The following is an 83,012-nucleotide window of genomic DNA, read 5'->3' as shown; positions in this document are numbered from 1 at the left end:
ATCTCCTAGAGGGCTTTTTAGCTAGATTCAAGACGGTTCTATCTTATAAGGTAGAACTGTTTTTTGACCTTTGATATTGTTTGAAGTAAAAACTGTACTACCCATGAAACACTATCAACAAGCACTCAGACCTAGGAGGTCCTATGATACAGATTCAACATCTAACTATTACCCATACCAAAGATTTGCGTGAACTCGTTCATGACTTAAATCTAACGATAGCTACTGGTGAAAAAGTCGCCATCATTGGGGAAGAAGGCAATGGAAAGTCAAGTCTCCTTACCCTTCTTGTCAATCCTAAAGCACATTTTGACCATCTTTCTTACGAGGGAACTATTAATAAACCAGATAGCCCACAGGTCTATATTCCTCAACAGATTTCGGATGACTTACAATCCCTAACCCTTAACGACTACTTCTTTGCGGATACTTATGACCTAGACTATGCTACCCTCTATCGTCTGGCTGATGAACTTCATTTTGATAGTGATCGTTTTGCTAGCGGTCAGCTTATCTCCTCTCTTTCAGGTGGCGAGAAACTCAAAATTCAACTCATCCTAGAATTAGCCCATCCCCACGACATCATTTTTCTTGATGAGCCCTCAAACGATATGGACTTGACTACTATGACTTGGCTAAAAAATTTTATCAAACATTCTGATCAAACCATAATCTATATCTCACATGACGAGGACCTACTAAGCAAGACAGCAGATACTATTATCCATCTGGAACTGCTTAAACGTCGCCGTCAGGCAAGGACCAGTGTGGAGCACTTCGACTATGATAACTATAGCCAGCAACGCACTGATGCCTTCCAGCAACAAATGCAGCAAGCGAAAACCGAGAAAAAAGCCTATGACAAAGCCATGGCCAAGCATCGCCGTATCAAACAAAATGTCCAAACTACCCTACGTAATACGCATGATAGCACGCAAGGACGATTGGTTGCCAAAAAGATGAAAGCAGTCCTCTCGCAAGAAAAACGCTACGACCGTCTTGCCCAAGATATGACACAAATGCCTGATAAAGAAGACAGTATTGAACTATTCTTCTCTCATATCACTCCTCTACCTCAGGGAAAATATCTCTTAAATCTGGATGAAAAGCAGATAAACATCGCTCCTCACCTAACCATTGACCATCTCAAACTTTCTTTGAAAGGGCAAGAAAAAATTGGTATTGTTGGAGATAACGGCTGTGGTAAATCCACTCTCTTACACTTTCTCTACCAAGAACTTAGCAAGAAGACAGACCTGACTATTGGCTACATGCCTCAACGTTATGACGCTATCTTGCCAGTGGAACTGTCTCCAATAGCATTTTTGAGTAAGACTGGCGACAAGTCTGAACGAGAGGTTATAAGCTCCCATCTCGCCAACCTCAACTTTAGTCATGATGAAATGAACCATGCCATTTCTGATTTATCTGGAGGACAGAAAGGAAAACTACTCCTGCTACACCTGGTCTTAGAAAGCCCTCAGCTCCTTATCCTAGATGAACCAACCAGAAATTTTTCACCTACCTCACAACCCCAAGTCCGACAGCTCTTCGAGAACTATCCAGGTGCCATTCTGACAGTCTCACATGATGTCAACTACCTCAGACAAGTTTACCAAAAGATATATCGCCTGGACTCACACGGTTTAAAAGAAGTTGAGATTTAAGATATCAAATCTATCGTTTTTACAAGAAATATCTCAAAAGAAACATTTTCTTCATATGCAAAATAACTCAGGCAAAACCTGAGTTATTTTAATCTTAATCAATTTCAAGACCACCAGTATAAAGTCGGTAGTAAGTACCACCTTGTTCCATAAGGCTGTCATGGTCACCACGTTCAATGATACGTCCGTGGTCCATAACCATGATAACGTCAGAGTTAACGATGGTTGAAAGACGGTGGGCGATAACAAAGACCGTACGTCCTTCCATAAGTCGGTCCATCCCCTCTTGGACCATTTTTTCGGTACGAGAGTCAATAGAGGATGTCGCCTCGTCAAGGATAAGAACCGGTGCATTGGCAAGGGCAGCACGCGCAATGGCGATAAGCTGACGTTGCCCATTAGACAAGCCTGCACCGTCGTCTGTCAGAACAGTGTCGTAACCATTGTCCAGATGTTGAACAAAGGAATCCACGTTAGCAATACGAGCAGCTTCAAGAATTTCTTCACGAGTCGCATCCGCACGGCCGTAGGCAATATTTTCAGCGATAGTCCCTGTGAAAAGATGGGTATCTTGAAGCACGATACCAAGTGATCGGCGAAGAGAATCTTTTTCAATCAGCTTCACATCGATACCATCATAAGTAATCACACCAGATTGGATGTCGTAGAAACGATTAATCAAGTTAGTAATCGTCGTCTTACCTGCACCCGTCGCACCAACAAAGGCAATCTTTTGCCCCTTGTCTGCATAGAGATTGACGTCATGAAGGATTTGTTTCTTACCATCATAAGAGAAATCAACATCTTGAAAGACCACATTTCCGACCAATTCGACCAATTCATAGTCGCCATTTGGACGTGGGTGTTTCCAAGCCCAGAGGTTGGTTTTCTTGTCTGTCACAACCATTTGACCATCTACCAATTCGTAGTTAACCAGAGTCACCTTACCTTGGTCAACTTCTTCTGCTTCATCCAAAAGGTCAAAGATACGGTCAGCACCAGCAAGGGCCATAAGGACAAAGTTAAGTTGTTGAGAAACCTGAGTAATTGGGCCGTTGAAGGAACGGTTCAATTGTAGGAAGGCCATGAGACCACCGATAGTCAAGCTACCGACACCATTTAGAGCAAATACCCCACCGACCAAGGCAGTCAAAACAAAGGAAACATTTCCTAAGTTCCCAAGAATTGGCATGAGAACATTGGCATAGCGATTGGCTAAATATGACGATTCAAAGAGTTGTTCATTAATCTTGTCAAAGTCAGCCATACTTTTTTCTTCGTGGACGAAGGCCTTGACTACCTTTTGACCTGACATCATTTCTTCGATAAAACCATTCTCAATCCCTAGGTTCTTTTGTTGTTCACCGAAGTAACGACCTGATTTAGCTGATACATTTTTGATGACCATAAACATGATGCCTACCATGATTAGAACCACGATAAAGAGAAGGGGACTAACCGTAAGCATGGTTACAGTCACCCCGATAAGGGTAATGGCCGTTTGTAACAACTGCGGAATAGATTGCTCGACAGCTTGACGGAGGGCATCGATATCGTTGGTGTAAATAGACATGATGTCACCGTGTTGGTGAGCATCAAAGTAGCGAATCGGAAGCTTTTGCATACGAGCAAAAAGCTGATTACGAAGGGAACGCAGGGAATCTTGTGAAATCGTCGCCATGAGGAGGGAGGCCACATAGTTGGCAACCACACCGATAAGACAAAAGACCCCAACTGACGTCAAGAAACGTAACAGTGGCCCAAAATCATGACTACCAGATTTGAGCATGGGTTGAACGTAAACGTCCACCAAGGACTGAATCGAAGCCGTCAAATTAACCGTTGCCAAAGAAGCAACAACAATGAGGACAAAGGCAATACTAAGTGAAAGTTTGTAGTCTTGCCACAAAAAGCGTAGAAGACGTGCTAGAGAGCCCCAATTAGCTTTTTTCTTATTCTGCATCTGCTACTCCTTTCCCTTGTGTTTGCATCTTGTAAACCTCACGATAGATAGCATTATTAGCCACCAAGTCGTCATGCGTACCAACAGCATCGATACGACCATCATTCATGACGATGATACGGTCGGCATCTTGGATAGATGAAATACGTTGACCGATGATGATTTTGGTCGTGTCCTTAAGACTTGAAGCGAAGCCTTGACGAATCAAACTATCTGTCTTGGTATCGACTGCCGATGTCGAATCATCCAAAATCAAGATTTTCGGATTCATGAGAAGGGCACGTGCGATACAAAGACGTTGACGTTGTCCCCCTGAGACATTGGCTCCACCACGTTCAATCTTAGTATCATAGCCATCCTTAAACTCTTGGATAAATTCATCAGCTTGGGCAATCTTACAAGCTTCAATGATTTCCTCATCTGTTGCCTGTTTATTTCCCCAACGCATATTTTCTTTAATGGTTCCTGAGAAAAGGACATTGGTTTGAAGGACCATGGCAACTTGCTTACGTAAGCTATCCAAATCATAGTCCTTAACATCATGCCCAGCAACCCTAACCTGACCTTCTTCCACATCATAAAGGCGAGGAATCAGCTGAACCAAGCTTGATTTACCCGAACCCGTTCCACCAAGGATACCAATAACTTCACCAGACTTAATATCCAAAGTGATATCTTTGAGGACATGGGTCTTGTCACCATTTTCATCCGTGTATGAGAAATCCACATGATCAAAGCTGATAGAACCATCTGCAACTTCTGTTAAACCATTTTCAGGTGAAACAATGGTGGCTTCAGTGCTAAGAACTTCATCAATACGTTCAACAGATGCTGTAGAGATAGACAACATGACAAAGATCATCATGAACATCATGAGTGACATGAGGATGGTCATGGTGTAACTGAACATCGAAGTCAATTCCCCTGTAGTTAAGCTACCACCAACGATGAGATGGGCACCAAACCAGGAAATCATAAGGAAGGACGCATACATAGACAACATCATAGCTGGGTTAGACATGATAACTACACGAATGGCACGCATGAACATCTTGTAAATACGACGTGAGGCCTTCTTAAATTTGTCAGTCTCTTCCTGCTCTTTAACATAGGATTTCACCACACGCATGTTGGTGATATTTTCCTTGATACTGTTGTTAAGGTTGTCATAAGCCTCAAATACTTGAGTAAAAAGAGGATATACGATTTTGGTAATAATGGCCAAAACCACACCAAGGAAGATCGTTACACCAACAAAAATCCAAGCCATTTCAGCATTAATCAAGAAACTTGCTGCAATAGCAAAAATCAGGTTAAGTGGTGCACGCACACAGACACGGATAATCATCTGATAAGAGTTCTGCACGTTGGTAACATCAGTCATCATACGTGTCACCAAACCACCAGCTGAGAACTTATCGATATTTTCAAAAGAGAAAGTTTGAACCTTTTTGAAAATGGCCTGACGTAGATTCTTGGCAAATCCAGCAGAGGCAAAAGCTGCATAGCAAGCCGACTGCATGCCGCAGAATAGTGATAGAAAGGCGCAGACCAGCATGAGGCCACCGTAGAGCCAAATGTTAGACATGTTGGATTGCTGGACACCTTTGTCCAAAAGATTAGCCATGACAAAGGGAATGGAAATCTCAAACATGACTTCTAGTGTCATAAAGACGGACGCTAGGATTGAGGGTTTCTTGTATTCCTTTATCTGGGGGATAAGGGTTTGAAACATAATTACCTCCGTTTTTTATTCTTTTTCTTTTTTTGATATTTTTCTTAAGTGGCTTCGGACGCTAGTAGCTTCCTTCGGAATCTCATAGCTAAGTTTTGAGCCAAAGTCTCAAAACTTCCGAGTTATAGAAGTCTCTGGACTTCTATAACTATTGCCACGGTGAAAAATATCGCCTACCCTGAGCAGAGCGTGTTTCAGGCATTGATAGATATAATCTAGTCCTGTAATCCATCACGACGAAAGCATCACTTTTGGGCAGAGCGAGCTGTCGAATCGTGAGCAACTTCGAACAAGTGCAAATAGGTCCAGGATAACCCCTACCTCGGCGAAAAATATCGCCTACCCTGAGCAGAGCGTGTTTCAGGCATTGATAGATATAAGCTAGTCCTGTAATCCATCACGGCGAAAGCATCGCTTTTAGGCAGAGCATACTGTCTGAAAGCTACTCTTAACGCTCATCCTTTATCTATAAAAGAACGGTTATACCCTTTTGAGAGCATACAAAAGCCCCTGAGGGCAGACCCTAGGGATTCTTTCATTCTTATATATACGTCATTAGTATAGGCTAATTTGATTTAAATTGCAAGAGAAATAACATTTTACATAAAAATCGGTGGGTATTTTACAATTTTTGCATATAATAGAGCTAAAAAGCAACTGGTTTTAAGAATTCTTATCTAAAACATTCGGAAATTCCCCTTAACCGTAGCGGAAAGTTGTTTTCTTCTCCTATTTATAATAGACTATCACTAACATTAGATGAAAAGGTGACTCTATGACTATAAATCAACTGCTTCAAAAGCTGGAGCCTACTAGCCCTATCCTTCAAGCTAACTTTGGAATTGAACGCGAAAGTCTTCGTGTCGATAGACAGGGAAAATTAGCACATACGCCTCACCCTTCCTGCCTAGGAGCTCGAAGTTTCCACCCTTATATTCAAACAGATTTTTGTGAGTTTCAGATGGAACTCATCACACCAGTTGCTAAATCTACCACTGAGGCTCGTCGATTTCTTGGAGCCATTACCGATGTAGCTGGACGTTCCATCAGTAAAGATGAACTTCTCTGGCCCTTGTCCATGCCTCCTCGTATCAACGCCCAAGAAATCCAAGTTGCCCAACTGGAAAATGAATTTGAACGCCATTATCGTAACTACCTGGCCGAAAAATACGGAACTAAACTACAAGCTATCTCAGGTATCCACTATAATATGGAGTTGGGTAAAGATTTGGTTGAGGCCTTGTTCCAAGAAAGTAATCAGACCGATATGATTGCTTTCAAGAACGCCCTATATCTTAAGCTGGCTCAGAACTATTTGCGCTATCGTTGGGTGATTACCTATCTCTTTGGTGCTGCACCTGTTGCTGAGCAAGGCTTCTTCGACCAAGAAGTGCCAGAACCCGTGCGTTCCTTCCGAAACAGCGACCATGGTTATGTCAATAAGGAAGAAATCCAAGTATCTTTTGCAAGCCTAGAAGACTATGTCTCTGCCATCGAAAACTATGTCGAACAAGGTGATTTGATTGCGGAAAAGGAATTTTACTCGGCTGTTCGTTTCCGTGGACAAAAGGTTAATCGCTCCTTCCTTGACAAGGGAATTACCTACCTGGAATTCCGTAACTTCGACCTCAACCCCTTTGAGCGTATCGGTATTAGCCAAAATACCATGGATACCGTACACCTACTCCTTCTAGCCTTCCTCTGGCTGGATGCCCCTGAAAATGTTGATCAGGCTCTGGCTCAAGGTCACGCGCTGAATGAAAAAATTGCCCTCTCTCATCCTTTAGAACCTCTACCTTCTGAAGCTGAAACTCAGAATATTACGACAGCTCTGGACCAACTGGTGCAACACTTTGGGCTTGGTGACTATCATCAAAGTTTGGTCAAACAAGTTAAAGATGCCTTTGCAGATCCTAACCAGACACTAGCAGCCCAACTCTTGCCTCATATCAAAGACAAGTCCCTTGCTGACTTTGCCCTTGACAAGGCTCTTGCCTATCATGATTACGACTGGACTGCCCACTATGCCCTTAAGGGTTATGAGGAGATGGAACTTTCTACCCAGATGCTGCTCTTTGATGCCATTCAAAAAGGGCTTCATTTTGAAATCCTAGATGAGCAGGATCAATTCCTTAAACTCTGGCATAAAGATCATGTTGAGTACGTCAAAAATGGTAACATGACCTCAAAAGACAACTATGTAGTTCCTCTTGCCATGGCTAATAAGACCGTGACCAAAAAAATCCTGGCTGATGCTGGCTTCCCTGTCCCTGCCGGCGACGAATTTACCAGTCTAGAACAAGGTCTAGCCTACTATCCTCTTATCAAGGGCAAGCAAATTGTGGTTAAACCAAAATCAACCAACTTCGGTCTGGGCATTTCCATTTTCCAAGAGCCTGCCAGCCTTGATAACTATAAGAAAGCCCTCGAGATTGCCTTTGCAGAAGATACAGCTGTTCTTGTTGAAGAATTTATCCCAGGAACCGAATACCGTTTCTTCATTCTGGACGGGCGTTGTGAGGCTGTTCTCCTTCGTGTCGCTGCCAATGTTGTCGGTGATGGCAAACACACCATTCGTGAATTAGTCGCTCAGAAAAATGCCAATCCATTGAGAGGCCGTGATCACCGCTCACCGCTGGAAATCATTGAGCTAGGAGACATTGAACAATTGATGTTGACTCAGCAAGGTTATGCACCTGATGATATTCTCCCAGAAGGGAAAAAGGTCAATCTCCGCCGTAACTCCAACATCTCTACGGGTGGTGACTCTATTGATGTCACTGAGACCATGGATTCATCCTATCAAGAATTAGCTGCAGCTATGGCGACTAGCATGGGGGCCTGGGCTTGCGGGGTTGACCTCATCATTCCAGATAAAACTCAGCCTGCTAGCAAGGAAAAACCTCATTGCACTTGTATCGAGCTCAACTTCAATCCCTCTATGTATATGCACACCTATTGTGCTGAAGGTCCTGGACAAGCTATCACTCCAAAAATCCTAGACAAGCTTTTTCCAGAAGTTACCACAAGGCAAATCTAAAACCTAATTCTTAGGAACAAACAAATCACCTTTATCTCGAGATAAAGGTGATTTTGCTTTATTAACCAAACTCTCCTGCTTCTTCCTCAGGATGCGTTTCCATGTACTGGATGTGTTGTATATAGGCATCTTGAGCCTGATTGAAGGCTTCTTGATCACTATATGGATAATCTATATAAAATAGGTCCCGCCAGCCATTAAAGGTTTGGCTATTGTAAAAACCTTGAATCTTAGTCGGAAGGAAATCCTTGTTATAGCTGATCCGCAGCTTAAGCAAGGTCTTATCCTGAAACTGAGTGATGATACTGTTGGAGGTTTCTTGACCTTCCAGACTAGACCAAACGTTATTCAAAACGATGTCCTGACTATAGTGATTAGCCTTGATACGATTTTTGTCCACTGGGAGCTTCTGGGTGGCCTCTAAAAGGTAGGACACCTCCCCCTGAAAATAAGCCTCAATGGTCAAATCTCCAAGACTGGAGCCATATAACAGACCATCTTTAATAGCAATATTTGACCCAAAGAGTCTCTGACCAGCCACATCAAAGGACATCCCCTCATCCTGCCCGTAGAGCTTGATGGCATAGGCATCCCTTACACGATAGAAATTTTTAGCGACAAGAACACTATCAAGGGTTTCAGTCTTTTTTGTCTCCACCTTGGGGGTTGTAGGTTTCTTGGTAAAAGCTGTCAAACCCATTAAGCACAAGATGAGAGCGAATATAATCAAGGTAAGCATTGTAGACCTGGAGGCGGTCTTCAGCTTTAACTTGTTTCCATGTTTCAAGGTCTTTCAAGCCTCCTTTTTTAACAATATCAGCATAGCGCCCACCATTTAAGACATTCTTGGCATTTTTCCACTTTCTAACCATCTTACGTCTAATCGCATTATCCGCAGGGTGACGAACATCGAGATAGGTATGGCTATTATTGAGATAGGCTGGTAAGTCAGCATTTAATCCCTTAGATAGGCCGTAGTTAGCAGAGTCCGTATCAGCAATGTCAGCACCATCTTCAATCTTGTAATGCTTAGGATTAGAGTCGATACTACCGTCTTTCCTTTTCTTGTAGACATTCCACTCAGAAACAAATTTCCCTGTATCCATATTGACAATAAATTCAATAAAGCGGGAATTGCTGACACCATAAGGTCCCATGACACTGGTCTGAGGTAGCTGAATTTTCATGTTCTCTGGATAGGTAAAGTCTCCCAAGCTTCGATTATGATAGGAAGCACCTGTAGTATAATCCAACTTGATCTTCTTGTCCTTGCTGTAAGCCAGAAGCTTGTCAAAATCCGTCTTGCCCTTGTAGTTGGTCCTAATATAGTCCATGGACTGCTTATCAATCCAAGACCTAAAAAGGTGGAGCTTGATACCTAACTCATCTACTCCAAGCCCTAGATCCGTCTGATAGGTCTCCATAATAGCCTCGCGGAAGTAACTGTAAAAAGGACTGGTTGGCTCTAGATTCTTGGAAAATTTATAACCTGACTTCCCTAACTGGAGGAACTGGTACTTATCCACATAAACCTGCATGTGCTCCATAACCAAATTGAGCTTGTCGTGATTAGGCAGTTGAGAAGCTTGGAAAAAGGACGTATAGGTATCGGAGCCCACTTCCTTGCTTTCTTGGTCAATTTCTTGCAGAACCTTTTCCAACTGGTTCAAAGAAGTCTTCTTCATCTTACTTCTCACCTGAGCCACATAGGCCGGTTTAATGCCTTGATCCCAGTGATCACGAGATATAATAGCATCTGCCTTTTGCGAAATTAAGGTCAACCGTTTCTGATAAGACTCGTCCTCCAAGGCTAGCTTCAAAGCCTTTGATGGCGTCGCTTGAACCACAGATAAATCACCGTAGATATCAGACTTTAGGACAAGATTTACCTGCATATCATAGGAATGATTGATATGGAGAACGAGGTGAATCTTTCCATCTTCCTTCCTAACAGACAAAGAATCGAGTTGATAGGATTGTATAATCCCAGCCTGACTAAGGGCCAGTCTATCTAGATTTTCCAAAGAATCCTTATAGATATAGGAAATCTCAGGGTCTTTGACCTTCTTTACCAGAGAGTGATTTTGCTGTCTGTTGAAAACCACAAGACCAAGTATAAGGATTACAGTCAGAGCACTTGCCAGATACTGTAAAATTACTTTCTTCATAGTACTTCCATTATAGCATAGGACGACAAAATATTCTGAAAACGATTGGCAAACGCTGAAAACAAATGAAAAACAGGTCGACTAAGACCTGTTTGGTTTGATTATTTATAAATCACTCAAGCGACGATGTTTAATACTGAAGTCAAAATAAGCATTTTCCTGAAGTTTGCGGAATATCTCTCTGTAGGCTTCTTCGTCAAAGTGATCGCCACGATAGAGAATCTCAAAGCTTAACCCCTCATATTCCAAGAAAGCATTGGAAGTCTTGAACCCATTACGCTTATAGAAATCCCAACGTGCCTCACGTTGCTCTGTATTGTCATTGGGTTCATCCAAGCGCTCTACTTCCAAGACCATAGACCGAGATGGTCCATAAAAGTCCACCAGTTTATCAATAATCTCACTTCCGTAGCCATGACTCCTCATTTGAGGAACGATGGCAAAGAAACTCACATAAAAAACTTTGGCATTGTAGAGAACTGAGGCAAATCCAACAAAATCATCCTCGTCATAAAAGGCAAAGAAATGATAATCATCACGACCATCCAATTGTAAAAACTCACTTAATGGAATACGTTCTTCTTCTGGGAAGGCCTCGTTATTTAAGCGCTCTACCCTATCTAATTCTGGAAACTCCTTAGTAATTAATTGGCTGCGTAAAGCCATGTATTTTCCCCCTTTTTGATGCTTATACCTATAAGTTATTATAACACCTTGATAAGCTAGTGCAAGTTTCAAGGGCTAAGATAGATCTGCAGATAAACTTCTCCTGCCAATTATAAATCCTTTTGGGCTGTCTATGACACCCCTCTTCTAAAAAAATAAAAAGACAACGACCATTTCTAGCCTTTGTCTTTTTGTGATTCATAAGCTATCGCTTATTTTTTCAATTCCCAAATTTCTTTAGCATACTCTGTGATCGTATCATCTGAAGTGAATTTGTGAGATTTAGCAATATTAGCTAAGCTCATACGTGCCCACTTGTCATGATCACGATAAAGTGCATCGATTTTCTCTTGAGCTTCTACATAAGCAGCGAAGTCTTCCAAGAGGAAGTACTCATCGTTGTGGGTGATGAGGGCTTCGTAAATTTCAGTACCTTCAGCTTGAGCATTTGGAATCGTACCGTTAACAAAGCTATCAACGACACGGCGAATGACTGGGTTATTTTCATAAACTGCACGAGAGTAGTAATCGTGACGTGCATAGTGTTCATAAACTTCGTCCTTGTCCATACCGAAGATGACAACATTCTCATCACCAACTTCATCCTTGATTTCAATGTTGGCACCGTCAAGTGTCGCCAAAGTGATAGCACCAGTCATCATGAATTTCATGTTTGATGTACCAGATGCTTCTTTAGAAGCCAATGAGATTTGCTCAGATACATCTGCTGCTGGAATGATAAGTTCCGCAAGACTGACACGGTAGTTTTCAAGGAAGACCACTTTAAGTTTCCCTTGGAGACTTTCGTCGTTGTTAACAAGGTTGGCAACTTCGTTGATAAGTTTGATTACTGATTTAGCGAAGTGATAACCAGGGGCAGCTTTGGCACCAAAGATGAATACACGAGGTACCATGTCTTTATCTGGATTATCTTTAAGATCCCAATAAAGTTTGATGATGTGAAGAAGATTAAGCAATTGACGTTTGTACGCGTGAAGACGTTTCACTTGAACATCAAAGATAGCATCTGTAGACACTTCTACGCCTGTTGTTTTCTTGATATAGTCTGCCAAACGTTGTTTAGCAGTCTTCTTAACTTGATAGAACTGGTTCAAGACTTCCTTGTCATCCAAGTAAGTTGTAAGATTTTCAAGCTCATGGATGTCGTTACGCCAACCGTCACCAATCACGTCATCAATTGCTGCTGAAAGTTCCGGAGCTGCAATTTGTGTCCAACGACGTTGAACGATACCATTTGTCTTGTTATTGAATTTTTCAGGATAAATAGTATAGAAATCGTGAAGGGTATCTTCTTTAAGGAGTTCTGTATGGAGTTTGGCAACCCCGTTGACTGAGTGACCACCAATGATAGCCAAGTTAGCCATGTGGACTTGGTTATCCTTAACGATACGTGTGCGTTCGATAACATCCGCAGCAATACCACGTCCAGCCATTTCAGCAATGTAACGGTTGTCGACTTCCAAGATGATTTGGTAAACACGTGGAAGAACACGTTTGAAGAGCTGTTGATCCCATTTTTCAAGGGCTTCTTGAAGAATAGTGTGGTTAGTGTAGCTCATAGTCTTAACAGTCGCATTCCAAGCATCTTCCCATGAAAGACCGTATTCATCAAGGAGAAGACGCATGAATTCAGCTGGTGCAACCGCAGGGTGAGTATCATTGATGTGAACAGATACCTTTTCGTGGATATCTTTCAATGGCAAGCCCATCTTGAGGTAAGATTTGATAATGGTTTGGAGACCTGCACTTGTCATGAAGTATTCCTGAACCAAACGCAATTCTTTACCTTCAATCGTTGTATCATCTGGATAAAGAATGGCTGTAATATCTTTCACACGACGGCGAGCTTCAAGAGTAGGGTAATCCAATTCGTATTCTTCAGGAATTTCTACATCCCAAAGACGAAGGTTGTTAATCACACCATTTTGATAACCGATTTGTGGCACATCGTAAGGTACAGCACGAAGAACTTGAGCATTCTTATAAGTTGGAACAAAACGACCATCTTCGTCACTTTCAAGGACAACATCACCAAAGAGTTTTACATAGACAATATCATGGTCTTTACGCGTTTCCCAAACATTTCCTGTTGAACCAAACCAACCATCTGGTAGTTCTACTTGGTAACCATCAACAATACGTTGTTTGAAAAGTCCGTAACGGTAACGAAGACCATTACCAAAACCTGGATAACCAGTAGTTGCAAGCGAATCCATGAAGGCAGCAGCCAAACGACCAAGACCACCGTTACCAAGTGCCATATCATGCTCAGCTTCTACCACTTCGCGGAAGTCGATGTCAAGTTCTGCGAAACCTTCTTTAACAAGGTCAAGAATACCAAGGTTGAGGAGGTTAGTTTCCAACATACGACCTGGGAGGAATTCGATTGAGAAGTAGAAAGCAATCTTTTCTTTATTGTCTGAAAGCGCATGGTTACGTCCAATCCATGTGTCAGTGTAATACTTACGAATCAAACCAGCCAAGGCTGTGAAAATTTCAGTTGGTGTAGCCTTAGCCACTTTAATCAACTGTTCTTGGTGGAGCGTGTCTTTAAAGTCACGGATGAATTGTTCTTTTGTTAAATTTTCGACTTGCATAGAAATCCTTTCTTATACTTCTATACCTTTGATACACATCTTATAGAGTGAATATTAGGATAAGGGGGAATTGGAAATTTCTTTAAAACGTCCAAACCTTGCCAATCAAGATTCGAAACAGATATTTCAAAATCTTTATTTACAAAACTGTCAAAATAGTCAGGTTTATTAAACACGATTAGAGTTAGTCTTCTATTCAGATTTTTAGATATCTTCTCTTTCATTGCTTTATCAACAAGATTGAGAGATGCTATCCTGACTTTTGTCAAGATTATATAGAAGCGTTTTCAAACGCTTTACACGAAGATAACTTTTCCCTTGCGAGAAAAGTTATCTTTGCAATTATACTAATTGTTTGTACAAATCAACATATGCCAAACTTGCTGTATCCCATGAGAAGTCACGAGTCATAGCATTGTGCTGGAGTTGTTTCCAAGCATCAGCATTATTTTCGTAAACATCGAGAGCTTTTTCAAGGGTTTGAACCATCCAGTAACCTGAGAAGTTACCAAATGAGAATCCTGTACCTGAGCCTGTCACAGGGTTGTATGGTTCAACAGTATCACGAAGACCACCAACCTCGCTAACCACTGGCAAGGTACCATAGCGCATAGACATCATTTGAGAGAGGCCACATGGTTCAAAGGCTGAAGGCATAAGGAAAATGTCACAACCAGCATAAATTTGTTGAGCCAACTCTAGGTTGAAAGTAATGTTGGCAGACATTTTTTCTGGATAAGCATGAGCGAACCAAGAGAAAGAATTCTCATAGTCACTATAACCAGTACCCAAAAGAACAATCTGAACATCATGTTGCAAGATGTTGTGAAGCTCGTTAACCACCAAATCGAAACCTTTTTGGTCTGTCAAACGTGACACAATACCAATCAATGGAACGTCTTCTCGAACTGGAAGACCAACACGCTCTTGAAGCGCTGCCTTGTCTTTGGCTTTACCTGACAAATCATCCACTGAGAAATGATAAGGAATGTGAGTATCTGTTTCTGGATCAAGGAGGTCCGTATCGATACCATTAACAATACCAGATAACTTACCAGATTCCATGCGCATGATTTGATCAAGGCCTTTACCAAATTCAGGTGTTTGGATTTCACCAGCATATGATGGTGAAACTGTTGTGACACGGTCTGCGTAAAGAACAGCTGCTTTCATCCAGTTGAGGCAATCATTCCAACGAAGGGTACCATCAGCATAACGCTCGTAACCAACACCGAAAATTTCCCAAAGCATTCCACTGTCAAATTGACCTTGGAATTCAATATTATGGATAGTGAAGACTGTCTTAATACCTTGGTAAGCTTGAATCCAATGGTATTTTTCCTTAAGAAGGAAAGGAATCATGGCTGTGTGGTAGTCATGAACATGGAGAACATCTGGAATAAAGTCCACTTTTTCCATCAACTCAAGGGCAGCCATTTGGAAGAAACCAAAACGCTCACCATCATCCCACTCACCGTATACCGTACCACGGTTGAAATACTGCTCATTATCAATGAAGAAGAAAGTCACACCATCACGGACAATTTTCTTGATGCCGACATATTGACGACGCCAACCAACATTTGTATAGAAGAAGCCAAGGTCTTCAACCTGATCGCCAAACTTAGCCGAAACCACATCATAATAAGGGAGAATTACGGCAACTTCGTGACCATTTTTGACTAGAGATTTAGGAAGAGCACCGATAACGTCACCCAAACCGCCAGTCTTAGCGAAAGGTGCACCTTCAGCAGCTACAAATAAAATTTTCATCGTACAATATCCTCTGTTACAACGCTACCTTTTTTGATGACAACTGGGTTGTTTTCTGTACCGCGAATAGTAACACCATCAGCGATTTCAACCCCTTTATCCACAATCGCATATTCAACTGTAGCGCCTTTACCAACTGTAACACGTGGGAAGAGAACTGAGTAGCTCACGTTTGAGCCTTCGGCCAAATCTACATTACGTGAAACCACTGAGTGTTCCACTTTACCACGTACAATAGAACCTGATGCAAACTGAGACACTTTAACTTCAGAAGAAGCTGCATAGTATGTTGGCTCTTCATTTTTAACTTTTGTATAAACTTTTTGGTTTGGTGCAAAAAGTTTATAGAATTTTTGTGATTCCAGCATATCCAAGTTAGCATCAAAGTACGCTTTTACTGAGTGGATATTTGAAAGGTAACCAGTGTACTCGTAAGCAAAAGCATTTTCAGCAACTGCCAAATCACGAAGTACATAACGAAGCTTACGAGGTTCTTCTTTAGCTGCTTCTTCTTCCAATTTTTCAATCAAGAATGGTGTATCCACAACAAAGATGTCTGTAGACATATTGTAAACTTCTTTATCGCCACCCTGGAAGAGCTCATGGCCAAGCACTTTGTCAGAGTCATCAATTTCTAAAACGCTGTTTACATCTGAAATGAGTTCTTTAGGAAGTTTTTTGTAGACCACAGTAACTTTTGGTTTTGTTGTATTGTGAAGGTGGAAAACTTGGTTAAGATCAATGTTGACCAAAACATCACTGTTAAGAGCTACAGTCTGATCTGAGCCTGAACGTTTAAGGTAAGTCAAAATTTGACGATAGTATTCCTCATCAACAGTTGAGCTTTCAACAGGAGTATTGTAAATACCAAGGTAGTAGTGACTGAGAAGAGTAGACAAGCCCCACTCACGACCTGAACGAATATGGTCGAAGACAGAACTGATGTTTTCGTTTTGGAAGATTCCGAAGACGCTACGGATACCAGCATTAGCCAAGTTAGACAACGGGAAGTCGATGAGGCGATATTTTCCGCCAAATGGTAGGCTGGCAATAGGACGGTGCTCAGTCAAACCACCCATGTCATGGAATCCTACGGTATTTCCTAGAATTGCAGAATATTTATCAATCTTCATCTTTTGGTACCCCCACTACTTCATTGTATCCTACGACTTGCACTTCTTCTGTACCGTCAATTTCCACGCCATCAGAAATATGTGCCCCTTCACCGATAATAGCACGTTTAATTTTTGCGCCTTTACCGATAACTGCACCACTCATAATAACTGAATCTTCAACGACCGCACCTTCACGGATTTGGGCACTTGTTGAGAGCACTGAATGTTTAACAGTTCCATCAACCGAACAGCCATCAACAACGAGTGAGTCTTCAATTTCAGCATGTTCACCAAAGAAGTTCGGTGGAGCAATCATGTTACGTGAATAAATCTTCCATTGACGGTTACGGCTATCCAAAGCATTTTCAGGAGAAATATACTCCATATTTGCTTCCCAAAGGGATTCGATAGTACCTACGTCCTTCCAGTAGCCTTCAAATTCATAAGCATAGACGCTTTCACCTGTTTCAAGATAAGCAGGAATAACGTTCTTACCAAAGTCAGACATATCAACCGTACTCTTCTCAGCTGAAACCAACATATTGCGAAGACGTTTCCAGTCAAAGATGTAAATACCCATTGATGCCTTCGTAGATTTAGGATTTTCAGGTTTTTCTTCAAATTCGACGATACGGTTATTAGCATCAGTGTTCATGATACCGAAACGGCTAGCTTCCTTAAGTGGCACATCAAGAACTGCTACAGTAAGACTTGCGTTGTTGTCCTTGTGAGCTTGGAGCATATCATCATAGTCCATCTTGTAAATATGGTCACCAGACAAGATTAAAACGTATTCAGGATTGATGCTGTCGATATAGTCAATGTTTTGGTAAATAGCGTGGCTGGTACCTTCAAACCAACGATTACCTTCACTAGCTGAGTAAGGTTGAAGAATCGATACACCAGAGTTAACACCATCCAAGCCCCAACTTGAACCATTACCGATATGATTGTTCAAAGCAAGTGGCTGATACTGTGTAATGACACCGACATTGTTAATTCCTGAATTGGCACAATTTGACAAACCGAAGTCAATAATACGATAGCGTCCACCAAATTGAACAGCTGGTTTGGCAATACTTTGGGTCAATTTTCCAAGACGAGTTCCTTGCCCACCAGCAAGGATCAAAGCCAACATTTCATTTTTCATGAATAGTCCCCCTCATGATTTTTAGTTCCATCCTCAAAAGGATGTGAAACAATCAGTCGAAACTGATTATGACAATTAAAGTAAGTTCCTCAGTGTGGCAATAGTTTGGGCATCAAACAGCTTCTTTCAACCGTGATTTCCTTGCTATCACCACTGAAAAACAAATCGTGTACACGTTTAAGTCTACCCTTTATTTCAAGCGACGTTTAACACGCCAGATACTTGCTCCAAGAGCTGGCAATGTGAAGCTAAGGGTATTTTCATAATCCTTCCATTTCGCCTTTTGGGTACGAGTTTCAGGATTTCCTTTTTTCCAGACACCACCGAATTCTTCCATCTCAGTGTTAAGCACTTCTTGGTAGATACCAGCTACTGGCAATCCTATAGTGAAGTCTTGACGTTCCACTGGAGCTAGGTTGAAGACACAGACGAGGAAGTCACCCTTATCGCCTTTGTCATCCTTACGAATGAAGGAAAGAACACTTTCAGCGCGGTTATCCGCATCGATAATTTCAATACCATCGTAAGAATCATCAATTTGCCAGAGAGATTTATGGTCCTTGTAGAAAGCATTCATATGGCTAGTAAAGGCCTGCATCTTCTGGTTCATCTCATCTTCAAGATTACCCCATTCGAGTTGATAATCAAACTTCCACTCCAAGAATTGACCAAACTCAGAACCCATGAAGAGCAATTTCTTACCTGGGTGACAGAGTTGGTAAGCATAGAGGTTACGAAGACCAGCAAACTGATTATAGCGGTCACCCCACATCTTATGCATCATGCTCTTCTTACCATGAACCACTTCATCATGTGAGAATGGCAAAACATAGTTTTCATTGAAGCAATACATGAAACTGAAGGTCATCAGATTAAAATCATACTGACGGTAAACAGGATCTTCTTCATAGAATTTGAGGATATCGTTCATCCAACCCATATTCCATTTGAAGTCGAAACCTAGACCACCTTCTTCAATCGGTTGTGTGATTGGAGTTGCCGCAGTTGATTCTTCCGCAACCATCATAACATCTGGATAGCGTTTTTTAATTTCACGATTGAGTTTTTGAAGGAAGCCATAACCTTCCAAGTTACGATTACCACCATCCTTGTTAGGCATCCATGGACCCTCATCATAATCCAAATAGAGCATGTTAGATACCGCATCCACTCGGATACCATCGATATGATAATTTTCAATCCAGTAAAGAGCACTTGAAATAAGGAAAGACTGTACTTGATTTTTCCCTAAGTCAAAGTTAAGTGCACCCCAACGATAGTTATGAGCTCGATCGTGATCCTGATATTCGAAAGTTGGTGTACCATCAAAGTAGGCTAAAGCATCGTCATTCTGTGTATAGTGACCTGGGACCCAGTCTACCAAGACACCGATATTATTCTGGTGACATGCTTCAACAAAATCTTGAAAATCTTCTGGTGTACCATAGGTATGCTCAAAAGCAAAGTAACCCATGAGCTGGTAACCCCAACTCATCCCAAGAGGGTGAGCCATGAGTGGCATGAATTCCACGTGGGTATAGTTCATCTCAACCAAATATGGAATCAACTCTTCTTTCAATTCTTTGAAAGTATAAGGTTGACCATCCTCTTTTAGTTTCCAAGATGATGCATGAGCTTCATAGATATTAACCGGACGTTTTTGGAAACCAAAGCGTTTACGACGACCCATCCAAAGGCCATCCTTCCACTTCTTAGTTTTCTTCTTACGAATCACAGCTCCTGTTCCTGGACGTGGCTCCAAATAAGTAGCGAAAGGATCCATCTTTTCGACTACTTGACCTCCCTTACGTTTCACCAAGAACTTATAGAGTTGTCCTTCTTGAGGGAGGGCTGAACTTACCTCCCAAACACCGATATGGTTTTTGGTCATATCCAGAGGTTCATCAAACCAACCTGTGAAATCTCCAATTACCTGAATCTGCTCAGCATGAGGGGCCCACACACGGAAGACAAATCCTTCTTCTCCCTCCAATTCATGCACACCCAGATAATTCTGAAGGTGGAAGTTCTCACCTGTCCCAAACGTGTACATGGCTTCATCGAGATTCATACCATCACTCCTTTCTAAAACTAGCCTTGATAGATCTAACTATCAAGAAATTAAAACATTGAAATATATGTAAATACACTAGAAAACCCTTCAGATTGATAGGGCTCACAAGCGAATAAAACTGCTTGTGTAAGCGTTTCCTGTATTATAACATTTTTTGACTGCCTTGTCAGTAAATCTCCAAATCTTTTTTCATATTATTGAACACAAAAGTCTTACGTAATTTTCCAGAAATGTGCAATTCAACAATACCTGAATCGTACTCCGCTTTTGCGACATAGAGATTATCGTAAATATCTGCATATGAACGATATGACAATTCTGGTACGGTTTGCTTACGCTCAATTAATTTGGCAACTTTAGCAATCAATTTTTTCTTAAGGGTCACCTGATTCCAATCCACCCGATTGACCTCATCAGGGGCATTGTAGCTATTCATAGCACGCTTAACATCTGCTTCTGTGTAATTTCCATCTTCACCTGTTGCAACCATCTTACTACGCTGGAATTCTTGTCCCAACTGCATGAAACACATCCCTTGCATACTTAGATTAAGAGCATTTGCCAAGTAGATACGTTTTTCAATATCTTCTGGCGAATCATGTGGATGCAAATGATGCATAAGATCATTCAAATTGTAATTGTCATGAGCTTCGATATAGTTGAGGACCTGACCTGGCATGAGGTAGTTTACAAAACCACGGCTACCAAGCAGACTCTTGGCAATCTGGTCTTCCAATGGGGCTCCGGACACATAACCGTTACTGATGTGTCCATAGACTTCTGCCCCTTTAACGGCGTCACGCGCATTGTCATTGAAAAATCCGATTCTAGGCATCAAGGCTGCATTATCCTTCTTGCCCTTTTGATCCACAGGAAGACCAATTCCCATATCCCATCCTTCACCATATAGAAGAATCCTAGGATCAATATCATCCATGGCCGAACGAATGGCATTCATAGTAGCAACATCATGCAAGCCCATAAGGTCAAAACGGAAACCATCCACTCCAAATTCTTCTGCCCAATAGGTTAAGGAATCAATCATATACTTACGGTACATTTCCTTTTCACTGGCTGTCTCATTTCCACAGCCTGATCCATCTTGGAAAGACCCGTTGTCATGCATACGGTAGTAATAAGCCGGCACAGATAGTTGGAAAGGAGAGCTGTAAGATGAGTAAGTATGGTTATAAACCACATCCATGATGACCCCAATTCCTGCCTCATGGTAGGTCTGAATCATTTTCTTAAGCTCTAAAATTGGTGCCACGGGATTCTTTTGATCAGCAGCAAACTGACGGTCTGGAACATTGTAATTCTCAGGATCATAGCCCCAGTTGTAGAGCAACTTACCATCTTTATCATAGGTTTTATGGTGATCAAAGACCGGTTGCAGTTGGACATAGTTGTAGCCCATACGTTTGAGGTAATCAAAGCCAGTCACATCTCCATGGGCATTTTTAGTCCCTTTCTGACAGGCACCTAGATAGGTTCCTCTATAGGACTGCTTAACACCAGATGTCTCTGAAATTGAGAAGTCACGGAGGTGCATTTCACAGATAACGGATGAGCAAGCATTTGCCTTACGCCAGCTCGCTTTTTGTTTGGTAACCTTTTCATACCCTCTTGGGACAAGTCTCTGTGGATTGACCACCAAACTTTTTTTATTATCTAAGCTAAGAGCGATACTGTAAGGGTCTCTCGTATCCTGATAGAAGCTTTCCTCATGATACACACGAAATTGGTAGGCTACCCCATCTAAGTCCTTTTTGACAGTGGCACTCCAAACACCGTGAGTATTCATCTCATGACGGTCCTTATTGATACTGGTTCCTCGACTCATCTTAACAATCTTAGGCTTCTTACTCCCTCTTTTAAAGAGAAGTAGCTGCACACGACGAGCTAGAGGTGACCAAAGGCGAAACTCTGTAGCCCCTTTTTGATACTTATAGCCTAACCAGCCTTGAAAGCCCCACTTTTGGTCAAATTCCTGTCTACGAAGAGCCATATCAAAGGCATGCTGGTCGCGACCTTCGAAACTATGGCTAGTCAAGGCTGCCTGTTTAGAATAATAAACCGTTGGATCACCTTCAACTATCCAAATAGCATTGGGAGCATCCCCTAGGAAGCGTCGAACGCGATAATCATGTGTTTGCCTCGACCAGTCTTCCGTTTTTACCAAAAGATTGACAGAATCAATAAAACGATTAGAGGGAGAAGTAACCTGACCAACAAGGCCAAAATCATCTTCACGTGAAAAATGGGCTTCTTCGCCCCAATAACCATCTAGCCACTTCCACATACTGTATCGGGAATAGTCGCCATGCATACTATGAAAATGAACGGTTAGTAAATTGTCCATTTTTAACTCCTTAGTTTTATTCACTCACTTTACTCCTTATTATAGCAAAAAATGTTCGTTTTGTAAGCGTTTCTGTGGAATGTTTTGCAATTTTTTGGTCTATTTTGAACATAAAAAAAGAATGAGAAAACAAATGGCAAAACACTCATTTTTCTCATTTCTTTTGTCTATTTTAATTCTTTTAAAAACCAAGCTTGAGACTCTTTCCAGTTCATTATTCTTGAGTCATCAAAACCTTACGTGGTTTGGTACCTTCAGCTGGTCCGATAACGCCTGCTTCTTCCAACTCTTCCATCAAACGAGTGGCACGGTTGAAACCAACTGACAGACGACGTTGAATCATGGAAGCACTTGCTTTTTGTGTTTCAAGGACCAAAGCCTTGGCCTCTTCAAAGAGTGGGTCACCTTCTGAGCTACCACCATTGGCAAAGGAACCTCCACCAAAATCATTTTCAGAAACTTCTCCAGGATCAAAGCTCTCATCATAGTCAGCTGAAGCCTGATCCTTGATAAAGGTCACAATACGTTCTACGTCATCATCAGAGATGAAGGAACCTTGTAGACGAACAGGGTGGTTCTCATCAATCGGTTTGAAAAGCATATCCCCACGTCCGAGTAGCTTTTCTGCCCCATTTTCATCTAAAATGGTACGACTATCTGTTCCCGAAGACACCGCAAAGGCCACACGAGATGGCACATTGGCCTTAATCAAACCAGAGATAACATCAACCGACGGACGTTGAGTGGCGAGAATCATGTGAATTCCCGCAGCACGCGCTTTTTGCCCCAAACGAATAATAGCATCTTCCACTTCCTTACTAGCTACCATCATCAAGTCAGCCAACTCATCAACGATAACCACAATTAAAGGCAAGGGAATCTGTTTTTCTTGCGACTGGGCATTCCAGTCTTCAACCTTGGCATTGTAGCCAGCAATGTTACGCACGCCAAACTTACTAAAGAGTTCGTAACGATTTTCCATCTCATCTACCACTTTTTGAAGAGCCTTGGCAGCCTTACGTGGGTTAGTCACAACAGGGATAAGGAGATGAGGAATATCATTGTAAACCGAAAGTTCAACCATCTTCGGATCGACCATGAGGAACTTCACCTGGTCAGGACGAGCCTTCATAAGAATACTAGAGATAATACCGTTTACCGCAACCGATTTACCAGAACCTGTTGATCCGGCCACCAGCAAGTGAGGCATCCGACCCAAATCAAAGCTACGAGCCGAACCATCAACTGCCTTACCGAGAGGAACTTCCAAGAGCTTATTAGGGTCCGTCTTGGACTGTTCCCATAGTTCTCGGAAAGAAACCGTCGCAATCTCTGAGTTAGGCACTTCGATACCAACCAAAGATTTTCCAGGAATAGGTGCCTCAATACGGACATCTTTCGCAGCTAGAGCCAGAGCTAAGTCATCAGCTAAATTTGAAATGCGATTGACACGGACCCCAACAGCAGGCTTGACCTCGTACTTGGTCACTGACGGCCCAATTTCAGCCCGCTCAACCTTAACGTCAATATTGAAACTCTTGAAGGTATCTTCTAAGATTCGAATATTCTTACGAACGATGTTCTTCTCTTTAGATTGACTCTTAGGCTTATCAGGTGCAAAGAGATCTATTTGAGGTAATTTATACTGCAGGAGTTCCTTAGGCGTGAAATCGACCTCAACTGGTGCGTCATCTCCCTCAACCACCATAGATGGGGGAAACTCCTCGCTTGGCACATCCTCTGGATAAGGTCCATAATCTTCTTGGAAATCCTTATAATCCTCTGGAGGCAGATTATCATAGTAGTCCTCAGAGGCATAATCACTGATTTCAGGTTCAGGTGCAAAAATCTCAGTTTCTTGTGGCAAGGCCTCTGCGGCATCATCTAAGATTTCTCCCGTCTCCTCGTCGACAGTCAAATCAGCCAGACGCTCGGCTTCGGCACGTTCTTTTGCTTCACGTTCTTTCTGAGCCTGACGTTCTGCCTTCTTCTCCTGACGCTGAGCCGTCCGTTCCAAACGCTTCTCAGCCCCTTTTTGCCAAGCTTCCTTAGCATACTCCATGATATCCAAGACATCCCAAGGGCTAAGAATGAAAGCCCCTAAGAGAATAATCAATACCCCAATCATGAAGCTACCAATATTTGAAAAGAGGAAGGAAATCGGTTGGTACAGAAAAGCCCCCAACATACCACCACCCGCAAAACGAGCGACTTGCACACTCACAAGTTCCCCAAAAAGCAAGTCCTTGGTACCAGGGAAAATATCCAGACCGTTCATACGATCTAGACTAAAGAGATAGGCGTGAAACTCCAACAAGAGCCCCGCGAAGACCATCCAAAATCCTGTGACATAGTTACTGTGTTTACGTAACCATTTAAAGCCAAAGAGATAAACATAGATAGCAAATATTAAAGGGTAAGCCATACTCCCCACAAATACTCGAAAGATATTATAGAGGGTAACCCCAAAGAAACCCAATCGAAAGACTGGGAAAATTAAGACAAAGGCAAAAAAGAAGGTCCATAGCATTCGCTTAATCGCCTTCTGTCTGTCTAATTCTGCTTTTGTAAGACGCTTCTTACCGTTCTTAGAAGCCGCCCCTTTTTTCGTTTTTTTCGTTGTAGCCATAGGTGTATTATACCACGTTTTTAGACATGAAAAAAGAGAGACAAGTCTCTCCTTGGTTTGAAGACAAAGTCTTCTTTTGACATTATTCTTCAATTAACGATGTTGAGTGAACCGGACGATTCTTACCATCTGGATCAATATATTGAATAGCTTGGTTGATAGCGATAGGGGCTTCACCCATTCCCACAGCAATCAAGTCAATCTTACCTTCATATTCTGCTGCATCACCAATAGCATAAACACCCTCTTGTGAAGTTTCAAACTGAGCATTAACAGTAACGCTAGAGCGTTTGAAGTCAACATTCCAGTTACGAAGGTTTTTATTGTTGGTTGAGAAGCCAAAGCTAACAATAAGGGTATCAAGCGGCAATTCCACAACTTCATCTGACTTCACTTTTTGAACAGTCAAACTTTTGGCAAGACCACTTTCACCCTTAATTTCAAGGGGTACATAAGGTGTCATCACATTAACTGATGATTGATGAAGAAGCTCTACACTATGCTCATGGGCACGAAAAGCATCACGTCGGTGAATCAAAGTCACGCTCTCAGCAATCCCATCTAGGTGATTGGCCCAGTCAACAGCTGAATCCCCACCACCAGCAATCACAACCTTCTTGCCAGCAAATTGGTCCAAGCTATGCACATTATAGAACAAGTTATTATCCGCATAATCTTCTTCATTGTCCACACCTAAAGGACGTGGAGCGAAGGCACCATTTCCACAGGCAATGACGATAGCCTTAGACAAGTGTTGACCCTTGCTAGTGGCAATTGTAAAGATGCCATCAGTCTTTTCAAAGGTTTGAACTTCCTCTTTCAAATGAATGCTGACACGATCTTCAAAACGCTTAAGCTGAGTCAAGAGGTTTTCTGTCAATTCCGCACCTGTTGTTTGAGGAAAGGCTGGAATATCATAGATTTTCTTCTCAGGGTAGAGGATGGCAGGCTGTCCACCAAGTTCTGACAGACTCTCAATAATATTAACAGTCATGCCACGTAGACCGGCATAAAAGGCAGCCCAAAGTCCTACTGGTCCACCACCAATAATGGTAATATCATAAATCTTTTCTTCTGACATTTTATTTTCCTTCTGCTTTTATCTCTTCTAAAATCTGACGTTCTTCATCCGTAAAATCATAGTTTTCCAAAAGATCTGGTCGACGCTCCCAGGTCTTACGCAAACTCTGCTCCATACGCCAACGTCGAATATTGACATGGTGACCTGACAAGAGCACATCTGGCACCTTCATGCCACGAAACTCAGCTGGGCGAGTGTACTGTGGAAATTCCAAAAGCCCTGATGAGAAACTATCATCCTTATGACTAGCTTCCTTACCTAAAACCTCAGGAATCAAGCGAACAGTAGCATCTACAATAGTCATGGCAGCCAGCTCTCCCCCAGTCAAGACAAAGTCTCCCAAGGAAATCTCGTCTGTCACCAAAGTTTTGATGCGCTCATCATAGCCCTCATAATGGCCACAGATAAAGACCAATTCCTCTTCTTGCGCCAATTCTTCTGCATAGGCCTGATCAAAGGTACGCCCCGCAGGATCTAGGAGAATAACGCGAGGCTTAGTGACGTTTAGCTTGTCAAAGGTATCAAAAATTGGCTGGGCACGAAGCAACATGCCTTGTCCACCACCGTAAGGTTCGTCATCTACATGACGAGCCTTCTCCGCATTTTCACGGAAATTGTGATAGTTGATTTCTAGAAGCCCCTTATCCTTTGCCTTACCAACAATGGAATGCTCTAAGGGAGCAAACATATCTGGAAATAGGGTCAAGATATCAATCTTCATCGTCCAATCCTTCCATGAGCTCAACCTCAATACGACCAGCTGCAACATCAACATCAAGAACTACAGGTGGGATATATGGCAAGAGCAAATCTTTCTTGCCTTTACGTTTTACTACCCAAACATCATTAGCACCCGGTTGGAGAATCTCTTTGACCTGACCAATCAAAGTATCACCTTCATAAACATCAAGGCCTATGATCTCATGGTAGTAAAATTCCCCGTCATCAAGGTCTGTTAGATTTTCCTCAGCAATCTTAAGGCTACAACCTTTATACTTCTCTACATCATTGATATGGTAAAGTCCTTTAAACTTAACGATATCAAAGTTTTTATGCTTACGGTGACTAGCAATTTCGACATCCATGATGTAATTATCTTTGTCATCAAAAAGGGCTAGGACACTCTTCTTCTTAAAACGCTCATCCGCAAAATCTGTTACAGACAAAACACGAAGTTCACCCTGCAAGCCCTGTGTATTTACAATCTTTCCAACGTTATAGTATGTCATTGCATTTCCTTATTATCTGTTTACTTCTTCAAATAAAACCACGACTCGACCAAGGGCTTATCATCATCTGACAGCCATCACAAAACAAAGTTTTTTCTTCGGGTCGAGGTCTCGTTATTTATGATTTTAAAGTGGTATAAAATGTCTGACCTAGGCCAGTCAACCCCTCTATTTTATCAAAAAGGACACAAAAAAACCAGCTTTCTCTAGCTGGTACTTATAGTCCGTACGGGATTCGAACCCGTGTTACCGCCGTGAAAAGGCGGTGTCTTAACCCCTTGACCAACGGACCATAATCTGTGTCTCTACCCTCAGGTAGAACTGGGGTAGCTGGATTCGAACCAACGCATGAGGGAGTCAAAGTCCCTTGCCTTACCGCTTGGCTATACCCCAAAAGACTCTTAATATTCTACAGAAAAACTAGTAGGCTGTCAACACTTTTTTAAACTTTTTTCAAAAAAAGCAACCGGAAATACCGATTGCTAGGAGTTAGGAGATTTCATCATCTAAGCGAACTTAGATAGATGATATGAGGTCGCTTCAACCTCATATGAAAAAAGAAAAGTTTTAGGATGGTTTAATTATATGTTTTGCTAGAAATAAAGTCAAAGAATTTGACTCACAAAATCCGACTTAGGGGTAAGAGTTATGATAACCCTCTCTAGCCCCTAGATAACAAGCTTAGTTGATAGCTTTATTCATCATCCTGCGAAACCAAATGATGTCTAAAGGCATAAACAACAGCCTGAGTACGGTCATCAACATTGAGTTTTCCAAGGATATTAGACACGTGAGTTTTAACGGTTTTCAACGAAATAAATAGCTCATTAGCAATGGTTTGATTGTCATACCCCTTAGCCAAAAGGGCCAAGATATCACGTTCACGTGCCGTCAAGTCATCGTGTAAGTCCGGATGACTATCATGGTATTTAATCTTATTGTCCACCTCAGTTTCGATAGCTTCTTCACCACGGTAAACCTTACGGATACTATTGAGAATCTCTGCCGCACTACTAGTTTTAAGCATATAGCCTTTAGCACCAGCTTCAATGACTGGGTAAATTTTTTCATTGTCCAAATAGCTAGTCAAAACCAAAATCTTGGCTTCCGGCCATTCTTTGAGCAATTCCAAAGTCGCTTGAACACCATCTAATTCAGGCATGACAAGATCCATAACGACGACATCCGGACGCAGTTCCAAGGCAAGATCGACACCCTCTCGACCATTCCCTGCCTCTCCAACTACTTCTATATCTCCTTGGAGATTCAAGAAACTCTTAAGGCCCAAACGGACCATCTCATGGTCATCGACCAAAATCACATTAATCTTATTCGACATTGTCTTCTCCTCTTAATATCGGCACACGGACATCAATAGACGTCCCCTTACCTTTAGCAGATAGGAACTGCACAGTTCCTGCCATTTCATCGACACGCTCTTGGATATTTTTCAGGCCATAACTCATCTCGTCAGTCGAAGCATTTAAGTCATAACCAACACCATTATCCAACATTTTCAATTGAATTTCCTGACTATTTTGATAGAGGTAAACCTCTATCTGGCTAGCCTTGGCGTGTTTAAGGGTATTAGAGATAAACTCTTGGGCAATCCTAAAGAGATTATTTTCAATACGCTTGGGCACTTTCTTAACCATATCCTTGTAGACGACATGGATATTGGATTTATCGGTTAATTCCTTAAGAATCATCTGCAAACCTTCTTGCAAGGTCTTGTTCTCAAGCTCTGTCGGACGAAGATGCAAAAGCAAAACACGCATATCATTTTGAGCGTCCGTCAGCATGGCCTCAACCGCCTGGATCTGATTATGCAAATCTTCCTTACTTAGCTGGTCCGCCATCTGAGATACACCAGATAGGATCATACTAGCCGCAAAAAGCTCCTGACTAACGGTATCGTGAAGGTCACGAGCAATACGACCTCTCTCCTTCTTGATAATATCACGACTTTGTAGAGCTTGGGCATTCTCAGTTTTCTGCAAGTCCTTAGTCAATTTACGCATCTTATGAGACAGGCGCATCATATTCTTGTCTAACTCAATATCTCCCTGACGTTTGACTGGTTGATTATTGATAATGCGGCGCAAATCCTGATTGACTGAACGCATACTGTTATCATTGGCAATTGCCCAGAGAATATAAAGCAAAATGAGCAAACTCAGAACCACAAAAACCATGTTAAAAAGGAAGTGGAAGGCCTGAGACAGATTGCCGAAAACCAGTGAAAAGTTGAGGTTAAAGCTATCCATCACTACAAGGGTAACACCAACCAAAACTACAACCGAATAAATCAGGATTAAAAATAGGTACTGTTTCTTCATTTGCGACGTACCTCCACTGGTCCAGCTCCCACATTGAGAATCAATTTAACCGTCCGATGGGCATGCTCATACTCTGCCCCCTGCAAGGTCAAGCTTTCATAACGGAGATCGTATTCATCTTCATTAAAGAAGGTGACAGAGCTATAGATTGCCGATATGTTGAGTTTAACGGAAACATCAATTGGTACCAAGATAGTCGTCGGTCCATAGAGTTTCTGCAAAATCACGACATTATCTCGCCCCGAGATGATAACCTGGGTCAAATCAATCACATCTGTCCCAAAGAAACGGATGATATTGATATCATCAAAGTCATAACGATCACTGACAGGTTCCATTCGAGTCCCAATCCACTGGTTTCGCACAGCCTGAGGATCCAAGTCGTCTTCCTTGAATTGAATGAGAGCGTAACGATTCTTTTTCTTGACCTGTGAAAAATGGTTAATCATGACATAGGCTACCCCCACTAAGATGGCAAGCACCACATAGATATTCCACATGGAAACCAGAAAGAGTGAAATCAAACAGATGGTCAAGACAAAGTCACTCTTGGACTCCTTGTTAAAGAAGCGAACCGCCAACAAGGTTAAAACCAGAATGAAAATAAAACTGGTAATATCATTATTAAAAATGGTAATCAGGCCCAGAGTCAAAAGCAGGGCTTCCACCACTAAGAAAAAATTAAATTTGGTCATAAGGACCTCTCAAATAAAAGTATACAGGCTTCATTCTATCAAATTTTAAGGCAATTGACAAAAAGACCCAGTTTGAGCACTGACTAACCAAGATAGAAAAGGGGCAGAAGAAAGCAAAAAAGTGCCTCCATTACAGGAAACACAGTCTTTCATTCAAAAATCTTAATCGTCAGTATCGTCCATTTTGCTTTTTATCATTAGTACTGTACTTCTGATTTCCTCCAGTATGACACGCTGCTCTGCTAATTCTTTCTTAAGCTCAGCTAATTTTCGTTCAGTCTGACGACCTGACCGCACAAAAATATTATTAAGAGAGCTAGTTAACAACCCTAGAGTGGCAATCCCACTAAACATGAGAATTACAGCGACTGCCTTACCTACAAGCGTTTTAGGGACGATATCTCCATAACCAACCGTAGTCACCGTTGCTACAGACCACCAAATAGCATCTATAAAATTATGGTGTTCTACTCGGGCAATAACAGCACTACTGATAAGAATGATAATACTATTAACCGAAAGTAGAAAATAAAAGCCATTTCTGCGATTGATACGATTGGAAATATGCTTGAGCTTGCTACTCAAACCAATTAAACGTGAGAGTTTGGCCAACCTAGCAAAGCGTCCCACTCTTGAAAAACGGAGGAAGGTAAAGACTTCATTATAGGGAATAATAGCCAACAAGTCCAACACATGTGTTTTAACAAAGACTCGCTTACGAGGTGCTAAGGAGAAACGAATCGCATAATCAATGGCAAATATGAGCGTTATAGACTGATCTATCACTCTAAAAGGTCGCCTTCCAATTGAAATTAAGCCAACTAAATCAAAGATAACCAACCCAATGGAAATCAGGGCCAGGACCGTTATGACAATATCGTAGGTAATGATATACCTTCTCAGTTTTCTACGGTTTCTCATAGCATCTCTCCTATATGTAATGTCTTCATTATAAAAGAATCTCTGACCTCTGGCAAGCAGGTTTTTTAGGCTATCGACAAGATCTCTAGGTAGCAAAAAAGAGAGATTAAATAACCTCTCTTCATTATGTCTAAGTTTTTTAATCTATTGTAGTTCTGTGTGAGTAGCCTCTGTCGAGGTTTCAGTGCTTGAAGTTGTACTATCAGTACTTGAGCTCGTCGATGACGAATGTGTCGTACTGCTTGAGCTTGACTGAAGGTTTGAACTTGCTGTTACAACCGAAACATAGAGAATCACTGTACCATCAACACTTGTACCAGCTTGTGGATCTTGATAAAGGACCTCCGTACTGCTAGGAACCTTATCCTTATCTAATTTGGCACCAGTATTATAGTCGCGGTACTCGATGCTACTACTTGAGATATTCTTACGATTCAAGGTTTGAACCGCTGTTGAAACTGTTAAACCAGTCACATCAGGCATGGTAACTGTCTTAGGAGTTGCCACACGGAACTTAATCTTAGCCTTACTATCCTTAGGATTGAAAGACTTGTTTTTCCCTGGACTTTGAGATAGGATTTCTCCCTCTTCAGCACTGTCATCTTCGACATGCTGAATATCAATTTGGTCCTCAGAAACACCATAATTCGAAGTCAAGTCCTCAATGGCATCCTTATAGTTTTTACCCTTGTAGTCTTTCAAAGCGAAACCTTTACTACCAGAAGAAACATAGACATCAATGCTTGATCCTTCTTTTCGTGTGGTTCCAGCTGTAGGATCGGTCTTGATGACCTTACCCGTATCGACAGAGTCATCTTCCACTTCTTTGACTTCTCCTACCTTAAATCCAGCACCCTCAATTTTAGTCTGAGCTGTGGACAACTCCTGACCGACCACATTAGGTACTTGGACATTATCAGGATTGGTAAATACTAAATAGGCAAAGATGATAATACCAATAAAGACAAGTCCTAGGAAAACCTTGAGTAAGGTTGAGAAGAAGTTCTTCTTCTTTTTCTTCTTAGCTGGTGTCGTTTTTTTCCTTGGTTGTTTACTTGGAGCAGGTGTAGGCTCTGATGGTTCAGCAGCAACGGCTTTTTTCTCAGGACTTGCTGATGGAACTGGATCAACCTTCGGCAAGGTCTTGGTATCCGTCATATCATCAAAGACTACCTTGGCATCACATCGATGACTAGGATGCAAACTCGTTACCAAGTCACGGCTCATTTCCAAAGTACTATTGTAACGATTTTCTAGTTTTTTGGCTGTTGCTCGAATAACCACGTTTTCCAAAGCTTGGGGAACGTTACGGTTCTCTGCCAAAATCGATGGTAGTGGCTTTTGGAAATGTTGGAGTGCAATGGTTACTGCACTATCGCCATCATAAGGAATATGACCTGTCAACATTTCAAAAAGCATAATACCCATAGCATAGATGTCACTTTGGATAGTCGCTTTAGATCCACGAGCCTGCTCTGGTGAGAGGTAGTGGACAGAACCCAACATAGAGTTTGTTTGAGTTAGACTAGTCTCTGCAAAGGCAACCGCAATTCCGAAGTCTGTGACCTTGGCTGTACCGTCCTTAGTTAAAAGAACGTTTTGCGGCTTAAGGTCACGGTGGATAATGCCCTTTTGATGGGCAAGAGTCATGGCGGAAAGGACCTCCCCCATGATACGCACAACATCTTGGTTAGAAAGTGGCGCATGGTCTTGAATGTATTTCTTCAAGTCCGAACCGTCCACATACTCCATCACCAAGAACTGCTGGCCGTCTTCTTCGCCAATATCTCGGATAGCAACGATATTAGGATGACTGAGTTCTGCCATGGCACGCGCTTCACGTTGGAAACGGGCCACAGCCACCTGATCAGTTTGGTAATTGGTACGAAGTACCTTAATAGCCACTTTTTCATTATCCAGAATCAGGTCATTAGCCAGATAAACATCCGCCATACCACCACGTCCGATAGATTTAAGGATTCGATAACGTCCAGCAAACAATTTGCCAACTTGGATCATTATCCTTCCTCACTTTCTACCTTAATGAGAGCAACGGTAATATTATCAAGACCACCTGCCTCATTGGCTGCAGCTACCAAACGACTCGTTTTTTCTTCGACGAAACCAGGGCTGTTGACAATATGAACAATCTGTTCGACTGAAATCATGTTAGTCAAACCATCTGAATTGGCCAAAATATAGTCCCCTGGTTCTAATTGTTGGACACCAAGGTCAGCTTCAATCGGAGCAGCTTGCCCAATAGATTGCGTAATGATATTACGTTGTGGGTGAACTGCTGCTTCTTCTTCGGTCAACTGACCAGCCTTGATAAGAGCATTGACCAAAGAATGGTCATTCGTCAATTGCTTATACTCACCATTACGGATAAGGGCAATACGTGAATCCCCAACATGGGCGAAAATCACAGCATTATCAACAAAGGCAAGAACCTCGATAGTTGTTCCCATTCCCTTATATTCTTCGTTTTGGCCAAGTTCATAAATTTTACGATTTTCTGCATCAATGGCAGCAATCATCCAATCACGAATCTGACTCAGCTCACGAAAATCAGTGTTAATCCAGTCTCGACCAAGATCAGTCACTGACATCTCACTGGCAATATTTCCAGCACGGTGTCCGCCCATCCCATCTGCAACAACGACAAGGGTAACACCAGCTTGGTTGACAAATTTATTAACAAAATCTTGGTTATTTGACCGTTTTTGGCCAATGTCCGTTAATAATGATATTTCCATAGTTTTCTTTCTGACTTGCGTCAGCATTTCCTCCTCTGTAACCCTAAGCTTTTTTACGCAACTGTGCGATGAAAAAACCATCAGTTAGATACTGTTCGGGGGTAATTGCCAAACAGCCATTGACCACGATGTCTTTACATGGATGGTCTAAGGCAACTTGCTCAAAATCAGGATGGCTCTCAAGAAAGGCTTGAATCACCTCTTGATTTTCTTCTGCTATGATGGTGCAAGTACTATATGTTATTATACCACCTTTTCGTAGGGTTTGACAAACGCTGGATAGGATATCCAACTGCACAGCCTTAAGGGACTCAAAGTCTTGGAGATCCTTGTTATATTTGATATCGGGTTTCCGACGAATGAGCCCAATTCCTGAACAAGGTGCATCCACTAAAATCTTGTCAAAACTATCAGCTGGAAAGACTTGATGTACCTGACTAGCATCCAGTTTCTGAGTCTTAACCTTATCAGCTAGGCCAAGACGTTGGGCATTTTCTTCGATAAGGGCAAGCTTATGATCATAGAGGTCAAGCGCCGTCACATGTCCACTCGTCAAATAAGAGGCCATATGGACAGTCTTACCTCCAGGCGCCGCACAGGCATCCAGGATTTCTTCTTCACCTTGAATCCCTAAAGTTGGTGCAACCAGTTGACTGGTCTCATCCTGAATGGTCAACAAGCCCTCTTTAAAATAATCTGTCCCAGCAAAGTAACCTGAAGACTTAACAAGCCCGACTGGGGATAATACTGAACACTCAGCCCCAGTGGCCTCCGCAATCTCTTCCAAATGTGACGCATCCGTCACACGCACACTAGCCTTGTTTCTCACAAAAAGGCTTTGGAAAATAGCAAGGGCACGATCCTCTCCATACTGGTCGATAAGTTTTTTAACCAACCACACAGGTAGAGAATACTGAACGGAATAGCGTTTATTGACACGTTTGATTGTGCTTGGATCTGGCAAAGGCTGGCTAGATAGTTTACGAAGAACCGCATTGACCAGCTTCTCAGCCCCCTTTTTATTGCCACGATTTTTGGCAATAGAAACGGCATCATTAACCACCGCATGGGCTGGAATCTTATCTAAATAGGCCAACTGATAGAGGCTCAAAAGTAATAAGTCATAGACCCAAGGTTCAAGCTTGTCACGGTCCTCGATGACATGGGCTAGGACCCACTCCAACGTAATCTTACGAGCCACGGTCCCATAGACAATTTCCGTCACCAAGGCCTTGTCCTTATCTGTCAGATGCGACTTGCTCAGATGGGTATTGAGAGCAATATTTGAGTAGGCCCCTTCCTGGAAGGCTTCTTCTAAGACTTCAAGTGCCTGTCCACGGGCTGTTTTTTTCCAATCATTGGCCAAATGCATCACCTACTTCAAGATTGCGTCCGACCCCATTAAGGAAATCAGTAATAGCCATACGAGGCTTTCCTGCAGGTTGAACTGTCTTAAGTGAAATGGCTCCTTGACCAGTCGCAACTACCAAACTCTTTTTGGTCTTTTCAATGATATGACCAGCCTGTCCTTGGCCTTCTACCAAGTTCGCTTCATAAATCTTGAAACGTTTGCCGTCAAGCAAGGTATGTGCCACAGGCCATGGATACATGCCACGGATTTGATTGAAGATGTCACGAGCCGGCTTGTTCCAATCAAGTCGCTCCTCTTCTGGACTAATATTTGGTGAAAAAGTTACCTGACTGGCATCTTGAGGAACAGGTTTGATTTCTCCGGCAATGTAGGCAGGCAAGGTCTCAAGCAAGAGGTCACGACCCAAGACTGCCAATTTTTCAAACATGGTACCGACATTATCCTCGTCAAGAATTGGCAAGGCCTTTTGGCTAACCATGTCACCAGCATCCATTTCCTTAACCATTTCCATAATCGTCACACCCGCTTCTGCATCACCATTGATAATGGCATAATGGATAGGTGCCCCACCACGGTATTTTGGCAGGAGTGAAGCGTGGACATTCACTGCAAAATCCATGCTATTAAGCAACTTACTTGGTAAAAATTGTCCATAAGCTGCAGTAACAATCCCATCAGCACCAAGCGCCATTACTTGCGCCATTTCTTCTGACCCTGACAATTTTTCCGGTTGATAAATTGGCAAGTCATGCGCCAAGGCTACTTCCTTGACCGGTGTCATGCGAATTTCTTTTTTACGGCCGACAGCACGGTCTGGTTGCGTCACCACAGCAACAATATCGTAACGCTCATCTGTCAAAAGTCCTTCCAGCACAGTCGCTGAAAAGGCAGGCGTTCCCATAAATACTAATTTTGTCATATTCTTCCTTTTCTAGATTAGGTAAAATTCTGAGGTTCGTGATCGATAATCAAACGCAGGTCCTTGTTTTCAGGTTCCTGAGTCATGTCAAGGACCCTATTAAGCGTTTCTTCCAAGTTATCCTCAAAACGGTATTTGATAATAATCTGATAATGATAAAGGTTATGTGTTCGGGCAATAGGCTTAGGCGTTGGCCCTAGGAAGGTCACCTTGTCTGACAAGTGCTCTCTTAAATAAGCCATAACCTCATAGCTCTTGCGGACGACAAACTCTTCATCCTTGTGAGAAAGCGTGATTCCTACCGTATAAAAATATGGCGGATAGGCCAACTGACGTCGAATCCCCATCTCATAGGCATAGAAAGCTTCATAATCCTGTTGTTGCGCAAACCGAATGGCATAATGACTAGGATTATAGGTTTGAATAATAACTTCCCCTTCCTTGTCAGCACGACCAGCACGACCAGCCACCTGAGTCAAAAGCTGGAAGGTACGCTCAGCCGAACGAAAATCTGGTAAATTAAGCGATGTATCTGCATTCAAGACCCCTACCAAGGTGACATTGGGAAAATCCAAGCCCTTGGCAATCATCTGAGTCCCAAGCAAAATGTCAGCCTTGCCACTTCCAAAAGTCTCTAAGAGCTTCTCGTGAGCACCTTTCTTACGTGTCGTATCAACATCCATACGAATCACTCTGGCTTCTGGCAAAAGTTCCGTTAACTGGTCATAAGCCTTCTGTGTCCCAGTCCCATAATAGCGAATCTGACGACTCTGACAGTTAGGACAGACATGTGGTATTGCTTTTTGAAAATCACAATAGTGGCAATTCATGGTCTTGGTATCCATGTGCAAGGTCAGTGAAATATCACAATTTGGACAATCATCCACATAGCCACAGTCACGACACATGACAAAAGAGGAATAGCCACGACGGTTCAACATTAGCACGACTTGTTCCTTACGTGCCAAGCGTTCTCGGATTTTCTCTAAGAGAGGTGGCGTAAAATCACTCGCCTCTTGACGGCCCACAAAGTCCTTAAAGTCTACCACTTCCACTTGAGGAATTTTGGCATTAGGATTAGCCCTCTGAGTCAACTCAAGAAAATGGTAAACCCCTTTCTGAGCTCTCGCCCGAGTCTCAATAGACGGTGTTGCTGAACCAAGAACAAGCACGGCTCCATGACTCTTAGCCCTAAGCAAGGCCACATCTCTAGCATGATAGCGAGGATTGGATTCTTGTTTATAAGTAGCCTCATGTTCCTCATCGATAATGATAGCTCCGATATTGTCCAAGGGAGCAAAGATAGCCGAACGTGCTCCTACGACAACCTTGGCCTGGCCAGATCTAACCTTACGCCACTCGTCAAATTTCTCACCGTCTGACAAGCCTGAATGCATAATGGCCACCAAGTCCCCAAAACGTGAAATGAAACGATTGGTCATTTGGGGCGTCAGGGAAATCTCTGGCACCAAGACAATAGCTGTTTTCCCCATAGCCAAGGTCCTCTCGATAAGATGTAGATAGACCTCTGTCTTACCTGATCCCGTTACCCCTTCCAATAAGAATGGTTTGCCGCCTTGTACAATTTGGCGCGTCATTTCTTCAACCGCATGCGCCTGTTGAACATTAAGCTCAAGAAAATCCGTCTTTTCTACCTTCTCAAAGTAGCTGTCGGCACGATTGACCTCAACTTCAGTGATGACCAAGGCACCAGCTTCAATGAAAAACTTAACCACATCTCGTGAAAAAAGCTTGTGGAGGTCTGCCACCTTCCCTGACTCACTCTTCTCGAGCAAGAAGTCTCGCATCTCCAAACGCCTCTTAGCCCGTTGCGAAATAGCCAAAGTCTCAAGAATGCCCTTTTGAACACTATAGTGCTTCTCAGTCTTGATGTTCTGCTTATCCTTAGCAAGGTAATCAACCGTTACACGTCCAGACTGGACCAGACGAGGAATGGCTTGACGCTGCTCCTCTAACAACTGCGAGAAAAGAACATGATCCTGCCCCTGAAGAAAAGTCTGTTTATCCTCTTCACCTAGTTTATCAGTCGCCATGATAACCTTATCGTACTGGGAATTAAGGAGACCGGGTAGCATTGACTTCAAGATGGAAATCTTATAGGAAAAGACCGTATGTCGCATCTGATCAGCCAAGTCCAGCTGATCCTGATTAAGGACTGGCTCATAATCTAAAAGCTCAGCGATAGGTTTTAATTCAGGAAAGTCTCTTAAGTTCTCCTGCTCTTCTAAACCAATAACAAAACCTTGCAATAGACGATTTCCTTTACCAAAAGGCACATGCACTCGCATACCAATGGCAATTTTATCTTGCATAGCTTCAGGGATAAGGTAACTATAAGGTCTGTCCGTCTGCATCAGAGGAACGTCTACAATAATTTGTGCTACTAAAACCATAAATTTCCTCCTGTCACTTCCTTAAGACCAGTATCTTTCAAGCTCAAGAAAAGCTGAGCACTTGATTATCATCATAAAGAAGGAAGCTGAGACACTATGCCTCAGCTCCCCTCTCCTCATAAACCAAAGCATGACTTTGATTTTAGATTTTATCGCCTTCTTCTTTTTCTTTAGCGATTTGTTCTTTGATTTTACGTTCTTCTTCCTCAGCAGCAAGACGTGCTTGAATCACTTTCAAACGTGCCAATTCACGTTTAGATTCTGGATCTGGGTGAATAGTCACATTTCCAGTTTCAATTTCTTCAAGGGCTTGAAGAGTTGGTTTTACTGACGTAAACTCTTGAGTTGGTTCAGCACCAGCGGCCAATTCATGGGCACGTTTGGCTTGCAAAATAACCAATGAATATTTTGAAGGCACTTTATCCAAAAGTTTGTCAATAGAGGGTTTCAACATCATAATTCTATACCTATTTCTAATTTATTTATCTGATAATTTCTTTTCTGAAATCATATTACGATAGCGGCCAATCACACGGTCAACACGGAAGTGTTCTGCTTCAATAACACGTTTGACACGCTCAGCAGCTAATGGCACTTCGTCATTAACAATGGCATAATCGTATTCGCTCATGAGAGCAATTTCTTCACGCGCACGCTCGATACGTTGAGCAATAACTTCCTCAGAATCTGTCCCACGACCAACCAAACGCTCTTGAAGCTCGTTCAAATCCGGTGGTGTCAAAAAGATGAAGACAGCATCTGGGACCTTTTTCTTAACCTGAAGGGCACCTTGAACCTCGATTTCAAGGAAAACATCAATACCTTTATCCAAGGTTTCATTAACATAAGTCAAAGGTGTTCCGTAGTAGTTACCCACATATTCAGCATATTCCAACATTTGACCATTACGAATAAGCTCTTCAAATTCCTCACGCGAACGGAAGAAATAATCCTTCCCATCAACTTCACCAGGACGTTGAGCACGCGTGGTCATTGATACTGAGTATTCAAATTTGTGGTCAGGTGTTGAAAAAATCTCCTGACGAACAGTTCCTTTTCCGACACCAGAAGGCCCTGAAAAAACAATCAAAAGTCCACGTTCAGACATGTCTTCTCCTTAAACTAAGATTAAAAATCTTCTTATGACTCACCTTAAAAAAGAGAAAGTAATCATCTCTTTTTATGGCTTAGGGGTTGTTCAGTGATTAAGTTACAGCTCACTTTTCAGAGCATGTGTTTTTCCTTACTATTTTACCAATAAAAGCGACTTTTTTCAAGGTGAGGACACCATTAAAAAGAGTGAATTCCTTTTCTCAGTACTCACTCTTTTTTAAATACTCTTTTAAACCAAACCAGTCAAGAGACCTTGCATGAATTCTTCTGAATGGAACTCACCAATATCATCAATTTTCTCACCAAAACCAATTAACTTAACTGGAATATCCAACTCTTGGCGAATGGCTAAAACCACCCCACCCTTGGCACTACCGTCCAACTTAGTCAAGACAAGGCCTGTAAGAGGTGTGATTTTTGAAAATTCCTTAGCCTGACTAAGGGCATTTTGACCTGTTGAGGCATCCAAGGCCAAGAGGGTTTCATGAGGTGCTTCTGGAACCACACGCTTAATAATACGACCAATCTTTTCAAGCTCTGCCATAAGATTGTCTTTATTTTGCAAACGACCCGCAGTATCAATCATAAGGACATCAACTCCTTCAGCAAGGGCCTTTTCCATACCGTCAAAGACCACTGAAGCTGGGTCAGCCTTCTCAGCACCAGTCACCACTGGCACATCAACACGACGCCCCCACTCAACCAACTGAGCGACAGCTCCCGCACGGAAGGTATCGGCAGCTACCAGCATAACTTTTTTGCCTTCTTGTTTGTATTTATGCGCCAACTTACCGATAGACGTTGTCTTACCAACCCCGTTGACACCAACGAAAAGCATGACTGTCAAACCATCTTGGAAATTAATCTGCTCCTTGTAGACATCATCCTTCTCGTAGATATCCACAAGTTTTTCGATAATCAAGCGTTGCAAATCTTCAGTCTTTTTGACATTTTCGAGGCGGGCTTCATAGCGCAAGTCTTCCGTTAATTGCGTGGCAACATTAACCCCAACATCGGAAAGAATCAGCATTTCTTCCAATTCTTCGAAGAACTCCTCATCAACTCGACGGAAATTCGCAAAGAATTCATTCAAGCGGGCAGCAAAACCTGTTCGCGTCTTCTTAAGGGTACGATTGTATTTTTCTTGTTCTGTTTCAGTTTTTAAAGCCTGAACTTCTTCAGGTTTTTCCTCAACTTTACGGGTTTGAACAGCCTCAAAAGTAACCGTTTCACCTTTTTCTGCAGCAGCAGCTACCTGAGCCTTTTTAGCATAGTAATCAGCCATGACATCCGCAAAGTGGTTATCCACAGCGACTTGGCTTTCTTCTGACTTTGATACGCCTTCTGCTTCGCTTGAGGCCTGATCATCAACAGATAGGTCCTCATCAGACGCTACTTCACTTTCTTCTGTCACTGTAGATTCGCTTTCTTCAACAGATTCTGTAGACGAAATCTCTTCTACTTGAGTCTCTGACTCACTGAGCTGTTCTGTTTGACTTTGGCTTGTCCCTTCACTTGTTGACAAGTCTTGATTATCAAGGGCCTCAGTTTCTGAAATTTCCTGATTTGCTACAGTCTCCTGTGACTGGTTTTCCTCTTGTCCAAATAATCGATCAAATAGACCCATTTGGTTCTCCTTATTTCTCTAGAATATACTTGTGGATGGCCTCAGCCACTCCAGATTCCTCATTAGTTTTTGCCGTTACTGCCTTGGCAACAGCCTTAACCTTAGGAACAGCATTTGCCATAGCCACACCAAGACCAGCCCACTCCAACATGGTCAAGTCATTTTCCTCATCTCCCATAGCCATAACCTGACTTTTATCAAGGGCAAGATAATCAGACAAAAGTTTCAAGCCTACAGCCTTATGAACCCCTTTCGGCATGACTTCAAGGATAATTTCACGAGACTTAAAAACTTCAAAATTCTGGTATAGCTGTTTAGGTAGTTTTTGAATTTGAGCATCCAAAAACGCTTCCTCACAGACCGTAACTACCTTATTATAGACGATATTTTCAGGAATGTCATCAATACTCTCCACATCAACGAAGGTCAAGGTAGGATTAGCCTGACGATAGAGAGAATGATTGCCTTTACTTGGCACACCATAGACAATGCCATCACTGATAACATCCATAGGGAGCCCTAGAGGTTCAAAGACAGCATAAATCTGCTTTAAATCTTCTCGACTCATCTCTTTCTTTATGAGGATATCCCCATTATTACGCTGAACCAAGCCACCATTGAAGGTCACACTATAGTGCTTATCATCTAACAAGCCCAAATCTTCCAAGATATGAGTAATAGCTGGCAGAGGACGACCAGTCGTAATGACCACATGAACTCCCTTAGCTTCTGCCGCCTTCAGAGCAGCTCTATTTTCAGCTGTTACTTGCTTATCCTTAGTAAAGAGGGTCCCATCTAGGTCCAAGGCCAATAATTTAATCTCAGACATCTGAGCCCACCAATCCTTCCATGTAGTCAAAGACTGCACCATCTTTATGGTGGCCAATCACCTCATCTGCCACTGCCTTAATCTCATCACGCGCATTTTCCGTAGCAACCGCACGACCCGCGAAGGTCAGCATCTCCATATCATTGAGATTATCACCAAAGGCTACAACATCTGAAGCCTGTCTCCCCAACTCTTGACAAAGATGGTAGAGACCAAAGCCCTTGTCCACACCTTTAAGGATGATATCCATGGAATCAAAGCCAGTTGTCACAGCAGTCATATCCTCAAAAATCGTGTTGAGGTAGTCACCACGTTCCATGATGGTATCTCCTTGAAACTTAGCAGTTACCTTGAAAATATCATCTGTGACCGCTTCAAGATCCGTTGCCATGACATTTTCATAGTAACGTTCCATGGCCTTAAGATAGGCTGGGTCTGCATCGTTTGGTGCATAGGCACCTCGACGGCCTGACAAGAGAATCCCCTCGCAAGTTGGCAGGGATAAAGTTGTATCTGCAATTTGCAAATAATCCTTAGGTTCTAGCTTGGACTCGAACAAGACCTCACCCTTGTACTGAACCAAGGCCCCATTTTCCGCAATAATCGCAATACGGTCCACAAACCCATCAAAAAGCTCCTCCAAGGCCAAGAGGGCTCGCCCAGAAGCTACGGTAAAAACATAATCTTTAGCTTCACAAGCATCCAAAAGGTTATCCAAACGTGCTTTGTCATAGGCACCAAGATGGTCTAGAAAGGTACCATCCATATCTGTTGCTAAAATTTTCAAAATAATCTCCCTTCAGGTCGAATATACTTGCCCCTATTGTACCAAAAATAGGAATATAAGTTTGGGAAAAGCCAAAGAAATTAGAGAAAATATGGTATTTTACTTGCAAATTCATCATTTTAGTTGTATCATTACGGTAGTACAAGAATAATACTATTATACTTTTAGAAAGGAGTCTCTTATGGCTTGGACATTTGATGAAAAATCGCCAATCTATCTCCAAATCGCCTATCGCGTCAAGCTGAAGATAGCTTCCAAGGAATTGAGTATGGGACAACAACTCCTACCTGTAAGGGAATTTGCTCAGGAAGCCGGGGTCAATCCCAACACCGTACAAAGAGCCTTCCAAGAACTTGAAAAAGAGGGGCTGGTCTATTCTGCCCGTACCTCTGGTCGCTTTGTTACTGAAGATGAAAAACTTATTGATCAAAAACGACATGAGATTGCCCAAAGTCTCATGAAAAACTTTGTCACTGAGATGGCAGCCATTGGTTTTAGCTCACCTGAAATCAAAGCCATCATTACTGACTACATCGAACAAACAGGAAAGGACTTATAGACCGATGACTGATATTGTAACTCTAACAAATCTCACCAAGACCTATAATGGTATTCCAGCCCTTAGAGATGTAACCATGGCCATCCCGTCTGGTAAAATCATTGGTCTCTTAGGACCAAACGGTAGTGGTAAAACAACTCTCATCAAGATTTTGAATGGCCTCCTTCAACCAACTTCTGGTTTAGTAACTATTAATGGATTTCAGCCATCACCTATCACCAAAGCTCAAGTGGCATATCTACCTGATACAACTTATTTAGATGAAAGTAAAACTATCCAATACTACTTGGACTTCTTCCAAGATTTCTATGCTGACTTCCGCTATCCTCTTGCCTTGCAACTCTTGCAGGATTTAAAGCTCCAGCCTGATTTGCGCCTTAAAGACCTTTCAAAAGGAAACAAAGAAAAAGTTCAGTTGATTTTGGTTATGAGTCGTGAAGCTAAACTCTATCTCCTTGATGAACCTATCGGTGGGGTCGATCCCGCGTCACGTGACTACATCCTTAAAACCATCATCAACCAATACTCTGAAGATGCTTCTGTGATCATTTCAACTCATTTGATTGCAGACATTGAATCTGTTCTAGATGAAGTTGTCTTCCTAAAATACGGTCAGATTGAACTTCAGGGTGATGCTGATAATATCCGTCAAGCCCATGGCAAATCTATCGACAAACTCTTTAGAGAGATGTTCCACAACTAGGAGGTATGAGCATGTTTTGGAAATTAGTTAAGTATGAATTACAATCGATCCGTAAATGGTATCTCGGCATCTATGGTATTGCCATCCTACTCTCAATCCCCTTGGGTTTAATGCTTCAAAAATTTATTTTTGTAACTGAACAGAGCCACCAAGAACCTAGTCTACTCTTTTTTGCTTTCTTCACACTGATGGTTTTTGCTACCATTATTGTATGGGGAGCCATTTACATAGCAACAATAGTCCTCATTGTCAGACGCTTTGCAAAAACTGTCTTTGGGAGAGAAGGCTATCTAACCAATACACTCCCAGTTTCTGCTCACCAATTAATCTTATCGAAACTCTTGGTAGCCTTTATTTTAGATATCATTTCATCACTCGTTATACTCCTTTCGATTGGAATTATAGCTGCTTTCTGCCTTGATATGAAAGATATCCTCCTAGCTACCAGCTACTTTGGCCAGATCCTAAAAGAGATAGGCGCTTTCTACCTCTTCATCCCTTCTACAATCTTGTCAATGATTGCTGGTATTCTTTTCTATTACCTCTGTATTAGTATCGGAAACCTCTTCAACACTAACAAAGTTCTTATGGGATTTGTCGCCTTTTTCGCCATTCAGGCTATCCTATTCTTTATTGGTTTCTTCTTTGGACTCGGTGCAGCCTTGACCGGAGATGCAACATATACTGCAATCAATAACTCGTCATATATCATTAGTCTAGTTCAGTCTCTCATTCTCATCGCAGCAAGTTACTTTGGTACCTACTATATCATGACCAAACGCTTAAATCTGGACTAAAGAAAAACCGTGTTCCTTTTGGAACACGATTTTTTTGCATTTAAAAGACTTATTTACTTTGTTCTTTACGATAAGTCTCAATTTCGGCTTTGTTACCCCAAACGAAGTGTCCTGGACGTACTTCAACCATTTCTGGTTTATCAACAGAATAGTCGTGTTGGTTTGGATCATAAACCTTCAAGACTTTCTTACGTTCCAAGATCGGATCTGGAATAGGAACAGCAGACAAGAGTGACTTGGTGTAAGGGTGGATAGGATTGTTGTAGAGTTCTTCTGTCTCAGCAACTTCCACGATTGTCCCCTTGTAGATAACAGCGATACGGTCAGAAATGAAACGGACCACTGACAAGTCGTGAGCGATAAAGAGGTAGGTCAATCCCAACTCTTTTTGGAATTTCTTAAGCAGGTTCAAAATTTGGGCACGAACTGACACGTCAAGGGCTGAGATTGGTTCGTCAGCGATGACCAAGTCAGGTTGCATAACCAAGGAACGCGCAATACCGATACGTTGACGTTGTCCCCCAGAAAATTCGTGAGGGTAACGTGTCAAGTGCTCCTCAAGAAGTCCCACTTCTTTGATGATTTCCTTGATTTTAGCTTTACGATCTTCCTCATCCTTATAGAGATGGAAGTTATGCAAGCCCTCAGACAAGATATAATCAACTGTTGCACGTTCATTCAAACTAGCCGCAGGGTCTTGGAAAATCATCTGAATACGACGGATAAGGTCGTTTTTCTCAGAGTGAGATAAGTGCCCATTGATTTTCTTACCGTCAAAAATAATCTCACCATTACTTGTATCATTCAGACCAATAATGGCACGACCGATAGTAGTTTTACCACTACCAGACTCACCAACGAGGGAAAAGGTTTCACCCTTGTTGATGAAAAAATTAGCATTGTGGACAGCAACGAATTTCTTGCTTCCTTCACCGAAGGAAATCTCCACATCTTTTACTTCAACTAACTTCTCAGGCATTGCCTTCCTCCTCATCTCCTAAATGTGCAAATCCCATATTAGCACGGATTTTTTCATGTAGATTTTGGATAACCGCAGGTTTTTCAACTTTTGGTGCATCCTCATGTAAGAGCCAGGTCTTAGCCCAGTGAGTATCTGAAACTTGGAATTGTGGTGCTTTTTCCTCAAAGTCAATCTGCATAGCATAGTCTGAACGCAAGGCAAAGGCATCTCCAACAACCGGTGTATAAAGTGATGGTGGTGTCCCTGGAATTGAGAAAAGCTCACCCTTATCGTCAGCCAACTGTGGCAAGCTTGAAAGCAAGCTCCACGTGTATGGGTGACAAGGCTCATAGAAAATTTCCTCAACAGTTGCGTACTCGATGATTTCACCAGCATACATAACAGCAACCTTGTCAGCGATACTTGCTACCACACCAAGGTCATGGGTAATGAAAATCACTGAGAAACCATACTCCTCTTTGAGTGATTTTAAGAGGTCAATGATTTGAGCTTGAATGGTCACATCAAGGGCAGTTGTTGGCTCGTCACAGATAAGGACATCAGGACGACAAGCCAAGGCAATGGCAATAACGATACGTTGACGCATCCCACCAGAGTATTGGAAAGGATATTCGTTGAAACGTTTTTCAGCATCAGGAATACCAACCTTGTCCATGTAGTCAATGGCCATTTTTTTAGCTTCTTTAGCAGATTTTCCTTGGTGTTTGACAATGACTTCAACAATTTGGCTACCGATAGTCTTAATTGGGTCAAGACTGGTCATAGGATCTTGGAAGATAGTCGCAATCTTAGCCCCACGAATAGGTGCCCAATCTTGGTGACTCTTAAGCTTAGTCAAATCCTGACCACGATAATCAATAGAACCGCTGGCTACACGACCATTTTCTTCAAGCATCCCTGTGAAAGTCTTAGTCAATACTGATTTACCTGAACCAGACTCACCAACCAAGGCTAAAACTTCACCTTCAACCAAATCAAGGGAAACTCCTCGAATAGCTGTCAAAACACGGTCACGAACGTCAAATTCCACGACGATATCGCGAGCCGATAATATTACATTTTTATTTTCTGTCATATTGGACTCCTATCTATGCGTACGTGGGTCGCTGGCATCCGCCAAGTTTTGACCGACAATAAAGAGAGAGAGGGAAACGAGGATCAAGGTAGTCAATGGAATCCAGAAGAGATAAGCATTGACTGTAACGTTCTGTGCATAGTCTGAAATCAAACGACCAAGACTAGGCGTCGTAACGGGAAGCCCCAAACCAAAGTAAGAAAGGAAAGCTTCGTAAGAGATAAATCCTGGCAAGAGCTGACTAGCCATAGTCACGATAACCGATACAAGTTGTGGCATGATATTTTTAACCACAATCTTAGGAGTTGGTGTTCCCAAAGTACGAGAAGCCAAGTTGTACTCCAAATCACGGTAACGCATGATTTGAATACGGATAGTATAGGCAATACCAATCCAACCTGTGACAGTCATGGCAAAGATCATGTTCCAGAAACCAGCACCCAATGAGTAAGTCAAGACGATAACGACAAGGAGGGCAGGAATGTTTGAGATGATGTTGTAGATTTCCATCATAATCATATCGAAGGTCTTAGAAATCCCCCAAACAGCACCAACGACTAAACCAATAGCAACGTTAAGGAAGGTAGCGATAACAGCAATAAGGATAGAATTACGAGCTCCAAACCAAACACTGTCAAAGAGAGACTTACCATTACTGTCTGTACCGAACCAGTATTGAGCATTTGGATGCACATAACGCACACTAAAGTCATTAACCTTAGACACGTCATTGAAGTCAAATTTTGAAAACATTGGGTAGATAAAGCTCATCAAAATGATAGCAATCAAGATACCCAACATAACAGTTGTTGACTTTTTCTTGAAGAACTGACGCATCACCGATTTCCAGTATGAATAGGCCGGCGCATCAATTGTTTCAGAGGCAAAATCATCGCGCTTTACAAATTGGAACTTACTTTTATCAATTGAAGCCATTATTTACCTCCTTTAGATGTCAATTTGATACGTGGGTCAATCATAGTCATAAGGATATCACCCACAAGCAATGAGAAGATGGTGAGGGCTGTGAAAATAAATACAAGACCCACAACCATAGCGTTATTTGAAGCACGGACAGAGTCAATCAACATTTTACCCATACCAGGGTAGGCAAAGATTGTTTCTGTCAAGGTTGCCCCTGTGATAACACTAACGATAGATGCTGGGATCCCTGAAACCAAGGAAACCATAGCATTTTTGAAAATGTGTTTATTCGAAATTTCTTGTTCTGACAACCCTTTGGCACGTGCAAAACGAACGAAGTCTTGTGACTGCAAGTCAATCATGTAACGACGAATCCAAATGGCAAGACCTGGTGTAGACAAAAGACCGAGAATAACAGATGGCAAGACGTATGAACGCCAGTCACCCGCACCCAAGATAGGGAAGGAATCTGGAAGACCAATCTCAGAACCAATCAAACGAATGATATAAACCAAGGCGATGGTTGGTAGTGAGAGCAAGAAAGTCAAGACACCAGTTGAAATACTATCAAAGAGTGTATTTTTAAAGCGTGCCATGTATGATCCCAATGGAATTGCCAAAGCATAAGACAAGACCAAACCAATCAAACCAGCAATGGCAGAACTTGTCACCATTGATGGGTACTGGTAGCGACTCTTAGTAGCTGTGTAAGGGTCGTCACCATAGTAAGAACGATCCCTAGCATCAGCCTGACTTGGTGATTTATAAGTACGAGAGTAGATATCTACTGAAGATACTTTCTTACCAGTAGGGAAGTTGACCTCAGAGCTTTGTGTTTGCCCTTGTCCTTGTGTAATAACATCAAGAACACCCTGCTCAGCATAGGTTGGGTAAGATGTACCAAGGTTCATCTTCACAAAGTTTTGGTGAACAAATGGGAACTGACTGTTAAAGTAAAGCAAGTATTTATGCTTAGTCCCTGATCCGACAACTGACCAACCGATAGCTGGGTCATTTTCAATACGGATGTAACGCTTCAAGTTTGGATTTGTTTTATCTTTAACCCATCCAGTATTGTCAAATTCAAAGAGGTGCGTATAGAAGCCAAATACACGTTCAAGCACTGGAACATCACGTGTTGCATAGAATTGTTTACTTTGCTTGAATTGATGCAAACGCCAGCCACGTCCTAAACTATCCACATATTTTTGGTAAATAGCTTTATTTTCTTTTGTTGGCTTAGTGGTTACTGACTTATCGAGGGAGCTAGCTTTCTCCTGCAACTCCTTGGTGTCATAGTAATCAATGTAACCCATACGTTCATAGATTGTATTTTCATAGTTAGCCTTAGAATCGGCTGTTTTAGCAATCTTGTTGTAGTTAGGGTCCTGTCTGAAAATCAGACGCCTCGGCACCATGGTATAGATAATCGTGTAGGTCAAGGCCGTCACGACAAATATTGACAATAGAGAACGGAGGGTTCTCAATAAAATGTATTTTTTCATGTCTCTTCCTTTAATTCCAAAAGAACTTTCCCAATCTAATGAGAAAGTTCCATCGTCCTTTTATTTAACGTGTTTCTCAAGGTCTTTTTGAGCTTTTTCGTTGGACTTAGACTTTTCTTTAAGCCAGCTTTCACGGGCTTTATCATAGTTTTTCTTAGTGACAACATCTTTTTGAGGCTCAAGGTACTTAAAGTATCTGTCAGAACCCTTAGGTCCTACTTGAGAGTAAGCACCTGAGAATGGTGTCAAACGAGCTACCATTGGAGCAGCACCCTTGTTAACCATAAGTGGCATGAAGAGTGAGCTATCTTCCAACCAAGCTTGTGCCTCTGCATAACGTTCATAACGTACGTTGAGGTCGCTTGTTTCTTTAGCTGCATTATCAACCAAAGCATCAAAGTCTTTAAGACCTACTTGAGCTGCTGCTGCATTGTTAGGATCGTCGAATCCCATGTAAGTTTTTGTGTTCTCACTAGCTGTTGTCTTGAAGATATCAAGGAATGTTGATGGGTCTTCGTAGTCAGGTGCCCAAGCAACTGAAATATTGATATCCCAGTCTTCTGCTGCTGCGTTAGCTGCATACAAAGTACTGTTAAGAAGATCATCTTGAGACATTTGATGAACGTCTACAACCACATTTTCTTTTCCGAGTGTCTTTTCAACAGATTGTTTCAAAGATTGTGCACGTGCTACAGTTGGTTTTGCAGCTTGGTCAACTGGAAGGTCCAAGTGAATTGGGAATTGAACACCTTGTGCTTGGAGAGCTTCCTTAGCCTTATTAAATTCAGTCTTAGCCTTATCAGCGTTGAAGAGACCATCTTGACTGTCTTTAAGGTTAACACCTGACCACTCGTCACCATATGAAGGCATCTTTTCAGTTACCAAATCACCGAATGACTTGTCACCAGCATAAACAAAATCAGGTTTCACAAGAATGTTACGAACAGCAAGTGCTGCACCTTTTTCACCATTAAGTTGTGCTGAATAAGCTGTACGGTCAATAGCAAAGTTAACTGATTGACGGAAGTCCTTGTTAAGAAGAGCTTTCTTAGTTGAATCTTTCTCAGCATCAGTCTTCTTAGATGTATGGTTGTAAGACTGACGGTCAATATTAACACCAACCCCACCAATATCTGCAGATGGTTGTGTATAGAAGATATTATCTTTATATTGTTTTTCTACTGAATTAAAGTTTGAGCTTGTTGGATATAGACGTGCTTGACTATAAGCGCCATCAGTGAAATTACGAACAAGCGATTCTTGGTCAGAAGCATCGTAGAAAGAAAGTTTAATGCCATCGAAATGGACATTTTTCTTATCCCAGTAGTTTTCATTTTTAGCCAACTCAATAGATGATTTAGCTGTCAATGACTTAAGGATGTAAGGACCATTATAAAGGATAGATGATGGATCTGTTGATTTACCAAAGCTATCCCCTTTTGACTTAAGGAACTCTTCATTTACAGGCCAGAAGAGAGAATAAGTCATCTTAGAATTCCAGTAAGGTTCTGGTTGTTTAAGTGTGTACTGAAGAGTGTAATCATCAAGAGCTTTAACACCAACTTTAGAGAAGTCTTTATCAGTACCATTGAAATAATCAGCAAGACCTACTACAGAATCTTTTGCCAAGTAAATTGACTCAGTCTTTTTATCAGCAGCATGCTTAAGACCTGTTACAAAGTCTTTAGCTGTTACTTCTGCATACTCTTCACCGTCTGAAGTATACCATTTAACTCCCTTACGAAGTTTGTATGTATAAGTTAAACCATCAGCTGAAACAGTCCAGTCCTTGGCAATAGAAGGTACCAAGTTACCATATTTATCGTTTTCCAAAAGGCCATCGACACCATTTGTCACAGCATCAGTCGTTGAACCTTTATTGGAAATAAGATAGTCCAATGTTTCAGGATCAGCAGTATAAACATAGTTATAAGTATTGCTTGAAGTGTTTGATTTTGATGAACAAGCCACTAAAACCCCAACACTTAGGAGGGAAACACCCGCAAGGGCCAACCATTTACTTTTTTTCATAAGCATTCTCCAAAAAATCTTTTTTTATGTACCAACATTATACCATAAAAAATAAGATGAGTACAATTTTCAGAATATTTTGTCTTATACTGACTTTCTCACAATTATACCCCTTATGAACACTAGGAATTAGCCCTTTTTTGACAAAAGAAAAAGGCAAACTGCCTTTTCCTCAAGATTATTATTTAACGTGTTTCTCAAGATCTTTTTGAGCTTTTTCGTTAGATGCTTTCTTTTCTTTAAGCCATTTTTCACGGCTTTGTTCATATTCTTTCTTAGTAACTACTTTTTCTTGTGGTTTCACGTATTTGAAGTAGTCTGATGAGTTCTTATCACCCACTTGCATGCTAGCACCCGTAAATGGTGTCAAGCGTGAGATAACTGGTGCTGCACCGTTACCAACAGTCAATGGAATGACAAGCGAGCTATCTTCCAACCATGCTTGAGCTTGGGCATAGCGGTCGTAACGAGCGTTGAGGTCTGTTGTTTCTGAAGCTGCTGAATCAAGCAAGGCATCATAATCTTTAAGACCTACTTGAGCTGCGGCCGCATTGTTTGGATCATCATAACCCATGAAAGTCTTGGTATTTTCACTTGAAGTTGTCTTAAAGATATCAAGGTAAGTTGATGGGTCTTGATAGTCTGGACCCCAAACAACACCGTTTGAAATATCCCAGTCTTCTGCTGCCGCATTAGCCGCATTAAGAGTAGCATTTTGCATGTCATCAGATGACAATTGGTTAACATCGATAACCACATTATCGCTACCCAATGATTGTTCAATGGTTTGTTTCAAAGATTGGGCCTGAGCAACATGGATTTTAGAACTTTGGTCAACTGGAAGGTCCAAGTGAATTGGGAATTGAACACCTTCTCCTTGGAGAGCTTCCTTAGCTTTGGCAAACTCAGTCTTAGCTTTTTCAGCATTGTAGAGGCCATCTTGACCATCAGTAAAGTTGACACCTGACCATTCATCACCATAAGAGGACATTTTCTCTGTTACAAGATCTCCAAAGGTCTTATCACCTGCACTGACAAAATCAGAAGGAACAAAAAGGTTACGAAGAGCTAGAGCTGCACCATCTTTACCATTCATTTGTGATTGATAAGCCGTACGATCAATTGCGAAGTTGATTGATTGACGGAAGTCTTTGTTTAGAAGAGCCTTCTTAGTTGATGTCTTTTCAGCATCCGTCTTCTTGGCTGAGAATTTATAGCTTTGGCGGTCGATATTAACACCAATGGCTGATGTAGACGCACCTGGTGCAGTGTAATAAATGTTATCTTTATATTTCTTCTCTACAGAAGAATAGTTAGAACTCGTTGGGTAGACACGAGCCAAACTATAGGCACCATCCGTGAAACCACGTTCTAGAGCCTCTTGATCCGAACCGTCATAATATGACAATTTGATGGCATCAAAGTGTACATTCTTCTTGTCCCAATAATTTTCATTCTTAGTCAACTCAATAGATGATTTAGCTGTCAAAGATTTGAGAAGGAAAGGACCATTATAGAGGATAGATGTTGGGTCTGTTGACTTACCAAAATCTTTTCCTTTGTTCTTAAGAAAGTCTTCGTTAACTGGGAAGAGCAAGCCATAAGTTGTTTTAGAGTTCCAGTATGGCTCAGGTTTTTTAAGGGTGTATTGCAATGTATAATCGTCGATTGCTTTAACACCTACATTTGAGAAATCTTTATTGGCACCAGAGAGGTAGTCAGACAAGCCAGCAATAGAATCTTGCACCAAGTAAAGAGCTCCAGACTTGCCATCAGCCGCATGCTTAAGACCAGTCACAAAGTCCTTAGCAGTCACATCAGCATACTCTTCACCATCAGAAGTATACCATTTAATTCCCTTACGGATTTTATAAGTATAAGTCAGACCATCTTGAGAGACAGACCAATCTTCAGCTACTGAAGGGACAAGATTTCCATATTTATCTGCTTCCATAAGACCATCTACACCGTTTGTCACAGCTGTCTTAGTAGGTCCTGTATTTGAAGTGATGTAATCCAATGATTCTGGATCTGAATTATAAACATAACCATAAGTCGTTCCACTAGTACTTGACTTAGAAGAACAAGCCGCTAAGGCACCTACACTGAGGAGTGCCACACCCGCAAGGGCTAACCATTTGCTTTTTTTCATAAGATTTCTCCAAAAAATAAAATTTTACTCTTTCATTATAGCATAAATAATCAAGAAAAGGAGTCATTATCAGACTATTTTGCACAATTATTGCACCTGATGAAATACGAAAAATTCAGCAGTCCCTTGTGTTTTCTGGATTTCTAGCTACTTTAATCGATTTATTTTTAATCACCAGTCATGCATAAAACAAAAAGGCCTAACACCTTGGTTAAACCTCTGTTTCTAAGTTAAAATTAGCTATTAAGAGCTTGAGCAGCTGTAATAATCGCCAAATTGTAAATATCTTCAGCACTAGCCCCACGAGAAAGGTCGTTAACAGGTTTATTAAGACCTTGTAAGATTGGTCCGATAGCTTCGAACATTCCCAAACGTTGGGCAATCTTATATCCAATGTTACCTGCTTGCAAGCCAGGGAAGACAAAGACATTAGCATGTCCTGCTACGTCACTATCTGGAGCCTTAATAGCTGCTGTTGCTGGAACAAATGCTGCATCGAACTGCAACTCCCCATCAATAGCCAAGTCAGGACGCATTTCTTTAGCAATATTTGTTGCTTGAACAACCCTGTCAACTTTTGGCGATTTAGCAGAACCTTTTGTTGAGAAGCTAAGCATGGCCACTTTAGGATCAATACCAAAAACTTTAGCTGTTTCAGCAGTATTAATTGCAATTTCTGCCAACTCTTGAGCATTTGGTTCAATATTGATAGCACAGTCAGCAAACATCAAGCGATGATCGGTATTTTCACGGTTCATAAGGAAGACACCTGATGTACGAGAAATACCAGGTTTTGTTTTGATAATTTGAAGGGCCGGACGTACCGTATCCGCTGTTGAGTGAATAGCACCTGAAACCATCCCATCAGCAAGACCAAGTTTAACTAGCATAACACCGAAATAGTTGACATCATGAAGCAACTTTTCCGCATCTTCCATTGTCGCTTTCCCTTTACGGATTTCAACAAATTTTTCCTTCATTTCCTCGAAATCTTCATAGGTTTCAGGATTAACAATTGTATAGTTAAAGTCTGCAAAACCAAGATCGTTCAAGATTTTGTGAACCTCTGCTGGGTCTCCCAAAATAATAGGATCAACCAATCCTTCAAATTTCAAACGGGCTGCTGCACGAACCACACGGTCGTCGTTACCCTCAGGGAAAACAATCTTAACACCTTTCCCTAAAATATGTTCACGAAGTTCACCAAATAGACTACGCATAAAAAAATTCCTCAATCAATCTTTTTTAGTTTGTAAATTCATGATAACGATTTCAAAATCATCTGTCAAGGAAGATGCATGGACCATCTCTTTTTTGGTGAAAGGATCAACAAATGCAAGACGGTGACAATGCAAGGCTTGACGCTTAATACCATAGTCTAGGGACCCGCCATAAAGGTCGTCTCCCAAAAGAGGCAAACCTAGGTGGGCAAAGTGCACACGAATCTGGTGCGTACGTCCGGTATGAAGATTGATATCAACCAGTTTAATCCTACCATAATCAGCTACCAAGCGATAGCTAGTGTGGGCATATTTCCCCGATTTATGAACCCGACGTGTAATAATAGAATCTACATCACGCGCAATCGGTGCAATGATTTCACCCTGCTCCTCAAGTTTTGTATCACCTTCAACCAAGGCATAGTAATGCTTCTTAATAGACTTCTGCTGCAACTGTTTATCCATACGCGCGTGGGCATAACCATGCTTAGCAAACAGCATGAGACCAGACGTGTCCTTATCCAGACGTGTCACAATATGCACACGCTGGTTAGGATAATTGTTGCTAACGAAGTGATGTTTAACGAAATTAGCCATGGTATTATCATGGTTAACACTTGGAATACTGGCATAGCCATAAGGTTTATTGATCACCAAGAAGTTATCATCCTCATAGACAATATCCAAGTCAAAAGGGATAGGTTTCAAGGTCTCGTGCGGTGCCTCATCAGGGATTTCAATGGCAACCACATCTCCTTCATGGACAGGATAAGTCGCAAACTGCTCCTCACCATTGACCCAAATATGACCGCCCTCAAACTTAATCTTGGCCAGTAGCCCTTTAGAAATATCGTGCTCCTTCAAAAAGGTCTTAACCCGACAAGAACGCCCTACTGTAAACTCATATCTCATTCTTCCATGTCTCCAATAAAGGAATCACGTACACGTTCCCAGAAACTTGTATGGCTGGCACTAGCCACAAAGGAAATCTTACGTTGGTCAATTGAGAATTCTACCTTTTTCACATTACGGTTGGTATAGGTTTTATTATCAACGGATAGAGTGTAGCTTCCCATTCGGGTAGGATAAACCGTAATCTTCTCATGCTTAGGCACAATAAGGGGACTTCCTAGGGTACGATAAACACGATTATTAAGACTGGCAATCTCAGTCAGTTGCAAGGCTTCAATGGTGGGATGAAGGACCGCACCACCCAAAGATTTATTGTAGGCCGTTGATCCTGTAGGCGTTGACACCGACAGCCCGTCACCACGGAAGCTCTCAAACAAGACATCATTAAGGCAAACATCTGCTGCCATGGTTTTCTCATTACGCTTTATGGCTGCTTCATTAAGGGCAATCGACGTAAAAGAACGCCCATCAGCAAGAGTCAATTTGACATTCAAAAGAGGGTAAGAGATCTTAGCACCACTATCTTTTCGAAGCGTCTCGATTAATTGATCCACTTCACTGTCCAAATAATCCGTATAAAAGCCTAAGTGACCCGTGTGAATCCCTACAAAACGCACACGAGCAAGCTCTTTTTCATACATATGAAAGGCCGATAGCAACATACCATCACCACCAATTGAGATGACCACATCTGGATTTTTCTTGGTCAAATAAAAATCTGGATCATCTCGAAAGGCATTAAAAAGTTTTGAGGCCACACGCCTACTTTGGGGTTTGCCATTGGCAATAATAGCTACCTTCATCTCATCCGAAGAGGTCTTCATCTGTGTCATCACTATTTCCTACACTATCCTTCAAAGTTCTGTTAATTGGATCAAAGAGCAACTGGGCATCTCTAATATCATCACGTATCTTACGCATTTCTTCATCAAGTTCATAAGCCATGCGGGCCGTAGTTTCCAAGCGAAGCTTAATTTCCTCTGGAAAGTTTCCCTGATACTTGTAATTAAGGGAATGTTCAATGGTGGCCCAAAAGTTCATGGCCAAAGTCCTAATCTGAATCTCCGCAAGAATCTCCTTACGACCATCAATGGTATCAACGGGATAAGAGACGATAACATGATAAGAGCGATAACCCGAATGTTTACGGTTTCTGATGTAGTCACGCTCTGAAACAATGGTCATATCACTACGGCGACGAAGCAAAGCCAAAACTTCATCCACATCATCGACAAACTGGACCATGACTCGGAGACCAGCAATATCCTGCATGTCTTGAGCCAAATTTTCAACCGAGAGGCCACGAAGGGCGATTTTCTCCTCAATGGAAGCCACTGACTTCACACGTCCCGTCACAAACTCAATGGGCGAGTGACGATTTTGCTTACGAAATTGTTTACGAATGCCTCGGAGCTTGATTTTGAGCTCACCTACGGCCTGAATATAGGGGTCTAAAAATTGTTCCCAATCCATGGTCAAGATAGGACTCCTCCTTGTCAAAAGCTTTAGTTTTTTATAAAATAAATACAATCTGTTATATTATACCACATTTGAAAGCACAAGGGAGGACACACATGAACCATTTAGAGATAGAGTACAAGACTCTACTCACCAAAGACGAGTACAATCGTTTAGCGATGCTTTTCTCCCATGTGACACCTGTTACGCAAACCAACTACTACATCGACACTCCTCAGAGTGACATGAGAAACAAAAAACTCTCCTTGCGTATCAGGACGCTTCCCACTCATGGTGAGCTGACCTTGAAGATTCCTGAAAAAGTCGGGAACATGGAGTACAACCTTACCATGGATTGTGCGGACGCTAAGGCTTTGACTAAGTCGCTGGACTTTCCTGATTGTCAGATCAAATCCATTCTTCTGGAACGTGGGGTTAAACTAGAGGACCTAACCATCCTCGGACATTTGACCACTACCCGTCGCGAGTACCAGACCAACATCGGCCTCATGGCCCTCGATGTCAATGTCTATGCTGATAAGAAAGACTACGAGCTTGAACTAGAAGTTTCGGATGCTGAGAAAGGTAAAGACGACTTTGATGCCTTCCTTAAAGAAAATAACATTGACTTTAAGTATGCCAAGAGTAAGGTTGCACGCTTTGTAGCTACCCTCAAACGAGACAAAGACTAAAAGTTAGACAAGGAGTTAGCTCCTTGTCTTTTTATGTTTAAACACATGCAGCGTTAAATAATACAAGCATTTTATCTCATAAATGACTTCCAGAGGTCTAAAAACGCATACAAAGGAATTTTATCTAACAAAGGTTCGGTATTTTTCACTAATATCATACTTTGATGGCTGAAATTTCTGCTTCTTTTTGCTAAAATAGAACTATCTGTAGTTTTATTACAATAGCCCTAACTGGGCTTAGCATCTTATTTTTTTAAAGGAGTCACCATCGTCATGGTACATCAAAAAGCAAACCCACAATTGAAATTGTTCTCGCTCAGCTCAAACCCAGAAATTGCTGAAAAAATTGCTGAGGCTACCGGATTGCCACTTGGTAAAGTATCTTCACGTCAATTTTCTGACGGTGAAATCATGATCAATATCGAAGAGTCTGTTCGTGGGGACGATATTTATATCATCCAATCTACAAGCAACCCTGTTAACGACCACCTTTGGGAATTGCTCATCATGATTGATGCCTGCAAACGTGCCAGTGCTAACTCTGTCAACGTGGTTATGCCTTACTTTGGTTATGCACGTCAAGACCGTATCGCTGCTTCACGTGAACCAATCACTGCTAAATTGATTGCCAATATGCTGGTTAAAGCTGGTGTCAATCGTCTCTTGACACTTGACCTTCACGCTGTCCAAGTTCAAGGTTTCTTCGACATCCCAGTAGATAACCTCTTCACAATGCCATTGTTTGCTGAATACTACAACGAAAAAGGATTCACAGGAAGTGATGTTGTCGTTGTTAGCCCTAAAAACTCAGGTGTTAAACGTGCTCGTAGCTTGGCGGAATACCTTGATGCACCAATCGCTATCATTGACTACGCTCAAGATGATTCAGAACGTGAAGAAGGCTACATCATCGGTGAGGTTGAAGGAAAAACAGCAATCTTGGTTGATGATATCCTTAATACTGGTAAAACATTTGCAGAAGCTGCTAAAATCCTTGAACGTGGTGGCGTTAAAGACATCTATGCAGTTGCTAGTCACGGTCTCTTTGCAGGAGGTGCTGCTGAAGTCCTCAACGCTGCTCCAATTAAAGAAATCTTGGTGACAGATTCAGTTGCGACTAAAGAAAAAGTTCCAACAAACGTTAAATACATTTCAGCAAGTGAGCTAATCGCTAACGCTACTACTCGTATTTTCGAACGTCAACCACTTAGCCCACTCTTTGCTTACACTGCAAACGAGGACTAAGCTATGGTTTATTTGGACAATGCAGCAACAACTCCTTTAAATACTGCTGCTATCTCAGCTATGACACATGTCATGACTGAAACCTTTGGAAATCCATCCAGCCTCCATGCTTATGGTCGTCAAGCTTCCAAGGAACTTCGTGAAGCCCGTGAAGAAATGGCCAACCAATTTGAAGTCCCTGCTCGTAAACTCATTTTCACTTCTGGTGGGACTGAAGGAAACAATACAGCTATCAAAGGTTATGCCCTAGCCAATCAAGCTAAAGGCAAACACCTGATTACAACTGCTATTGAACACCACTCTGTCCTTCACACCATGGCCTACTTGGAAGAGCGTTTTGGTTTTGAAATAACCTATATTCAACCAGAAAATCAAGTCATTACTGCCCAACAAATCGCTGATGCCTTACGTGACGATACCATTCTGGTTTCTGTTATGTATGCCAATAACGAGACCGGCCAATTGCTTCCTATCAAGGAAATTGGTGACTTGCTTGCCAATCACCAAGCTGCCTTCCACGTCGATGCCGTTCAGGTAGCAGGAAAACTTCCTATTCATCCAGAGCAACTTGGAGCTGATTTTCTCTCTATTAGTGCCCATAAATTCCACGGACCTAAAGGTGTTGGCTTGCTCTATCATAACGATTTGCATTTTGACAACCTACTCCATGGTGGTGAACAAGAGGAAAAACGTCGTGCCAGCACTGAAAATCTGGTCGGCATTGCAGGTATGACCGCTGCTTACAAACATGCTAGCGACCACTACCAAGACAATTACCAGCATGTTGAAAAGATTCGTCAGGCCTTTCTAGATACCCTTACCGTTCCTTATGAAATTAATGGTGGAGAATCTAGCCTACCTCACGTCATCAACATAAGTTTTCCTGGTAAGGAAAATGGCCCTCTCTTAACCTTGTTAGACCTAGCTGGCTTTGCCGTCTCAACAGGTTCTGCTTGTACTGCTGGAACTGTTGACCCTAGCCACGTCATCCAAGCCCTCTATGGCAAGGATTCTGACAAGTTAAAAACAGCTATTCGCATTAGTTTATCAGAGGAAAATACCGCTGAAGAACTCCAAGCTCTAGCAGAAAAACTTAATCAAATCATAGGAGACTAACATGGCATTTGAAAAAAGCATTCATTTGACTGACTGTAAATACCGTTACACCATCAGTCCTAATGTCAAAAAATTCACCCTACGTGATACGACTTTTGTGCAAAATAAAATCGGAAACTACGAGTTGCACCGCCTTCTCGAAAAAGTGCCTAACTCAGGCGAAGGTTTCCCACTCAAAATCACTATTAACAAAGACTTGACTGGTTTCAAATTGTCGATTACAGACAAATCTGGCCTTCGTAACGTTAATATCTTTAAAAATGAAGATCATCACATCTTGCAAGAGAAATTCTACTTCTTGATGCAGAGTTTGGTTGATCGTAACGTTTTTGAGCAAGAAGAAATCTAAATTTTTTCTTACTACATAGAAATAGCCTATCCATGTGATAGGTTTTTTATATCGCCTCATCTACACTATTTTGTTGCAATCTTCACAAACTTTTCTTAAAATATAAGAGAATCATACTAATTAAAGAAAGGAAAGCGATCAATGACATTTGAGAAAAACATCCCAAACGCCACTGCCAAACGTCTCTCTCTCTACTATCGTATTTTCAAACGATTCCATCGTGAAAATATCGACAAAGCAAGCTCTAAACAAATTGCTGAAGCGATTGGGATTGACCCTGCTACTGTTCGTCGGGACTTCTCCTACTTTGGCGAACTAGGTCGTCGTGGTTTTGGTTATGACGTGAACAAGCTAATGACATTTTTCGCTGAACTCCTTAATGACAATGCGACAACAAAGGTACTTCTCGTAGGTGTTGGTAATGTCGGGCGTGCCCTCCTCCACTACCGTTTTCAAGAGCGTAACCGCATGCAGCTAGTCATGGCTTTTGATACAGACGATAACGAACTGGTTGGAACTCAAACCGAAGACAAGATTCCTATCTATGGGATTTCCCAGATTAAGGACAAGATTGCCCAAGAAGATATCAAAACAGCCATCCTTACAGTGCCATCAGTTAAGGCCCAGGAGGTGGCTGATCTTTTGGTTGAGGCTGGAATTGAAGGCATTCTCTGCTTCTCTCCGGTCAACCTCAATCTTCCACGCCATGTGGTGGTCCAATACGTAGACTTGACTAGCGAACTACAAACCCTACTCTATTTCATGAAAGAAGAAGAAAAATCAAGGAGAAACAATGACTAAACCAATTATCGGAATCACTGCCAATGTAAGGCCTAATCCAGCCCATGAAGACATCAACTGGTCCTATGCCCCATCTGGCTTTGTAGAAGGAGTTCAAAGAGCCGGTGGCCTAGCAATCCTACTACCAGTATCCGATCCTTCGGAAGCCAAGACCTACATCTCCATGATTGACAAACTCATCCTGATCGGTGGACAAAACGTTGACCCTAAATTCTACAACGAAGAGAACCATGCCAGTGAAGATGACTTCTTCCTCGAACGGGATATCTTTGAAATGGCACTCATCGAGGAAGCTACTAAGCAAAAGAAACCCATCTTTTCAATCTGTCGTGGAACCCAACTCATGAACGTCGCACTAGGTGGTAGCCTCCATCAAGATATTGAGAATCACTGGCAGGACAAGCCTTCTGATTACCTCTACCATGAGATGATTGTTGATGAGAACAGCAAGTTGGCAGAAATCTACGGACGCGAAACGTCTATCAACTCCTTCCACCATCAAAGTATCAAACACTTGGCCTCTGACCTTCGTGTCATTGCGCGTGATCCTGAGGACAACACAGTCGAAGCTGTTGAGTCAAATAGTCCAGACCTTCGCTTTCTTGGTGTACAGTGGCACCCAGAGCTTCTCCTAGACAAACGTGAAGAAGACCTCAAACTCTTTGAATACGTCGTTAACGAACTTTAAAAGCAACTGAGACTGCACTCAGTTGCTTTTTCTTGTCTTTATCCCATCGGCTCAATCTAAAGCTCAAAATCCTCCCTCTCCTCACGAAAGGAATAATAGGTTGATTTTCCAACAATCAGATGATCAAGCAGACAAATCCCTAAGTCATCACAGGACCGCTTAATCTTTTGAGTAAAATCAATATCATTACGACTAGGATAGGCTTCCCCCGAAGGATGATTGTGAACCACAATCAAAGACGTTGCCATCAGATGACAGGCATAATGTAAAATCTCACGTGGCTCAGCAATCGAACGACGGACCCCACCAATAAAGACCGTCTTTTGCTGAATAATACGGTTCTGCGTATCCAAATAGATAGCCACCAGATGCTCCTGAGGCTTGTCGCCAATATCCAACATCATACGACGCGCCACCTGCTGGCTAGACATAATCTGCTCAGACCGAGCCAACTCAGCCTTCTCAATCCGCTTAGCCAACTCCACCATAGCCTTGAGCTCAATAGACTTCACACGCCCAATACCAGGAATCTCCTGAAGCTCATTCAAGGACAAACGAGACAAATCCGCCAAACTCGTCATCCCTTTCAAAATACGATTGGCCATAGATAGGACCGACTCAGACCTAGTCCCTGTCCGCAGCACTATCGCCAACAACTCCTGGTCCGACAAAACCTCTGCTCCCTTCTGTAAGAGTCGCTCACGAGGCAAAAGCCCCGACTCCTCAGCTACAATACTATACATAAGAAAAAAACCTCCTACTTACCTATTCGTAAGTGGGAGGGGAAGTTAAACAGCTGAAGATTTTTTTAAACCTAATTTCTTTAACAAGGCTTTTCGATATGCTGAAAATTTTTTCTTTAACGTCAGTGGTTCTGCTACCTGTGACATTTCAATAAGATGGAGCTTATAACGTTCTGCAAAAGATATTTTTCCTGAAGCAATAATACGATAATCAATTCCTAGATCCCAGGCTTTTCGATAGAAAAGATAAGAAAGGGTATCCTCATCAAAGTCATAGAAAGCTTGCTTATCCTTAAGAATAATTTTTTCTAGAAAATCTTTTGACAACCACATAGAACCTTGAAAAACATGAAGCGAATGATTGATTACTTTTTGACATTCGTTAGTTAGTTTAACTGTCTGTTCTTGATTTAAGGCACCAATTGCATCTGTCCAATAGAGTTCTTTTGATAAATCAGCAAAAACCAGACCAACCTCTGGAAAATGGTCAAAGATTGATGCCACTTTCTCCTCATCTAATAGTATATCCACTAAAGCAAGTCTTGTAGCTTCATCAACAAGTTTGCCCTCATTTCCAAAGTCTTCTGTGTGAAAATGCCCAATAAAGTCGTACTCGCTAAGCTGAGATGCCAAGGATACTAAGGCATGGTAATGATTATCAAATCTTTGAGAGACTAGCTGAAAACTATCTTTATCAAAGCTATTTAATAAGGTGTTCTCAACGATATTTTTATCCAAATGGCTTGATAAAGTGAAATAATAAAAGGCAGATAACTTTTTATCAGAGAAAACTTTTAGTCTCTCAAGGTCACTAATATGTACATGGATAGCCGAATGATAGTCTTTCCCACTTACCGAATGAAATGAAGGTTCAATGATTTTCTCATCTAAAATGACTAAGCTATCTGGCGAATGGTAGCTGTTAAGATGGGACTTAATTAGTGCTACTGGATATGCCGATAGCTTAGTAATATAGTCTAAAAGTAGTCTTCCCTTTTTTTCATTGTCAGTAAATGCTTTTAGTTTAATGAACGGTACCTTATGTTCAAGTGTACTTATCGGTCTATAGTAAGAAAAATCAGGGTGAATTAAGTCTTCTGCCTCTGCATCAATAGTATTAAAGACAGCATCATAATGGTAACCAGCTTCAAGAAGAACACTAGTAACCCTAGTTTCATAATTATCAATAACATCTTGAACATCGGTAAAAGTCTTTATAGAAGTCCAAAATTGTTGAAAGGATTCTGAACCGACAACATGCTTTTTGAAAGATATAAAATAACTTTGCAAATGCTCATCGAAATATTTGGTCTTTCTAAAATTCGTCATCCCCCAAAAATCAACATTCTGTCGTTGTTCAAATCCTTCAACTATGTTAGATAAATCCCAAAGAGGACCAAAGCAAGTATCATTCATGAGTGTAACCGAATCGAAGTCTGTTAAATGTTCGAATCCAATATGAGCCATACCATCTCTCCAAGCTGCAAAATCAAAGCCCAGATTCTCTCTCTGGATAACTTCATCTATGCCAAGCTCTTTGAGAGTTAATGTTTCCGATTCCGTTAGTTGACTATTTGAAATCACAATAAGTTTAGAAAAAAGTGGTCGAAGTTGCTCCAATTGGTAGAGCACATGACCACTTAATTCGTCGTACTTATTATAATGAACATACAATAAGAGACGTTTCATTTATTCTTGAATCTCCCATTTTCCATTTCTCTGAACCATACCAGTTGCAGAATCTTTAGCAGACTTATCATCATCTTCAATATCAGTTCGATTCAAGAGAATAACTGGTGAGTTATCTGAATCAGCAAAGGCAATCATCTGATCATCCTTATCTCGAACAGAAACCTGAAGCTTGAGCTTGATATTATTAAGATGGGAAAGACTACATTTGTAAGTAAGTGTTTTTCTTCCAGAACCACTCGTTTTATTGTCCATGGAATTGTCATTATAAATCCAGATACCACGGTCAATATCTGTCAATGAAAAGGCAATATAGGTCTCAATATCCTCATTGACATCATATGAAATCTCAAATGAAATATCTTGATCAGGACTGATAATATTATCATTCAAGAGTTTTACTTGTAAATCAGTGATTTTAGGATTTTCAACAACAACGTCATCGTTTGAAACCTTTTGACCAGCAGCATTATCAAAGCTATATTGGTTAGCAACTTCATCTGGGTCACCTACAACTTTGACTAAACCATGTTCAATTAAAACTGCTTTATTACAGTATTTTTTAACTGCTGACATGTCATGGGTAACTAAGATAGTTGTCTTTCCAGATTGCTTACGTTCCATGAAATAGTCATTACACTTACGTTGGAAGGCCTCGTCACCTACGGCTAAGACTTCATCCAAGATAAGAATATCACCTTGAGCCTTGATAGCAACTGAAAAGGCTAGACGAACCTGCATACCACTTGAGTAGTTCTTCAACTTTTGATTCATGAAATCATGAAGTTCAGCAAAGTCTACAATGTCATCATACATGGCATCTACTTCTTCTGTTGAAAAACCAAGCATGGCACCATTCATATAGACATTCTCACGACCAGTTAATTCCGGATTAAACCCAACCCCAAGCTCAATGAAAGATACCAACTTACCATCAATGGTAACCTTACCTTTTTCTGGAACATAAATCTCAGAAATAATTTTTAGAAGTGTTGATTTACCAGAACCATTACGTCCAACAATTCCATAGAAATCACCCTTTTCAACTTCAAATGAAATATCTTTTAAGACATGTTGTTCAGTATACCCTTTAATTCCTTTAAAGCGATTGACTAGAGTCGTTCTCAAACTCTGACTCGCCTCAGTTGGTAATTTAAAATACTTACTTACATGATCTACTTTTACAGCAATATTATTTGACATTATAGAATCTCCGCAAATCGTTTCGCATTTCGATTAAAGACAAGGAAACCAATGATAAAAATCACTACAGGAATCGCATAAGGAACAAAAGCAATCAACTTATTGTTAATAATATCCCATCCTCTTGGGTTAACTGGGTCAATGATAAAATGACGCATATCCTGTAAAATCTGAGCAATCGGATTAAGCATCATAATCTTTGCAACAAACTCTTGATTTCTTTGAATAAGATAAGTGATTGAGTAGATAATTGGACTTGCATACATACCAGCTTGAAGTACTACTTCCCAAACTGGACCAATATCACGGTATTTAACAAAGAGTGCTGATAAAATAAAAGCAACTCCCATTGCCATCAATAGCACCTCAATAAAGAGAGGAATGATAACCAAAGTATTGAAACCAATCGGAACATGGTTAATCAAGGCAAATACGAAAACAACCACTAGGTTAATCAAGAAATTAATCGCTGCTCCTAGCACAGATGAGATAACGATTGTTTGCTTTGGAAAGTTAAGCTTACGTAAGAGGTCTCCTCGTGAAACAATGGAAAGCATCCCCATATTGGTAGCCTCTGTAAAGAAGCCCCAAAAAATCATAGCCAAAAGCAATCCTACTGCATAGTGTGGTGTCCCATCATCAAATCTCAAGAAACGAACAAAGACAAGGTACATAATTGTAAACATCATCAAAGGTTTCAAAATAGACCAAAGATAACCAATGAAAGAACCTTGATAACGCAATTTAAAATCCGTTTTAATCAGTTCCTTAAGTAAAATCCTATTTTTCTGACTAAAGAAATTCATTTAGTCCTCCTTATACATGAATTTTGTCAAAATCAAACTCGTAAATACAAAGGTATGAAAAGCCCTGTTTTTACGATAACCATATGTTTTCAAACGATGATAACGCTCTCTTACCCCTTGATCCATAATGGTCACAAAGTTTTCAACCAACTCTCTATCTTCAGCATTCAATGGCAAAGACAGGAGGTTTTCCGCCTGATTCTGACTAGCCTTTATCAACTTCCAATATTTGTTGAACAAGGTCTGAGGGCGAATCCAATTCTGCATACGTTTCCGAAGCGTTCTAGCTCCCAAGACATTATCCGCATGCTGACGGTAAAGCTCTGTTGGTTGGTCAATATAAACGAGATTGCCAAATGCTGACGCTAACAAACCTAAATACCAGTCATGCATCAGAAGCTCATTAGGTTCCTCGCCAGTCCATAATTCGGCTAGAGCATGATTAATTAGCGACACACCGCCAGTAACGGTGTTTTCTGTCATTTCTTGAACCAACTTAGTATTAGCATGGTCAGATTGAGTACGAATCATACTCTCATGAAGCACCTCTAAATCTTGGTTCACAACCTTTAAATCCGTGTATACCAAAAGTGGTTTATCAGATGGGTATCTACTCGCTTCCTCAAGCTGAAGAGATAGCTTCTCAGGTAACCAAGTATCATCCTGGTCCGAGAAAAGATAGTAGTCAGATTCTTGATACTTCAAAAGCGTAAAGAAACTCTTTATTACACCTAAATTTTCAGTTTGATCAGGATTGATAAAAGTAATGCGATCATCTTCTAAAGCGAAACGTTTGATAATCTCTCTCGTTTTATCTTTAGAACCATCATCTCGAATTGACAAGGTCCAATCCGTATAAGTCTGTTGCTGAATACTCTCTATTTGCTCTGCTAAAAAATTCTCGCCATTATAAGTAGACATGAGAATAGTTACTTTCATGATAAAAATAGCTCCTCGTATTCACCCACGATTTTTTCCCAGGTGTAATTTTCTTTCATATTTGCTTTAGCAGCATTTCCCAAGACCTCAAATGACATTTGACCATCTACAGAATCGATAAGCTGAGACAAATCCCCATCCTCTTTATTCCAATACAAGGCAGTCTCTTGAGCAACCTGATGGTTAAAGTCTACATTATAAATAAGGTTGAGGTCCGTTTGAGCCAAGGCCTCTAATAAGCCCGGATTCGTTCCACCTACTTCGTGTCCATGAATATAAGCAAAGGCTTGGTTGCGAATATACTTAAGCAAATCCTGATCATAGACAGTACCAACAAACTTCACACGTTTATCTTTATCAAATCCTGTAATCTGTCGTAGTTCATCAAAGTAAGCATTTCCTTCATGATTACAGATGATAACAAGATCACGCTCTGTAGAGGACTTCATAAATTCACGAATCGCAGTTTCGTAATTGTTTTCAGGAACAAATCGACCCAATATCAAATAGTAATCTTTTTCTTGAGTCTGCCATTTCTGATACCAATCTCGAACAGGGTCATCCTCAGCAGTCAAAGTCGTCTTAGATAAATCAGTTCCATAAGCAATGAAAGTCGTTCTAGCCCACGGATAGGTATTTTGAATATAGGTCTCAATACCTCGGTTATCAGAAATAATTAAGTTCGCATACTTTGTCATCTCTTCTTCAGAGTATTTGAGATAGCTTTGAACAGGTTTAGACCACTTAGCACGTTTCCATTCCAAACCGTCAGGATTGACTAACAAAATCCCACCAACGGACTGAATTTTCTTGGCAAAATGAACAATGAAGGCACCAATGGTATTTCCTAAAATATAGAAAATTGGGGATTGAATTCCCTCTTTTTTAATAAGTTTCAAGCTATAATTGATAGCCATCATATCGTAAACTATGACACGTGCGGGACCTAGCTTTGGAGGATTGACCGTAAAACAATCCGCACCCTTATAGTCAAAATGGTTGCCAGTGCTTTCGTCAGATAAGCAAGCCACGTGATAACGTATAGCAGGTGATACCTTATAAGAAATCAATTTTTCAACAAATGTCTCGAAACCACCATATTGAGCAGGCAAACCTCTACTACCTATGATAAAAATATCCTTCAAAGTTTACCTCCATTCGTCACATCTCTCAAATACACAGAATTATACATAGTAGCTTTTATTATACCATTTTGGAAGGTATTTTGCATGATAAAGCAAAAAAGCAGTCCAGTAGGACTGCTCTATCTTAATTTCTTCAACTTTACTAAATTCTTTAATAATTGCTTCAATCTATCTTTCATGGTTACTTTTACATTCAAAAAAGATAAATACTTCTCATAATCCTTAGACTTACAAGGAACATCCAAATTTACTTGCTGAATAATTTCTCTATAAGCATAATCTAACGAATATAGTTTTAAAATCTTTTCTCTACTATGAATCATTTCTTGTTTTTTTTCATCAAAATTAGTTAGAAAATCTAAAATCATTTTTGATAGAGCATCTGTGTTTCCAAGCGGATACATTTCTCCTTCGGAAAAAATATCCTTAACAGACTCATACCCTTTATTATTTGAAACAATAGTTGGAATACCATTCAATAAAGACTCAATATATACCATACCAAACGTCTCAATTTTCGAAGTGAATACACAGATATCTTTTTCACTAACCTCGAACCAAGGATTTTCTCGGTATCCTAAAAATTGAACATTATCTAATCCATGCGATTTTATATAATCCTTGCATTTTTTTAAATAAGACTCATCTTCTGCTCCTATAAATACTAAAGGAATATTTATATTTAATTTTTGATAAGCTTTGAGTAATTCAATTTGGTTCTTATTATCAGTAATCCGACCAATCTGTACAATTCTACTATTTTCGGCTGATTTAAGATTTATCTTTTTTACATATGAAAAGGGAATAAAATTTAAAATCTTCCTTTTAGGTAATAAATTCGTTAAATCTTCATTTAAGGCTCCAGAAACAGAAAAAATTTGATCAGAGTAATGAGAAATAAAATCTAATTTTTCCCTATAATAAGCAAATTCTCCTTCTGGAAACTCGTGAATTAACCAAAAGTGTCTCACTCCTAATTCTGCAGCAGCTACAGCACCTTGGAAAACATTCACAGTATTTGATATCACTAGGTTTACATCTTCAGATATAATAATCTTCTTCAAGTCTCTAATATTTTTCTTGTAGCCTTGAATACGCTCATAATGATTGCCTGGCGAACCACCCGGTGCTTCTTCCCACCACCATTTGACAGCCGAAAGACCATAGGTCTCAATTCCTGCTTTCTGAAGTTCTGCTTGATACTCCTCTTGAGATGGCACCTTGTAATCAGGGAAAACGTTTAACACACGATAACCTTTTTCCACAAGAAATTTCATAAGATTGACTATCGAAATTTCGGCACCATTATCCAGGGTCCCTGTCGGAGAAATAAATAAAATTGTTTTAGTCATAAATTATGCAAATACCCCCCAGTAATGGAAAAGAATCAAATACATAGCGACCAAGAAATTAGCAATTAAAGTCAGGGTTGCTATCTTCAATTTTTTCTGTCGAGATAAATCAATCTTAGCTGTGTTGGCGACTAGTGGCAACAAAAGAATGATAAATGGCGTGAAGTAACGACCTTGAGCACCAACAGATATATTAGCTCCCTGACCAAGAACAACTGGTGTCCACTGCATATACATTACTGTAACAGCAGCTAGAACCTCTAGTAGGAAGAGAATCCAGGATGCATTAGCAAAGTCTTTAGTGAAGAAATCCTTCTTACTTGACAAGAATAAAATGGTAAGAACGATGATATCAATAAAAATTAACCACAGTGGCATTTGTAAAGTAAGGTTACCAAGATAACCGAACATACCAAGTGACAAGATACCATTCAAATTGTCATTCAACTCAGGATTAAAGAGCGTATTACGCAAAACTTCGCCATAATGACGTAGACCGCCCTGATTCTTCATTAAGAATTGAAGAACTACTACAAGGCCTACTACAAAGAGAAGGTAGAAGACTACTTTATATTTTGAAATAAAGGTCTTAATAGCTTGCACTGGACGATTTAGAAAGGCTAAGACACCTTCAAACTCAAAAGGCACAAACGGAATCAATCCCAACAATAAAACATTATTTGGCTTGGTTGCTAGAAGCAAAATCGCTAGACCTATCACCTGTATAAAATTACGATTGGTAAAACGTTTAGAATAGGCAAGATTAGTGATAAAACCAAGAGCTAACATCACTTCCAAATAGTTCATCACATCATAAGAAAGTGATGATGCTTGCTGAACCATAATAGGTAGTAGCGAAATAAACATTAGGGCTGTTTTCCCATACTTAAAATAACGTATTAAAAAGTAAATTCCTAGAATATAGGCCAGTGCATTAAAAATGCGTCCCATATAGATGATCATCCCGACTGTAGGACTAATCCAACTCCCAATCGTCATCCCTATCAACTGTGGAATAAAGGAGATTGTTTTTAAGCTCACACCAAATTGAAAGGGTTCCTTACTCATATCAATCTTTTGAGCAAAAATCTGTTTATATTCCGCTAACTTAACCTTATCATTACTTGGAATCTCATCCATCCATTTAAACGATGTCTCGGTTGGTTTATGGAAGGTCTCCCAAGTCATACGCGCGTGGTTTGTTTCATCTGGCACACGATTAATTGGAAATACAAACATAAATGAGAAAATAAAAATCGTCGCTAAGATGAAAAATAAATTTTCAACTTTTATTTGTTTAATTCTGTTCAAAATAAGTCACCATATCATCTTTCTTACTTAAGGTACAGTTTTCAAGAACAGCCCGATAAGCAGCATCTGCAATTTTCTGTCTTAATTCTGGAGATAGCACCAAGGCTTCAAGCTTTTCGAACCACTGGTCATCAGTAGCTAACAATCCTGTTTCACCGTCAACAATAGCATCTGAGAAAGCTCCTATCTTGCTCGCAACTGTTGGTACTTTGACCAAGGCAGCTTCAATCCATTTAATTTCAGATTTCGCACGATTAAAGATAGAATCCACAAGCGGTGCCAGGTTAATATCAACCTCACTAATTAAGGCAGGCAATTTGTCCCAGTCCACATAATCGTGAGTTACAATTTGATTTTCAAAGGGCTTCATATCTTCTGGAATATCAAGAATCCCGACAATATGTAACTGTACATTGCTGTATTTTGTAAGCAGTTGCTTAATAGCTGGTTTAATCAATTCGAAATTCTCATTATGACTGATTGAACCAGAGAAATAACCAATTTTAACAATGTCAGATGTTTGAGAGTAATCTTTGATATATTGACCACTAATAGCGATTAAATCATCAGAAGCTAAGTTGCGATTAAGTAAAACCTTACTTTGGTACTTATACAACTCCTCCTGCAACTGATTAGTCGAAGTAATGGCACCATCACAGTTTTCTAGCATATAGCCATAATTTCGAACACCTGCATCATAGTTTCCTTTTTCAACCGAATTCAACCCTTGCGTATAACTCAATTGGTCTGTATAAACCGTATCAAAGACTAGATCATCAATATCAAAGAAGACAGGTTTTCCATATTCCTTAGCCAAATGACAGAGACGCAAAAGTTCAGGTGAGATTGGTGAACGGTAGATAATGATGTGACTGGCGTTTTGAACCATCGATAGTTGGAAATCAGATAGGTTAACAACTTTGACTGCAAAACCATGCTTACGTAATTGCTCTGCCTTATTCAAGACACGGTAACGGGTACATTGCGGAATAATATTTTCAACTCCATCAATCAATAGAATATATTGATCACGTGGAACCTCCTTAAATTTATTTACAATATCTTCCAAGATTGACACTGGGTAATCCGTTTCTTCTGCGACAAACTCTAACAAGTCAGGGACTTCCGAATCACGGTCCAGACCTTGCCACAAGAACTGGTCTTCATCATAATTTTTCAGAGCCGTGTATTTCACCAAAGGACTACCTGCTTTGAGCATCTTAAGCGGATGGATATACATGGCAGAATCTTCGTATTCTTGCACAACCGCATCATAACGATAACCTAAATCAGCAAAATGCTTGGTAAAACGTGTCTCATGTCGACCAATAGCTTTATCACGAGAATCTGTATCCGTCAAGTGTGTCCAGTACTCATAAAAGTCATCATCGTTTAGCATGAGCTTTTCAATAACTAGGAAATAAGATTGAAGATGCTTAGGAATGTAGCCATAAGGATTCTCTTTAGTAACATCTTCTTGCTCTTCTCCAAAGGAAATGCCCCAGAAATCTAGTTGCTTATCGGTCATTTCCTGGAACACTTGAGACAAATCTCTCATCGGACCAATGTTAGTATCATTCACCAAGAGGAGCTGGTCGTAATCTTTAAGCTTGTCTTTACCAAAGGCAAAAATCCCTTCTCTAAAGGCCGCAGTATCATAACCCTTATTATCACGAGTCAAAACTCTACCATAATTCTCAAGACTCTTAATATCATCAGCATGAAGCTGTCCATTGACAACTACAATAACATCATCTACCAATGGAGCCAAAGCTTGCAAGAAACGTAACTTGTATTCTTGAAGACGGGCTTCAGACTCAAAAATGACATAAACCAACGCTTTCTTACCATTATACGACAAGGCAGAACGTTGACTATTTCTGAGACGTCGTAACTGGCGAACCTTAAGAGGTGTCATTCGACGACGTAACTGTATCACTTTGACTTTTAAAGCTCTCAAATAATTTTTAATCGCTTTTGGATTCTTAGCAATGACTCCTACTGTCTTTATAGGTGTGATAAGGGCATTACCTAAACGATATGACAGTGAACTTCGGATAAGCTCCATCTCTTTATGGGCATCCTTCAATTGCTTAGATTGTGTATACTTTCTTCTTTCAAGTTGATCACGTTCTTTTTTCAAGCGATTAACATAATCTGTCACATCATCGTGATGATTTATCAAATCATCTATACGACTCTCCAAAATCATTAAGTTTTCGCAAACCGCTTGATAGATTTCATGTGGTAACTTATCGAGATACTTCTCGAGAACTTCAAGATAGATTTCATAATGGTAGCGTACTGAATCCCTTTTTGAAATCGAATCTTTTTCAAAAACACGATAATTAAGCTTGGTGTTTGGCTGATATACTGCCTTCGCACCATTATTGATAATAAGGTTCAAGAAAAAATCATAGTCTTCGAGTTTTTTCCCTGAAAGTGTTTCATCATAATAGGTACCCTTTAATATGGCTTTTTTTATTAAAGAACAATTTGAAATATAGTTCGATACCAGTAAGCTATGTAATTCAAATTCTTGAGCTTTTAGATAGACTTCATTTTTTTCAAAATTGAATAAATCACAATACACTATATCCGCTTGATGATTAATTGCACAATCATACAATTCTTCTACATACCTATCATCCAAAAAATCATCACTATCTACAAATAAAAAATAGTCCCCATTTAAAAGATTAAGTCCTTTATTACGTGTTCTTACAACACCAATATTTTCATGCGATTCAAATGTCGTCATGAAAGGTGACTCTTTCAGAACTTCCTGAATAATCTCTGGGGAATAATCTGTCGAACCATCATCAAGAACAATCAACTCAATATTTCGATAAGTTTGTTTAAAAATACTTCGTAAACATTGTTCAATATATTTTTCATGGTTATAACATGTTACAACCACTGAGATTAAATTAGTCATTTTTCCATCCATTTTTTGTAAGAAAATATAAATTAGTAATTAATAATAACTATTAATTCCAATCTTTCAAAGAAAGAACGAGCATCTTATTTTGAAAGTGTATACCGCTTTAATTATACTATAGTTTAAAGAAAAAATCTCCTTACTACAGACAAAGAAAAAAAGCAGAATGATTCTGCTTTGCGATGATAGCTACTACCCTTTACAATAGAACTTTGAAAATAATTTAACTAACTTCAAATGTTCTATAAGCCTAAATATCACAACATAAATCTTAGTCTGAACTCTTTCCCCTCTTACAGTTTTTGAAAATGGTGTTATTTTTGATCTAAAATTTTCTTTACGAATCCAATTCTGTATTCTACTATGTTGTTCAACAAATTGTTTACTTGATGCTGCTTTCCCAGAAAAGAGTAAATACCAAATATAATATCGTTTGACATAATATTTTATATATTCAGAATCTCCTGCAGCATCTTTTAAACAACTTAAAAAATAAATTATATCAATTTTAGGATTAAAACCTCTTTGGGAAGTATTTGAAATACTTCGCTCATTAAAGAACCAATTATACCCATTGTAATCAATTACCTTTATTTTATCAGTTAAATTATAGGCAGTTAAAGTAAAGATAACATCTTCTCCAATTGGATAATCAAAAAACTGAATATCATTTTCCTTTAAAAATGAAGTGCGATAGATACGTGCCCAAGGTGCCACCACTATATATTTTGACCAATCAGTCTGAGATAGATCTTGTTGGAAAAGAATTTTATGTTCTTTGTTAACTCGTTTATAGCCACCAATAACAATATCTAATTTTTCCTTTTCTATCGCCTTATAAAAACACTCTAAGTAATCTGGAGCAATAAAATCATCATTATCAATAAAGACTATGTATTCACCCTTTGCAAGGACTATGCCTCGATTTCTAGTCTTAGCTACACCCTCATTTTCCTTATCTATAACCCTAATACTATCATTTTTTGAAGCATAGTTTTGAATTACTTCTAAAGAATTGTCAGTAGAGCCATCATTTAAAATAATAATTTCATAATCTGAAAATGTTTGATCTAAAAGTGAATCAATACACTGACCAAGTCCTTCTTGTGCATTATAAACCGGAATAATTACTGAAATAGCTGGTTTAGACATTGATACTCCTCTTAAAATTCTACTATTACATTGTTTTATATATTCTCAATAGCTTTGGTAATAGAATAATTGATAATCTTAGACCTAATATTCTTGTAATCTTACCGGTTAAATTAAACGACCTATTCTTTATCTCATTTGAAAATTTCAAAAGATACTTGTATTTTTTTAACAGATACATAATCTCAGAATTTGAAATATATTGACTTACATATGGTAAGACTGATATATATGAAATTGCAAAGTAAATATTTATCGCTTTACGAACATTACTCTTATATTCTCCAATATTCGTTAAACCTATATCTATACTTTTTAAGATGTCATTTACATTTTTTTCCTTAACCACATTAGTAATACTTCCAATTCGATTCTGTCTGTACTTATAAGACTCTATATTCAAAATAGAATATTTTGCAGTTAATTTCAAAAGATATGAACAATATAAGCAATCCTCTGATAGGAATCCAACAGGAAAGTCTAAAGTTTCCTCAACAAATAAGTTTCTTCTGATACATTTGTTCCATGCTGGAGCTGTTAACACACTATTCCTAACCAAGTCAATAACGTTTTCTTCAATATTTCCTGACTCAGGAACAGAGTCAAAATCAATTCTAACACTCTCATCTTTTCCATAATACTTATCATAAGAAAAAATTACTACATCGCTTTTATAGGTATCAATATTTCTAGATAAGTTATCAAGGAACTCTAGATTACTCCAAAAATCATCACCATCAACAAAGAGTATAAACTCACCTTTAGAGTGTTTAATTCCAGTATTTCTAGCTGCAGATAATCCCCCATTGTCTTGATGAATTGTCCTTACCATTTTGTATTTAGAAGCTAACTTATCGCAAAGTTCTCCCGTCACGCCATCTGTAGAACCATCATCAATAATAAGGATTTCATAGTCTGATGCTTGAAATTTCTGATTTGCTAAGCTAGTAATACACTCTGATAAGTAATCTGCAACATTATAAGCAGCTACTACAATTGAAAATTTCATATTATTTTTTCTTTCTAAAAATAGTATAAGGACTCGTAATAAAATAAATTACTAACGATACAATTAACCATGAAATCATAGCACATAAAAATGATAGTGAGGCACCTAATATTTCATATTTCAACACAAGTGTTCTTGCAGTCATTATCGAAACTAAGTAACCAACTACAAAAGAAATGATTAAATAGTGTTGTTTTCTAAATACTGTTAGAATATTATCACACACAGTTGAGAAGGTACTAGCAACACCACCCATCAATAAAATTAAAAAGCTACTTTGATACTGTTTCAAATCTGTTCCATAAACTATATCTAATGCTGGAATAGCAATGAAAGCTCCAACTATATAGATGAGTGTACATGTACCTAATAAAATACGAAATAGATTATTTTTATACGTAATAAAATGAGAAATTTTTTTTTCTTCAAGAAACACTGCAAGTTGTGTAATCATTGGTCTTAGAAAAATAATCATTAAATTCATTGCAAATATAGGCGTAAATAAAATACTAAAGTCTCTTTGAACACCATTGCCAATTAATCCCTTATTATAAATATCATTTAAAGCATACTTTGGTTGATTGTAAATTGAAACTAATAGAAATGCATTAATAAACAATGGTAGACAATCTTTAAATACATTAATGACTTTGCGCAGTTTTACATTTCTGATGTTTAAAGTATGGAATAATCTTGAATTAGGATAATCAAATAAGGCAATAAAAATGAATGAGCTTATTGTTTGCAATATTACTGACCACAAGAGACTTTTTGAAATAAGAAGAACTAGAGCAAATACAACAGTAGAGATTGTATTTCTCAAAAACAATGATTTACCCGCAATATCTAATCGTTCTCTTTGTTGAAATAACCCTTGAAAAACGTCTGATAGAGCTTCACTCACTCGGAAAAAAGAAACCCAAAATATTATACCTATATTTGCGTGTGTATTAGGGTTTAAAATGATATAACCAATCAAGAGTAGAACCATTAAAATATTTGAAACTATTCTAGCCATCAAATAATTATCAAATGAATACTTTTCTTTGATATCTGTCGCCTGAAAATCTCTTACTTGAAAACTAGCTACAATTACAAACAAATTAGCAATAGCGTATGCAAAACTATAAATGTCTGCTGAAGCACTATCTAAAATACGAGTAACAATAAAAAGAAGGATTACGGAAACAGCTGCGGAAGACATACTACCAAGTATATTCCAGAAAAAAACTTTTTGGGGAGTTACATTTTTCAAGTACTTTACTCTCTTTCGATTAACAATATTCCACTTATTATATCATAAGATTTTTAGAGGAATGGAAAACATAATTACCTATAATATCTCTCTTTAAGTAGCATTTTAAGCTTCTAAGAAATTACTACTGATTAGTCATTAGAATTTTGTGCTTTTACATACTGCCTCATTATTAATCGTGCTATCCATTTAGGCCAGAAAATTTCAAACGTCTCTAAATCTTCTTTCGAACGAGTGTTATCACTAATTGTTTTAGAAGTCTCAGATTCTTGATGAATACGATGACACATTAGCCCCTTCGGAACAAAAGAAAAGGAACCATTCATATTACCAATTTTATACCAAGCAATCCAATCTAGATTCCCTTTCAAATTCTCATCAAATTGAAAACCTTTAAGTTTCTCAAGATTATAGGTCACAGCAGGACAACATATAGCATTCCCAAATGCTAGAATTCGTCTTCTCCAAATTTTATTTGAGGATAATATATTTATTGCTTTCAACATGAAGGTTTTGATTTTCAAATTTGTTGTTTTAGCAATTTTTTGTCCATCTTTTTCCTCAAAGTAATCAGAATAAATAATTAGAGAATCTGGTACTTTACTTGCCTTCTCCATAATTTCTAGGGAGTAAGCAGGAAGATAGTAATCGTCTTGATGAGCAATGGTAGCATACTTCGTTTTAACGAAGGAAAGTGCATTGTTCCAATCTTTCCCTATTCCCCCTCCTACTTTAGAGTGGTAAGGAATATTATATTTCAAGCACAAGTTTTCAATATAATCACTAGGAGTCGACGTATACAAAATCACCTGAGATTTCAACTCTTGATTTACTAATGATAAAATACATTCCTCTAGGAATGGGCTATCTCCATAAGCACAGATAACAAATGTATGTTGATTTTTTAAACTCATTTATTTATCTTTTCCTCTCAAGGCAATTGTTTGAACTAAGTTTTTAAACTTTGTATCAAGTTTAGACAAGCGAACTGTTAATTGATATTGATTAATTAGTAGAAGGAAAATGATAAAAAGGAAAATAAAGTTTACCGCCGAAACAATTCCTAATGCTCTCGCAATTATCTCAGCTAATTTTGGAAAGACACTAAATACAAGTAAAACTAGTGAAAAGAAAATCCAAAATAGTGAGTCATTAATTTGGACTTGAGATTTTCGAATCCCTCTAAGAATAAAGGTAACGGTTGCTAGAGATACAAAAATTAGAACAATTTGAAACCAAATAGTCATGGCATCTAGCCTCGCTTTCTAAAGTTTTGAATGAGTAGGATTGACACAAACATGTGTGTCATATATTTGATAGAACGAGAAAGGGTCAAATAACTTTCTCCCGCTTGTCTATCTTCCATTCTAACTTGCGCTTCCGCAACTTTTACACCATTACGGATGAGATAAGAAACGGTATCTGGCTCTGGACCATAGTTAATATTGAGTGCAAACTCTTTAATTAAATCTTCTGAGAACATTCTCATTCCTGAAGTTGGGTCCTTAATTGTCTTACCTGTGGTAAGTTTGATAGCTGAACTAATTAAGATATTACCTAACATTCGTAAAGAATTTGGTCGTTTCTCTGTAACAAATCGAGAACCAATAACTAGATCAAAGCCATCATTGATTTTCTCTTCCAAACTTTGAATATATTCAGGTAAATGTTGACCATCTGCATCAAATTGAACCGCTTTTTTATAACCATGCTCATATGCATATCTTAAACCTGTTTGAAAAGCCCCAGCAAGACCGAGATTCACTGGCAAATCGACTATATTGTAATGATTGTGATGGCAAATTTGTGAAGTCTTGTCACGTGAACCGTCATTTATAATAACGTAGTCATATTGAGGATAATTTTGAATGATGTTGTTAACAACATTTTCAATTGAGCCTTCTTCGTTATAGGCTGGGATAATAATGAGTAAATCTGACATCTTTATACGTAGTTTCTCCTGAAAACCCTATTAAAAAGGTCAGTCAAATATATTTCAGATTAATTCAACTGACCTTGGTTTTTATTTCACTTCTTGTTTGTAAAACTCTTTCAAAGCATCTTGCCATGTTGGGATGACAAATCCAGTAGCCTTAGCCTTAGCCAAACTCATTGTTGAGTTAAGAGGGCGTTTAGCTTTAGCTGGGAATTGACTTGAATCTACAGGCTTCACTTCAACATCAGTCTCTTTGAGGATTTCAACCGCAAAGTCGTACCAAGTTGTATCTTCTGCTGCATCATTTGACAGGTGATAGTAACCGTATTCCTTCCGGTTTTCAGCCAAATAAGTCATAAACTCTGCCAATGTACGTGTCCAAGTTGGACGACCATGTTGGTCATTAACAACTGTAAGTGTCTTATGAGTCTTGGCAAGATTTTGCATGGTGAAGACAAAGTTCTTACCATAGTTACCGAACACCCAAGCTGTACGGATAATGTAGTAGCTTGAAACATGTTTTTCAACTAACTCTTCACCCATACGTTTTGTACGACCGTACTCTGTCTGTGGATCTGGTTTGTCATCAACTTCCCACTCTTGACCGACTGGTTTTTCACCATCGAAAACGTAGTCTGTTGAAATATAAACTAGCGTTGCACCATGTTTTTCAGCAGCCTTAGCGACATTTTCAGTACCTGTCACGTTGATAGCATAGTCAAGCTCTTTACCTTCATCTTCAGCAGCATCAACAGCTGTGTAAGCAGCACAGTGATAAACCAAGGTTGGTTTTACTTCCGCAAAAACTTCATCTACTTTGGCAGCATCTGTGATGTCCATTTCTGCCACATCTACTGCTACATATTCTTCGTTACGTTCATCAAGAAGGTGACGAAGCTCACTTCCGAGTTGGCCATTTGCACCTGTTACTAGAATCATATTTTTCTCCTTGTAATTCAATAATATCAATTTCATTTTAACAAAAAAAGCAGAAAAAATCTGCTTTCATCGTTTTTCTATACTTAAATGATTCACAAGTTATCTCACTAAGAGCAATTATAATTTCCTACATCTATTAGATGTCACTACTAAAATAGCAAATAAACATAACCAAGAGAATATTTCAATTAAATATCCTAAAAATTGTAAAAAAGTTTTATGGTAAGAAATAGAAATATGCCCAGGTTTCTTAAGCTCTAAATAAACCTTACCATCATTTAAAACTTTTTGATCCTCATTGGGTTTCCTTAGTTTTCGATTTTCTTGAATTTCTTGAACGCTAAATGGACGAGTTTCCATCATAGCTTTAGAACCAGAGCCACCTTTCGAATACTCTACTTGGTAGCCTTTATACCAGATTAAGGGAACAATGACACTATTTTTATTCTTATTATTTTTAAAATTAACATCAAATTCTAGGAGGTTATAGCTCTTCTTAACATTAGAAATAGATACTCCCTCATTAGTCATAAATTCTGAGAATTGAGGACTACGGACATGTACATTATCAACATCTATATTATAGTACTCATCGCCACTAGTATCAATGAAAATCGATTTATCACCCATATAGACTGTTTTTAGCATTTCTTCACTGAGTTTATTTTCATCTTCCATTTGTCTATATGTATTAGATGAAATAGAATACTGAGGTAAAACTCGGCTAAAATAAAACGTTAAACTAGTGATACACATAAGAAAAAGTAGGAAACCTTTTCTATTAACAAAGGCTAAAAACAATATAAATATAAATGGTATGAAAAACAATAATCGCCCTGAATATTGCATGCTTCCTAAGAAAGTCTGTTTCAAAATAGAATTCCATGGTAAAACACTAGTAGCAGAAATATACAGAATCCAACAGCTTAAGAAAAGTGTTTTGCTTAAAGAAGTTATATGTCGATGCAGTACTACAACTATAAGAGTTGAGAAAATCATCCCAATACTTATTATTTGATGAATTGGCCATTCCAATGGAGTGAATGGTTTATAAAATCCTGATTTATCTGATTGAAACGGATAAGGTACAGAAAAAGTATCATTTACATTGACTGGAAAATTTCTTCCTAACCATGAAAAGAGGAAGTGTTGAGATGATACTTGTTCAACATATTGAAAGATATACCCTGCCGATAGAAATAGTGCAATCAAAACCGACAGCCCGAAAGAAACTAACTTTTTCATTGTTAACTTTTTGTAATTTAACAGCAAAAAGATAAATGAAAAGATTGCCAATATTATCGTAGATAGTATATGAGTTTGAATTAATAATGCTATTACAACACCTAAATATATTGGATTTCTTTTGTTTATGAAAAGTACTCGATAGACTGAATAAAAAAGCAGAGAAACTAGCGGAATCACCATCGTCATACCATATCCAAATAGTGTGTAGTAACAAGGAACAGTAATTGCGGTGATAACACCTAACATTTTATTCTTCGAAATTTTTGTAATCACAAAATAAACAGTGATTAACGTAAAGAAAATAATTAGTAGGGCAAAAATAGAATAGGATAAATTACCATTTTTTGTAGCTATATATAGCAATGCTGAAGGATAAAATTGCCAATTTCCATAAAACATGGGAGAAGCATATCCTGTTCCATAGGCATATATGTAGTTCAGATTCGGAAGGAAATCCCAATTTCTTATAGATTCCGCAAGCCCTACAATTCTAGATAAATGAAAAACATAATCATATGTTCGACTTTGAAAATTAATTACGTTAAAAGATACGAATGTGAAAAATATTGAATAAATAGTTAAAAATAGATAGTAAACTCTGTCACTAATTAAATTACATAAATTATTGATTGATTCAATTTTCGCTCGAAATCGTCTTACATACTTCAGATTAGCTAGTTTATCAATAGACACATCAATATTATCATAGAAACCAGACAATAATTTTTTAAGAACCCTAGTCATCACTTTTCTCTTTCACTATATACACTGGCCGTTTCTTGGTTTCTAGGAAAATCTTTGAGATGTAGTTCCCGATGATTCCCAAGGCTAAGAGTTGGATTCCTCCGATAAAGAGGATGATTGAGACGAGGCTTGCCCAGCCTGCAACACTCCCACCTATAGTTAGTTTTCGGATAACGACAAAGACAATTCCAACCAAGGAGATTAAGAATGAGAAGGTTCCTGCCCATGTGGCAAGCTTCAAGGGTACTTCTGAGAAGTTGATAAAACCATCAAGTGAGTAACTCAATAGGCTCCAGAAAGACCATGAAGTCTCTCCCGCCACACGTTCACGATTTTCATAAGAGACATA

General features: G+C 40.1%; 68 protein-coding genes, 2 tRNA genes and 2 pseudogenes. 12 read left to right on the top strand and 60 right to left on the bottom strand.

Features of this window, described 5'->3' with window-relative positions; genetic code table 11:
• Nucleotides 1-143: 143 nt before the first annotated feature.
• Nucleotides 144-1,667 carry an ATP-binding cassette domain-containing protein gene (locus O3670_RS05460; protein ID WP_371595880.1) on the top strand — a complete coding sequence of 508 codons (1,524 nt, stop codon included), beginning with the start codon at nt 144-146 and terminating at the stop codon, nt 1,665-1,667.
• A gap of 94 nt (nt 1,668-1,761) precedes the next feature.
• Here O3670_RS05460 and O3670_RS05455 read toward each other — a convergent pair whose 3' ends face one another.
• Nucleotides 1,762-2,484, bottom strand: a complete 723-nt coding sequence (locus tag O3670_RS05455) for an ABC transporter ATP-binding protein (RefSeq protein ID WP_371595882.1) — start codon at nt 2,482-2,484, stop codon at nt 1,762-1,764.
• On the opposite strand from O3670_RS05455, the gene O3670_RS05450 reads away from it, so the two are divergent.
• Nucleotides 2,431-2,745: a hypothetical protein gene (locus tag O3670_RS05450; protein WP_524539404.1), complete on the top strand. Its 315-nt coding sequence runs from the start codon at nt 2,431-2,433 to the stop codon at nt 2,743-2,745. The genes O3670_RS05455 and O3670_RS05450 overlap by 54 nt on opposite strands.
• Nucleotides 2,746-2,775: 30 nt before the next feature.
• On the opposite strand, the pseudogene O3670_RS05445 reads toward O3670_RS05450, so the two are convergent.
• Both O3670_RS05445 and O3670_RS05440 read right to left on the bottom strand, forming a co-directional pair.
• Nucleotides 2,776-3,630, bottom strand: a pseudogene (locus O3670_RS05445) (ABC transporter permease); the annotation flags it as partial.
• Nucleotides 3,620-5,365: an ABC transporter ATP-binding protein gene (locus O3670_RS05440; protein WP_371595879.1), complete on the bottom strand. Its 1,746-nt coding sequence runs from the start codon at nt 5,363-5,365 to the stop codon at nt 3,620-3,622. The gene O3670_RS05440 and the pseudogene O3670_RS05445, both read right to left, overlap by 11 nt.
• 775 nt (nt 5,366-6,140) lie before the next feature.
• Here O3670_RS05440 and gshAB point away from each other — a divergent pair.
• Complete coding sequence (gshAB, locus tag O3670_RS05435; protein WP_049545340.1) at nt 6,141-8,405, top strand: bifunctional glutamate--cysteine ligase GshA/glutathione synthetase GshB; 2,265 nt, start codon at nt 6,141-6,143, stop codon at nt 8,403-8,405.
• A gap of 61 nt (nt 8,406-8,466) precedes the next feature.
• On the opposite strand, the gene O3670_RS05430 is transcribed toward gshAB, so the two are convergent.
• From O3670_RS05430 to O3670_RS05290, 29 genes are all read right to left on the bottom strand, one after another.
• The gene (locus O3670_RS05430; RefSeq protein ID WP_049545339.1) at nt 8,467-9,063 is read right to left on the bottom strand and encodes a hypothetical protein; all 597 of its coding nucleotides are present in this window, start codon (nt 9,061-9,063) and stop codon (nt 8,467-8,469) included.
• Nucleotides 9,044-10,573 (bottom strand): DUF1310 family protein, encoded by a 1,530-nt coding sequence (locus tag O3670_RS05425; RefSeq protein WP_049545338.1) that lies wholly within the window; start codon nt 10,571-10,573, stop codon nt 9,044-9,046. The genes O3670_RS05430 and O3670_RS05425 overlap by 20 nt, the downstream gene beginning before the upstream one ends.
• A 105-nt stretch (nt 10,574-10,678) precedes the next feature.
• Complete coding sequence (locus O3670_RS05420) at nt 10,679-11,239, bottom strand: GNAT family N-acetyltransferase (protein WP_049545337.1); 561 nt, start codon at nt 11,237-11,239, stop codon at nt 10,679-10,681.
• Between the two features lie 212 nt (nt 11,240-11,451).
• A complete protein-coding gene (locus tag O3670_RS05415) occupies nt 11,452-13,857 on the bottom strand; it encodes a glycogen/starch/alpha-glucan phosphorylase (RefSeq protein ID WP_371595877.1) in 2,406 nt (801 codons plus the stop codon).
• A 342-nt stretch (nt 13,858-14,199) separates the two neighbouring features.
• Nucleotides 14,200-15,630: a glycogen synthase GlgA gene (glgA, locus tag O3670_RS05410; protein ID WP_021143828.1), complete on the bottom strand. Its 1,431-nt coding sequence runs from the start codon at nt 15,628-15,630 to the stop codon at nt 14,200-14,202.
• Nucleotides 15,627-16,763, bottom strand: a complete 1,137-nt coding sequence (gene glgD, locus O3670_RS05405) for a glucose-1-phosphate adenylyltransferase subunit GlgD (RefSeq protein WP_156685290.1) — start codon at nt 16,761-16,763, stop codon at nt 15,627-15,629. Before glgD ends, glgA begins: the two co-directional genes overlap by 4 nt.
• Nucleotides 16,753-17,895 (bottom strand): glucose-1-phosphate adenylyltransferase, encoded by a 1,143-nt coding sequence (locus O3670_RS05400; protein WP_049545334.1) that lies wholly within the window; start codon nt 17,893-17,895, stop codon nt 16,753-16,755. Before O3670_RS05400 ends, glgD begins: the two co-directional genes overlap by 11 nt.
• A gap of 190 nt (nt 17,896-18,085) precedes the next feature.
• A complete protein-coding gene (gene glgB / locus O3670_RS05395; RefSeq protein WP_371595876.1) occupies nt 18,086-19,966 on the bottom strand; it encodes a 1,4-alpha-glucan branching protein GlgB in 1,881 nt (626 codons plus the stop codon).
• A gap of 169 nt (nt 19,967-20,135) precedes the next feature.
• On the bottom strand, nt 20,136-22,331 hold the full coding sequence (gene pulA, locus O3670_RS05390) for a type I pullulanase (RefSeq protein ID WP_371595875.1): 2,196 nt from the start codon (nt 22,329-22,331) through the stop codon (nt 20,136-20,138).
• A gap of 214 nt (nt 22,332-22,545) precedes the next feature.
• Nucleotides 22,546-24,960, bottom strand: coding sequence for a DNA translocase FtsK (locus O3670_RS05385; RefSeq protein WP_371595874.1), 2,415 nt, complete (start codon nt 24,958-24,960; stop codon nt 22,546-22,548).
• A gap of 82 nt (nt 24,961-25,042) precedes the next feature.
• Nucleotides 25,043-26,041, bottom strand: a complete 999-nt coding sequence (locus O3670_RS05380; RefSeq protein ID WP_175061913.1) for an NAD(P)/FAD-dependent oxidoreductase — start codon at nt 26,039-26,041, stop codon at nt 25,043-25,045.
• A 1-nt stretch (nt 26,042) separates the two neighbouring features.
• Nucleotides 26,043-26,762 carry a tRNA (guanosine(37)-N1)-methyltransferase TrmD gene (trmD, locus tag O3670_RS05375; RefSeq protein WP_002886864.1) on the bottom strand — a complete coding sequence of 240 codons (720 nt, stop codon included), beginning with the start codon at nt 26,760-26,762 and terminating at the stop codon, nt 26,043-26,045.
• Complete coding sequence (gene rimM / locus O3670_RS05370; RefSeq protein ID WP_002884411.1) at nt 26,752-27,270, bottom strand: ribosome maturation factor RimM; 519 nt, start codon at nt 27,268-27,270, stop codon at nt 26,752-26,754. The genes trmD and rimM overlap by 11 nt, the downstream gene beginning before the upstream one ends.
• A 220-nt stretch (nt 27,271-27,490) precedes the next feature.
• Nucleotides 27,491-27,562, bottom strand: a tRNA-Glu gene (locus O3670_RS05365).
• Between the two features lie 29 nt (nt 27,563-27,591).
• Nucleotides 27,592-27,663: transfer RNA gene (locus tag O3670_RS05360), tRNA-Gln, on the bottom strand.
• 301 nt (nt 27,664-27,964) lie between these two features.
• Nucleotides 27,965-28,609, bottom strand: a complete 645-nt coding sequence (locus tag O3670_RS05355; RefSeq protein WP_022496266.1) for a response regulator transcription factor — start codon at nt 28,607-28,609, stop codon at nt 27,965-27,967.
• Nucleotides 28,599-29,609 (bottom strand): envelope stress sensor histidine kinase LiaS, encoded by a 1,011-nt coding sequence (locus O3670_RS05350; protein WP_013990239.1) that lies wholly within the window; start codon nt 29,607-29,609, stop codon nt 28,599-28,601. Before O3670_RS05350 ends, O3670_RS05355 begins: the two co-directional genes overlap by 11 nt.
• Nucleotides 29,606-30,304: a cell wall-active antibiotics response protein LiaF gene (liaF, locus tag O3670_RS05345; protein WP_038676488.1), complete on the bottom strand. Its 699-nt coding sequence runs from the start codon at nt 30,302-30,304 to the stop codon at nt 29,606-29,608. Before liaF ends, O3670_RS05350 begins: the two co-directional genes overlap by 4 nt.
• A 162-nt stretch (nt 30,305-30,466) precedes the next feature.
• Nucleotides 30,467-31,225 (bottom strand): potassium channel family protein, encoded by a 759-nt coding sequence (locus O3670_RS05340; RefSeq protein ID WP_156685285.1) that lies wholly within the window; start codon nt 31,223-31,225, stop codon nt 30,467-30,469.
• A 144-nt stretch (nt 31,226-31,369) separates the two neighbouring features.
• Nucleotides 31,370-33,244, bottom strand: a complete 1,875-nt coding sequence (gene pknB / locus O3670_RS05335) for a Stk1 family PASTA domain-containing Ser/Thr kinase (protein WP_156685284.1) — start codon at nt 33,242-33,244, stop codon at nt 31,370-31,372.
• Nucleotides 33,244-33,981, bottom strand: coding sequence for a Stp1/IreP family PP2C-type Ser/Thr phosphatase (locus O3670_RS05330; protein WP_037598574.1), 738 nt, complete (start codon nt 33,979-33,981; stop codon nt 33,244-33,246). Before O3670_RS05330 ends, pknB begins: the two co-directional genes overlap by 1 nt.
• A 43-nt stretch (nt 33,982-34,024) precedes the next feature.
• Nucleotides 34,025-35,347 carry a 16S rRNA (cytosine(967)-C(5))-methyltransferase RsmB gene (rsmB, locus tag O3670_RS05325; RefSeq protein WP_155124107.1) on the bottom strand — a complete coding sequence of 441 codons (1,323 nt, stop codon included), beginning with the start codon at nt 35,345-35,347 and terminating at the stop codon, nt 34,025-34,027.
• The gene (fmt, locus tag O3670_RS05320) at nt 35,337-36,272 is read right to left on the bottom strand and encodes a methionyl-tRNA formyltransferase (protein ID WP_371595873.1); all 936 of its coding nucleotides are present in this window, start codon (nt 36,270-36,272) and stop codon (nt 35,337-35,339) included. The genes rsmB and fmt overlap by 11 nt, the downstream gene beginning before the upstream one ends.
• Nucleotides 36,273-36,289: 17 nt before the next feature.
• A complete protein-coding gene (locus O3670_RS05315; protein WP_371595872.1) occupies nt 36,290-38,686 on the bottom strand; it encodes a primosomal protein N' in 2,397 nt (798 codons plus the stop codon).
• Nucleotides 38,687-38,828: 142 nt separating this feature from the next.
• Nucleotides 38,829-39,143: a DNA-directed RNA polymerase subunit omega gene (rpoZ, locus tag O3670_RS05310; protein ID WP_013990232.1), complete on the bottom strand. Its 315-nt coding sequence runs from the start codon at nt 39,141-39,143 to the stop codon at nt 38,829-38,831.
• Between the two features lie 21 nt (nt 39,144-39,164).
• Nucleotides 39,165-39,794 (bottom strand): guanylate kinase, encoded by a 630-nt coding sequence (gene gmk / locus O3670_RS05305; protein ID WP_002884259.1) that lies wholly within the window; start codon nt 39,792-39,794, stop codon nt 39,165-39,167.
• A gap of 234 nt (nt 39,795-40,028) precedes the next feature.
• Nucleotides 40,029-41,426, bottom strand: coding sequence for a signal recognition particle-docking protein FtsY (gene ftsY, locus O3670_RS05300; protein ID WP_048790790.1), 1,398 nt, complete (start codon nt 41,424-41,426; stop codon nt 40,029-40,031).
• A gap of 10 nt (nt 41,427-41,436) precedes the next feature.
• Nucleotides 41,437-42,255, bottom strand: coding sequence for a Cof-type HAD-IIB family hydrolase (locus tag O3670_RS05295; protein ID WP_064521040.1), 819 nt, complete (start codon nt 42,253-42,255; stop codon nt 41,437-41,439).
• Nucleotides 42,248-43,042, bottom strand: a complete 795-nt coding sequence (locus tag O3670_RS05290; RefSeq protein ID WP_002884689.1) for an HAD-IIB family hydrolase — start codon at nt 43,040-43,042, stop codon at nt 42,248-42,250. The genes O3670_RS05295 and O3670_RS05290 overlap by 8 nt, the downstream gene beginning before the upstream one ends.
• A gap of 181 nt (nt 43,043-43,223) precedes the next feature.
• Between O3670_RS05290 and O3670_RS05285 the strand changes: the two genes are divergently transcribed.
• The 3 genes from O3670_RS05285 to O3670_RS05275 are packed head-to-tail and all read left to right on the top strand — an operon-like array spanning nt 43,224 to nt 45,101.
• Nucleotides 43,224-43,601: a GntR family transcriptional regulator gene (locus O3670_RS05285; RefSeq protein ID WP_002884206.1), complete on the top strand. Its 378-nt coding sequence runs from the start codon at nt 43,224-43,226 to the stop codon at nt 43,599-43,601.
• A gap of 4 nt (nt 43,602-43,605) precedes the next feature.
• A complete protein-coding gene (locus tag O3670_RS05280; RefSeq protein WP_014634818.1) occupies nt 43,606-44,304 on the top strand; it encodes an ABC transporter ATP-binding protein in 699 nt (232 codons plus the stop codon).
• 11 nt (nt 44,305-44,315) lie between these two features.
• Entirely contained in the window at nt 44,316-45,101 is a 786-nt protein-coding gene (locus O3670_RS05275) for a hypothetical protein (RefSeq protein ID WP_041826692.1), read from the top strand.
• Nucleotides 45,102-45,150: 49 nt separating this feature from the next.
• Here the strand turns inward: O3670_RS05275 and O3670_RS05270 are convergent, their stop codons facing one another.
• From O3670_RS05270 to yjbM, 10 genes are all read right to left on the bottom strand, one after another.
• Entirely contained in the window at nt 45,151-46,080 is a 930-nt protein-coding gene (locus O3670_RS05270) for an ATP-binding cassette domain-containing protein (RefSeq protein WP_014634820.1), read from the bottom strand.
• Nucleotides 46,073-47,158, bottom strand: coding sequence for an ABC transporter ATP-binding protein (locus O3670_RS05265; protein ID WP_002884363.1), 1,086 nt, complete (start codon nt 47,156-47,158; stop codon nt 46,073-46,075). Before O3670_RS05265 ends, O3670_RS05270 begins: the two co-directional genes overlap by 8 nt.
• Nucleotides 47,159-47,167: 9 nt before the next feature.
• Nucleotides 47,168-48,094 (bottom strand): oligopeptide ABC transporter permease OppC, encoded by a 927-nt coding sequence (oppC, locus tag O3670_RS05260; protein WP_002884564.1) that lies wholly within the window; start codon nt 48,092-48,094, stop codon nt 47,168-47,170.
• Complete coding sequence (locus tag O3670_RS05255) at nt 48,094-49,587, bottom strand: ABC transporter permease (RefSeq protein WP_371595871.1); 1,494 nt, start codon at nt 49,585-49,587, stop codon at nt 48,094-48,096. Before O3670_RS05255 ends, oppC begins: the two co-directional genes overlap by 1 nt.
• Before the next feature lie 60 nt (nt 49,588-49,647).
• Nucleotides 49,648-51,618 (bottom strand): peptide ABC transporter substrate-binding protein, encoded by a 1,971-nt coding sequence (locus tag O3670_RS05250; RefSeq protein WP_037603032.1) that lies wholly within the window; start codon nt 51,616-51,618, stop codon nt 49,648-49,650.
• Nucleotides 51,619-51,799: 181 nt separating this feature from the next.
• Nucleotides 51,800-53,770: a peptide ABC transporter substrate-binding protein gene (locus tag O3670_RS05245; protein ID WP_037611823.1), complete on the bottom strand. Its 1,971-nt coding sequence runs from the start codon at nt 53,768-53,770 to the stop codon at nt 51,800-51,802.
• A gap of 236 nt (nt 53,771-54,006) precedes the next feature.
• Entirely contained in the window at nt 54,007-54,990 is a 984-nt protein-coding gene (gene pta / locus O3670_RS05240; protein WP_084915446.1) for a phosphate acetyltransferase, read from the bottom strand.
• A 15-nt stretch (nt 54,991-55,005) separates the two neighbouring features.
• Complete coding sequence (locus tag O3670_RS05235; protein WP_371595870.1) at nt 55,006-55,902, bottom strand: RluA family pseudouridine synthase; 897 nt, start codon at nt 55,900-55,902, stop codon at nt 55,006-55,008.
• A complete protein-coding gene (locus tag O3670_RS05230) occupies nt 55,899-56,735 on the bottom strand; it encodes an NAD kinase (protein WP_002884507.1) in 837 nt (278 codons plus the stop codon). The genes O3670_RS05235 and O3670_RS05230 overlap by 4 nt, the downstream gene beginning before the upstream one ends.
• Nucleotides 56,707-57,381 (bottom strand): GTP diphosphokinase, encoded by a 675-nt coding sequence (yjbM, locus tag O3670_RS05225; RefSeq protein ID WP_096832982.1) that lies wholly within the window; start codon nt 57,379-57,381, stop codon nt 56,707-56,709. Before yjbM ends, O3670_RS05230 begins: the two co-directional genes overlap by 29 nt.
• A 95-nt stretch (nt 57,382-57,476) precedes the next feature.
• On the opposite strand from yjbM, the gene O3670_RS05220 reads away from it, so the two are divergent.
• From O3670_RS05220 to O3670_RS05195, 6 genes are all read left to right on the top strand, one after another.
• Nucleotides 57,477-58,052 carry a CYTH domain-containing protein gene (locus O3670_RS05220; protein WP_022496737.1) on the top strand — a complete coding sequence of 192 codons (576 nt, stop codon included), beginning with the start codon at nt 57,477-57,479 and terminating at the stop codon, nt 58,050-58,052.
• Between the two features lie 273 nt (nt 58,053-58,325).
• Nucleotides 58,326-59,297, top strand: a complete 972-nt coding sequence (locus tag O3670_RS05215; protein ID WP_049545262.1) for a ribose-phosphate diphosphokinase — start codon at nt 58,326-58,328, stop codon at nt 59,295-59,297.
• A 3-nt stretch (nt 59,298-59,300) separates the two neighbouring features.
• Nucleotides 59,301-60,413 (top strand): cysteine desulfurase family protein, encoded by a 1,113-nt coding sequence (locus tag O3670_RS05210; RefSeq protein WP_049545261.1) that lies wholly within the window; start codon nt 59,301-59,303, stop codon nt 60,411-60,413.
• Between the two features lies 1 nt (nt 60,414).
• Entirely contained in the window at nt 60,415-60,762 is a 348-nt protein-coding gene (locus tag O3670_RS05205; RefSeq protein WP_104021240.1) for a DUF1831 domain-containing protein, read from the top strand.
• Between the two features lie 141 nt (nt 60,763-60,903).
• Nucleotides 60,904-61,563 (top strand): redox-sensing transcriptional repressor Rex, encoded by a 660-nt coding sequence (locus O3670_RS05200; RefSeq protein ID WP_037611833.1) that lies wholly within the window; start codon nt 60,904-60,906, stop codon nt 61,561-61,563.
• On the top strand, nt 61,556-62,251 hold the full coding sequence (locus O3670_RS05195) for a gamma-glutamyl-gamma-aminobutyrate hydrolase family protein (protein ID WP_022496740.1): 696 nt from the start codon (nt 61,556-61,558) through the stop codon (nt 62,249-62,251). Before O3670_RS05200 ends, O3670_RS05195 begins: the two co-directional genes overlap by 8 nt.
• A 56-nt stretch (nt 62,252-62,307) precedes the next feature.
• Here O3670_RS05195 and radC read toward each other — a convergent pair whose 3' ends face one another.
• The 18 genes and pseudogenes from radC to O3670_RS05105 form a co-directional block, all read right to left on the bottom strand.
• Complete coding sequence (gene radC, locus O3670_RS05190) at nt 62,308-62,994, bottom strand: RadC family protein (RefSeq protein WP_014727630.1); 687 nt, start codon at nt 62,992-62,994, stop codon at nt 62,308-62,310.
• Between the two features lie 45 nt (nt 62,995-63,039).
• Nucleotides 63,040-64,683, bottom strand: a complete 1,644-nt coding sequence (locus tag O3670_RS05185; RefSeq protein ID WP_371595869.1) for a rhamnan synthesis F family protein — start codon at nt 64,681-64,683, stop codon at nt 63,040-63,042.
• Nucleotides 64,684-65,886 carry an ABC transporter ATP-binding protein gene (locus tag O3670_RS05180; protein ID WP_371595868.1) on the bottom strand — a complete coding sequence of 401 codons (1,203 nt, stop codon included), beginning with the start codon at nt 65,884-65,886 and terminating at the stop codon, nt 64,684-64,686. It abuts the gene before it with no gap.
• On the bottom strand, nt 65,886-66,692 hold the full coding sequence (locus O3670_RS05175) for an ABC transporter permease (RefSeq protein ID WP_347111552.1): 807 nt from the start codon (nt 66,690-66,692) through the stop codon (nt 65,886-65,888). The genes O3670_RS05180 and O3670_RS05175 overlap by 1 nt, the downstream gene beginning before the upstream one ends.
• Nucleotides 66,693-67,631: a glycosyltransferase family 2 protein gene (locus O3670_RS05170; RefSeq protein WP_371595867.1), complete on the bottom strand. Its 939-nt coding sequence runs from the start codon at nt 67,629-67,631 to the stop codon at nt 66,693-66,695.
• Nucleotides 67,628-68,776, bottom strand: coding sequence for a beta 1-4 rhamnosyltransferase Cps2T (gene cps2T / locus O3670_RS05165; RefSeq protein WP_347111550.1), 1,149 nt, complete (start codon nt 68,774-68,776; stop codon nt 67,628-67,630). Before cps2T ends, O3670_RS05170 begins: the two co-directional genes overlap by 4 nt.
• A gap of 119 nt (nt 68,777-68,895) precedes the next feature.
• Nucleotides 68,896-70,128 carry a glycosyltransferase family 4 protein gene (locus O3670_RS05160; protein ID WP_347111549.1) on the bottom strand — a complete coding sequence of 411 codons (1,233 nt, stop codon included), beginning with the start codon at nt 70,126-70,128 and terminating at the stop codon, nt 68,896-68,898.
• Nucleotides 70,129-70,131: 3 nt separating this feature from the next.
• Nucleotides 70,132-71,439 carry a DUF2142 domain-containing protein gene (locus tag O3670_RS05155; RefSeq protein ID WP_371595865.1) on the bottom strand — a complete coding sequence of 436 codons (1,308 nt, stop codon included), beginning with the start codon at nt 71,437-71,439 and terminating at the stop codon, nt 70,132-70,134.
• The gene (locus O3670_RS05150) at nt 71,426-74,377 is read right to left on the bottom strand and encodes a rhamnan synthesis F family protein (protein ID WP_371482501.1); all 2,952 of its coding nucleotides are present in this window, start codon (nt 74,375-74,377) and stop codon (nt 71,426-71,428) included. The genes O3670_RS05155 and O3670_RS05150 overlap by 14 nt, the downstream gene beginning before the upstream one ends.
• A gap of 195 nt (nt 74,378-74,572) precedes the next feature.
• Nucleotides 74,573-75,532 carry a glycosyltransferase family 2 protein gene (locus tag O3670_RS05145; RefSeq protein ID WP_371482499.1) on the bottom strand — a complete coding sequence of 320 codons (960 nt, stop codon included), beginning with the start codon at nt 75,530-75,532 and terminating at the stop codon, nt 74,573-74,575.
• A gap of 25 nt (nt 75,533-75,557) precedes the next feature.
• On the bottom strand, nt 75,558-76,541 hold the full coding sequence (locus O3670_RS05140) for a glycosyltransferase family 2 protein (RefSeq protein ID WP_371482497.1): 984 nt from the start codon (nt 76,539-76,541) through the stop codon (nt 75,558-75,560).
• 1 nt (nt 76,542) lies between these two features.
• Nucleotides 76,543-77,796, bottom strand: a complete 1,254-nt coding sequence (locus O3670_RS05135) for a lipopolysaccharide biosynthesis protein (protein ID WP_371482495.1) — start codon at nt 77,794-77,796, stop codon at nt 76,543-76,545.
• Between the two features lie 131 nt (nt 77,797-77,927).
• A complete protein-coding gene (locus O3670_RS05130) occupies nt 77,928-78,710 on the bottom strand; it encodes a glycosyltransferase (RefSeq protein ID WP_371482493.1) in 783 nt (260 codons plus the stop codon).
• Nucleotides 78,711-79,043 (bottom strand): DUF2304 domain-containing protein, encoded by a 333-nt coding sequence (locus tag O3670_RS05125; protein WP_011227433.1) that lies wholly within the window; start codon nt 79,041-79,043, stop codon nt 78,711-78,713.
• Between the two features lie 5 nt (nt 79,044-79,048).
• Complete coding sequence (locus O3670_RS05120; protein WP_175063106.1) at nt 79,049-79,744, bottom strand: glycosyltransferase family 2 protein; 696 nt, start codon at nt 79,742-79,744, stop codon at nt 79,049-79,051.
• Between the two features lie 75 nt (nt 79,745-79,819).
• Nucleotides 79,820-80,671: a dTDP-4-dehydrorhamnose reductase gene (gene rfbD / locus O3670_RS05115; protein WP_371595864.1), complete on the bottom strand. Its 852-nt coding sequence runs from the start codon at nt 80,669-80,671 to the stop codon at nt 79,820-79,822.
• A 117-nt stretch (nt 80,672-80,788) separates the two neighbouring features.
• Entirely contained in the window at nt 80,789-82,663 is a 1,875-nt protein-coding gene (locus tag O3670_RS05110; RefSeq protein WP_371482490.1) for a putative glycosyltransferase family protein, read from the bottom strand.
• Nucleotides 82,656-83,012: pseudogene (locus O3670_RS05105) on the bottom strand (glycosyltransferase); the annotation flags it as partial. The pseudogene O3670_RS05105 and the gene O3670_RS05110, both read right to left, overlap by 8 nt.

It is taken from the genome of Streptococcus sp. 27098_8_74 (genome assembly GCF_041431705.1).
Taxonomy (GTDB): Bacteria; Bacillota; Bacilli; order Lactobacillales; family Streptococcaceae; genus Streptococcus; species Streptococcus salivarius_E.
Note: the sequence above shows the minus strand (reverse complement) of the source record. Positions and strands in the feature narration are given on the sequence as shown.

Coding starts and splice junctions, on each gene's coding strand:
- O3670_RS05170 (WP_371595867.1), bottom strand. CDS start 67,631: ATGAAAGTAACTATTCTCATGTCTACTTATAATGGCGAGAATTTTTTA.
- O3670_RS05255 (WP_371595871.1), bottom strand. CDS start 49,587: ATGAAAAAATACATTTTATTGAGAACCCTCCGTTCTCTATTGTCAATA.
- O3670_RS05350 (WP_013990239.1), bottom strand. CDS start 29,609: ATGAAGAAACAGTACCTATTTTTAATCCTGATTTATTCGGTTGTAGTT.
- glgD (WP_156685290.1), bottom strand. CDS start 16,763: ATGAAGATTGATAAATATTCTGCAATTCTAGGAAATACCGTAGGATTC.
- O3670_RS05145 (WP_371482499.1), bottom strand. CDS start 75,532: ATGTCTAAACCAGCTATTTCAGTAATTATTCCGGTTTATAATGCACAA.
- O3670_RS05200 (WP_037611833.1), top strand. CDS start 60,904: ATGACATTTGAGAAAAACATCCCAAACGCCACTGCCAAACGTCTCTCT.
- O3670_RS05415 (WP_371595877.1), bottom strand. CDS start 13,857: ATGCAAGTCGAAAATTTAACAAAAGAACAATTCATCCGTGACTTTAAA.
- O3670_RS05235 (WP_371595870.1), bottom strand. CDS start 55,902: ATGAGATATGAGTTTACAGTAGGGCGTTCTTGTCGGGTTAAGACCTTT.
- rpoZ (WP_013990232.1), bottom strand. CDS start 39,143: ATGATGTTGAAACCCTCTATTGACAAACTTTTGGATAAAGTGCCTTCA.
- O3670_RS05385 (WP_371595874.1), bottom strand. CDS start 24,960: ATGGCTACAACGAAAAAAACGAAAAAAGGGGCGGCTTCTAAGAACGGT.
- O3670_RS05420 (WP_049545337.1), bottom strand. CDS start 11,239: ATGGCTTTACGCAGCCAATTAATTACTAAGGAGTTTCCAGAATTAGAT.
- glgA (WP_021143828.1), bottom strand. CDS start 15,630: ATGAAAATTTTATTTGTAGCTGCTGAAGGTGCACCTTTCGCTAAGACT.
- fmt (WP_371595873.1), bottom strand. CDS start 36,272: ATGACAAAATTAGTATTTATGGGAACGCCTGCCTTTTCAGCGACTGTG.
- O3670_RS05185 (WP_371595869.1), bottom strand. CDS start 64,683: ATGAAACGTCTCTTATTGTATGTTCATTATAATAAGTACGACGAATTA.
- O3670_RS05130 (WP_371482493.1), bottom strand. CDS start 78,710: ATGAGTTTAAAAAATCAACATACATTTGTTATCTGTGCTTATGGAGAT.
- liaF (WP_038676488.1), bottom strand. CDS start 30,304: ATGACCAAATTTAATTTTTTCTTAGTGGTGGAAGCCCTGCTTTTGACT.
- trmD (WP_002886864.1), bottom strand. CDS start 26,762: ATGAAGATTGATATCTTGACCCTATTTCCAGATATGTTTGCTCCCTTA.
- ftsY (WP_048790790.1), bottom strand. CDS start 41,426: ATGGGTCTATTTGATCGATTATTTGGACAAGAGGAAAACCAGTCACAG.
- O3670_RS05340 (WP_156685285.1), bottom strand. CDS start 31,225: ATGAGAAACCGTAGAAAACTGAGAAGGTATATCATTACCTACGATATT.
- gmk (WP_002884259.1), bottom strand. CDS start 39,794: ATGTCTGAACGTGGACTTTTGATTGTTTTTTCAGGGCCTTCTGGTGTC.
- O3670_RS05400 (WP_049545334.1), bottom strand. CDS start 17,895: ATGAAAAATGAAATGTTGGCTTTGATCCTTGCTGGTGGGCAAGGAACT.
- O3670_RS05110 (WP_371482490.1), bottom strand. CDS start 82,663: ATGACTAGGGTTCTTAAAAAATTATTGTCTGGTTTCTATGATAATATT.
- oppC (WP_002884564.1), bottom strand. CDS start 48,094: ATGGCTTCAATTGATAAAAGTAAGTTCCAATTTGTAAAGCGCGATGAT.
- O3670_RS05280 (WP_014634818.1), top strand. CDS start 43,606: ATGACTGATATTGTAACTCTAACAAATCTCACCAAGACCTATAATGGT.
- O3670_RS05205 (WP_104021240.1), top strand. CDS start 60,415: ATGGCATTTGAAAAAAGCATTCATTTGACTGACTGTAAATACCGTTAC.
- O3670_RS05195 (WP_022496740.1), top strand. CDS start 61,556: ATGACTAAACCAATTATCGGAATCACTGCCAATGTAAGGCCTAATCCA.
- O3670_RS05315 (WP_371595872.1), bottom strand. CDS start 38,686: ATGGTTTTAGTAGCACAAATTATTGTAGACGTTCCTCTGATGCAGACG.
- rfbD (WP_371595864.1), bottom strand. CDS start 80,671: ATGATTCTAGTAACAGGTGCAAATGGCCAACTCGGAAGTGAGCTTCGT.
- O3670_RS05440 (WP_371595879.1), bottom strand. CDS start 5,365: ATGTTTCAAACCCTTATCCCCCAGATAAAGGAATACAAGAAACCCTCA.
- O3670_RS05295 (WP_064521040.1), bottom strand. CDS start 42,255: ATGTCTGAGATTAAATTATTGGCCTTGGACCTAGATGGGACCCTCTTT.
- radC (WP_014727630.1), bottom strand. CDS start 62,994: ATGTATAGTATTGTAGCTGAGGAGTCGGGGCTTTTGCCTCGTGAGCGA.
- O3670_RS05140 (WP_371482497.1), bottom strand. CDS start 76,541: ATGAAATTTTCAATTGTAGTAGCTGCTTATAATGTTGCAGATTACTTA.
- O3670_RS05330 (WP_037598574.1), bottom strand. CDS start 33,981: ATGGAAATATCATTATTAACGGACATTGGCCAAAAACGGTCAAATAAC.
- O3670_RS05270 (WP_014634820.1), bottom strand. CDS start 46,080: ATGCCTGAGAAGTTAGTTGAAGTAAAAGATGTGGAGATTTCCTTCGGT.
- O3670_RS05250 (WP_037603032.1), bottom strand. CDS start 51,618: ATGAAAAAAAGTAAATGGTTGGCCCTTGCGGGTGTTTCCCTCCTAAGT.
- O3670_RS05265 (WP_002884363.1), bottom strand. CDS start 47,158: ATGACAGAAAATAAAAATGTAATATTATCGGCTCGCGATATCGTCGTG.
- O3670_RS05175 (WP_347111552.1), bottom strand. CDS start 66,692: ATGAATTTCTTTAGTCAGAAAAATAGGATTTTACTTAAGGAACTGATT.
- O3670_RS05460 (WP_371595880.1), top strand. CDS start 144: ATGATACAGATTCAACATCTAACTATTACCCATACCAAAGATTTGCGT.
- O3670_RS05245 (WP_037611823.1), bottom strand. CDS start 53,770: ATGAAAAAAAGCAAATGGTTAGCCCTTGCGGGTGTGGCACTCCTCAGT.
- O3670_RS05275 (WP_041826692.1), top strand. CDS start 44,316: ATGTTTTGGAAATTAGTTAAGTATGAATTACAATCGATCCGTAAATGG.
- O3670_RS05150 (WP_371482501.1), bottom strand. CDS start 74,377: ATGACTAATTTAATCTCAGTGGTTGTAACATGTTATAACCATGAAAAA.
- pknB (WP_156685284.1), bottom strand. CDS start 33,244: ATGATCCAAGTTGGCAAATTGTTTGCTGGACGTTATCGAATCCTTAAA.
- pulA (WP_371595875.1), bottom strand. CDS start 22,331: ATGGACAATTTACTAACCGTTCATTTTCATAGTATGCATGGCGACTAT.
- O3670_RS05220 (WP_022496737.1), top strand. CDS start 57,477: ATGAACCATTTAGAGATAGAGTACAAGACTCTACTCACCAAAGACGAG.
- O3670_RS05425 (WP_049545338.1), bottom strand. CDS start 10,573: ATGAAGAAAGTAATTTTACAGTATCTGGCAAGTGCTCTGACTGTAATC.
- O3670_RS05215 (WP_049545262.1), top strand. CDS start 58,326: ATGGTACATCAAAAAGCAAACCCACAATTGAAATTGTTCTCGCTCAGC.
- O3670_RS05380 (WP_175061913.1), bottom strand. CDS start 26,041: ATGTCAGAAGAAAAGATTTATGATATTACCATTATTGGTGGTGGACCA.
- glgB (WP_371595876.1), bottom strand. CDS start 19,966: ATGAATCTCGATGAAGCCATGTACACGTTTGGGACAGGTGAGAACTTC.
- rimM (WP_002884411.1), bottom strand. CDS start 27,270: ATGACATACTATAACGTTGGAAAGATTGTAAATACACAGGGCTTGCAG.
- O3670_RS05210 (WP_049545261.1), top strand. CDS start 59,301: ATGGTTTATTTGGACAATGCAGCAACAACTCCTTTAAATACTGCTGCT.
- O3670_RS05285 (WP_002884206.1), top strand. CDS start 43,224: ATGGCTTGGACATTTGATGAAAAATCGCCAATCTATCTCCAAATCGCC.
- gshAB (WP_049545340.1), top strand. CDS start 6,141: ATGACTATAAATCAACTGCTTCAAAAGCTGGAGCCTACTAGCCCTATC.
- O3670_RS05355 (WP_022496266.1), bottom strand. CDS start 28,609: ATGTCGAATAAGATTAATGTGATTTTGGTCGATGACCATGAGATGGTC.
- O3670_RS05180 (WP_371595868.1), bottom strand. CDS start 65,886: ATGTCAAATAATATTGCTGTAAAAGTAGATCATGTAAGTAAGTATTTT.
- O3670_RS05230 (WP_002884507.1), bottom strand. CDS start 56,735: ATGACACAGATGAAGACCTCTTCGGATGAGATGAAGGTAGCTATTATT.
- O3670_RS05125 (WP_011227433.1), bottom strand. CDS start 79,043: ATGACTATTTGGTTTCAAATTGTTCTAATTTTTGTATCTCTAGCAACC.
- O3670_RS05160 (WP_347111549.1), bottom strand. CDS start 70,128: ATGACTAAAACAATTTTATTTATTTCTCCGACAGGGACCCTGGATAAT.
- O3670_RS05450 (WP_524539404.1), top strand. CDS start 2,431: ATGAAGGATTTGTTTCTTACCATCATAAGAGAAATCAACATCTTGAAA.
- pta (WP_084915446.1), bottom strand. CDS start 54,990: ATGCGTAGTCTATTTGGTGAACTTCGTGAACATATTTTAGGGAAAGGT.